General features: G+C 73.9%; 100 protein-coding genes and 1 pseudogene (1 of these 101 only partly in view). 45 read left to right on the top strand and 56 right to left on the bottom strand.

Annotated elements, in window-relative coordinates; all coding sequences use genetic code 11:
• The 4 genes in view from pcaG to ACFYUS_RS08225 are tightly spaced (each overlapping or abutting the next) and all read right to left on the bottom strand, a layout consistent with a single transcriptional unit that may run on beyond the window.
• On the bottom strand, positions 1-320 hold the 5' portion of the coding sequence (gene pcaG, locus ACFYUS_RS08240) for a protocatechuate 3,4-dioxygenase subunit alpha (protein WP_388847171.1). 256 nt of this gene lie to the left of the window's left edge; 320 of the gene's 576 nt are visible here — the first part of the coding sequence; it begins with the start codon at positions 318-320; the stop codon falls past the left edge of the window.
• On the bottom strand, positions 317-1,069 hold the full coding sequence (pcaH, locus tag ACFYUS_RS08235; protein WP_388847169.1) for a protocatechuate 3,4-dioxygenase subunit beta: 753 nt from the start codon (positions 1,067-1,069) through the stop codon (positions 317-319). Before pcaH ends, pcaG begins: the two co-directional genes overlap by 4 nt.
• Positions 1,066-1,707, bottom strand: a complete 642-nt coding sequence (locus tag ACFYUS_RS08230) for a CoA transferase subunit B (protein ID WP_388847167.1) — start codon at positions 1,705-1,707, stop codon at positions 1,066-1,068. The genes pcaH and ACFYUS_RS08230 overlap by 4 nt, the downstream gene beginning before the upstream one ends.
• The gene (locus ACFYUS_RS08225) at positions 1,704-2,462 is read right to left on the bottom strand and encodes a CoA transferase subunit A (protein WP_388847165.1); all 759 of its coding nucleotides are present in this window, start codon (positions 2,460-2,462) and stop codon (positions 1,704-1,706) included. The genes ACFYUS_RS08230 and ACFYUS_RS08225 overlap by 4 nt, the downstream gene beginning before the upstream one ends.
• A gap of 179 nt (positions 2,463-2,641) precedes the next feature.
• Between ACFYUS_RS08225 and ACFYUS_RS08220 the strand changes: the two genes are divergently transcribed.
• Together ACFYUS_RS08220 and ACFYUS_RS08215 are read left to right on the top strand one after the other, a co-directional pair.
• Positions 2,642-4,363 carry an IclR family transcriptional regulator C-terminal domain-containing protein gene (locus ACFYUS_RS08220; protein ID WP_388847163.1) on the top strand — a complete coding sequence of 574 codons (1,722 nt, stop codon included), beginning with the start codon at positions 2,642-2,644 and terminating at the stop codon, positions 4,361-4,363.
• A gap of 339 nt (positions 4,364-4,702) precedes the next feature.
• Positions 4,703-6,484 (top strand): hypothetical protein, encoded by a 1,782-nt coding sequence (locus ACFYUS_RS08215; RefSeq protein ID WP_388847161.1) that lies wholly within the window; start codon positions 4,703-4,705, stop codon positions 6,482-6,484.
• 327 nt (positions 6,485-6,811) lie between these two features.
• On the opposite strand, the pseudogene ACFYUS_RS08210 reads toward ACFYUS_RS08215, so the two are convergent.
• Together ACFYUS_RS08210 and ACFYUS_RS08205 are read right to left on the bottom strand one after the other, a co-directional pair.
• A pseudogene (locus tag ACFYUS_RS08210) lies at positions 6,812-7,009 on the bottom strand (MarR family winged helix-turn-helix transcriptional regulator); the annotation flags it as partial.
• Between the two features lie 224 nt (positions 7,010-7,233).
• Positions 7,234-7,944, bottom strand: a complete 711-nt coding sequence (locus ACFYUS_RS08205) for a helix-turn-helix domain-containing protein (RefSeq protein ID WP_388847159.1) — start codon at positions 7,942-7,944, stop codon at positions 7,234-7,236.
• 92 nt (positions 7,945-8,036) lie between these two features.
• Between ACFYUS_RS08205 and ACFYUS_RS08200 the strand changes: the two genes are divergently transcribed.
• The gene (locus ACFYUS_RS08200) at positions 8,037-9,671 is read left to right on the top strand and encodes an amidohydrolase (RefSeq protein WP_388847157.1); all 1,635 of its coding nucleotides are present in this window, start codon (positions 8,037-8,039) and stop codon (positions 9,669-9,671) included.
• 7 nt (positions 9,672-9,678) lie between these two features.
• Here ACFYUS_RS08200 and ACFYUS_RS08195 read toward each other — a convergent pair whose 3' ends face one another.
• A complete protein-coding gene (locus ACFYUS_RS08195; RefSeq protein WP_388847155.1) occupies positions 9,679-10,728 on the bottom strand; it encodes a LacI family DNA-binding transcriptional regulator in 1,050 nt (349 codons plus the stop codon).
• Positions 10,729-10,874: 146 nt separating this feature from the next.
• Between ACFYUS_RS08195 and ACFYUS_RS08190 the strand changes: the two genes are divergently transcribed.
• From ACFYUS_RS08190 to ACFYUS_RS08170, 5 genes are read left to right on the top strand one after another with little or no spacing between them, the layout of a single operon-like run.
• Positions 10,875-12,512 (top strand): ABC transporter substrate-binding protein, encoded by a 1,638-nt coding sequence (locus tag ACFYUS_RS08190; protein WP_388847153.1) that lies wholly within the window; start codon positions 10,875-10,877, stop codon positions 12,510-12,512.
• Positions 12,509-13,462: an ABC transporter permease gene (locus ACFYUS_RS08185; RefSeq protein WP_388847151.1), complete on the top strand. Its 954-nt coding sequence runs from the start codon at positions 12,509-12,511 to the stop codon at positions 13,460-13,462. The genes ACFYUS_RS08190 and ACFYUS_RS08185 overlap by 4 nt, the downstream gene beginning before the upstream one ends.
• The gene (locus tag ACFYUS_RS08180) at positions 13,459-14,328 is read left to right on the top strand and encodes an ABC transporter permease (protein ID WP_388847149.1); all 870 of its coding nucleotides are present in this window, start codon (positions 13,459-13,461) and stop codon (positions 14,326-14,328) included. The genes ACFYUS_RS08185 and ACFYUS_RS08180 overlap by 4 nt, the downstream gene beginning before the upstream one ends.
• A gap of 5 nt (positions 14,329-14,333) precedes the next feature.
• Positions 14,334-15,320 carry an ABC transporter ATP-binding protein gene (locus ACFYUS_RS08175; RefSeq protein WP_388847147.1) on the top strand — a complete coding sequence of 329 codons (987 nt, stop codon included), beginning with the start codon at positions 14,334-14,336 and terminating at the stop codon, positions 15,318-15,320.
• Positions 15,317-16,108 (top strand): ABC transporter ATP-binding protein, encoded by a 792-nt coding sequence (locus tag ACFYUS_RS08170; RefSeq protein WP_388847145.1) that lies wholly within the window; start codon positions 15,317-15,319, stop codon positions 16,106-16,108. The genes ACFYUS_RS08175 and ACFYUS_RS08170 overlap by 4 nt, the downstream gene beginning before the upstream one ends.
• A 52-nt stretch (positions 16,109-16,160) precedes the next feature.
• Here ACFYUS_RS08170 and ACFYUS_RS08165 read toward each other — a convergent pair whose 3' ends face one another.
• Entirely contained in the window at positions 16,161-17,660 is a 1,500-nt protein-coding gene (locus ACFYUS_RS08165; protein WP_388847143.1) for a dienelactone hydrolase family protein, read from the bottom strand.
• 152 nt (positions 17,661-17,812) lie between these two features.
• Between ACFYUS_RS08165 and ACFYUS_RS08160 the strand changes: the two genes are divergently transcribed.
• Both ACFYUS_RS08160 and ACFYUS_RS08155 read left to right on the top strand, forming a co-directional pair.
• On the top strand, positions 17,813-18,745 hold the full coding sequence (locus ACFYUS_RS08160; RefSeq protein WP_388847141.1) for a MerR family transcriptional regulator: 933 nt from the start codon (positions 17,813-17,815) through the stop codon (positions 18,743-18,745).
• A gap of 119 nt (positions 18,746-18,864) precedes the next feature.
• Positions 18,865-19,680 carry a VOC family protein gene (locus ACFYUS_RS08155; RefSeq protein WP_388847139.1) on the top strand — a complete coding sequence of 272 codons (816 nt, stop codon included), beginning with the start codon at positions 18,865-18,867 and terminating at the stop codon, positions 19,678-19,680.
• Positions 19,681-19,781: 101 nt separating this feature from the next.
• Here the strand turns inward: ACFYUS_RS08155 and ACFYUS_RS08150 are convergent, their stop codons facing one another.
• Both ACFYUS_RS08150 and ACFYUS_RS08145 read right to left on the bottom strand, forming a co-directional pair.
• Positions 19,782-20,966, bottom strand: a complete 1,185-nt coding sequence (locus ACFYUS_RS08150) for a M20 family metallopeptidase (protein ID WP_388847137.1) — start codon at positions 20,964-20,966, stop codon at positions 19,782-19,784.
• Positions 20,963-22,408, bottom strand: coding sequence for an MFS transporter (locus ACFYUS_RS08145; RefSeq protein WP_388847135.1), 1,446 nt, complete (start codon positions 22,406-22,408; stop codon positions 20,963-20,965). Before ACFYUS_RS08145 ends, ACFYUS_RS08150 begins: the two co-directional genes overlap by 4 nt.
• A gap of 287 nt (positions 22,409-22,695) precedes the next feature.
• Here ACFYUS_RS08145 and ACFYUS_RS08140 point away from each other — a divergent pair, with 287 nt between their 5' ends.
• Positions 22,696-23,844 carry an Lrp/AsnC family transcriptional regulator gene (locus ACFYUS_RS08140; protein ID WP_388847133.1) on the top strand — a complete coding sequence of 383 codons (1,149 nt, stop codon included), beginning with the start codon at positions 22,696-22,698 and terminating at the stop codon, positions 23,842-23,844.
• 201 nt (positions 23,845-24,045) lie between these two features.
• Here ACFYUS_RS08140 and ACFYUS_RS08135 read toward each other — a convergent pair whose 3' ends face one another.
• Complete coding sequence (locus ACFYUS_RS08135) at positions 24,046-25,515, bottom strand: MFS transporter (protein ID WP_388847131.1); 1,470 nt, start codon at positions 25,513-25,515, stop codon at positions 24,046-24,048.
• Positions 25,516-25,636: 121 nt separating this feature from the next.
• On the opposite strand from ACFYUS_RS08135, the gene ACFYUS_RS08130 reads away from it, so the two are divergent.
• Positions 25,637-26,092 carry a MarR family winged helix-turn-helix transcriptional regulator gene (locus ACFYUS_RS08130; RefSeq protein WP_388847129.1) on the top strand — a complete coding sequence of 152 codons (456 nt, stop codon included), beginning with the start codon at positions 25,637-25,639 and terminating at the stop codon, positions 26,090-26,092.
• Positions 26,093-26,122: 30 nt separating this feature from the next.
• Here ACFYUS_RS08130 and ACFYUS_RS08125 read toward each other — a convergent pair whose 3' ends face one another.
• A complete protein-coding gene (locus tag ACFYUS_RS08125; RefSeq protein ID WP_388847127.1) occupies positions 26,123-26,521 on the bottom strand; it encodes a DUF2568 domain-containing protein in 399 nt (132 codons plus the stop codon).
• A 227-nt stretch (positions 26,522-26,748) separates the two neighbouring features.
• On the opposite strand from ACFYUS_RS08125, the gene ACFYUS_RS08120 reads away from it, so the two are divergent.
• From ACFYUS_RS08120 to ACFYUS_RS08110, 3 genes are all read left to right on the top strand, one after another.
• Positions 26,749-28,524, top strand: coding sequence for a S8 family serine peptidase (locus ACFYUS_RS08120; protein WP_388847125.1), 1,776 nt, complete (start codon positions 26,749-26,751; stop codon positions 28,522-28,524).
• 203 nt (positions 28,525-28,727) lie between these two features.
• Positions 28,728-29,630, top strand: coding sequence for a diiron oxygenase (locus ACFYUS_RS08115; protein ID WP_388847123.1), 903 nt, complete (start codon positions 28,728-28,730; stop codon positions 29,628-29,630).
• A gap of 67 nt (positions 29,631-29,697) precedes the next feature.
• Entirely contained in the window at positions 29,698-31,359 is a 1,662-nt protein-coding gene (locus ACFYUS_RS08110) for an FAD-dependent oxidoreductase (RefSeq protein WP_388847121.1), read from the top strand.
• Positions 31,360-31,430: 71 nt separating this feature from the next.
• On the opposite strand, the gene ACFYUS_RS08105 is transcribed toward ACFYUS_RS08110, so the two are convergent.
• Positions 31,431-32,009, bottom strand: a complete 579-nt coding sequence (locus ACFYUS_RS08105) for a Type-2Aa cytolytic delta-endotoxin (RefSeq protein ID WP_388847119.1) — start codon at positions 32,007-32,009, stop codon at positions 31,431-31,433.
• A gap of 89 nt (positions 32,010-32,098) precedes the next feature.
• Positions 32,099-32,917 carry a LysR family substrate-binding domain-containing protein gene (locus ACFYUS_RS08100; RefSeq protein WP_388847117.1) on the bottom strand — a complete coding sequence of 273 codons (819 nt, stop codon included), beginning with the start codon at positions 32,915-32,917 and terminating at the stop codon, positions 32,099-32,101.
• A gap of 64 nt (positions 32,918-32,981) precedes the next feature.
• Between ACFYUS_RS08100 and ACFYUS_RS08095 the strand changes: the two genes are divergently transcribed.
• The 4 genes from ACFYUS_RS08095 (at position 32,982) to ACFYUS_RS08080 (ending at position 36,076) form a co-directional block, all read left to right on the top strand.
• Positions 32,982-33,383: a DUF5997 family protein gene (locus ACFYUS_RS08095; RefSeq protein ID WP_388847115.1), complete on the top strand. Its 402-nt coding sequence runs from the start codon at positions 32,982-32,984 to the stop codon at positions 33,381-33,383.
• Positions 33,384-33,466: 83 nt separating this feature from the next.
• The gene (locus ACFYUS_RS08090) at positions 33,467-34,417 is read left to right on the top strand and encodes a universal stress protein (RefSeq protein ID WP_388847113.1); all 951 of its coding nucleotides are present in this window, start codon (positions 33,467-33,469) and stop codon (positions 34,415-34,417) included.
• A gap of 260 nt (positions 34,418-34,677) precedes the next feature.
• Complete coding sequence (locus ACFYUS_RS08085) at positions 34,678-35,178, top strand: NUDIX hydrolase (RefSeq protein ID WP_388847111.1); 501 nt, start codon at positions 34,678-34,680, stop codon at positions 35,176-35,178.
• Positions 35,179-35,275: 97 nt separating this feature from the next.
• Positions 35,276-36,076, top strand: a complete 801-nt coding sequence (locus ACFYUS_RS08080) for a VOC family protein (protein ID WP_388847109.1) — start codon at positions 35,276-35,278, stop codon at positions 36,074-36,076.
• Positions 36,077-36,119: 43 nt separating this feature from the next.
• On the opposite strand, the gene ACFYUS_RS08075 is transcribed toward ACFYUS_RS08080, so the two are convergent.
• From ACFYUS_RS08075 to ACFYUS_RS08025, 11 genes are all read right to left on the bottom strand, one after another.
• Positions 36,120-37,709, bottom strand: coding sequence for a hypothetical protein (locus tag ACFYUS_RS08075; RefSeq protein ID WP_388847107.1), 1,590 nt, complete (start codon positions 37,707-37,709; stop codon positions 36,120-36,122).
• A 171-nt stretch (positions 37,710-37,880) separates the two neighbouring features.
• Positions 37,881-38,075, bottom strand: a complete 195-nt coding sequence (locus ACFYUS_RS08070; RefSeq protein ID WP_388847105.1) for a hypothetical protein — start codon at positions 38,073-38,075, stop codon at positions 37,881-37,883.
• A gap of 113 nt (positions 38,076-38,188) precedes the next feature.
• Positions 38,189-38,854, bottom strand: a complete 666-nt coding sequence (locus tag ACFYUS_RS08065; protein ID WP_388847103.1) for an ABC transporter ATP-binding protein — start codon at positions 38,852-38,854, stop codon at positions 38,189-38,191.
• Positions 38,847-39,839, bottom strand: a complete 993-nt coding sequence (locus ACFYUS_RS08060) for an ABC transporter ATP-binding protein (protein WP_388847101.1) — start codon at positions 39,837-39,839, stop codon at positions 38,847-38,849. The genes ACFYUS_RS08065 and ACFYUS_RS08060 overlap by 8 nt, the downstream gene beginning before the upstream one ends.
• Complete coding sequence (locus tag ACFYUS_RS08055) at positions 39,836-40,672, bottom strand: ABC transporter permease (protein ID WP_388847099.1); 837 nt, start codon at positions 40,670-40,672, stop codon at positions 39,836-39,838. The genes ACFYUS_RS08060 and ACFYUS_RS08055 overlap by 4 nt, the downstream gene beginning before the upstream one ends.
• A complete protein-coding gene (locus ACFYUS_RS08050; RefSeq protein WP_388847097.1) occupies positions 40,665-41,657 on the bottom strand; it encodes an ABC transporter permease in 993 nt (330 codons plus the stop codon). The genes ACFYUS_RS08055 and ACFYUS_RS08050 overlap by 8 nt, the downstream gene beginning before the upstream one ends.
• The gene (locus tag ACFYUS_RS08045; RefSeq protein WP_388847095.1) at positions 41,654-43,270 is read right to left on the bottom strand and encodes an ABC transporter substrate-binding protein; all 1,617 of its coding nucleotides are present in this window, start codon (positions 43,268-43,270) and stop codon (positions 41,654-41,656) included. The genes ACFYUS_RS08050 and ACFYUS_RS08045 overlap by 4 nt, the downstream gene beginning before the upstream one ends.
• A gap of 87 nt (positions 43,271-43,357) precedes the next feature.
• Positions 43,358-44,476: an acyl-CoA dehydrogenase family protein gene (locus tag ACFYUS_RS08040; RefSeq protein WP_388847093.1), complete on the bottom strand. Its 1,119-nt coding sequence runs from the start codon at positions 44,474-44,476 to the stop codon at positions 43,358-43,360.
• Entirely contained in the window at positions 44,473-45,654 is a 1,182-nt protein-coding gene (locus ACFYUS_RS08035) for an acyl-CoA dehydrogenase family protein (RefSeq protein ID WP_388847091.1), read from the bottom strand. Before ACFYUS_RS08035 ends, ACFYUS_RS08040 begins: the two co-directional genes overlap by 4 nt.
• Positions 45,651-46,619: an NADPH:quinone oxidoreductase family protein gene (locus tag ACFYUS_RS08030; RefSeq protein ID WP_388847089.1), complete on the bottom strand. Its 969-nt coding sequence runs from the start codon at positions 46,617-46,619 to the stop codon at positions 45,651-45,653. Before ACFYUS_RS08030 ends, ACFYUS_RS08035 begins: the two co-directional genes overlap by 4 nt.
• Positions 46,620-46,689: 70 nt before the next feature.
• Complete coding sequence (locus ACFYUS_RS08025; RefSeq protein ID WP_388847087.1) at positions 46,690-47,277, bottom strand: helix-turn-helix domain-containing protein; 588 nt, start codon at positions 47,275-47,277, stop codon at positions 46,690-46,692.
• 172 nt (positions 47,278-47,449) lie between these two features.
• On the opposite strand from ACFYUS_RS08025, the gene ACFYUS_RS08020 reads away from it, so the two are divergent.
• Positions 47,450-48,226 (top strand): VOC family protein, encoded by a 777-nt coding sequence (locus ACFYUS_RS08020; protein WP_388847770.1) that lies wholly within the window; start codon positions 47,450-47,452, stop codon positions 48,224-48,226.
• A 10-nt stretch (positions 48,227-48,236) separates the two neighbouring features.
• Here the strand turns inward: ACFYUS_RS08020 and ACFYUS_RS08015 are convergent, their stop codons facing one another.
• From ACFYUS_RS08015 to ACFYUS_RS07985, 7 genes are all read right to left on the bottom strand, one after another.
• A complete protein-coding gene (locus ACFYUS_RS08015) occupies positions 48,237-48,989 on the bottom strand; it encodes a PIG-L deacetylase family protein (RefSeq protein ID WP_388847085.1) in 753 nt (250 codons plus the stop codon).
• Positions 48,986-49,918 carry an SIS domain-containing protein gene (locus tag ACFYUS_RS08010; RefSeq protein ID WP_388847083.1) on the bottom strand — a complete coding sequence of 311 codons (933 nt, stop codon included), beginning with the start codon at positions 49,916-49,918 and terminating at the stop codon, positions 48,986-48,988. The genes ACFYUS_RS08015 and ACFYUS_RS08010 overlap by 4 nt, the downstream gene beginning before the upstream one ends.
• Positions 49,919-50,008: 90 nt before the next feature.
• On the bottom strand, positions 50,009-51,139 hold the full coding sequence (locus tag ACFYUS_RS08005; protein WP_388847081.1) for a LacI family DNA-binding transcriptional regulator: 1,131 nt from the start codon (positions 51,137-51,139) through the stop codon (positions 50,009-50,011).
• Between the two features lie 90 nt (positions 51,140-51,229).
• The gene (locus ACFYUS_RS08000) at positions 51,230-52,537 is read right to left on the bottom strand and encodes an alpha/beta fold hydrolase (RefSeq protein ID WP_388847079.1); all 1,308 of its coding nucleotides are present in this window, start codon (positions 52,535-52,537) and stop codon (positions 51,230-51,232) included.
• A 69-nt stretch (positions 52,538-52,606) separates the two neighbouring features.
• The gene (gene nadE, locus ACFYUS_RS07995) at positions 52,607-53,437 is read right to left on the bottom strand and encodes an ammonia-dependent NAD(+) synthetase (RefSeq protein ID WP_388847077.1); all 831 of its coding nucleotides are present in this window, start codon (positions 53,435-53,437) and stop codon (positions 52,607-52,609) included.
• A 65-nt stretch (positions 53,438-53,502) separates the two neighbouring features.
• Complete coding sequence (locus ACFYUS_RS07990) at positions 53,503-54,654, bottom strand: sulfite oxidase (RefSeq protein WP_388847075.1); 1,152 nt, start codon at positions 54,652-54,654, stop codon at positions 53,503-53,505.
• Positions 54,655-54,734: 80 nt separating this feature from the next.
• A complete protein-coding gene (locus tag ACFYUS_RS07985; protein WP_388847073.1) occupies positions 54,735-56,819 on the bottom strand; it encodes an ATP-binding protein in 2,085 nt (694 codons plus the stop codon).
• A 155-nt stretch (positions 56,820-56,974) separates the two neighbouring features.
• Here ACFYUS_RS07985 and ACFYUS_RS07980 point away from each other — a divergent pair, with 155 nt between their 5' ends.
• Positions 56,975-58,186 carry a GNAT family N-acetyltransferase gene (locus ACFYUS_RS07980; RefSeq protein WP_388847071.1) on the top strand — a complete coding sequence of 404 codons (1,212 nt, stop codon included), beginning with the start codon at positions 56,975-56,977 and terminating at the stop codon, positions 58,184-58,186.
• Positions 58,187-58,205: 19 nt separating this feature from the next.
• Here ACFYUS_RS07980 and ACFYUS_RS07975 read toward each other — a convergent pair whose 3' ends face one another.
• From ACFYUS_RS07975 to ACFYUS_RS07955, 5 genes are read right to left on the bottom strand one after another with little or no spacing between them, the layout of a single operon-like run.
• Positions 58,206-59,807, bottom strand: coding sequence for a molybdopterin-dependent oxidoreductase (locus ACFYUS_RS07975; protein WP_388847069.1), 1,602 nt, complete (start codon positions 59,805-59,807; stop codon positions 58,206-58,208).
• Between the two features lie 56 nt (positions 59,808-59,863).
• A complete protein-coding gene (locus ACFYUS_RS07970; RefSeq protein ID WP_388847067.1) occupies positions 59,864-60,766 on the bottom strand; it encodes an amino acid ABC transporter permease in 903 nt (300 codons plus the stop codon).
• Positions 60,763-61,428 (bottom strand): amino acid ABC transporter permease, encoded by a 666-nt coding sequence (locus ACFYUS_RS07965; RefSeq protein ID WP_388847065.1) that lies wholly within the window; start codon positions 61,426-61,428, stop codon positions 60,763-60,765. The genes ACFYUS_RS07970 and ACFYUS_RS07965 overlap by 4 nt, the downstream gene beginning before the upstream one ends.
• Positions 61,429-61,438: 10 nt before the next feature.
• The gene (locus ACFYUS_RS07960; protein WP_388847063.1) at positions 61,439-62,296 is read right to left on the bottom strand and encodes a glutamate ABC transporter substrate-binding protein; all 858 of its coding nucleotides are present in this window, start codon (positions 62,294-62,296) and stop codon (positions 61,439-61,441) included.
• 16 nt (positions 62,297-62,312) lie between these two features.
• Entirely contained in the window at positions 62,313-63,068 is a 756-nt protein-coding gene (locus ACFYUS_RS07955) for an amino acid ABC transporter ATP-binding protein (protein WP_388847061.1), read from the bottom strand.
• 216 nt (positions 63,069-63,284) lie between these two features.
• Here ACFYUS_RS07955 and ACFYUS_RS07950 point away from each other — a divergent pair, with 216 nt between their 5' ends.
• On the top strand, positions 63,285-63,743 hold the full coding sequence (locus tag ACFYUS_RS07950; RefSeq protein ID WP_388847059.1) for a Crp/Fnr family transcriptional regulator: 459 nt from the start codon (positions 63,285-63,287) through the stop codon (positions 63,741-63,743).
• A gap of 72 nt (positions 63,744-63,815) precedes the next feature.
• On the opposite strand, the gene ACFYUS_RS07945 is transcribed toward ACFYUS_RS07950, so the two are convergent.
• Positions 63,816-66,545, bottom strand: a complete 2,730-nt coding sequence (locus ACFYUS_RS07945) for a LuxR C-terminal-related transcriptional regulator (RefSeq protein WP_388847057.1) — start codon at positions 66,543-66,545, stop codon at positions 63,816-63,818.
• Between the two features lie 177 nt (positions 66,546-66,722).
• On the opposite strand from ACFYUS_RS07945, the gene ACFYUS_RS07940 reads away from it, so the two are divergent.
• From ACFYUS_RS07940 to ACFYUS_RS07910, 7 genes are all read left to right on the top strand, one after another.
• Positions 66,723-68,330, top strand: a complete 1,608-nt coding sequence (locus ACFYUS_RS07940) for a cytochrome P450 (protein ID WP_388847055.1) — start codon at positions 66,723-66,725, stop codon at positions 68,328-68,330.
• 52 nt (positions 68,331-68,382) lie between these two features.
• A complete protein-coding gene (lanKC, locus tag ACFYUS_RS07935; RefSeq protein WP_388847053.1) occupies positions 68,383-70,989 on the top strand; it encodes a class III lanthionine synthetase LanKC in 2,607 nt (868 codons plus the stop codon).
• Between the two features lie 174 nt (positions 70,990-71,163).
• On the top strand, positions 71,164-72,939 hold the full coding sequence (locus ACFYUS_RS07930) for an ABC transporter ATP-binding protein (RefSeq protein ID WP_388847050.1): 1,776 nt from the start codon (positions 71,164-71,166) through the stop codon (positions 72,937-72,939).
• A 21-nt stretch (positions 72,940-72,960) separates the two neighbouring features.
• On the top strand, positions 72,961-74,202 hold the full coding sequence (locus tag ACFYUS_RS07925) for a cytochrome P450 (protein WP_388847048.1): 1,242 nt from the start codon (positions 72,961-72,963) through the stop codon (positions 74,200-74,202).
• Between the two features lie 10 nt (positions 74,203-74,212).
• Positions 74,213-75,226, top strand: coding sequence for a radical SAM protein (locus tag ACFYUS_RS07920; RefSeq protein ID WP_388847045.1), 1,014 nt, complete (start codon positions 74,213-74,215; stop codon positions 75,224-75,226).
• A gap of 78 nt (positions 75,227-75,304) precedes the next feature.
• Complete coding sequence (locus tag ACFYUS_RS07915; RefSeq protein WP_388847043.1) at positions 75,305-76,639, top strand: carboxyl transferase domain-containing protein; 1,335 nt, start codon at positions 75,305-75,307, stop codon at positions 76,637-76,639.
• 99 nt (positions 76,640-76,738) lie between these two features.
• Positions 76,739-77,329 carry an isochorismatase family protein gene (locus ACFYUS_RS07910; protein ID WP_388847041.1) on the top strand — a complete coding sequence of 197 codons (591 nt, stop codon included), beginning with the start codon at positions 76,739-76,741 and terminating at the stop codon, positions 77,327-77,329.
• Between the two features lie 71 nt (positions 77,330-77,400).
• Here ACFYUS_RS07910 and ACFYUS_RS07905 read toward each other — a convergent pair whose 3' ends face one another.
• Positions 77,401-78,597: a serine hydrolase domain-containing protein gene (locus tag ACFYUS_RS07905; RefSeq protein ID WP_388847039.1), complete on the bottom strand. Its 1,197-nt coding sequence runs from the start codon at positions 78,595-78,597 to the stop codon at positions 77,401-77,403.
• Between the two features lie 171 nt (positions 78,598-78,768).
• Here ACFYUS_RS07905 and ACFYUS_RS07900 point away from each other — a divergent pair, with 171 nt between their 5' ends.
• The 3 genes from ACFYUS_RS07900 to ACFYUS_RS07890 all read left to right on the top strand — a co-directional run bounded on the left by ACFYUS_RS07900 (position 78,769) and on the right by ACFYUS_RS07890 (position 81,335).
• A complete protein-coding gene (locus ACFYUS_RS07900; protein WP_388847037.1) occupies positions 78,769-79,158 on the top strand; it encodes a hypothetical protein in 390 nt (129 codons plus the stop codon).
• Positions 79,159-79,272: 114 nt separating this feature from the next.
• Entirely contained in the window at positions 79,273-80,661 is a 1,389-nt protein-coding gene (locus tag ACFYUS_RS07895; RefSeq protein ID WP_388847035.1) for an MFS transporter, read from the top strand.
• A 131-nt stretch (positions 80,662-80,792) separates the two neighbouring features.
• Positions 80,793-81,335, top strand: coding sequence for an SgcJ/EcaC family oxidoreductase (locus ACFYUS_RS07890; protein WP_388847033.1), 543 nt, complete (start codon positions 80,793-80,795; stop codon positions 81,333-81,335).
• Here the strand turns inward: ACFYUS_RS07890 and ACFYUS_RS07885 are convergent.
• The 7 genes from ACFYUS_RS07885 to ACFYUS_RS07855 all read right to left on the bottom strand — a co-directional run bounded on the left by ACFYUS_RS07885 (position 81,298) and on the right by ACFYUS_RS07855 (position 86,923).
• On the bottom strand, positions 81,298-82,800 hold the full coding sequence (locus tag ACFYUS_RS07885; protein ID WP_388847031.1) for a sensor histidine kinase: 1,503 nt from the start codon (positions 82,798-82,800) through the stop codon (positions 81,298-81,300). The genes ACFYUS_RS07890 and ACFYUS_RS07885 overlap by 38 nt on opposite strands.
• Positions 82,797-83,474 carry a response regulator transcription factor gene (locus ACFYUS_RS07880; RefSeq protein WP_388847029.1) on the bottom strand — a complete coding sequence of 226 codons (678 nt, stop codon included), beginning with the start codon at positions 83,472-83,474 and terminating at the stop codon, positions 82,797-82,799. The genes ACFYUS_RS07885 and ACFYUS_RS07880 overlap by 4 nt, the downstream gene beginning before the upstream one ends.
• 57 nt (positions 83,475-83,531) lie before the next feature.
• Positions 83,532-84,023 (bottom strand): SAM-dependent methyltransferase, encoded by a 492-nt coding sequence (locus ACFYUS_RS07875; RefSeq protein WP_388847027.1) that lies wholly within the window; start codon positions 84,021-84,023, stop codon positions 83,532-83,534.
• An 81-nt stretch (positions 84,024-84,104) separates the two neighbouring features.
• Positions 84,105-84,464 (bottom strand): hypothetical protein, encoded by a 360-nt coding sequence (locus tag ACFYUS_RS07870; protein WP_388847025.1) that lies wholly within the window; start codon positions 84,462-84,464, stop codon positions 84,105-84,107.
• 44 nt (positions 84,465-84,508) lie between these two features.
• Positions 84,509-85,192, bottom strand: a complete 684-nt coding sequence (locus tag ACFYUS_RS07865; RefSeq protein ID WP_388847023.1) for a 4'-phosphopantetheinyl transferase — start codon at positions 85,190-85,192, stop codon at positions 84,509-84,511.
• Complete coding sequence (locus tag ACFYUS_RS07860; RefSeq protein ID WP_388847021.1) at positions 85,189-85,764, bottom strand: GNAT family N-acetyltransferase; 576 nt, start codon at positions 85,762-85,764, stop codon at positions 85,189-85,191. Before ACFYUS_RS07860 ends, ACFYUS_RS07865 begins: the two co-directional genes overlap by 4 nt.
• 106 nt (positions 85,765-85,870) lie before the next feature.
• A complete protein-coding gene (locus ACFYUS_RS07855; RefSeq protein ID WP_388847019.1) occupies positions 85,871-86,923 on the bottom strand; it encodes an AI-2E family transporter in 1,053 nt (350 codons plus the stop codon).
• Between the two features lie 251 nt (positions 86,924-87,174).
• Here ACFYUS_RS07855 and ACFYUS_RS07850 point away from each other — a divergent pair, with 251 nt between their 5' ends.
• Positions 87,175-87,873, top strand: coding sequence for a hypothetical protein (locus tag ACFYUS_RS07850; RefSeq protein ID WP_388847017.1), 699 nt, complete (start codon positions 87,175-87,177; stop codon positions 87,871-87,873).
• On the opposite strand, the gene ACFYUS_RS07845 is transcribed toward ACFYUS_RS07850, so the two are convergent.
• From ACFYUS_RS07845 to ACFYUS_RS07835, 3 genes are read right to left on the bottom strand one after another with little or no spacing between them, the layout of a single operon-like run.
• Positions 87,833-88,468, bottom strand: coding sequence for a 4'-phosphopantetheinyl transferase family protein (locus ACFYUS_RS07845; RefSeq protein ID WP_388847015.1), 636 nt, complete (start codon positions 88,466-88,468; stop codon positions 87,833-87,835). The genes ACFYUS_RS07850 and ACFYUS_RS07845 overlap by 41 nt on opposite strands.
• Positions 88,455-88,685, bottom strand: a complete 231-nt coding sequence (locus ACFYUS_RS07840; RefSeq protein ID WP_352022084.1) for an acyl carrier protein — start codon at positions 88,683-88,685, stop codon at positions 88,455-88,457. Before ACFYUS_RS07840 ends, ACFYUS_RS07845 begins: the two co-directional genes overlap by 14 nt.
• A 44-nt stretch (positions 88,686-88,729) precedes the next feature.
• Positions 88,730-89,587: a hypothetical protein gene (locus ACFYUS_RS07835; RefSeq protein ID WP_388847013.1), complete on the bottom strand. Its 858-nt coding sequence runs from the start codon at positions 89,585-89,587 to the stop codon at positions 88,730-88,732.
• Positions 89,588-89,869: 282 nt separating this feature from the next.
• On the opposite strand from ACFYUS_RS07835, the gene ACFYUS_RS07830 reads away from it, so the two are divergent.
• From ACFYUS_RS07830 to ACFYUS_RS07815, 4 genes are read left to right on the top strand one after another with little or no spacing between them, the layout of a single operon-like run.
• Entirely contained in the window at positions 89,870-90,952 is a 1,083-nt protein-coding gene (locus ACFYUS_RS07830; protein ID WP_388847011.1) for a phytanoyl-CoA dioxygenase family protein, read from the top strand.
• The gene (locus ACFYUS_RS07825) at positions 90,934-92,235 is read left to right on the top strand and encodes a DUF6271 family protein (protein ID WP_388847009.1); all 1,302 of its coding nucleotides are present in this window, start codon (positions 90,934-90,936) and stop codon (positions 92,233-92,235) included. Before ACFYUS_RS07830 ends, ACFYUS_RS07825 begins: the two co-directional genes overlap by 19 nt.
• Positions 92,232-93,941 (top strand): condensation domain-containing protein, encoded by a 1,710-nt coding sequence (locus ACFYUS_RS07820; protein WP_388847007.1) that lies wholly within the window; start codon positions 92,232-92,234, stop codon positions 93,939-93,941. Before ACFYUS_RS07825 ends, ACFYUS_RS07820 begins: the two co-directional genes overlap by 4 nt.
• Positions 93,938-95,257 (top strand): MFS transporter, encoded by a 1,320-nt coding sequence (locus ACFYUS_RS07815; RefSeq protein ID WP_388847005.1) that lies wholly within the window; start codon positions 93,938-93,940, stop codon positions 95,255-95,257. Before ACFYUS_RS07820 ends, ACFYUS_RS07815 begins: the two co-directional genes overlap by 4 nt.
• On the opposite strand, the gene ACFYUS_RS07810 is transcribed toward ACFYUS_RS07815, so the two are convergent.
• Entirely contained in the window at positions 95,244-96,050 is an 807-nt protein-coding gene (locus tag ACFYUS_RS07810; protein WP_388847003.1) for a sulfite exporter TauE/SafE family protein, read from the bottom strand. The genes ACFYUS_RS07815 and ACFYUS_RS07810 overlap by 14 nt on opposite strands.
• Positions 96,051-96,143: 93 nt before the next feature.
• On the opposite strand from ACFYUS_RS07810, the gene ACFYUS_RS07805 reads away from it, so the two are divergent.
• Positions 96,144-96,911, top strand: a complete 768-nt coding sequence (locus tag ACFYUS_RS07805) for an AraC family transcriptional regulator (protein ID WP_388847001.1) — start codon at positions 96,144-96,146, stop codon at positions 96,909-96,911.
• A gap of 21 nt (positions 96,912-96,932) precedes the next feature.
• Here the strand turns inward: ACFYUS_RS07805 and ACFYUS_RS07800 are convergent, their stop codons facing one another.
• Positions 96,933-97,088: a hypothetical protein gene (locus tag ACFYUS_RS07800; RefSeq protein WP_388846999.1), complete on the bottom strand. Its 156-nt coding sequence runs from the start codon at positions 97,086-97,088 to the stop codon at positions 96,933-96,935.
• 207 nt (positions 97,089-97,295) lie between these two features.
• Here ACFYUS_RS07800 and tpx point away from each other — a divergent pair, with 207 nt between their 5' ends.
• Positions 97,296-97,796, top strand: a complete 501-nt coding sequence (tpx, locus tag ACFYUS_RS07795; RefSeq protein ID WP_388846997.1) for a thiol peroxidase — start codon at positions 97,296-97,298, stop codon at positions 97,794-97,796.
• Between the two features lie 72 nt (positions 97,797-97,868).
• Here tpx and ACFYUS_RS07790 read toward each other — a convergent pair whose 3' ends face one another.
• Positions 97,869-98,279, bottom strand: a complete 411-nt coding sequence (locus ACFYUS_RS07790) for a Fur family transcriptional regulator (protein ID WP_388846995.1) — start codon at positions 98,277-98,279, stop codon at positions 97,869-97,871.
• A 198-nt stretch (positions 98,280-98,477) separates the two neighbouring features.
• On the opposite strand from ACFYUS_RS07790, the gene katG reads away from it, so the two are divergent.
• The 6 genes from katG to ACFYUS_RS07760 all read left to right on the top strand — a co-directional run bounded on the left by katG (position 98,478) and on the right by ACFYUS_RS07760 (position 107,212).
• Positions 98,478-100,703, top strand: coding sequence for a catalase/peroxidase HPI (gene katG / locus ACFYUS_RS07785; protein ID WP_388846993.1), 2,226 nt, complete (start codon positions 98,478-98,480; stop codon positions 100,701-100,703).
• Between the two features lie 216 nt (positions 100,704-100,919).
• Entirely contained in the window at positions 100,920-103,712 is a 2,793-nt protein-coding gene (locus tag ACFYUS_RS07780; protein WP_388846991.1) for a hypothetical protein, read from the top strand.
• Positions 103,713-103,933: 221 nt separating this feature from the next.
• The gene (locus ACFYUS_RS07775; protein ID WP_388846989.1) at positions 103,934-104,449 is read left to right on the top strand and encodes a hypothetical protein; all 516 of its coding nucleotides are present in this window, start codon (positions 103,934-103,936) and stop codon (positions 104,447-104,449) included.
• An 82-nt stretch (positions 104,450-104,531) separates the two neighbouring features.
• The gene (locus ACFYUS_RS07770) at positions 104,532-105,374 is read left to right on the top strand and encodes a DUF4097 domain-containing protein (protein WP_388846987.1); all 843 of its coding nucleotides are present in this window, start codon (positions 104,532-104,534) and stop codon (positions 105,372-105,374) included.
• Between the two features lie 57 nt (positions 105,375-105,431).
• Positions 105,432-106,430, top strand: coding sequence for an ATP-binding cassette domain-containing protein (locus ACFYUS_RS07765; RefSeq protein WP_388846985.1), 999 nt, complete (start codon positions 105,432-105,434; stop codon positions 106,428-106,430).
• Positions 106,427-107,212, top strand: coding sequence for an ABC transporter permease (locus ACFYUS_RS07760; protein ID WP_388846983.1), 786 nt, complete (start codon positions 106,427-106,429; stop codon positions 107,210-107,212). The genes ACFYUS_RS07765 and ACFYUS_RS07760 overlap by 4 nt, the downstream gene beginning before the upstream one ends.
• 97 nt (positions 107,213-107,309) lie before the next feature.
• Here the strand turns inward: ACFYUS_RS07760 and ACFYUS_RS07755 are convergent, their stop codons facing one another.
• The 4 genes from ACFYUS_RS07755 to ACFYUS_RS07740 form a co-directional block, all read right to left on the bottom strand.
• A complete protein-coding gene (locus ACFYUS_RS07755; RefSeq protein WP_388846981.1) occupies positions 107,310-109,139 on the bottom strand; it encodes an APC family permease in 1,830 nt (609 codons plus the stop codon).
• Between the two features lie 174 nt (positions 109,140-109,313).
• Positions 109,314-111,440, bottom strand: a complete 2,127-nt coding sequence (locus ACFYUS_RS07750; RefSeq protein ID WP_388846979.1) for a collagenase — start codon at positions 111,438-111,440, stop codon at positions 109,314-109,316.
• Between the two features lie 358 nt (positions 111,441-111,798).
• Positions 111,799-112,038, bottom strand: coding sequence for a hypothetical protein (locus ACFYUS_RS07745; RefSeq protein ID WP_388846977.1), 240 nt, complete (start codon positions 112,036-112,038; stop codon positions 111,799-111,801).
• 198 nt (positions 112,039-112,236) lie between these two features.
• Positions 112,237-112,428 carry a GntR family transcriptional regulator gene (locus tag ACFYUS_RS07740; RefSeq protein ID WP_388846975.1) on the bottom strand — a complete coding sequence of 64 codons (192 nt, stop codon included), beginning with the start codon at positions 112,426-112,428 and terminating at the stop codon, positions 112,237-112,239.
• Between the last annotated feature and the right edge of the window lie 140 nt (positions 112,429-112,568).

The following is a 112,568-nucleotide window of genomic DNA, read 5'->3' as shown; positions in this document are numbered from 1 at the left end:
CCGTCGGCGTCGGTGGCGACCCGGCCGAAGCCGGTGAAGGTGACGCCGTCGCGGCCGGCGTGGCCCCCGGTGACGGGGTCCTTGCGGAGGGAGCCGGGGGCGCCGGCCCGGTCGCCGTCGGGGCCGGGCTGCCAGATCTCCAGCAGCGCGTCCGGGACGGGCGCGCCGGCCCCGTCGTACACGTGGCCGTGGACGGTGAGGGTGTCGGGGTGTCCGGCGGGGGCGATGTCGGGGCCGCCGGGAAAGGGCAGCGCGTACCCGTAGAAGGGGCCGACGGTCTGGGCGGGGGTGGGGAGCACGGGGGTGGGCTTCGCGGTCATCGGCCTTCCTCGATCCAGGTCGCGGCGGGGCCGTCGAGGACGATGTCCCAGCGGTAGCCGAGGGCGTGTTCGGGGGTGGTGAGGTCGTGGTCGTAGGCGGCGACGAGCCGGGCGCGGGCGGCGTCGTCGGTGACCGACTGGAGGATGGGGTCGTAGGCGAAGAGCGGGTCGCCGGGGAAGTACATCTGGGTGACGAGCCGCTGGGTGAACGCGCTGCCGAAGAGCGAGAAGTGGATGTGCGCGGGGCGCCAGGCGTTGGTGTGGTTGCGCCAGGGGTAGGCGCCGGGGCGGATCGTGGTGAAGCGGTACGTGCCGTCGTCGTCGGTCAGGCAGCGGCCGGCGCCGGTGAAGTGGGGGTCGAGCGGGGCCGGGTGCTGGTCGAGCTGGTGGGCGTAGCGGCCGGCGGCGTTGGCCTGCCAGACCTCGACGAGCTGGCCCCGCACGGGGCGGCCGTCGCGGTCGAGGATGCGTCCGGTGACGGTCATCCGCTCGCCGATGGGTTCGCCCGCGGCGCCGCGGGTGAGGTCGGCGTCGAGCGCGGTGACGTCGGTGGTGCCGAAGACCGGTCCGGAGAGCTCGACGGCCTCGGGGTCGTGGACGGGGACCAGGGGCCGCTGCGGGTGGCGGAGGGCGCTGCTGCGGTACGGCGGGTAGTCGCGCGCCGGGTGGTTCCGGGTCTCGCCGGCGCGGCGGTGCTCCTCGCGCCGGTCGTCGATCTCCTTCGAGATGTCCTGCTGGGTCGGGATCATGAGGGGACGTCCACCTTCACGTGGGCCGCCGTCAGGCGGGCGAGGTCGTCGGGGGTGACGCCGGGCGCGGTCTCGACGAGCCGGAGTCCGTCCTCGGTGACGTCGAGGACGCCGAGGTCGGTGATGATCCGGTCGACGCAGCCCCGGCCGGTGAGGGGCAGGGAGCACTCCTCGACGATCTTGGGGGTGCCGTCCTTGGCGGTGTGCTCCATGAGGACGACGACCCGGCGGGCTCCGTGGACGAGGTCCATGGCGCCGCCCATGCCCTTGACCATGCGGCCGGGGATCATCCAGTTGGCGAGGTCGCCGCGGGCGGAGACCTGCATGGCGCCGAGGATCGCGGTGTCGATGTGGCCGCCGCGGATCATGCCGAAGGAGAGCGCGGAGTCGAAGAACGCGGCGCCGGGCAGGACGGTGACCGTCTCCTTGCCGGCGTTGATCAGGTCGGGGTCGACCTCGTCCTCGTACGGGTAGGGGCCGACGCCGAGGAGTCCGTTCTCGGAGTGGAGGACGACGTCGACGCCCTCGGGGAGGAAGTTCGGCACGCGGGTGGGCAGCCCGATGCCGAGGTTGACGTACGAGCCGTCCGTCAGCTCGCGGGCGGCGCGGGCCGCCATCTCGTCCCTGGTCCAGCTCATCGGGTCCGTACCGTCCTTCGCTCGATGCCCTTGTCGGCGGCCTGTGCGGGGGTGAGCTCCAGGACCCGCTGGACGAAGACGCCCGGCAGGTGGACCTGGTCGGGGTCGATCTCGCCCGGTTCGACGAGCTCCTCCACCTCGGCGATCGTGATCCGGCCGGCCATGGCGGCGAGCGGGTTGAAGTTGCGGGAGGCGCGGGCGAAGACGAGGTTGCCGTGGCGGTCGCCACGGGCCGCGCGGACGAGCGCGAAGTCGGTGGTGATGCCGCGTTCGAGGACGTACGTCCGCCCGTCGTACTCGCGGGTCTCCTTGGGCGGGGAGGCGACGGAGACGGTGCCGTCCACCGCGTACCGCCAGGGCAGGCCGCCCTCGGCGGCCTGGGTGCCGACGCCCGCCGGGGTGAAGAAGGCGGGGATGCCGCAGCCGCCGGCGCGGAGCCGTTCGGCCAGGGTGCCCTGGGGGGTCAGTTCCAGCTCCAGTTCGCCGCCGAGGTAGCGGCGGGCGAACTCCTTGTTGTCGCCGATGTAGGAGCCGGTGACGCGGCTGATCCGGCCGTCGGCGAGCAGGATGCCGAGGCCTCCTCCGTCGACGCCGCAGTTGTTGGAGACGACGGAGAGGTCTCCCGGGCCGTGGGCGTGCAGGGCGCGGATGAGTACGTCCGGTACGCCGCTCAGCCCGAAGCCTCCGACGGCGAGTGAGGCGCCGTCCGCGATGTCCGCCACCGCTTCGGCGGCACTGGCGACCACTTTGTCCATGTAACGAGCCGTTTCACTCGGGATTGACGCTGCGGGTGTTCGCCTGCTGAACTTGAGTTCAGAATTTTGGCGGGGGCGAGTGTCCATCCGCGCCACGGGCCGTGTCAACGGCGCGGGTACGGTTTCTCCTCGCTTCCCCACGCCCTCCCCCACCGCCGCCGCCCCGAGGAGTCCGGACGATGCCGCAGCCCACCGAGGCCCAGGACGCACCCGAAGTCCAGGGCGCACCCGAGGCCCAGGGCGCACCCGAAGTCGCGGGCGCGCCCGACGAGCTGGTCGGGCCGCTCGAACGCGGGCTCGCCGTGCTCCGCGCCATGGCCGCGGGGCCCGAGGTCCGCCACCGGCCCGGCGACCTCGCCCGGACGACCGGGCTCGCCCGCTCCACGATCGACCGGGTCACGACGACGCTCGTCCGCCTGGGCCTGCTGCGGACCGAGGGCCGCGACCTGCTGCTCGCGCCCCGGGCCGCCGAGCTCGGCAACGCCTATCTGGCCTCCTGCGGGCTGCCGGAACTCCTCGGCCCGCACGCCGTCGCCCTCGCCGACGCCCTCGACGAGTCGGTGTCCGTGGCCGTCCCGGACGGCGACGGCGTCCGCTTCCTCGCCCAGGCCACCCGCCGCCGGGCGATGGCGATCTCCTTCCGCACCGGGGACCTCCTGCCGGCCGAGCGGTGCGCCCCCGGCGCCCTGTTCGCCGCGCGGTGGGACGCGGCGGACCACGAGCGCTGGCGGGAGCGGCGTACGAAGGACCCGCTGGACACCGGTTTCCCCTCCATGCCGCCCCGGCCGGCCGGCCCCTCCGACGAGGTCGAGGCCGAGTTCCTCGACCGGGTGCGGGAGGCCCGCGAGGCCGGATTCGCCGTGGACGACCAGCTGATCGAGCCGGGGCTGCTCGCCGTCGCCCTGCCCGTACGGGGACCGGACGGCGCGGTGGTCTGCGCGGTCAGCGTCGTCAGCCACACCAGCCGGCACAGCGCCGCGTCCCTCACGGAACAGGCCCTGCCGCCGCTCCGCCGCGCGGTCACGGCGATGGAGCGGGCCCTGGCGGCGCCGGGGACGGAGGAGGCCGCGCCCGCCGCGCCGGCGGACCCGTCCGGGAGCGGGCTCAAGGAGGAGCTCGGCTCCGGTTTCCTCCAGTCGCTCGCGCGCGGTCTCGACGTCCTGCGCGCCTTCGGTTCCGTACGGGGTCCCGTACGGCTCTCCGAACTCGCCCGGCGGACCGGGCTGCCCCGGGCGACCGCCCGCCGTTCGCTGATCACCCTGCGCCATCTGGGGTACGTACGGGAGGAGGCCGGCGGCTTCCTCGTCCTCCCCCGGGTCCTGGAGCTCGGCTACGCCCGGATCTCCGGCCTGAGCCTGCCGGAGATCGCCACCCCGCACCTCGTCGCGCTCGTCCTGCGCGTCCACGAGTCCGCGTCCGTCGCCGTCCTCGACGGGGACGACATCCGGTACGTCGCCCGGGTCGCCAGCACCCGCATCATGCACATCGACATCACGGTCGGCACCCGGCTGCCCGCGTACGCGACCTCCATGGGCCGCGTCCTGCTCGCCGCCCTCCCCGAGGCGGAGCGCGCCGCGCGGCTCGGCCGGATCACCCCGGAGGCGCTCACCCCGCGCACGGTCAGGACCCACGAGGGGCTCGACGAGGCCGTGGCGACGACCGCCGCCCGCGGCTACGGCTGGGTGGAACAGGAACTGGAGGAGGGGCTCCGCTCGCTCGCCGTGCCCGTCACGGACGGCACGGGCCACGTGGTCGGCGCGGTCAACGTCGCCCTGCACGCGGGCCGGGCCACCCCGGAGGAGAGCCTCGCCACGCTCCTGCCGGCCCTGCGCGAGACGGCGGCCCTGATCAGCGCGGACCTCGCCGCCGTGGGCCGCTTCACCCGGGTGACCCCGGCCTGACGGGCCGCGCTTTCGCCACCCCCGTCGTGGGCAATCGTTCCGCCGGGTTCTCGGGAGGTGTCGCTCGAGACGGCAGCGGCCGGAGGCGGCACAGGACCTGGGCTCGTTCATGGTGTGGCTGCGGTGCGGTTCCGGTCAGGAGGGAGTCAATTCGGGACAAAGCCGGAGGATCGCGGGATGCGAAGGGATGAGGCTGCTTACTGTCGACGGGTGTGTTGGCGGCGGTCCCCGGGCGGGGCCCGTGGCCCCGAGGATCTGAACGGAACCGGCACCACCCGCGCCTCCACCACGCGTCTTCTGCCCGCATCGTGTGCACCGCCGAGGTAGGGAGAATCCACCGTGCCGTCACTGCTGCACTACGAGGTCCTCACGGATCCGACATCGCTCCAGGTCTCGCGTCCCGGGGCGCCATCGGCGGGGACGGTGTACGTGATCGTCTCCAACCCGCACCTGGCCAATGTGAAATGGCAGCACATCGATGTGCTGATTCCGATCGGCAGCGGCAGCGGCGACCTGACGGACGACGCCGCAGCGATCACCGCGAGCATCCCCACCAGGAGCTACCAGCCGCTGCCCGGCGAGGAAGCACCGCACTTCACTCCGCACCCCGGGGGCGGGGGCCGCTACCGGGCCGCGGCCCCCTCGGGGCAGGACATGACGCTGCCGGGACAGGGGCACTTGATCCTGAAGCTGGAGAACATCCCTGTTTCCGATCAGGCGGGCCTGGCCGTCGTGTCGATCCACGAGATCGCCTACGGCGGCGACGGCAACGCGCTGCCGTATACGGTGCCGGGGGTCTACTACGGCACCACGCTCGGGCTGGTGAAGCAGACGCCGCAGGTCCCGCAGAACTTCCGCGCGGATCACTCCATGGTGGACGCGGGCCAGAACGTCGTCCTGCGCTGGGAGGGGCCGGACAGCCTCACGTACTGGATTCGCTATCCGGACGGGGCCCTGGAGCGCGTCGATCCGCCGGTACGGCCCACCCCGACACCGTACGGGCCTCACCGTCACACACCCGGCCGTTCCCTGACGCGTGGCACCACCTACACCCTCGTGGCAGGAACCGTCGACGGCAACGGGAAGGCGCAGGAGGGGTACTTCCTCACCACCACCGTCCACGCGACCGTCCCCGAATTCGACAGCGGGGCGCGCGCGCCGTGGATCGGGGGGACGACGGACCGGGGCCGGGTCACCTTCACCCCGCAGGGCGCGCGCGTCGACAACGACACGAACACGCCTGGGACCGTCACGGCGGCCGAGGTGGACGTGGAGACCGTGGTCGCCACCACCGGGGTGCGCGCCCCGTGGGTGGAGGGGACCGCGAACAAGGGCCGGGTCACTTTCGCCACGAACGGCGTGGAGGTCCACCGGCCGGACGGCGGCCTGGGAACGGTGACGGCCGACGACGTCACCACCCGTGTGGTCCAGGGACTCACCGACAGCGCCGGCTGGATCACCTTCCCGGACCGCGGCGTCAACGTCTACCACGGCCACGACGCCACTCCGGGTGTCCTCACGACCGCCCGGGTCGACGCGGAGGAAGGCGTCAACACCCCGTGGGTCGGCGACCGCACCGGCGCGAAGGGCTGGATCGACTTCGCCCCGGACGGTGTCGACGTCCGCAAGGACGGCACCGACAGCTGGGGCACCCTCCACGCCGACAAGGCCGCTGTCACCGGCGTCAACACCGAGTGGGTCCAGGGCCGCAGCGCCGGTGACGGCTGGATCGACTTCCCCCCGAACGGCATCCGCGTCCACCGCGACGGCGGCAACGACCGGGGCGACATCACCGCCGGCAAGGCCGACCTCGACGAACTGCACACCAAGGAGGCGCGGGTGAAGGGCCAGCTCACCGTCGGCGGCGGCATGAAGCTCAGCCACGACGGCCAGCGGCTGCTCAGCACCCTGCCGGACCGGATCATCTTCTCCGGGATCAACGAGTTCAAGAAGTGGGTGACCTTCGACCAGGGCCTCGCGGTCGCCTTCGGCAACGCGAGCGTCTCGATGACCAAGGACACCGGGATGATCGTCAGGAACAGCAACCTCGAGATCCAGCAGGGCAAGTTCATCGAGTCCCACAGCAACCCGCCCCACGCCCAAGGGGTCGATCCTTCCTAGAGCACCCGGCACCCCCGAAGAGCACCAGCCGTGCGGCCCGCCCCACCAAGGGCGGGCCGCACGCGTCGAGCCGGGCGCGATCACCCTGGAACCGCCGGCCGAGCACGGGCCGCTCGGGCACTCCCCGCCCGACGACCCGGACAACCGGGCCGCCCACGACCAGCGTCGGCGGGCCCGGCGGAAGAAGGCCACACCGGGCCCACCGCGGACCGATGCGGACCCTCGCCTGCGCCGACTGCGGCCAGGTCCCGCGAAGGGACGACCGGCAACGCGCCAGCCACCGTAATCGCTCCGGCCGAAGTCGGGCTCGACGATGACCTTGCGCCGGTCGTGGGGGGCGGCGGCGCGGCGGACGTAGCCGGCCTTCTCCAGGCGGTCGACGAGCCGGGTGGTGGGCCCGGTGGTCAGGCCGGTGCGCCCGCCGAGCTCGCCGGGGGGCATGGGCCCGGCGAGGTCCAGGAGGTCGAGCGCGTACGGGTCGGTGGCGCCGAGCTCGACGGCGCGGGCACCGGAGTGGCCGTGCAGTCGGACGGCGCTCAGGTAGAGGCGGTGGATGCCGCTCGCGGCGAGGTCCGCAAGGCCGCGCGCCGGCCCCGGCGGCTCGGGGGGGCGCCACGTACACCCCGGTCCGCGCGCCCGGCGGCGAATGGCGCGGCGCGGCCGTCCAGAGGACGAAGCGCTGCCCCCTGAGGGAGGGCCTCTCCTTCCGTGCCCAGCCGAAGACGCGTCCGGCGGCCCAGGGGGCGCGGTCAGTCGGTGTGGTCCTTCGGCCGCAGGGCCGCCACCGCCGCCAGCATCAGTTCCAGCGCGAAGGGATAGCCGCTGTCGCGCATGTCGGCGGCGAGGAGGGGGAAGGTCGCGGCGATGTTCGGGTGGGTGTCGGACGAGAGCCGGCCGTAGACCGCGTGCCAGACCTCCGCCTCCTTCTCCTGGACGGCGGGCGGGAGGGCGAGCGCGGCGGCGTCCTGGGCGGCGAAGGCGAGGGCCTGGTCGACGAAGGCGTGGTAGATCCGCACGGCGAGGGCGTCGGGGAAGCCGGCGGAGCGCAGGACGCCGAGGATGCGCTCGACGGCCCGGGTCTCGTACGGCCGTCCGGTGGTGCGGTGGGCCGCGAGGGCCGCCGCCTGCGGATAGGCCTGGTAGCAGCCGTGGATGCGCAGGCCCAGGTCGCGGAGGTCGGTCCGCCAGTCGCCGGTGGCCGTCCAGCCTTCCTGCGCGCGGCCGATCATCTCGTCGGCGACGGCCAGGAGCAGGGCGTCCGTGTTCCGGAAGTAGCGGTAGAGGGCGGTGGGGTCGGCGCCGAGCGCGGCGCCCAGCCTCCGTACCGAGAGGGCTTCCGCGCCGTGCTGGGCGATCAGGCGCAGTGCGGTGTCGACGATGAGCCGCTCCGAGAGGACGGCGCCCTGCTTGGTGGGGCGGCGACGCTGCCGGCTGCCTTCGGGGACCACGCGTTCGGACATGGCCGGAACCTTACGTCAACGCCATTGACGTGTAAACGGCCCGCCCGCTTGCATGGCGCCCACCAACCGACACCACTTGTTCTGGAGCGCCCATGACCACGGCCGATCTGGTCTTCACCCGCGGTCCCGTCTTCACGGCGGACCCGGCCCGCACCCGGGCGACCTCGCTCGCCGTCGTCGGCGAGCGGATCGTGGCCGTCGGCCACGACGAGGTGCGGGACCTCATCGGGCCCGCCACGGAGGTCGTCGACCTGACGGGGAAGCTGCTGCTCCCGGGGTTCCAGGACGCGCACATCCACGCCGTCTCCGGCGGCAAGGAGCTCGCCGAGTGCGATCTGACCGGCACGGTCGGCGTGGCCGACTACCTGGCGCGGATCCGCGAGTACGCGGACACCCACCCGGAGAAGACCTGGATCACCGGCGGCGGCTGGTCGATGGAGAGCTTCGAGGGCGGAATGCCCACCCGGCAGCTGCTCGACTCCGTCGTCCCCGACCGGCCGGTCCTGCTGTCGAACCGGGACCACCACGGCGCCTGGGCCAACTCCCGGGCGCTGGAGCTGGCCGGAATCGGCGCCGACACCCCCGACCCCGCCGACGGGCGGATCGAGCGGGAGGCGGACGGCTCCCCGAGCGGCATGCTCCAGGAGGGCGCGATCGGTCTCGTCGGCCGGCTGGTGCCGGAGACGACCGCCGAGGAGCGGCTCGCCGGTCTGCTGCGGGCCCAGAAGCTGCTGCACTCGCTCGGCATCACGGCCTGGCAGGACGCGCTGCTCGGCTCCTTCAGCGGCATGTCCGACCCGTCGGAGGCGTATCTGACGGCCGCGACCGACGGTTCCCTGACCGCCCGGGTGACCGGTGCGCTCTGGTGGGACCGGGAGCGGGGCGCCGAGCAGATCCCCGAACTGGTCGCCCGGCGCGAGAAGTTCACCCACGGCCGGTTCCGCGCCGGTTCGGTGAAGATCATGCAGGACGGCATCGCGGAGAACTTCACCGCCGCCATGATCACCCCGTACCTGGACGGCTGCGGCTGCGCCACCGCCAACAGCGGTCTCAGCTTCGTCGACCCGGAGGCGCTGCGCGGGTACGTGACCGAGCTGGACGCCCTCGATTTCCAGGTCCACTTCCACGCCCTGGGCGACCGGGGCGTCCGTGAGGCCCTGGACGCGGTGGAGGCGGCGGTCGCCGCCAACGGGCGCCGCGGCAACCGGCACCACCTCGCCCACCTCCAGGTCGTCCACCCCGACGACCTGGCGCGCTTCGCGAGGCTCGGCGCCATCGCCAACATCCAGCCGCTGTGGGCCGCGCACGAGCCGCAGATGGACGAGCTGACCATCCCGTTCCTGGGTGCCGAACGCGCCGCCTGGCAGTACCCCTTCGGCAGCCTGGTCCGCGCCGGGGCCACCCTCGCCGCCGGCAGCGACTGGCCGGTCAGCAGCCCGAACCCGATCGAGGGCATCCACGTCGCGGTCAACCGCCGCGACCCGGAGGCCACCGACGACCGGATCTTCTACGCCGAGGAGCGCATCGACCTCAGCACGGCGCTCGCCGCCTACACCGCGGGCACCGCGCACGTGAACGGGCTCGACGACACCGGCAGCCTGCGCCCCGGCCACCTGGCCGACCTGGTCGTCCTGGACCGCGACATCCTCACCGCCCCGCCGGAGGAGATCCACGAGGCCCGGGTCGAGCGGACGTACGTCGGCGGACGGCTGGTCCACTCGGCCTGACCCGGCCTCACCCGCGGAGCGACGAGCCCCGCACGTCCAGACGCGTCGGCACGAGCGTCCCGGCGGGCTCGTGGCGGCCGTGCTCCAGGACCGCCACGAGGTGCTCGACGCCGGCCTCCGCGACCGCCTCGGGCCGCAGGCTCAGGGTGGTCACGGGCGGCTCGGTGTGCGGGGCCGTGGCGTCCTCGCTGACCAGGACGACCAGCAGGTCGTCCGGGACCTCGTACCCGAGGCGGCGCGCCGCCTCCAGGACGAGGGGCGGGCTCGCCTCGGCCACGACCAGGAGGGCGTCGGGGCGCTCCGGCCCCTCGGCGGTCAGGGCGGTCTCGACGGCCCGCACCACCGGGCCGTTGCCGGACTCCCCGACCCGTACCACCCGTACCGGCAGGCCGTGGTCCGCGCACCACTCCCGGTGGGCGGCGAACACCCCGGCGTGGAAGCGGGTGGCGCTGTCCGGCACCACGAGGACGGGCCTGCGGGCCCCCTGCTCCAGGAGGTGGTCGAGGGCCTCGCGGACGGCGCCGCCCGCGTCGACGTCCACCCAGTACGCGCCGGGCAGTCCCTCGACGGACCGGTCCGTGAAGACCGGGATGCCGGCGGCGAGGAGGCTCTCGACGACCGGGTCGTCGGCGACGGGGTCGGCGACGACCACGGCGTCGAGGGAAAGATCGGCCCACTCGCTCTGCAGGGAGCCGGCGGGCAGCAGCACCACGGCGTAGCCGCGGCGCAGCGCGGTGGCCGCGGTGGCACCGGTCAGCCGGGCGTAATAAGGCGACTCGAGAAAGGTCCAGGGAGTGGCGGCGAACTCGCCGACCACGTATCCGATCAGCCGGGCCCGTCCCGCGCGCAGCTGGCGCGCGGTGGCGTTGGGCCGGTAGCCCATTCTGCGCGCGGTCTCGCGGGCCCTCTCCCGTACCTCGGGGGAGAGCCTTCCGGTGCCGTTGAGCGCCGCCGAGACGGTCGTCTTGGACAGGCCCGCCTCGCGGGCCACGTCGACCAGGCGGACGCGCGGGATGGGCGGCGAGGGCTGCCCGCCGTGCCGTTGAGCTTCGGTCATGAAACTGATGCTGCCACCCTCGTGAGCTCTGCAAAACCGTTCCCGCAAAGTCGTCTGCAGGTCTTGTGCGGGAACGTTCCCGCACCAATACTCGCTCCATCCCCCCGAGCCCGTCACTACACCTGTAAAGGGGTGGGTCCCTCCCCATGCGCATGCCCAGAGCCCTCGCGCTCCTCGTCTGTACCGCCGCCCTCGCGGCCACCACGTCCGCCTGTTCCGGCGCCACGAAGCAGCCCGTCGCCGGCGGCGGCGCGGACTTCAAGGTCAGCCCGACCTCTCCGGCCGCGCAGGGCCCCCTGGACTCCTTCACGTGGTCCCTGTACGCCGAGCCGTACACGCTCGACTACGCCCTCGCGTACGACTACCCGCCGAACACCGTCCTCGCCAACGTGTGCGAGCAGCTGCTGCGGGTCACCCCCGACATGAAGATCGTGCCCGGCCTCGCCGTGAAGTGGTCGCAGCCCGACCCGCGCACCCTCGTCTACACCCTGCGTCCGGGGGTGAAGTTCCACGACGGCACCACCATGACCGCCGACGACGTGGTCGCCTCCCTCAAGCGCCAGATGGACCCGAAGACCGGCTCGCCCTGGGGCTCCTCCTTCAAGAGCGTCGACTCCATCGAGAAGACCGGCCCCCTGGAGGTGACGATCCGCCTCGGCAAGGAGGACGTCCTCTTCTCCGAGCTGATGGCCGCCTCCCCCGGCACCGTCGTGAGCGCCGCCTCGCTCGCCGAGGAGGGCAAGAACTACGGCACCCCCAAGGGCAGGCTGAACTGCACCGGCCCGTACTCCCTGGAGAACTGGGCCCAGGGCGACAGCATCACCCTCAAGAAGAACGCTGCCTACTGGGACAAGTCGCTCGCCCCCAAGTCCGAGAAGGTGAAGTTCACCTTCATCGAGGACGCCGCGGCCCGCTCCAACGCCTTCCTCTCCGGCACGGCCGACGGCGGCTACCTGGTCCCGTCGTCCTCCTTCGCCCAGTTGCGCTCCAGCAGCAAGGGCTCACTCCTCTTCGGCCCCAACACCGCCGCCGCCGACCTCGCCGTCCTCGACTTCCACGGCACGCTCGGCAACCTCAAGGTGCGCAAGGCCCTGTCGATGGCGCTCGACCGGAAGAACATCATCAAGGCCGCGGCCGGCGGCGTCGGCGTCCCCGCCAAGGCCCCCGCCGCGCGCGGCGCCTGGGCGCTGGCCCCGCAGAAGACGGCGGAGCTCTTCGACACGCTGCCCGAGCCCGTCTACGACGTCGCGGCCGCGAAGAAGCTCGTCGAGGAGGCCCACGCGACCGGCCGGACGGTCACCATCGTCACCAGCTCGCTCGCGCCCGAGATCAGCGTCGTCGCCAACGCCGTCCAGGACGCCGGCCGCAAGATCGGCCTCGACGTCAAGCTGAAGCCGGTCTCCCCCGACGCGTACAGCAGCATCTTCGTCGACCCGTCCGCCCGTGAGGGCCTCGACCTGGTCATCACCAACGGCTACGACAACACGCCCGACCCGCTGGAGTTCTACCAGTACCTGCGCACCGGCGACTTCGGGAACTACGGCCGCTGGTCGAACGCCGAGTACGACGTCGCCTTCGACCGGGCCAACTCCGAGCCCGACCCGGCCAAGCGCGCCGAGCTCACCTCGAAGCTCCAGAAGATCGCCATGGACGAGCTGCCCATCATCCCCGTGTACGAGGCGCCCTTCTCGGTCTTCCTCGGCAAGCGGATCACCGGCGCCCCGACCGGCATCGCCCAGCTGTACTACCCGTGGGCCGCGACGATCGGGGCCTCCCAGCGATGACGCGCTATCTCGTCGGACGGCTCCTCGGCCTGGCGGCGGTGCTGTTCGTGACCTCGCTCGTGGTCTTCGGCTCCGTCCACCTGGCCCCCGGCGACCCGGTGTCGTTCCTCCTGCACGGCCGCCCCGCGACCCCCGCCACCGTGGCGGCCCTGCGGGCGGAGCACCACCTCGACGACCCGCTGATCACCCAGTACGGGAAGTGGCTCGGCTCCGTCCTGAGCGGCGACTTCGGCCGCTCGGCCCAGTACCACCAGGACGTGGCCTCGCTCATCGGCTCCCGGCTGCCCGGCACCCTGCTGCTCGTCGGCTACGCCGCCGTGCTCGTCGCGGTGATCGGGATCGCGGCCGGCATCCTCGGCGCGCTGCGCCCCGGCATCCCGGACCGGGCGGTGCTCATCGGCACCGGTGTCGCCACCGCCACGCCCTCGTTCGTGACGGCCATCGCGCTCGTCTCGCTCTTCTCGGTGCAGCTCGGCTGGTTCCCGGGACCGGGCGGCGGCACCCCGGCGTCGCTCTCCGAGCGGCTCTACCAGCTGACCCTGCCGGCCTTCGCCCTGGCGCTGTCCTTCGCGGGACTCCTCGCCCGGGTGACCCGTTCGGCGATGCTCGACGAGCTCGGGCGCGAACACGTCGAGGTGGCGCGGGCCCGGGGCGTCGCGGGCCGGTCCGTGGTCCGCCGGCACGTGCTGCGCAACGCGCTGGGCCCGGTCGTCACCGTCGGCGGCACGATGCTCGCCGGCCTCCTCATCTCCACCTCGATCGTCGAGACCGCCTTCGACGTCCCCGGGCTCGGCCAGCTGCTCGTGCAGTCGGTCTCCGCGAAGGACTTCACGGTCGTGCAGGCGATCACGCTCCTCAGCGTGGCGGCCTTCGTCCTGGTCAACCTCGTCGTCGACCTGCTCGTCCCGCTCATCGACCCCCGTCTCTCCCTCGGGGAAGGCTCCTCATGACCTCCACCACCTCCGCGGTGCCGTACCGCAGACCGGGGCTGCGCGCCCTGCGCCTGTTCGGCCAGGGACCGCTCTTCGCGGTCTCGGTCGCGGTGCTCGCCGTGCTCGTCCTGGTCGCCCTGCTCGCGCCCGTCCTCGCCCCGTACGACCCCGACGCGCTCGACCTGTCGTCGAGCCTCGTCGGCACCACGGGCGACCATCTGCTCGGCACCGACCAGTCGGGCCGGGACATCCTGTCCCGGCTGCTCCACGGCGCCCGCACCGGACTGCTCGGGCCGCTGCTCGTCGTCGGCGTCTCCACCCTGCTCGGCACGGTCCTCGGCATGGTGGCCGCCTGGCGCGGCGGCTGGGTGGACACGGTGCTCTCGCGGTCCATGGACATGATCTTCGCGATCCCCGGTCTGCTGCTCGCCATCCTGCTCGTGTCGGTCGTCGGCTCGGGACTCACCGCGCCCGTGATCGCCATGTCCGTCGCCTACACCCCGTACGTGGGCCGGCTCGTCCGCGGCATCGCCCAGCAGGAGAAGGCCCGGCCGTACATCGAGGCGTACCGGGTGCAGGGCTGGTCCGGCTGGACCGTGTCCGTGCGCCATCTGCTGCCCAACATCGCGCCGACGGTCTTCGCGCAGTCCGCGATGAACTTCGGGTACGCGCTGATGGACCTGGCGGCGCTGTCCTTCCTCGGCTTCGGCGTCCAGCCGCCGGCCGCCGACTGGGGCGCCATGATCAACGACGGGCAGTCGGCCGTCCTCCAGGGGGCGATGCTGCCGGCCCTCGCGCCCTCCGCGTGCATCGTGCTCGCCGTGGTGGCGTTCGGCATCGTCGGCGAGGGGCTCGCCGACCGGATCGCGAAGCGGGAACGGTGAACGGCATGCGCGAACACAGCGAGACCGCACCGGTCCTGGAGATCGAGGGACTCGGCGTCCACCTGTCCGGCGACCGGGCCGCCCGGCCGATCCTGGACGGGGTCAGCCTGACGGTCCGGCCCGGGGAGACGGTCGGCCTGGTCGGCGAGTCCGGCTCCGGCAAGTCCGTGGCCTGCCGCAGCGTCCTCGGGCTGCTGCCCGCGGGCGCCCGCACGGACGGGGAGGTCCGGGTCGCCGGGCGCGACGTCCTGGCGATGAACCGCGCCGAGCTGACCGCGCTGCGGGCCCGGCAGGTCTCGATGGTCTTCCAGGACCCGCGCGCCTCCGTGAACCCGCTGCGGCGGGTGGGCGACTTCCTCACCGAGGGGATGCGCGCGGCCGGGACGCCCGCCGCCGAGGCGACCGCCCGCGCCGAGGAACTCCTCGACGCGGTCGGCATCCGCGACCCGCGCGGCGCCCTGCGCCGCTACCCGCACCAGTTCTCGGGCGGCATGCTCCAGCGGGTCGTCATCGCGGCGGCCCTCGCGAGCGAGCCGGCCCTCCTGGTCGCCGACGAGCCGACGACGGCGCTCGACGTCACCACCCAGGCCGAGGTCATCTCGATCCTGGCCCGGCTGCGGGCCGAGCGGGGCACGGGCATGCTGTTCGTCACCCACGACCTCGAACTGGCCGCCACCGTCTGCGACCGGGTGTACGTCATGTACGCGGGCCGGATCGTGGAGACCCGGTCCACGGACGACCTGTTCGACGCGCCGCGCCACCCGTACACGGCGGGCCTGCTCGCCTGCACCCCGCGCATCGAACCGGGCGCGCCGGCCCCCCGGCCCATCCCCGGGCGTCCCGTCTCCCTCTCCGAGGCGCCGCCCGGCTGCTCCTTCGCCGCGCGCTGCGCCCACGCGGTGCCGCGCTGCGCCGAGGAGAAGCCCGCGCTCGTACCCCACGGCGACGGGCTGGCGGCCTGCCACCGTGCCGAAGAAGGGATCACGCTGTGACCGTCGCGCTCAAGGAGGGTCTGGTCGTCGAGGGCCTGCGCAAGCAGTACGGGGACCACACCGCCGTCGACGGCGTGTCCTTCACGCTGGCGCCCGGTGCCTGCCTCGCCATCGTCGGGGAGTCCGGCAGCGGCAAGACGACCACGGTCCGGATGCTCGTCGGACTGGAGCGCCCCGACGGCGGCACGGTCCGCCTCGACGGCCGGGACCGCTCGGCGCTGCCGAGGGGGCGGGCCGAGCGGCTCGCCAGGGCCCGGGAGATCCAGATGGTCTTCCAGGACCCGTATCTGTCGCTCGACCCCCGGATCACCGTCTCCGGCTGCCTGGACGAGGTCCTGCGGCTCCACACCGACCTCGACCAGGCAGGCCGCCGGACCCGGGTCGCCGAGCTCCTCGACCAGGTCGGCCTCGGCGCGCGCGAGGCCTCGGCCCTGCCCCGGGGGCTCTCCGGCGGGCAGCGCCAGCGCGTGGCGATCGCGCGCGCCCTCGCCGTGGAGCCCCGGGTCCTCGTCCTCGACGAGGCGGTCGCCGCGCTCGACGTGTCGATCCAGGCGCAGATCCTCGAACTCCTCGGCACGATCCGCCGCGAGTCGGGCATCGGCTACCTGTTCGTGACCCACGACCTGGCGGTGGTCCGGCACATCGCGGACGAGGTGCTGGTGCTGAAGTCCGGGCAGGTCGTGGAGACGGGTTCGACCGCGCGGGTCCTGGACGCGCCGGAGCACCCGTACACCCGGCTCCTCCTGGACTCGGTGCCCCGCCGCGGGCGGCACCCGGCAGGAGGATGAGAGGCGTGGGCCGGGGCCGGAACGCGCACGTCCGGCCCCGGCCCACGCGCGGTCAGGCCTCCAGCCGGGCGAGGACCGCGCGCATGGACCGCTCCAGGACCGCCCGGGACTCGTCGGTGGGATCGACCAGTTCGAAGGCGTGACGGCCGTTCGGCGCGTCGATGACCTCGACGTCGGCCCCGCGCTCCTTCGCGGCGGTCAGGAACTCCTCGACGGTCGCCGCGAGGACCTCGTGCTCCAGACCGGCGCGGGTCAGCACGACCGGCGGCCCGTCCGCCGTGCCCACGGTGTCGACGGGGCGGAAGCGGGATTCGACCGTCTCCCAGCCGGGCAGCGGCGCCAGGGCCGGATAGTTCGCCGCGACGCACCGCAGCCACGGCGGGGGCGCGGCGAGCCAGTCGGCGGCGAGGAGCCCGCCGGTGGAGAAGAACCAGAGCGCGATCCGGTCCCCGTCGACGCGCGGGTCGGCGCGGACCAGTTCGACGGCCTCGGCGAGGTCCCGGGCGGCCCGGGGGTAGTCGGCGAGGCCGTGGAGCCGAAGGTCCACGGTGACTCCGACGACGCCCACGTCCGCCGCGTAGCGGCCGTATCCCAGGAAGCACGGCGTATCCCGTGGCGTGGGCCGCCGGTCAGGGTCGATGGGGCCGCCGTGGACGAAGACGATCGCCGGCCGGGGCCCGTCGCCGTCCGGGAGGTGCAGGTCGACCCGTCCGATCCGGTCGCGCGGCCGCTCCGGCAGGTCGAGCAGGAAGGGCAGGAGGTGGGAGGGCTGCTCGTGCCCGTCCTCGGGCGCGGTCACCCGGTGGCCCTCGCCGGCCGCCGCGCGGAGCAGCACCTCGGCGAGTTCCCCGGGCGCGGAGAGCATCGGCCAGTGCCCGGTGGCGAGTTCGAAGAAGCGGAACCGGTCCTCGGTGAACACCCGGAACTGCGGCGGGCCGGACGCCACCGCCATCTCGACCATGGAGATGCTCTGCCCGTTGGCGGCGCACAGGACGCCGGTGGTCGGCAGGGCGGCCGCGGCGCCGGTCAGCCGGAGCGGCTCGGTGAGCGTGCCGGCCGGCTGGGGCGCGGCCTCCCGCTCCAGGCGTACGAGCGCCTCGGCGGGGATCCCCTCGACGCTGCCCCAGCGCGACCAGGCGCCGGGCGCGGGCGGCGGGACCGGCGCGTCGGGCCGCGCCGCGAGCAGCTCGCGGACCTCCGGGTCGGGCACGGAACGCACGGCGGCCTCGCCGGCCCCCGGCGGGCCCGTGTCCACGGACACGATCCGGGCGACGCGCCCGGGCCGCCGGTCGGCGGCGCCGAACACCGGGTGCAGTCCGTACCCGTGCCCCACGAGGACCACCTCGGCCGCCTCGATCCCGTCGATCAGCCGTACGAGCTCCTCGATGTGCGTCTCCAGACCGGTCCCCGGACCGGCCTCGTCGCCCCGCTCCCCCATCCCGGCCGGCGTCACCGGGTACGCCTCCGCTCCCGCCGCCCGCAGCCGGGCCGCGGTCTCCTCCCACACCCAGCCACCGGTGAAGGTGTCCGGCACCAGCACGAACGCCGTCATGACCGTCTCCTCGTCGTTCCTCGGGGATGTCTCGCGGTCACGCTAGGAACTCCCCCTGCGGGAGATTCAAGGGACGTGCCGGGGCGGTCCGGCAGGAGGTCAGAATGGTGGGGTCCGAAGGGGGTCGGGTTCCGCTGAAAGAGGTTCACCTCGTGTCGTCCGACGGTCTGTGGAGCATCGGGGAGCTGGCCGCGCGGGCGGGGGTGACCGTCAAGACCGTGCGGTTCTACTCCGACCGCGGTCTGCTGCCCGAGGCGGGCCGCAGCTCCGGGGGACATCGGAGGTACGGGGCCGAGGCGCTCGACCGGCTGCGGTTCATCCGGTCCCTGCGCGCCCTCGATCTGCCGGTCCCCGAGGTGGAGCGGGTGCTCGACCGGGACGGGGCCGAGGACGTCCTCGAGGAGGCCGTCGCGGAGCGACTGCGGGACGTGGGCTCCCGGTTGACGGCGCTGCGCTGGAAGGAGGCGTCGCTGCGGCTGCTCCAGGAGTGCGCGGCCGGGGAGCGCACGGAACGGCTTCGGCTGCTCGGCGCGCTGCCCGCACCGCCGGACACGGACGCCCTGGTCCGGTTCTGGCGCCGGGTCCTGCCGGCGCGGCTGCCGCGGCCGGTGGTGTCCTCGGTCCTCGACGCGGTGGTGCCCGCGCCGCCGGACGAGCCGGGCCCCGAGCAGGTGCTCGCGTTCGCCCGGCTGCACGCGCTCGTCACCGATCCGCGGCTCGAACGGCCGGAGTTCCGGCCCGCGCCGCCGCTCCCGGACGGCGAGTACCGGCCGGCCGTGCTGTACGAGGGGCTCGCCGAGGCGTACGGCCTGGCCTCGGCCCAGGTGCTGGCCGGGCGGGCGCCGCAGGACGGCGGGGCCCTGGACTGTTTCGTCTCCGCCTACGCCCACGCGCGCGGCGAACCGGACACGCCGGCCTTCCGGCGGCGGCTCGTCGGTCTGCTCGCCCTCGACGACGGTCCCGTGCTCCCCCGCTACTGGAAGCTCGCCACCGGCCTGTTCGCCCCGGACCAGCCGGTCCTCGGCCTCCTGCACCATCACCTCTCGGTGGCCCTCCGGACCCAGGTGTACGGCCCGGCCGCCTGACCCGTCCGCCGGGCGGGTCGGCGCGCCCGGGCGGGTGGCGTTCGGCGGCACGCGGGTGAGGGCGCGCTTGCGGGGCGGCCGGGCGGGGAAGGGGCGCACGGACTCAGGACGACGAGGAGGTGGTGCCGGTGTCGGGGCCGACGACCGGGGACGTGATGGGAGCGCCCTGCTGGCTGAATCTGTCCGCGCACGATCTGGAGGCGGCGCAGCGCTTCTACGGGGCCGTGCTCGGGTGGACGTTCCGGCGGGGCGCCCTCGGCGACGCGTATGTGGTGGGTGACCGGGACGGGGTGCCGGTGGGCGGGATCACGGCGGTGGCCGTCGAGCCGGCGGTGCCGGTGGCCTGGACGGTGTTCTTCGCCGTCGAGGACGCCGACGCGGCGGTGGCGCGGATCCGGGAGCGCGGCGGCACGGTCGGGGTGGGGCCGATGGCGTATCCGCCCCGGGGCCGGGCGGCGCTGGCGACGGATCTGGAGGGCGCGGTGTTCGGCGTGTGGGAGGGGCGCCTGATCTCGCGCTGGCACGTCGGGGAGCGGCAGGCCCCGGCCTGGCTGGAGCTGCACACCCGCAACGCGTTCGACGCGGCCGTGTTCTACGGCGGGGTGCTCCGGTGGGCGGACGGGAGTCCGGGCGGCAGTGAGGTGTCGTACGAGCACGACGGGGTGGTGCTGCGCCGGGACGGCGAGCCCGTGGCCCGGCTCGACAGCGGTCCGGTCGAATCCGCCTCTTCCCGGCCGCAGTTGCGCCCGCGCTGGCTGGTCCGCTTCCGGGTGCGCGATCTGGCGGCGGCGCGGGCGGCGGTCGAGGCGCACGGCGGCTCGGTCGTGCCGGGCGGCGAGTGGGCCGGGGTGCGGCCCTCGGAGGGCGACGAGGAGCGCCGGGTGGTGGTCCGGGACCCGGAGGGGGCGCTGTTCACCGTGGAGGAGGAGGGCTGACCAGCCCCGCCGGACCGGCCCCGCCCGACCGGCTTCACCCGATCGGCTTCGGCCGCCGGTCCCGGCTGGGTGCGGCGGCCTGAAGCGCGGCCGGGCGGGCGTCAGTTCGCGGCGGCGCGGGCGGCGACCCCGGCGAGGAGCCGCTCGCGCCGGCCCGGGTCGGTCGCCAGGTCGATCGCGGTCCACGCCATGGCGAGACCGCCGTCGAGGACGGCGCGGTCGGCGGCGGGCGTGGTCCCGTACCGGGTGAAGTCCGGGTGGTGCATGATCGTGTCGCCGCAGTCGTACCCGATGGACGGGTGGATCGTCGGGACGAGGTGCGAGACGTTCCCCATGTCGGTCGAACCGCCGCGCAGGCCGGGGTCGTCGGGGAGGACGGTGCGGCCGAGGGCCTCGGCGGCGGCCTGGTAGCTCCGGCCCATGGCGAGGTCCTGGCGGAGGTCGGCGTAGTCGTTGCCGACGGTCTCCAGGAGGAGTTCGGCGCCGGTGGCGAGGGCCCCGGCCTCGAAGCAGGCCCGTACCCGTGCCTGGAGTTCGGCGAGTTCCTCGCTGGTGCGGGCGCGGACGTCGTACGTCGCGGTGGCGCGGTCCGGAATGACGTTCGCCGCGTCGCCGGCCGAGGTGACGACGCCGGAGACGACGGCGTCGGGGACCATCTGCTGGCGGTGGGCGGCGATCGCGACCTGGGCGATCATCATCGCGTCGGCGGCGTTGACGCCCCGGTGCGGCATCGCGGCGGCGTGCGCGGGGGTCCCGCGGTAGGCGACGGAGAGGCTGCTGATGGCGAGGGTGGACAGGCCCACGGCGTCCTGCGGGGCGGCGTGCACCATCATGGCGGCCGCCACGTCGTCGAAGGCCCCGGCGCGGATCATGTCGATCTTTCCGCCGCCCGACTCCTCGGCGGGGGTGCCGAGGAGCGCGACGGTGATGCCGAGGTCGTCGGCGAGCGGCGCGAGGGCCAGGGCGGCGGCCACGGAGGCGGAGCCGTTGACGTTGTGGCCGCAGGCGTGGCCGATCCCGGGGAGCGCGTCGTACTCGGCGCAGATCGCGACGACCAGGTCGCCGCTGCCGGCGGTGGCGCGGAAGGCGGTGGGCAGTCCGTACGCCTCGCGGGTCACGTCGAAGCCGGCGCGCTCGGCGAGGTCCGTGATGCGGCGGGCCGCGCGGTGCTCCTCGTAGGCGAGCTCGGGGTCGGCGTGCAGGGCGTGGCTGAGCCCGATGACCGTGTCCCGGTGGCGGGCGAGGGCGGCCCGGCTGTGCTCGCGGGCCGTGGTGGTGGTCGTCATCGGAGCTCCTTGGAGGGGGCGCGGTAGAGGAGGGCGGCGGCGCCGCCGGCGACCGAGAGCGCGGCGCACAGCACCCAGGAGGTGGTGTAGGCGCCGAGGTCGGGCAGGGTGTGGCCGGTGGCGGTGTGGCCCGCGAAGACGGTGAGGACCGCGGCGGCGCCGAGCGAGCCGCCGACGTTGATGATCAGCTCGTTGATGCCGGAGCCGACGGAGGTCCGGTCGTGCGGGACGGACTCGACGGCGAGCGTGCGGGTGGAGTGCTGGAGGAAGCCGTTGCCGAGTCCGGCGAGCGCCGTGCCGAGGAGGAAGAGCGGCACCGCGGAGTGGGCGGCGAGGACGATGCCGTACCCGGCGGCCATGAGGGCGGAGCCGGTGACGAGGGTGAGCCGGTCGGTGACGCGGGCGGCGACGGCGGGGGCGGCGAGCGCGCCGAGGGCCATCGCGAGGAGGTTGGGGAGCAGTCCCAGGCCGATGGCGACGGGCCCGTAGCCGAAGCCGTAGCCGGTCTCGGCGGGGCTCGTGCCGAGGAAGACGGAGTGGGCGACCTGGAGGCCGAGCATGCAGAAGCTGAAGGCGAGCGTCACGACGGAGACGACGACCACGTTGCGCCGGGCGAACATCCGGACGTCGATCATGGGCTCGGCGGTGCGGAGTTCCACGAGCACCCACAGGGCGGTGACGAGCACGCCGCCGGCCAGGGTGGCGAGCGTACGGGTGGAGGTCCACTCCCAGCCGGGGGTGCCGCCGAGACCGAGCGCGAGCATCAGGGCGACGAGGCCGACGGAGAGCAGGACCGCGCCGGCCCAGTCGACGGAGCCGCCGGGGCGGTCGTCGGACTCGGGGAGCAGGGGCCAGGTGACGGCCAGGGCGATGCTCACCCCGATGGCGGGCACCCAGAGGGCGGCGGTGGGGCTGTCGACCGTGGAGGCGACGACGCCGCTGGACAGCAGGCCGAGGGTCAGGCCGCCGATCAGCGCGGCGACCATGCGGCTGATGCCGCGGCGGCTCTCGGCGTCGCCCCCGTCGGGGCGGTTGCGGAGGATGCCGACGAGGAGCGGGAAGAAGCCCGCGATGGCGCCCTGGAGGATCTGGCCGGCGAGCAGCACCGGGAAGGAGCGGCTCAGCCCGACGAGGACGGAGCCGGCGATGACGATCGCGAGGTTCCAGCGCAGCAGGCGGCGGTGGCCGTAGAGGTCGCCCATGCGGGAGAGGACCGGCGTGAAGGCGACGCTCGCGAGCAGGTTCGCGATGCTGATCCAGTTCAGGTCGGCCGCGGTGACCCGGAGGGTGTCGGTGAGGCCCTTGAGCAGCGGGGAGAGGAAACCCTGGGTGATGCCGCTGGAGAGCTCGACGAGGGCGACCGAGGCGATGACCGCGCCGGCGGGGACGGTGCGTACGGCTCTTCTGCGTACGGGGGCGGTGCGGGTACCGGCGTCCGTCATACGTACTACCTCTTCGGGAGGGCCCGTGGGCTCGATGGGGGAAGGGGGGCCGCCCGGCGGGTGGGGTACGGGGGCGGAAGATGCACCACAATGTGGCGAGCGGACGGCACTTCGGGCAAGAGTTGACCGTGAAGACGGCCGATTGCGGCAGCGGACGGGGGGTCTGCGGCGGATTCGGGCACGAGGAGGGCGCACGGGGCGCCTTCGGGCGGACTCGCGGGACGCCGTCGGGCAGGCTCGCGGGACGCCGCCGGGCGGGCGCGCGGGCGGGCGGAGAGGAGGCCGGGATGACGGCGGATCGGACGACGCGGTACGGCGGTGGCACCGGCGATGACGGTGGCGCGGGCCCCGCCGGTGGCGGCGGCGCGAGCGATGCCGGGGGCGCCCGGAGAGACGGTGTCGGCGGTCCCGGTGGTGGCGGCGCGAGCGGCGCCGGGGGCGCCCGGAGAGACGGGGTCGGCGGTCCCGGGCCCGGCGGCGGTCTGGACGCGCTGGACCACGGCATCCTGAAGGTCCTGCACCGCGACCCCCGCGCGCCGTTCGCGGAGGTCGCCGCGGCCGTCGGGGCGCACGAGCGGACCGTCGCGCGGCGCCTGGAGCGGATGACCGCCGACGGGCGGGTCGCGTTCGTGGCGGCGCTCATCCCCGAGTACCGGTACGAGGGGGTGACGGCGGAGCTCGCCGTACGGTGCGCGCCGGGCCGCGTCCACGAGGTGGCGCTGACGCTCGCCGCCCTGGACGAGACGCGGTCCGTGGAGGTCGCCACCGGGGCGCTCGACGTGTTCGTCGAGCTCCACGCGGCCGGTCACGACGCGCTGCTCACCCTGGTGGACACGGTGATCGGCCGGCTCGACGGGGTCGTGGACATCCACTCGGCGGTGGTGCTCCGGCTGCTGCTCACGGCGAGCGACTGGGCACCGTACGACGACGAGCCGACGGAGGTGCGGCGGCACGCCATGGAGGGCACCGCGCTCCCGGAGCCGCCGCTCGTGGACGAGCTCGACCGGCGGCTCGTCGAGCTGCTCCGGCGCGACGCCCGCATGTCGACGACCCGCCTCGCGCGGGAGCTGAGCGTCGGCGAGACGACGGCCCGGCGGCGCCTGGCCCGGCTGACGGCCTCGCACGTGCTGCACCTGCGGCTGCACGCCGACCCGGCGGTCCTGGGGTATCCGGTGGAGGCGCGGTTCCGGCTCGGGGTGCCGCACCGGGAGCTCGGCCCCGCGATCCGGCTGCTCGCGCGCGAGCCGGCCCTGCGGCACCTGGTGGTCACGAGCGGCGGGACGAGCCTGCTCGGGTACTCCAGCCACCGCGACACCCGGGACTTCCAGGAGTTCGCGGCCCGGGTCTTCGCCCGCCTGGAGGGCGTGACGTCGACGGAGACGGCGCTGCTGATGCGTACGTACAAGAGGGCGGGGTTCGCGGTGCTCCAGGGCTGAGCAGGGGCCCGCGCCCGAGAAGGGCCCTTCTCGGCCGCGTCTCCGCGGCCGAGAAGGGCCCCGCCGGCCGCGTCTCCGCGGCCGGGCGGGGCCCTCGTGGTTCCGGCGGGTGTCTCTGCGGTCCGCCCGCCGGAGGGGCGGCGCCGCCGCGGGGCCGTCCCCACGTACCGCTTCGGCGGCGCGCCCCGGTCGTCGCCGCCGTCAGGCGGTGGTGGCCCGCGAGGCGGTGCGCGGGTCGGCTCCGGGCTCGGCGCCCCCGGCGCCGCCGGGGGCCGGCGCCGTGAACCTCGCGGGGATCAGCGCGGCGACGACGGCCGCGACGAGGCCGACTCCGCAGCCGATGAGCATCGCGACGCGGAAGCCGCCCTCGGAGGGCAGCGTGTGGCCGCCGAGGGTGGTGGTCATCTGGGCGAGGACGACGCCGATGACGGCGGCCGAGACGGAGGTGCCGATGGAGCGCATCAGGGTGTTGAAGCTGTTGGCCGAGGCGGTCTCCTCCTGCGGCACCGCGCCCATGATGAGGGCGGGCATGGCGCCGTAGGCCAGTCCGACGCCCGTGTTGCAGATGAGGGTGACGGTGAGCAGGCCCCAGGTGGAGCCCATCAGGGCGAGGGAGGAGCCGTATCCGGCGGCGATGACGAGCGCGCCGACGGAGAGCGTGACCTTGGGGCCGCGGGCGGCCGAGAGCTTGGCGCCCAACGGCGCCAGGACCATCATCATCAGGCCGGCGGGGGCCATCCAGAGGCCCATGGCCATCATCGACTGGCCGAGGCCGTACCCGGTCGCCTCGGGCAGCTGGTAGAGCTGGGGGACGACCAGGGACTGCGCGTACATGGCGAAGCCGACCAGGACCGAGGCGGCGTTGGTCATCAGGACGACCGGGCGGGCGGTGACGCGGAGGTCGACGAGCGGGTCGCGGGTGCGCAGCTCCCAGGCGCCCCAGGCGAGCAGCACGACGGCCGCGACGGCGAACAGGCCGAGGGTCGTGCCGCTGCCCCAGCCCCAGGTCGCGCCCTTGGAGACGGCGAGCAGCAGGGCGACGAGCCCGACGCCGAGGCCGAGGGCGCCCGGCAGGTCGAAGCGGCCGGGGGCGGCCGCGCGGTGTCCGGCGGGGACGACGCGCCAGATGAGGGCGCCGACCAGGACGCTCAGTCCGGCGGCGACCCAGAAGAGCACCCGCCAGCTGGCGTTCTCGGCGACGGCGGCGGAGAAGGGCAGACCGAGGGCGCCGCCGACGCCCATGGAGGCGCTCATCAGGGCGATGGAGCCGCCGAGCTTCTCGGGCGGGAGGATGTCGCGGAGCAGGCTGATGCCGAGGGGGACGACACCCATGCCGAGGCCCTGGAGTCCGCGCCCGACGATCATCGGGACGACGGAGGAGGCGAGGGCGCAGACGACCGATCCCGCGACGAGCGGGACGACGGAGACGAGCAGGACGCGCCGCTTGCCGAGGGTGTCGCCGAGCCGGCCGGCGACGGGGGTGGCGACGGCTCCGGCGAGGAGGGTGGCGGTGATCACCCAGGAGGCGTCGGAGGCGGTGGTGCCGAGCAGCTTCGGGAGGTCGCCGATGAGCGGCACCACCAGGGTCTGCATGAGTGCGGCCACGATGCCGGCCAGGGCGAGGACGCCGACGACGCCGCCTGGGCGGGCCTCGGGCTTGGAGCCGTCCACGGGTTCTCCCTCGTACTTTCTTCGGTCTTCCAGGAACAGATATATGCATCATGCACATCACTTGCAGCATGCACAAGCTATGCATGATGCACATATGGCCGCGGCAGGAGAGAATGCACCCATGGACAAGCCCACCCACCTCGTCGAGTTCGAGAGCATGCTGCTGGGACGGCACGCCCATCTGTACGGGCCCCGCTCCCGCGCGGCCGGCGGCCACCTCGACCGCAGCGCGTACGTCCTCCTCACCCGCATCCGGATGCACGGGCCGATGTCCATCGGGCAGCTCACCGAGGCCTTCGGCCTCGACGCCTCCACCCTCAACCGGCAGACCGCCGCGATGCTGCGCGCCGGGGTCGTGGAGCGCATCCCGGATCCGGACGGCGGCATCGCCCGCAAGTTCCGCATCACGGAGGAGGGCGAGCGCCGCCTGGAGGCCGACCGCACCTCGAACATCGAGGGCCTGGAGCGGGTGATGGAGGAGTGGTCACCCGAGGACGTGACCCGCTTCGCCGCCTACCTCGAACGCTTCAACCGGGACATCGAACGACTCGAAGGCCGCCCCTGGCCCCGGCCCTGAACCCCTGGGCTCCGCGCCGCCCCTGACCCCCTAGGCGCCGCGCCGCATCGCGGCCTGCCGGTCCACCGTCGCCAGGGCGGTGTTGACGAGCGCCACGACGGCGAAGGAGACGGCCCACGCCGGCCAGCCGAGGCCGAGGAGCGCGAGCGCCGCCGCCCCGAACACCAGGGCCTTGACGCACAGGACGACCGCGAGCGGCACGCGGAACCGCACCCTGGGCGCGGCGAACAGGCCCCAGAGGACGGCCGCGGCGGCGGGCGCGGCGACCGCGAGCAGCAGCCGGAGCGCCACGTTCTCCGCGCCGTCCCATCCCCACCGGGCCAGGAAGGCGAGGGCGGCGAGTTCGAGCAGGAACGCCAGCCCCTCGTTGAACACGTGCAGCGGACCGGGCAGCTTCATCGGAGACCTCTCGACGTCGATCACGCGCACGGACGGACGGCCCGAGCGTAGAGGGCCGGAGGAACGGAAAACCGCCGCCCGCCGCCATGTTCAAGTCAAGATTCTGTTACGCGAACGGGCTTGTCGGACAGAAGACTTCCTTCCGCTCCCGCTCCTCTGGGATCTTGCGTCCACCCCACACATCACAGGGCCCGGCCGGCGCCACCCGCGCCACCGGGTCATCGGAGGACGCATTGTTTTCCCACATATCCGGCCGCATGAGACTCTCGGCCCTCGCGCTCGGCACGACCCTGGCCCTCGGCAGCACCGTCGGCCTCGCACAGGCCGCGCCCCTGGACAACGAGCCCCTCGCGGCGCGTTCGGCCGGTCCCGCTGCCGCTCCCGCGGCCGCCGCGGCGCCCGCCGCCTGGGCCGCGGGCACCCGCGCCTACCTGGTCATCACGGCCCCGGGCGACACCACCGCCGTCCGCACCGCCGTCGCGAACAACGGCGGTTCGGTCTTCGCCTCGTACGACGCGATCGGCGTGATCGTCGCGCACTCGGCCTCCGCCTCCTTCGCCGCCACGATGCGCGGCGTCTCCGGCGTCCAGAAGGTCGGCGCGACCCGTACCTCCGACGTCCCCGCCGACGCCTACAACCCGGCGCTCCCGGCCAACCCGACGCAGGCCGCCGCGCCGACGACCGAGCCCGTCCGCTCGGACATGACGCAGATCAAGGCCGACCAGGCCTGGGCCGTCACCCCGGGTTCCGCCTCGGTCAAGGTCGGCATCCTGGACACCGGCGTCGACGACCAGCACCAGGACCTGGCGCCGAACTTCGACGCCGCCGACTCGGTCTCCTGCGCGTACGGCAAGCCGGACACCCGCCCCGGGGCCTGGCGCGACGTCGACCAGCACGGCACCCACGTGGCCGGCACGGTCGCGGCCGCCAGGAACGGCAAGGGCGCCATCGGCGTCGCGCCGGGCGTGAAGATCGCCTCGGTGCGCCTCGCCGAGCCCGGCACCACGCTGTTCTACGCGGAGAACACCATCTGCGGTCTCGTGTGGTCCGGTGACCACGGCTTCAAGGTCACCAACAACAGCTACTACACGGATCCCTGGCAGTTCAACTGCCCGAGCGACCTCGACCAGGCGGCCATCCTGGAGGGCGTGGGCCGCGCCCAGGCGTACGCCGACGGCAAGGGCTCCCTCCAGGTCGCGGCGGCCGGCAACTCCAACGTCGACCTGGCCAACAAGACCACCGACACGTCGAGCCCGAACGACTCGACGCCGGTGACCCGGACCCTCACCAACGACTGCCTCGACATCCCGGCCGAACTGCCGGGCGTGGTCACGGTCGCGGCGAACGGCACCAGCGGCACGTCCAAGGCGTCGTTCTCCAACTACGGCAGCAACATCATCGAGGTCTCGGCCCCCGGCGAGTCCGTCTACAGCACCGTCCCCGGCGGCAAGTACGCCTCGTTCAGCGGCACTTCGATGGCCTCCCCGCACGTGGCGGGCGTGGCCGCGCTGCTCGCCAGCGCCAACCCCTCGTACACCCCGGCGGACATCCGGGCGAAGCTCGGCGAGCAGGCCACCGACCTGGCCTGCCCCTCGGACGCGCGCTGCACCGGCACGACGGCGAAGAACAGCTTCTTCGGCGAGGGCCGCGTGGACGCCCTGAAGGCCGTCGGCGGCTCCACCCCGCCGGCCGGGGCGTACTTCGAGAACCTCACGGATTACGCCATCGCCGACAACTCCACGGTCGAGAGCCCGATCACGGTCAGCGGCGTCACGGGCAACGCGCCGGCCACCCTCAAGGTGGGCGTCGACATCAAGCACACCTACATCGGTGACCTCAAGGTCGACCTGGTGGCCCCGGACGGCAGCGTCTACACGCTGCACAACCGGACCGGCAGCGGCACGGACAACATCCTCCAGACGTACACGGTCAACGCCTCGTCCGAGGTCGCGAACGGCGTCTGGAAGCTCCGCGTGAACGACAACGCGAGCCAGGACACGGGCCGGATCGACGCCTGGAACCTGACCTTCTGACACCACGCACCCCGTGAACGGGGCCGGAGCCATGGCGGCTCCGGCCCCGTTCGCACGTCCGGAACGGCGCTCCGGCGGAAGAAAGTCCGTACCGGGGGGTAGGCCTCCCCGGGGCCCTTGCTATACGTTCCGTCTAACAAGCTTGTTGGACACTGCGTCTAACAAGCGTCCGAACCGCTCGCGCGACCCCGAGGAGCCGCACCATGGCAAGCAGCACCGTCCGCCCGGACCACGAAGACCACGACGTCGCCGCACGGCTGCTCCTGTCGTCCGCGAAGCTGTCGTACGACCCGGCCGTCGACGTGGACTGGGACACCCCCCTCGACAAGGACTTCCACGGCCAGTGCCCGGAGTGGAGCACCCTCTACGGCACCGCGTACTGGAACGAGATGACGGAGGCCCAGCGCAAGGAGCTGACCCGGCAGGAGGTCGCCTCGATCGCCAGCACCGGCATCTGGTTCGAGATGATCCTCCAGCAGATGGTGCTGCGGGACATGTACGCGAAGGACCCCACCGACCCGCGGTTCCAGTGGGCCCTCACCGAGATCGCCGACGAGTGCCGTCACTCGATCATGTTCGGTCGCAGCTCGGCCAAGCTCGGCGCCCCCGCCTACCGGCCGCGCCGCGCGGTCGTCGAGCTGGGCCGGGTCTTCAAGACCGTCGCCTTCGGCGAGGCCGCGTACGCGGCGATCCTCGTCGCCGAGGAGGTCCTCGACGTCATGCAGCGGGACTGGATGCGGGACACCCGGGTCGTCCCCTTCGTCCGCACCATCAGCAACATCCATGTCGTCGAGGAGTCCCGGCACATGAAGTTCGCCCGGGACGAGACCCGCAGGCGACTGGCCCGCGCCGGCAGGACCCGCCGCCACTTCCACGCCCTCGTCATCGCCATCGCCGCGTACTTCATCGTCACCAGCATGGTGAACCCCGAGGTGTACGTGCAGGCCGGGCTCGACCCGGAGCGCGCCTGCCGGGAGGCCGCGGCCAACGAGCACTACAAGGCGCAGCTGCGCTCCAGCTGCTCCGGGCTCATGGAGTTCCTGGCCTCCGCCCGCCTGCTCACCCGGCCGGCGCTCGCCGTCTACAAGCGCGCGAACCTCATCTGACCCGTACTCCGTATCCCGCATCCCGCATCCCGCATCCCGCATCCCGCATCCGAGCTGAGTCGACGACATGACCTACGCGATCACCCAGACCTGCTGCAACGACGCCACCTGCGTCGCCGTCTGCCCGGTCAACTGCATCCACCCCACGCCCGAGGAACCGGACTTCGGCACCACGGAGATGCTGTACATCGACCCGAAGTCCTGCATCGACTGCGGCGCCTGCGCCGACGCCTGCCCGGTCGACGCGATCTTCCCGGCGGACCGGCTCACCGGACGCCTGCGGGAGTACGAGGCGATCAACGCGGAGTACTACGCGGACCGCGCGCCGGCACCGGCCGCGGACCCGGCCATGTTCCACACCTGGGGCGAGCCGGGCTTCGACCGCTCGATCCCGGCCGACTTCGCCCCGATCCGGGTCGCGATCGTCGGCACGGGACCGGCCGGCATGTACGCCGCCGAGGACCTCCTCCTGCACACCAACGCCGAGGTGACGCTGATCGACCGGTTGCCGGTCGCCGGTGGTCTCGTCCGGTACGGCGTGGCACCGGACCACCCGGCGACCAAGGGCGCCGGGGAGAGCCTCGGCCGCTTCCACACCCATCCCCGGGCCCGCCTGCGGCTCGGCGTCGAGATCGGCGTGGACGTCACCCCCGAGGAACTCGCCGCGCACCACGACGCGGTGATCTACGCGGTGGGCGCGCCCTCCGACCGGCGGCTCGGCATCCCCGGCGAGGACCTGCCCGGCAGCGTCTCGGCGACCTCCGTCGTCTCCTGGTACAACGCGCACCCGGAGACCGGCGCGGACGCCGTGCGGCTCTCCGCCGAGCGGGCCGTCGTGGTCGGCAACGGCAATGTGGCGCTCGACGTCGCCCGCGTCCTCGTCTCGGACCCCGGCGCCCTCGCCCGTACGGACATCGCCGACCACGCGCTGGCCGCCCTGCGCGACGCGCGGGTCCGCGAGGTGGTCCTCCTCGGCCGCCGGGGCCCCGAGGACGCCGCGTACACCACCTCCGAACTGCTCGCCCTCACGCACCTGCCCGGCGTCGACCTGGTCGTCGACGACCACGACCCGCGCACCGGCGCGGCGATCGACGCGGCGGAGCCCGGGACGAAGGCGGCGCTCCTCCGGGGCGTCGGCCGGGAGGCGGTGGACTGGACGCGGGCCCCCGCCGGGGAGCGGCGCCGGATCGTGCTGCGCTTCCACTCCGCCCCGGTCGAGGCCCTCGGGACCGACGGCGTGCGGGCGGTCCGGGTGACGGAGGACGGAGCGGCGTCCGGTACGGAGATCGCGGCGGGGCTCCTCGTCCGGGCCATCGGCTACCGGGGCGTGCCGCTCGCGGGGCTGCCGTTCGACGAGACGACCGGCACCGTGCCCCACGAGGCCGGGCGGGTGGCGGGGCTGCCCGGCAGTTATGTCGTGGGCTGGATCAAGCGCGGGCCCTCCGGGGGCATCGGGGCCAACCGGACGTGCGCGGAGGAGACGGTCGGGACGCTGCTCGCGGACGCGGTCGCCGGGGCGCTGCCGAAGCCGACGGGCACTTCCCAGGAGTTCCGCCGCCTCGCGAAGCGCCGCAGCAGGCCGGGGCTCGTCGACGCGCGCGGTCTCGCCTCCATCGACCGGGCCGAGCGGGCGCGGGGCCGGGACGCGGGGCGTCCCCGGGTGAAGCTCGCGACGGTGCCGGAGCTCGTCGCGGCGGCGCGGGGCGGACGTCTGCGCCTGCCGGGCTGAGCCGTTCCTCCGGCGGGGATCCGGCCCGGGACGGCGGGCCGGTACGAAGCCCGTACCGGGCAGTCGTACGGTCAGACGGAGACGGCCAGCGCCTGGCGGACCACGATCGCGTCGAGCCGCACCGCGAAGGGCACGACGTCGGTCAGGGCGAGCGCGAGGGTCTCGGCCTTCGGCAGCTCGACGGTCACGTCGACGCAGAACGCGAGGGCGTACATGTGGTCCCCGGTCTCCTCGTCCTGGAGGGCGAAGAACAGGTCCCGGTAGAAGCGGGTGCGCTCCCCGGACTCCTCGTAGAAGGAGAGTCCGGGCTGCCCCTCCTGCGCGGCGAGCCCGGTGAAGGCCCGGACGAGCTCCCGCTCGACCGTGGCCCAGAACCCGGCCTCCGCGCACTCCGGCGGCAGCGCCTGGCGGACCGCCTCCTTGAGGGAGAGGACCATGACGAGGACGGGGGCGTGCTCCTGGAGCCCCCAGCCCCGGACCATCTTCACCACGTCGCCGTCCGGGACGGCCGAGGCCGCCCGGTGGATCGCCTCGAAGTCGAAGTTGACGGTCGCCGGGGCGATCGCCTCCTGGAACACCCGGTCGATGGACCGGGCCTGGTCGAGGTGGTCGGGTCCCACCTCGACGACGGTCCTGAAACTGGCGGCCAAAGCTCCTCCTGGATGATCTCGGTGATCAGGAGGGGTCAGTATGCCGAGGCGCCGGGGGCCGGGCGCGGGGCGTCCGCCGTGCGGACGGTTCAGCCGCGGCCGCGGCGCGGCTTCCCGCCGCGGCCGGAGCCCGTGCCGCCCTTGCGGGACGCGGCGGGCTTCCCGCCCGTACGGGAGCCACCGCCCGGCTTCCCTCCGGTGCGGGACCCGCCGCCGGGCTTCCCGGACCGCGCCGGCTTCTGCTCCCTGGGCTGCTTCTGGCCCTTCTTCTCCTCGGCGCGGCGGCCCCGGGTGCTGTTCACGGTGCGGCCGCGGACGATGCCGATGAACTCCTCCACCAGGTCGGGCGCCTCGTCCGCCTTCGGCCACGACAGGCCCACCCGCGACTGCGGGACGCCGGCCAGGGTCCGGTAGGTGAGGTCCTTGCGGTGGTGCAGCCGGGCCAGCGACTGCGGGACGGCGAGCACGCCGACGCCCGCGGCGACCAGCTCGATCGCGTCGGCGGTCGTCTCCGGGCGCTCCATGGCGGGGCGGCCCGGCGGCTGCTCCCAGCCGAGGGTGTCGTCGAGGGGGTGCAGGACGAGCTCGTCGGCGAGGTCCTCCGCCGACACCTCCTCCGCCGCCGCGAACAGGTGGTCCTTGGGGACGACGACGACCGTCGTCTCCGTGTAGAGCGGGATCGCGCTGAGGTCGTCCCGGTCGACGGGCAGCCGGACGAGGCCCGCGTCCACGGCGCCCTCCCGGAGCGCGCCGAAGGCCTCGCCCGGCGTCACGGCGACGAGGGTGAGGGGGACGTCGGGCAGGCGCTCGTTCCAGATCCGCACCCACTTGGCGGGGGTCGCCCCCGGCACGTAGCCGAGCCGGAAGGAGGAGGAAGAAGAAGCGGGGGAAGCGTCCGAGCCTGTCACCCCGCCAGGTTACCGGTAGCTGCCGTGGTCGGAGGTCGTCCGCATGCTCGATACCCTTGACACCATGACGTCGCACCAGAACACCCAGACCATGAAGCCCGCGACCGCGGCGAAGAAGCTGGGTGTGTACCTCGAGGCCACCCCCGCAGAGTTCCAGGAGGGTGTCGTCTCGCGCGCCGAGCTGACCGAGCTCCAGGCCAACCCGCCCGCCTGGCTCCAGGAGCTGCGCGAGAAGGGCCCGCACCCCCGCCCGGTCGTCGCCAACAAGCTCGGCGTCTCCATCGCCGGTCTCGCGCGCGGCGGGATCACCGAGCCGCTCACCACCGAGCAGATCGAGGCGCTCAAGCAGGAGCTCCCCGAGTGGCTCAAGAAGGAGCGCGCCACCCAGTCGGAGGTCCGCAAGGAGACCGTCCGCATCAAGGAGCGCGACGCCGAGCGGGCGCGCCGCCGGCAGCAGGACGCCTGATCCCCTCCCCCACGCCGGTCCGGTCCGAGTCGCCTCGGGCCGGACCGGCGTGGCGTTTCCCCGCGTGAGGGAGGCATCCCCTCATGAGTGACACCAGCACCGCGTACGAGCCGGCGGTCGTCGTCGGCGTGGACGGGTCGGAGCACAGTCTCCGGGCCCTGGAGTGGGCGCTGAGCGCCGCGGAGGGCCTGGGCGCGCCGCTGGTGGTGGCCCATGTGCGCTCCGAGGCCCTGCAGCTGGGCGCCGCCCGCATCGCCTCGCTCGGCACGGCGCCGGAGCTTCCCGACACGGTGGCGCGGGGCGTACGGGCGGTGGTGGAGGAGCGCGGGCACCGCGTTCCGGTGCGGTACGACTCGCTCGACGGGTCCGTGACGGACGCCCTGCCGGCGGCGGCGCGGGGCGCGCGGCTGCTGGTGACCGGTTCGCGGGGGCACGGCGGCTTCGCCAGTCTGCTCCTGGGATCGACCAGCCGGACGCTGGCCATGACGGCGCCCTGTCCGCTGGTCGTCGTCCCGCACGAGGCGCGTGCCGCCGCCCTGGAGGACGGGGCGGGGGCGGGCCGGGTGCTGCTGGGGCTGCATCCGGAGGAGACCCCGGACGAGGTGGTGGCCTTCGCCTTCGAAGCGGCGCACCACCGGGGCGTACCGCTGGAGGTGGTGACCGCGCTCCGGCTGCCCCCGCCGCAGGGCGCGCTCCTCGCGGCGCCTTCGCCGGCGCTCCAGGTGCCGCCGCCGCTGCCCCTCGCGGGCGACGCGGAGGAGCTGCTGACGGAGGAGGAGCGGGAGCAGGCCGAGCGGCTGCGGCCGTTCGCCGCGCGCCGGCCGGGGGTGGAGCTGGTGCGGGTGGTGGTGCCGGGGGACGCGGCGGGCCGGCTCGTGGAGGGTTCGCGGGACGCGGGCCTGGTGGTCGTGGGCCGGCATCACCGGCATCGTCTCGGCTCGCTGCTCATCGGTTCCGTCGCCCACGCGGTGCTGCACCACGCGCACTGTCCGGTGGCGGTGGTGCCGCCCGCGCCCGGAGGGCCCCGGGCATGACAGTCCCCGACGGTCCGTGTCGGTTCGCGCGGTCGTCGGCCGTCGCCGACGGCTCCGTGCCCGACCGGCCCCGCCGGGGGCCTGGCCAGAGCCTGGATCAGGGTCACGCGGGCCTTCGGACGTCTCCGTCGGCGGGTGCGGCTCTTCCCGGTTGTCCGGTGTAAGAACGAGTGTCCTCCGTTTTTCTCATGTTTCAAGAGGTTTCTCCTTTTTTGTTACGCATCGGGGTGGGTGTCGGTGGTGCCTGGTAGACAGGGCCCATGACGACCGCAGATCACGCCGCCACCGCCCGCCGCAATGTCCGGCCGCCGTCCCCCGGAGCCTCCCTGGGCGCGGGGGTCGTGGTCGTCGACGAGGCGGGCCGGATCCTCCTCGGTCTGGACCGCTCCGGGGTGTGGGAGCTGCCGGGCGGCGCGGTCGAGCCGGGCGAGTCGATCGAGGAGGCGGCGGTCCGCGAGCTGGCCGAGGAGACGACGCTCCTCGCGGAGCCCGCCGACGTGGAGGTCCTCGGGCTGCTCCTGGACACCGTGACCTCCACGGCGCTGACCCGGATGACGGCGGCCACGACGGTGCGCGGCTTCCGGGGCGTGCCCGCCGTGGCCGAGCCGGAGAAGATCGAGCGCTGGGAGTGGACGGCCCCGGACCGGCTGCCGGAGGCCCTGTTCCTGCCGTCGGCGCAGGTGCTGCGGATGTGGCGCCCCGGGCTCCCGATCCCCGACGGCCCGTTCCACCGCTACGCCCTGGGCCGGCTGCCGGGCTGACCGGGCCGGTGGCGCCGCGTCACCGAGCGGGCCCCGGCGAGCGTGGCTAGCGTGGCCGGAGGAACACGTCATCGAACCGGAAGTGGGAGTCACCGTCATGGCCGCACGACCTGAAGGCACGCCGGTCTGGACCGACGCGATGTTCACCGATGTCGAGGGCGCCAAGACGTTCTACGGCGATGTGCTCGGCTGGACCTTCGGCGAGTCCTCCTCGGAATTCGGCAACTACACGCAGGCGTACAGGAACGGCAAGGCGGTCGCGGCCGTCGTCCCGCCGATGCCGGGGCAGGACGGGGAGCCGCAGTCGGCCTGGTGTCTGTACTTCGCCTCGCCGGACGTCGCGGCGACGGCGGAGAAGATCCGGGGCGCGGGCGGCACCGTCCTGATGGAGCCCATGCAGGTCGGCGACTTCGGCTCGATGTGCCTCGCGAAGGACCCCTCGGGCGTCGCGTTCGGCGTCTGGCAGGGCGGCGAGCACGAGGGATTCGAGCTGGAGAACGAGCCCGGCGCGTACGCCTGGGCCGAGGTGTTCACCCGGGAGCCGGCGAAGGCCGACGCCTTCTTCACCGAGGTCTTCGGCTTCGGGTCCAAGAAGATCAAGGCCCCGGACATGGACTACCGGGTCTTCGACCTCGGTGGCCCGCAGCCGGTGCTCGGGCGGATGGTGATGTCGGACGAGGACTTCCCGTCGGAGATCCCCCCGTACATCCAGATCTACTTCTCCGTCGACAACTGCGACCTGGCCGTCGAGCGGGCCGAAGCCCTGAAGGGGCGGAAGGTGTTCGGGCCGATGGACAGCCCGTTCGGCCGGTTCGCGGCGATCCTGGACCCGCAGGGTGCCGCGTTCGCGGTGATCGACGAGAAGACGACCGTCGGGGCCATGCCCGAGTTCGAGTGAGCGGTGCGGCGCGGCGCCACGAAGGCGCCGCGCCGCCCGTGCGTCAGCGGCTGTCGCGGACGGCGACGATGCCGTTGAAGACGCCCACGTACGCGGTGCCGTCGGGGCCGATGGTGATGGGTGCCCAGTTGTTGTCGTAGGACAGACCGGTGCCGGTGAAGCGCGAGTAGGCGCGCTGTCCGGTGCGGAAGTCGACGGCCGTGAGGTACCAGGCGTCGATGCCCCAGAAGTTGGGGCGCTTCTCGTAGAAGTAGAGCAGGCCGTTGGCCGTGGAGAGCTTCGGGACCGTGGAGGGCGAGCGGACGTCGTTCTCCCAGACGGTGTCGCAGCCGCTGCCGTCGGCGCGGACGTCGATCCGGGCCGCGCCGCCGACGACGCTGCGGCCGAGCAGGAGGGTGCTCGGGTTCTCGTAGCCGTAATTGTTCTCCACGATCAGGCTGTTGCCCCAGCTGATCAGGGAGTTGTCGGTGGTGGAGGCGCCGGATCCGAAGACCGGCACCTTGCAGACGAGCCGCTCGCCGGCGGGGACGCCCGCGCCCCGGCGGTAGACGAGGACGTTCATGCGGTCGTCGGCGTTGTCGGTGATGGCCACGTACTGGTCGTCGGTGCCGAAGAGGTCGGGGGTGGTGCCCGAACCCTGGTTCACCGAGCCGGGCTTGGTGCCGGTCCCCCGGTCGTACGTCTCGCGCCACTGGACGCGCGGGACGCCGTCGGCGTCGGCGCGGAAGGCGTAGAGGGCGTGGTCGGTGACGATGGAGACGCCGTCCTCGGCGACGGAGAAGGAGTTCTGGATCTCCTCGCCGTCGAGCCGGATCGCGTGCAGGGCGCCCGTCGCCGGGTCGACGGTGCCGACCCGGCCCAGACGGGTCACCCACCAGATGCGGCCGTCCCAGTCCGGCATGACGGAGGTGACGGGGTCGCAGACGCCGCTGGGGAAGAGGTTCGTCCAGCTGACGCAGTCGTGCGGGACGAGGGAGGTCAGGTCCCAGTCGTTCTCGACGGCGAACTCCCAGTCCCCGTCCGCCTTCTGACGGTGGGCGATGCGCAGGACGTGCTGGCGGGAGTCGGCGAGGACGACCCTGTCCTGGTCGTCGAGGTAGAAGTAGGCGCCGCCGGAGGTGTCTTTGAAGATCTTCTCGAAGTCGAGGCGGGTGATGGCCTCGACGGTGGAGGAGCGCTGCGGCAGCTTGTACTCGGCGAGGGTGACCAGGGTGCGCGGGTCGAGCAGCTTCAGGAGGAAGCCGCTGAAGGTGCCGCAGACGGTGACCAGGCGGCCGGCGGCGTCGAAGGTGACGGTGGCGCACTCCCCGCCGAGGGCGGCGATCTTCTCGCTGGTGACCTCGGGGTCGCGCCCGAGCGGCCCGGACCAGGGGTAGGTGCCGCTGCCGGCGCCGTCGGCGTGCATGCCGCTGCGGCCGTTGGGGGCGAGGTACGGGTGCTGGGCGGGACCCTTGCCGGGGACGGGCCGCGCGGTGGCGGGGGCGCCCTCGTAATGGTCGACGAGTCGGTGGCCCGGCGCGAGGGGTATCTCCTCGGCCTGGGCGACGGGCGCGGCGCCCGTCAGGAGGGTCGCCGCGAGCGCGGTGATCAGCGCGAGCGCGCGTGCTCGTCTGCGGGGCGGTGGGGTGGTCAAAGCGGCTCCTCGGGGTCCGTGCGTGCGTCGCGCCGGGCGCCGACGGTAGGCGGGAGCGGAGGAGAAGTACATGGAACCTCCCCCGCTTTCATGCACCGTTCACGAGTGGTCCGAAAGCCGACCCCGGGCGGGTGGCCGAGAAGGGTGGGCCGGCCGGACCCCGAGGGGAGGTCAGGGCCTGAGGCCGGAGACGACGTCGGCGGTGGCGGCCACGCCGTTGTGGATGGTGGGCGCCATGCTCGTGCCCGCGAGGAAGAAGCCGAGCAGGGCGCAGACGAGGGCGTGCGTGAATTTCAGGCCACTGTTCCGCACGAAGATCACGGTCAGTACCAGCAGCAGCACCACGACAGAAATGGAAACGGCCATCGCTCTCACGTCCCTCCGTCGCCGCACCGGAATTGCGGCGTTCGGCGGACAGTGTGGCGGAATGAGCGGTCCGTCCGGGCGTATGGCGGGGCGGCCATACGGGTGAGATTCGGTCAGGGCGCGGCGGGCAGGCAGTCCTTCCATTCGACCGTGCGGTCGCACCAGCGGTTCAGCAGGACACGGTCGTGGCCCACGGCGAGGAGGCCCGCGCCGGTCTCGGCGCGGTAGCTCTCGACGGCGGCGACGAGGGCGGCGGCGGTGGAGGCGTCGAGCATGGCGGTCATCTCGTCGCAGATCAGCCAGCGGGGGCGGAGGGTCAGGGCGCGGGCCAGGCAGGCGCGCTGGAGCTGGCCGTCGCTGACCTCGTGGGGGCGGCGGCCGAGGAGGTCGGGGGTGAGGCCGACGGCCGGGGCGAGGGCGGCGACCCGCTCGGCGGCCTCGGCGCGGCGGCCGGTGGCGCGCAGGGGTTCGGCGATCAGTCCGGTGAGGGTGAGGCGGGGGTCGGCGGCGGTGCGGGGCTGCTGGAAGACGACGCCGACGGCCGTGCGCTGCTCGCGCGGGGCGCGGTGGCGCCAGGCCCGTACCTCGGTGCCGTCGAGGACGAGGCGGCCCGCTTCGGGGCGGTGGAGGAGGGCCGCGACCCGGGCGAGGGTGGATTTGCCGCAGCCGCTGGGGCCGAGCAGTCCGACGGACTCGCCGGGGGCGAGGGTGAGCGAGGCGCCGCGGAAGACGGGGGCGCGGCGCTCGTATCCGGCGGTGACGGAGTCGAGTTCAAGCACGGGGCTGCTCCGGGTGGTGGCAGGCCACGCCGGCCGCCGGTTCGGGGCGGGTGGCGCATCGGTCGGTGGCGCGGGGGCAGCGCGGGGCGAAGGCGCAGCCCTCGGGCAGGGCGGAGAGCTCGGGCGGCATGCCGGGGATCGGGGTGAACGCCCGGTCGGGCAGGGCGTCGAGGAGCCTTCGGGCGTAGGGGTGGCGGGGCCCGGTGGGGCCGAAGAAGCGGTGGGCGGGGGCGACTTCGACGATCCGGCCCGCGTACATGACGGCGACGCGGTCGGCGATGCGTGCGGCGGCGGTCAGGTCGTGGGTGATGAGGAGCAGGGCGCGGCCCTCGTCGGTGTGGCGGCGCAGCTCGTCGACGGTGCGGTCGACGAGGTCGCGGTCGAGGCCGGTGGTGGGCTCGTCGGCGAGGAGCAGGCGGGCGTCGCCGATGAGGGCGAGGGCGGTGGCGGCGCGCTGGGCGAGGCCGCCGGAGAGCTCGTGCGGATACCGGTCGAGGTGTCCGGCGGGGAAAGCGGCCCGTTCGGCGGCGTCCTCCGTGGCCTTGCGCCGCCCTCTCCGCGCGGTGGGGGTGAGGGCGCGGACGGTCTCCTCCAGGTGGGACCGTACGGTGCGGACGGGGGTGAGGTGGGCGGCGGGGCTCTGCGGTACGAGGCCGACGCGCCGTCCTCGTACGGTGCGGGCGAGGGTCTTCTCGTCGGCGGCCAGCAGGTCGAGGCCGTCCAGCACGGCCGTGCCGGAGGTCTCGGCGTTCCCGGGGAGGAGACCGAGGAGGGCGGAGGCGAGGACGGACTTGCCGCAGCCGGACTCGCCGACGAGGGCGAGGCACTCCCCCGCCGCGAGGTCGAAGTCGGCGTCGCCGACGGCGGCGACGGTCCGGCCGCCGCTCAGCCGGAAGCGGACGGTGAGGCCGCGGACGCTGAGGACGGCGTCCTCGGCCCGTTCGGCGGTGACGGCCTGGAGGGCGCGTTCGACGCGGGAGTTCACAGGGACAGCTCCGATCGGCGGCGCGGGTTGAGGCGGTCGCGCCAGACGCCCGCGAGTCCGGCGATGGCGAGGGTCGGGACGATGAGCAGGAGCCCGGGGAAGAGGGTGGGCCACCAGTCCCCGGCGAGCAGCGAGGAGCGGGCGTTCTGCACGAGGTTGCCGAGGCTGGCCCGGTGGCTGGGGAGGCCGAGGCCGAGGAAGGACAGCGCGGACTCGTGCCACATGGCGTGCGGGACCATCAGGACGGCGGCGAGTCCGGCCTGCGGCAGGACGGCGGGCAGCAGGTGGCGGACGGCGACCCTGGCGCGCGAGGCTCCGCCGGAGATCGCCGCGTCCACGTAGGGCCTGCTGCGCAGGGAGAGGACCTCGGAGCGGACGATCCGGGCGGTGGAGAGCCAGTGGGTGACGGCGACGGAGGCGATGACGGGCCAGACGCCGGGCCGGAAGAGGGCGACGACGAAGATGCCGAGCAGCAGGTGCGGCACGGAGGAGAAGGCGTCGACGAGCCTCATCAGCCAGCGGTCGGTCCGGCCTCCGAGCGCCCCGGCCGCCGCTCCGACGGCGGTGCCGACGACGGTGGCGACGAGTGCGGCGACCAGTCCGACGAGGAGCGAGATCCGCAGGCCGTAGACGCAGCGCAGGAGGAGGTCGCGGCCGAGGTCGTCGGTGCCGAAGGGGTGCTCCCAGGACGGCGGGAGGAGCTTGCGGGAGAGGTCGACGGCCTGTTCGTCGAGCGGGACGAGCGGGGGCACGAGGAGGACGGCGAGGAGGATCGCGCCGACGGTGCCGGCGGAGGCCCACAGGCGCAGGCGGTGGGTGCGCGGGTCAGCCATCGAAGCCCACCCTCGGGTCGGCGAGCCCGTACAGCAGGTCGGAGAGGAGGTTGCCGAGGAGGACGGCGGCGGTGGCGAGGACGGCGAGCGCGGCGAGCAGCGGGAAGTCGACGGAGGTGGCGGCCGTGACGGTGGCGGCGGCGATGCCGGGCCAGCTGAAGACGGTCTCCACGAGCAGGGCGCCGGTGATGAGTTCGGGGACGCGGGAGCCGACGAGGGTGAGCATGGGGAGCATTCCGGAGCGCAGGGCGTGCCCGGTCAGGACGGTCCGTTCGCGCAGGCCGCGGGCGCGGGCGCCGCGCACCGGGTCCTCGTCGAGGGCGTCGCCGACGCCCTGGCGGACGTACAGGAAGAACCAGGGCAGCTGGGAGAGGCCGAGGACGAGCGCGGGCAGCACGAGGTGGCGGGCGACCTGGCCCGCGGTGACGGTGTCGCTGGCGGTGTCGGTGAGTCCGCCGGCGGGCAGGGCGCCGAGTTCGACGGCGAGGAACCAGATCGCGAGGAGGCCGAGCCAGTAGGCGGGGGCGGCTTCCAGGGTGTACGCGGCGGAGCTGACGGCCCGGTCGAGGAGGCCTCCGCGGCGGCGTCCGGCGAGGACGCCGAGGAGGGTGCCGAGGGCGAGGGCGAGGGCGAAGGCGGTGGCGGCGAGGAGGACGGACCAGCCGAGGCGTTCGCCGATGACCTCGGCGACGGGGCGGCGCATGACGGCGGAGTCGCCGAGGTCGCCGGTGAGGGCCGAGGCGAGCCACTCCCACCAGCGGGTGAGGAGCGGCAGGTCGGCGCCGAGGTTGGCGCGGAGCTGGTCGAGGTTCTCCTGCGAGGCGGTGAGTCCGGCGGTGCCGGCGTAGGCCTTGACGGGGTCGAAGGGGGAGGCTTCGGCGACGGCGAACACCGCGAGGGTGACGCCGAGGAGGACGGGGACGGCGGCGAGGGTGCGCCGTCCCGTCATCCGGGCCATGGCCGCCCAGGGGAGGCGGCGGCTCACTTCTTCGGCTCTCCCGGGGCCTTCGGCTTCCAGTTCTCGACGTTCCACCAGGGGCCGGAGGCGAGGCCGTGGTCGTGGGGCTCGGTCTGGGTGCTCGGGCCGTCCCACTCGTCGTTCATGACGTAGAGGTGGTCGATGTGGGTGAGGAAGGTGTAGCCGGGGTCCTTGGCCAGTTCGCGCTGGACGGTGTCGTACGCGGCCCTCCGCTTCGCGGGGTCGTTCGTCCGGCGGCCGTCCTCCAGGGCGCGGTCGACGGTCTCGTTGTCGTACCGGGCCATGTTGTTGAAGCCGTCGCCGCCGAGGGTGGACTTCAGGAGGAGGTACTGGTCGAAGTCGGGGTCGCCGGGCGAGCCGCCGCCCGCGAGGACGGCGTCCGTCTTCATGCGGGGTTCGATGACCTCCCAGGTGCCGGCCTGGGTGGTGATGTCGATGCCGGCCTTCCTGGCGTCGGAGGCGTAGGCGAGGGCGTGGTCCTGGCGGAGCTTGTCGCCGGAGAGGTACCAGAGGGGGAAGGCGGCGCGGACGCCGTCCTTGACGCGGATGCCGTCGGGGCCCGGCTTCCAGCCGGCCTCGTCGAGGACCTTCTCGGCACCGGCGAGGTCGTGGCGGCGCTCGGTGCCCTTCGCGAACCAGGGGCTGTCGGTGGGGACGGGCCCGTAGGCGGGCTTTCCGGCGCCTTCGAGGATCTTGTCGACCATGGCCTGCCGGTCGACGGCGAGGTCGAGCGCGCGGCGGACGGCGGTGTCGCCCGCGACCCTGTTGTGGGTGGGGAGGGTGACGGTGCGGTAGTCGAAGGTCTTGGCCGTCCAGGTCTTCTTCGTCCCGTCGCCCTTGAATCCGGCGGCGAGGTTCGGCGGCAGGATCGCGCCGTCGAGGTCACCGGCGCGCAGGCGGGTGGCGCGGACGTCGTCGTCCTTGACGATCGCCATGGTGAACCTCTTCACCGCGGGCGCGCCGCCCCAGTAGCGGGGGTTGGCGGTGAAGCCGAGCTTCTCGCCCCTGGACCAGCCGGTGAGGACGTACGGGCCGGTGCCGATGGGCTTGGTGGTGAACGCGCCGGTGTTGACGTCCTGCCGCGCGGCGACGTGCTCGGGGGCGATGGCGTGGACGGTGCGCTCGGCGAAGGGCGCGTAGGGGTACTTGAGCCGGAAGACGACGGTGTCGTCGCCGACCGCCTCGACGCTCCTGAGGGCGTCGAGTTCGGTGCGGGAGGGGTTGTTGGTCCTCGGGTCGAGGATCGTCCGGTAGGTGTAGACGACGTCCTTCGCGGTGAAGGGGACGCCGTCGCTGAAGGTGACGCCCTGGCGGAGGGTGTACGTGTAGGTCAGGCCGTCGTCGCTGATCCGGGGCAGCGCCACGGCGAGGGCCGGCTCGAGCCTCATGCCGGCGTCGAAGGCGAGGAGCCCGTCGAAGATCTTGGAGTTGCCGTCCTTGCCGTAGCCGAGGAGGGGGCTGAGGGTCTCGGGCTCGTAGGCGATGCCGACGACCACGGAATCCTCGGGTCCGCCGGAGCCGCCGGCGGTGGAGCCGGGGTTCGTGCAGGCCGCGGCGGCGAGGGCGAGCGCCCCCGCGAGTAGCGCGGTCGCCGCACCGCGGATGGATCGGGCGGTCATCGTGCCCACACCCCTCTTGAAGATCAACTGTTATTGCGAACAGCTTGCAATTAAACAGCAGGTAAAAGAGGCGCGGGCACGGGGGCCCTACCTGGGGGCCGGCAGATCCACCAGAGCGGCGATCGCGTCCTGGTGCCGGCCCGCCGAACCCAGCGCGATCTGATCGGACTTGGCCCGCTTCAGCGCCAGGTGCGCCGGGTGCTCCCAGGTCATCCCGATGCCGCCGTGCAGCTGCACGCACTCCTCGGCGGCGCGGACCGCGACCTTGGAGCAGTAGGCCTGGGCGACCGCCACGGTGAGCGGCGCGTCCGGGCTGCCGGTGGCGAGCGCGTCGGCGGCGGCGCGGGCCACCGCCCTCGCCCCCACGACGTCCAGCCAGAGCTGGGCCATGCGGTGCTTCAGGGCCTGGAAGGAACCGACGGGCCGGTTGAACTGATGGCGCTCACGGGTGTACCGGACGGTCTCCTCCAGACACCGTTCGGCGAGCCCGAGCTGCTCGGAGGCGAGCAGTCCCGCACCCGCGAGCAGCCCGCGCCGCACGGCCGCGCGGGCCGCGTCGCCGCCGGCGAGACGGGTGCCGCTCCCGGGCGGCGTGGCGACGCGGGCGAGCGGGCGGGTGAGGTCGAGCGGGGTCTGCGGCTCGACCGTCGCCTCCCCGGCCGGTACGGCGTACAGGCCGTCGGCGCGCGGGACGAGGAGGACGTCGGCGGCGAGGGCGTCGGCGACGCCCGCGACCTCGGGGGCCTGCGGCGGCTCCGCGTCCGGCGCTCCGGCCGGGAACGCCTCCGCGTCCGGCGCGGTCGACAGGGGTACGGCGAGCACCGCGACCGTCCGGCCGCCCGCGAGCTCCGCCAGGAGCCCGGCCACAGGGCCGTCCCCCTCCCCCACCAGGCCGAGCAGCGTCTCCGTGGCCACCACCGCGCTCGTGAGGTACGGCAGCGGGGTCACCGCGCGGCCCAGCTCCTCCAGGACCACGGCGGCCTCGCGGTGGCTCGCGCCCTGGCCGCCGAGCTCCTCGGGGACGAGGAGGCCGGCGGCGCCGATGTCGCCCGCGAGGGACTTCCAGAGACCGGGGACGTACGGGTCGTCCGTCTCGATCCGGTCGAGCAGCACCTGGTGGCCGGCCCGGTCGGCGAGCAGGGCGCGGACCGTCGCCCGCAGGTCGTCCTCGGTCTCGGAGTACAGGAGATCGGTCTGCGCTGTCATCGGGCCAGGTCCTTCCAGGCGACGTCCTTGTCGTTGCGGGGCTCCGGGGGCAGGCCGAGGACCCGCTCGGCGACGATGTTGAGGAGCACCTCGCTGGTCCCGCCCTCGATCGAGTTGCCCTTGGAGCGGAGGTAGCGGTAGCCGGCGTCGCGGCCGGTGAAGTCGACGAGCTCGGGGCGACGCATCTCCCAATCCCCGTACAACAGGCCTTCGTCGCCGAGGAGTTCGACCTCCAGGCCGCTGATGGCCTGGTTGAGCCGGGCGAAGCCGAGCTTCATCGCGCTGCCCTCGGGTCCCGGCTGTCCGGCGACGAGCTGCTGGCGGAGGCGTTCGCCGGTGAGCCGGGCCACCTCGGCGTCGACCCAGAGGTCGAGGAGGCGCCGGTGCAGCTCGTGGGTGCGCAGCTCGGGGCGCTCGCGCCAGGTCGCGGCGAGCTTCCCGATCATGCCGCCCTCGCGGGGGACGCGGGCGCCGCCGATGGAGACCCGCTCGTTCATGAGGGTGGTCTGGGCGACCCGCCAGCCGTCGCCGACCTCGCCGAGGCGGTGGGCGTCGGGGATGCGGACGCCGGTGAGGAAGACCTCGTTGAACTCGGCCTCGCCGGTGATCTGGCGCAACGGCCGGACCTCGACGCCGGGGTCGACCATGTCGCAGACGAAGTAGGTGATGCCCCGGTGTTTGGGCGCCTCGGGGTCGGTGCGGGCGATGAGGATGGCCCAGCGGGCGACGTGGGCGCTGGAGGTCCACACCTTCTGCCCGTCGATCACCCAGTCCTCGCCGTCCTTGACGGCGCGGGTGCCGAGCGCGGCGAGGTCGGAGCCGGCTCCGGGCTCGCTGAAGAGCTGGCACCAGACCTCCTCGCCGACCCAGAGGGGCCGCAGGAAGCGGGACTTGACCTCCTCGGAGCCGTACGCGAGGAGGGTGGGCGCGGCCATGCCGAGGCCGATGCCGATCCGGCGCGGGTCGTTGTCGGGGGCGCCCGCGGCGGCGAGTTCGGCGTCGACGACGGCCTGGAGGGCGCGGGGCGCGTCGAGTCCGCCGAGGCCCACGGGGTAGTGCACCCAGGCGAGTCCGGCGTCGAAGCGGGCCTTCAGGAAGTCGGTGCGGTCGGTCGTGGCCGGCGGGTGCTCGGCGAGCAACTGCCGGGTGCGGGAGCGGAGTTCCTCGGCGTCGGTCATGCGTGGACCCCTTCCGGGAGGACGACCAGACGGCCGGTGGTGGTGCCGTCGGCGACGCGCTGGACGGCGTCGGCGGCGCCCGCGAAGGGGACGCGTTCGGCGACGAGCGGCTTGATGAGGCCCTTCGCCGCGTAGGCGGTCAGGGTCTCGTGGCAGCGGCCGATCGAGGCCGGGTCCTTCGCCGCGTACAGGCCCCAGTGGAGGCCGAGGACCGAGTAGTTCTTCACCAGGGCGTGGTTGAGGGCGGGGGCCGGGACGGTGCCGCTCGCGAAGCCGACGATCACGATCCTGCCCTCGAAGGCGACGCACTTGGCGGACTGCTGGTAGGCCTCGCCGCCGACGGGGTCGTAGATCACGTCGGCGCCCCGGCCGCCGGTGGCGGCCTTGACGGCGGCGACGACGTCCTCGGAGCGGCGGTCGATCACCAGGTCGCAGCCGAGGGCGCGGGCGACGGCGGCCTTCTCCGGGCCTCCGACCACGCCGATGACGGTGGCGCCGGCCGCCTTGCCGAGCTGGACGGCGGCACTGCCGACGCCGCCCGCAGCCGCGTGGACGAGGAGGGTCTCGCCCTCCTTCAGGGCGGCGCGGCGGTGCAGGCCGAACCAGCCGGTCTGGTAGCCGATGTGCAGCGCGGCGGCCTCGGCGTCGTCGAGCGCCTCGGGGGCGGGCAGGAGGCCGGTGGCGTCGGCGAGGGCGTACTCGGCGAAGCCGCCGTGCGGGAGGGCCGCGGTGGCGATGACCCGGCGCCCGTCCTCGGTCTCGGCGCAGACCTCGACGCCGGGGGTGAAGGGCAGCGGGGGCCGCACCTGGTAGTGGCCGCGGCAGAGCAGCGCGTCGGGGAAGTTGACGTTCGCGGCGCGGACCCTGAGGAGGACCTGGCCGTCGCCGGGGGCGGGGGGTTCCACCTCCTCGCGGCGCATCACCGCGCCCGGTTCGCCGTTCTCGTGCACACGCCATGCCTGCATCCGGAATGCCTCCTCCGTACCGAGCGGTCGGGTGGCATACTAAGCGGTCGCTTGCCCGCGGGGGAACGGGTCAGCCGGACTTCTTGGGGCGTGCCCGTACGTGCATGCGCTCCCCCTGCGGCCCGAACAGGCTCAGGAACTCCACCGGCCCGTCCCCGGCCGGACCGAACCAGTGCGGGACCCGCGTGTCGAACTCGGCGGCCTCACCGGCGGCCAGGACGACGTCGTGCTCGCCCAGGACGAGCCGGAGCCTCCCGGAGAGCACGTACAGCCACTCGTACCCCTCGTGCACCCGGGGCTCCGGGGCCTCGCGCCCCTTCTCCTGGATCACCTTGTACGCCTGGAGCCCGCCGGGCTGCCGGGTCAGCGGGTACATCGTCCGGCCGTTGCGCACGATCGGCTTCGCCTTGACCCGGGGGTCGCCCACCGGCGGGGCGCCGACCAGCTCGTCCAGCGGGACCTGGTGGGCGCGGGCGAGCGGCAGGAGCAGTTCGAGGCTGGGCCTGCGCTGCCCGGACTCCAGCCGGGAGAGGGTGCTCACGGAGATGCCGGTGGCGGCGGAGAGCTCGGCCAGGGTCACGCCGCGGTCGCGGCGGACACGGCGGAGGCGGGGGCCGACCTCGGTCAGGACGGCGTCGATGCGATCGTCTTCGGTCATACGGCCAGTGTTGCAGGAACGGCAAGATTCCTTGCCGGAAACTCAGGGGCGGAACGTATCGGCCGGCCGGATGAAACAGGGCGGTTGCGGCTGCGCCGGGCGGACCCGGGGGCGAGGATCGGCCATGGTGACCACATTCGGCCACGGACGACGCAAGGACGGGACACCACCCATGCTCGGTACGCAGTTCACCAAGGGCTCACCCAACTGGCTCGACCTCGGCAGCCCCGACACGGAGGCCGCCGCCGCCTTCTACGGCGCGGTCTTCGGCTGGGGCTTCCGGTCGGCGGGCCCGGACGCCGGCGGCTACGGCTTCTTCCAGCAGGACGGCGCCACGGTCGCCGCGCTCGGCCCGCTCACCGAGGAGGGCGCGCACAGCGCCTGGACGGTGTACTTCCAGACCCCGGACGCGGACGCCACCCAGAAGGCCGCCGGGACCGCGGGCGGCACCGTGCGCGTCGAGGCCTTCGACGTCATGGACGCGGGCCGCATGGCCTGCCTCACCGACCCGGCCGGCGCCGAGTTCGCCGTCTGGCAGCCGGGGACGGTGAAGGGCCTGGAGCGGACCTGGTCCCCCAACGCCCTCTTCTGGGTCGAACTCCACGTCCCCGACCCGGAGTCGACGCTCGGCTTCTACCGGAGCCTGTTCGACTGGCGCTGGTCGCGGATGGACGCGCCCGGCCTGACGTACCAGGTGATCTCCACCGCCGAGGGAGACCAGGAGGGCGCCTCCTTCGGCGGCGCGGCGGAGGCCCGGGAAGGGATGCGGCCGTCCTGGATCCCGTACTTCATGGTCAACGACCCCGACGCGACCTCCCTCACGGCCCAGGGCAACGGCGGCTCGGTCGTCCTGCCCGCCGCCGACATCCCCGACGTCGGCCGCATCGCCTGGCTCGCCGACCCCTTCGGCGCGGTCTTCGCGGTGATGAAGCCCATGCCGAGGGCGTGAGGGTCGCCCGTCAGCGGCCGAAGAGTTCGAAGGCCACCGCCGGGCGGTCGCCGAAGCGGGCGGAGGCGCGGCCCGTCGCCTCGGTGAGGAAGTCGCGGACGTACGCCTCCGGGTCCTGGTCCGTCAGGGCCTCGATGTAGGCGCGGTGGCAGAGGAGGGAGCGGATCGCGCGGTCCAGGCCGGGGCCGGCGTCGACCGCGTGGGTCGGGGTGCTGGAAGCGGCGACCGCGACCCAGCGGACGCCGTTCCAGGGCTCCAGGCCCTGGTCGGTCAGCTCGGGGAAGATCCAGCGGTTTCCGGCGTCGGCGGCCGCGTCGAGGGTGGCGCGGCCGACGGCCAGGTGGTCGGGGGTGTTCCAGGGGGCGCCCGGGAAGCCGCCCCAGGTGTCGCGGTGGTTGAGGGTGATCACGAGCTCGGGGCGGTGGCGGCGGATCGCGGCCGCGATGTCGCGGCGCAGCCCGAGCCCGTACTCGATCACGCCGTCGCGGTGGTCGAGGAACTCGACGGCGTCCACGCCGACGACGGCGGCGCTGTCCCGCTGCTCCTGCTCGCGCAGTGGGCCGCAGACGTCGGGGGCGAGGGTGTCGATGCCGGCCTCGCCGCGGGTCGCGAGGACGTACGTGACCTCCTTCCCCGCGTCCGTCCACGCGGCGACGGCCGCCGCGCAGCCGTACTCCAGGTCGTCGGGGTGGGCGACGACGGCGAGCGCGCGCGTCCAGTCGCCGGGCATCTCCAGGAGGTCCTGGGCATCCGTGTCGATCATGACCGCAGGATACGGGTCGCCTCCGACACCGTCGGGCGGAACGCTCCCGCGAGGATGACGGATCGTGAGATGTGGCGCGGGCGGTCGGGGTTGAGGCCGCGCCGGGCCGCGAGGGCGACCGCGAGCCGCTGGGCGCGGACGAGGGCCGCGACCGGGTCGATCGCGTCGGCGGCGAACAGGGCTCCCGTGGACTCCACTTCGTCGCGCAGGCCGGAGGGCTCCGGGCCGATGCAGCAGACCAGGCTCGCACGGTCGCTGATGGTGATCGGGCCGTGGCGGTACTCCATCGCCGCGTACGACTCCGTCCAGGCGCGGGCCACTTCGCGCAGCTTGAACGCCGCCTCGTCGGCGAGCCCGACGCTCCAGCCGGCACCGAGGAAGGTGAACTGGCCGCGCCGCTCCCAGGCGGCGGGCAGCGCCTCGTACAGGACGAGCTCGGCGTCGGCGATCGACGGGCCGAGGTCCACGCCCAGCCCGGCGCGCAGGAGTTGGAGGGCGGTGGTGGGGAACCGGGTCTGGACGACGGAGCGTTCGTCGGCGAAGCCGAGGTCGACGACCCGGTCGGCGAGCCGCCCTGCGGGGCTGTCGGGGACCCCGGTGACGACGAGCGTCGGGATGTTCCCGGCGGCGCGGGCGAGCAGGTCCACGACCTCCGTGGTGGTGCCGGAGCGGGTGAGGGCGACGATCCGGTCGTAGTCGCGGCCGAGCGGGGTCGTGTCGGAGGCGGGGAACGCGTCGGTCTCGCCCGCGCCGAGGGACTCCCGCAGGGCCGCGTAGGCGCGGGCGATGAAGTACGGGGTGCCGCATCCGACGACCGCGACGCGCTCGCCGCGGGCCGGCAGGAGGCCGGCGTCGCGGTCGGCGATCTCGGCGGCGCGGCGCCAGCAGTCGGGCTGGCCGGCGATCTCCGCGCTGACGTGGGTGCTCATGGTCCGGGTCCTCTCCTCGCTGGGTCCCCCCGCGGGTCCGGACCGAGTTGTACACCCGCGTGACCAGAGCACGCCATGAGCAATCCATGCTCAATGCTTGGACTTTTGTGGGTTCCCCTCCACCCGTCCCCCGCAGGAGGCCCGGACCACCAGGCGCGGTCTCAGCTGCACCTGGTGGAGCGGGGCCGCGTCGCCCTCGGCGAGCCGCCGGAGCAGGATCTGCGCGGCGAGGCGGCCGAGCTGGTACTTGGGGGGCGAGACGGCCGTCAGCGGGGTCTCGGCGACATCGGCGAACTCGTTGTCGTAGCTGATCAGGGCGAGGTCCTCCGGCACCCGCAGCCCGGCGCGGCGGACCGCTCCGAGCAGCAGGGCGGCCTCCCGGTCGCCGAAGCAGAGCGCGGCGGTGACACCGGAGGCGCGCAGTCCGCCGAGGGCCCGGTCGGCGCGGTCCGGGTCCCAGCGGGCCATCACGTCCCGCTCGTACGCCGCGGCGGGCAGTCCGAGGTCGTCGAGGGCGCGGGCGAAGCCGGACTCGACGGGCGCGGTGGTGGGCGCGTCGGTGCGGGCGACGAGCCCGAGCCGCTCGTGGCCGAGGGCCCTCAGGTGGCGCACGGCGTCGTAGGCGCCGCCCTCGTGGTCGGTGCAGACGTGCTCGGTGGCGTCGCCGGGGCCGTGGGCGGCGAGCCGGCGCTCGACGAGGACGGCGGGGACGGGCAGGGCGAGCAGCTCCTCGGCGCGCCGGCCCGGGTCGGTCGCGGTGTGCAGGCCGGGGACGAGGAGGAGGCCGTGGACGCCCGCGGAGAGGAGCCGTTCGACGGCGGCGTCCTCCTCGGCGGGGTCGTAGTGCGAGCAGGCGAGGACGAGCCGGGCGCCGGCCGCCGCGAGTTCCTTCTCGATGCCCTGGAGGACGCGCGGGTAGTAGAAGGTGGTGTCGGGGACGAGGACGCCGACGATCCGGCGGTCGGCCCGGTCCCGCTCGGGGCGGTGGGCGGCGAAGGTGCCCGCGCCCTGGCGCCGTTCGACGAGGCCGAGGGCGACGAGGTCCTCGTAGGCGCGGCGGACGGTGGTGACGGACAGGCCCGTCTCGGCGGCGAGGGCCCGTTCGGTGGGGAGCTTGCTGCCGGGGGGCCAGGTGCCGTCGAGGATGCCGCGCCGCAGCTCCGCCATGAGGGCCCGGAACTTCAGCTCCCGGCCGGAGGCCGGTGTCTCGCGTGCCGCCATCCGGCCTCCCCCGCGCGGGCCGGGGCTCGCGCCCCGGTGTCCTTGCTGCTCGATTGCGCGCCGAATCCTATGCCCACCCCGTGCCGGTGGTCAGAGCTCGTTCCTGGCGAGGGCGAGGAGCCGGTCGAGGACGCGCGGCCCGCCGGCCCGCACCCCGTCGTGCTCGTACTCGTCGGTCACCCAGGTCCGCAGGCCGCGCACGGCGCGCGCGGTCTCCAGGGAGTGGGCGGTGTCGACGTACATGTCGTCGTGGTAGACGGCGGCCGCCACCGGCACCTCGTTGGCGGCGAGCCGCTCGGGGTCGTACAGCGGTGCCCAGTCGGTGCGCGCGGCGAGGAGTTCGGCGGTCTCGCGGAGCGGGCGCAGCGCGGGGTCGGTGGTGAAGTGCCAGGGGTGGACGGTCTCACCGGTGAAGAGCAGCGGCGCGCCCTCGGCGAGCGCCGTGCGGGCGTCGAACTCGGGGTGCTCGGCTCGGACCCGCTCGGCGGCCCAGTCGGTGGGGCCCCGGCCCTGGGCGTAGATGGCCTCGTGGAGCACGGCGTACAGCGGGTGTCCGGCGTACGAGAGGTGGGCCTGGACCTGCTCCAGGAAGGCGTCGGAGAGCGCGGGCCCGCCCGGGGTGGGCACGAAGGCGCCCTCCAGGAGCAGAGGGAGCTGGTGGGTGCCCTCGCCGGAGCCGAGGAGGATGCCGAGGGACTGGAAGGCCTCGGCGGTGAGGAGGCCGCCGCCGGGGAGGGTGACCTCGTGGTCGAGGAGGTGGGCGGCGATCGCGCGGGCCCGCTCGGCGTCCTGGGGGTAACGGGCGAAGTGGGCCTCGTTCTTCCGCCGGATGCGGGGGAAGGCGGCGCGGTAGACCTCGTCGGCGGTGGCGTCCAGGGAGGGCAGGCCGCCGGTGATGAGGACGGTGTCCAGGCCCTCGGGGGCGGTGGACAGGTAGTGGGTGGCGCAGAAGCCGCCGAAGCTCTGGCCGAGGACGGTCCAGGGGGCGCCTCCGGTGAGCCGGCGCCGGATCAGCTCGCAGTCCTTGACGATGGAGTCGGCGCGGAAGTGCGCCAGGTACTCCGCCTGCTCGGCCGGGCCGCCGCGCAGCGGCAGGGTCTGGCGGTTGGCGGGGGTGGAGCGGCCGGTGCCGCGCTGGTCGAGGAGGAGGACGCGGAACTCCTTCACGGCGCGCCCGAGCCAGGCCTGCGGGCCGATGAAGCGGCGGGCGCCGAAGCCGGGCCCGCCTTCCAGGTAGACCAGCCAGGGGAGCTTCTCGCGGCCCGGTCCGTCGTGGCCGCTCGCGACGACCTCACGGCCGAAGACCTCGATGCGCTCGCCGTCGGGGCGGTCGTGGTCGAGGGGGACGGGGAAACGGTGGTCGGTGAGGACGAGGCCCGGCTGGCGGTAGGTGGTCAAGGCTGTTCCTGTTCCTGTTCGTACGCCCCCGCGAGGACAGTGGATCACACGGCGGGGGCGTACGAGGGCTCAGGGAGCGATCGGCAGCTGCCGCTTGTGCTCGGTGAGCGCGTAGCGGCGGGCGATCGTGGCGTAGGCGGCCTCCGCGACCGGCTTCCCCTCCAGGAAGTCGTCGATGTCGTCGTAGGTGACGCCGAGCGCGTCCTCGTCGGCCTTGCCCGGGTCGAGGGTCTCCAGGTCGGCCGTGGGCGTCTTCCACACGAGCGGGGCCGGGGCGCCCAGCTCGTCGGCGATCGCGCGGACGCGCCGCTTGGTCAGGCCGGTCAGCGGGACGACGTCGGCGGCGCCGTCGCCGAACTTGGTGAAGAAGCCGGAGACGGCCTCGGCCGCGTGGTCGGTGCCGACGACGAGACCGTCGTGGGCGCCGGCGACCGCGTACTGGGCGATCATCCGCTGCCGGGCCTTGATGTTGCCGTGCACGAAGTCCTGGTGGTGGGCGTCGCGGAAGGCCGTCCCGCCGGCGAGGGAGGCCTCCAGGGCCGCGTCACTGGCCGCCTTGACGTCCACGGTGAGGACCCGGTCGGCGCGGATGAAGCCGAGCGCGGTCTGCGCGTCCCCCTCGTCGGCCTGGACGCCGTACGGCAGGCGCATCGCGTAGAAGGTGGCGTCGTGCCCGGCGGCGCGGGCCCGCTCCACGGCGAGCTGGCAGAGCCGGCCGGCGGTCGTGGAGTCGACGCCGCCGCTGATGCCGAGGACCAGGGAGCGCAGCCCGGTGGAGGTGAGCCGCTCGGTGAGGAACGCCACCCGGCGCTCGATCTCCGCCTTCGGGTCGAAGGCCTCGGCGACCTGGAGGTCCCGGGCGATCTGCTGCTGGAGGGCGGTGGGCGCCGGGTCGGTCACGGAGGTCTCCTCGTCAGGGTCGGTCGGCGGTGTACCCGCTGGTACGGGGTGCACCGGGGTCGACTCTACGCGTCGCCCGGTCGGGTGACCGACGCCTCCGGGGTGCACAGCACCTCGACCCGCTGGACGAGGTTGTTCGCGAAGCCGCCGCGGTTCCACGGCTCGGTGAGCGGCTGGACGTTCCCCGCGGCGTCGGTGGCCCGCACGGTCAGATGGCGCAGCCCCGGCGTCGCCGTCCAGGTGGCGTGCCAGGCGGCCCAGGCCCAGGGGTGCGCGGGGTCCCGGTCGAGGACGGCGTCGGTCCAGGCCGCCCCGCCGTCCTCGCTGACCTCGACGCGGGTGACCGGGCCGTGGCCGGACCAGGCGCGCCCGGTGAGCGCCACGGGCCCGGGGCGTACGACGCGGGTGCGGGACATGAAGTCGGGGAAGCCCGGCGGCACCATCAGGGCTCGGGGCGCGATGAGGGTGACGGGCTCCCCCGGTTCGTCCGGCTCCCGGCGCAGGCGGTAGGCGACGCTCTGCTGGAAGCCGGTGTAGGGGGTGTCGCTGAGCGTGATGTCGTGGAGCCACTTCACGTGCGCCATGCCGTACCAGCCGGGGACGACGAGCCGGAGCGGGCTGCCGTGCTGCGGCGGCAGGGGCGCCCCGTTCATCGCGTACGCGACGAGGACGTCCCGCGCCGGGTCGGCGGCCGTCGCCAGGGGCAGGCTGCGGCGGTAGTCCTGCTCGACGCCCCGCTCGACCCCGTGGTCGGCGCCGGTGAACACCGCCTCGGCCGCGTCCTCGGCGACGCCCGCCTCCGCGAGGAGGGCGGCCAGCGGGACGCCGGTCCAGTCGGCGGTGCCGACGGCCTCGTCCAGCCAGGGCTGGCTGACGGGGCGGGGCGTGAGCCTCGCCCGGCCGTTCCCGGCGCATTCCAGGGTCACCCGGCGGGTGACGGCGGGCCGCGTACGGAGCTCCGCCAGGTCCAGGTCGAGCGGCCGCAGGACCCGCCCGCCGACGGTGAGCCGCCAGCCGTCGGCCTCGGTGGCGGGGATGTCGTAGTGCGTGAGGACGTAGTGGAGGCCGGGCGGGGTGACGTCGTACCGCAGGGCCTCCAGGGGCAGTCCGTGGTTCCTGGCGGCGAGGGCGAGCTCCTGCGCGGTGACGCCCTCGTCGGGGCCGGCCACGCGTCCCGGTGTGCTGATGTCGCCCAGACCGCTCAGGGATCCGTCCATGCCCTCATCGTCCGCCCGGGTGGGGTGCCCGGCACGTCGGGTCCGTCGGGGCCGCGCCCGGCCCGGTGCGCCGGGTTCCTTCAGTCCTGCCGGGGGCCCCGCAGCGCTCGTTCCAGGCCGTCCTGGGGAGGGCCGGTGAGGGCGCGGGCGAAGATCTCCTGGTAGGCGGGGTCGCCGAGGGTCGCGCGGGCGGAGCCGGTGTACTTCTCGCGCAGGGCGCGCAGGCCGGGGAGGCCGCGCCGGGGCTGGCCGGTGGAACGCCAGTACGCCTCGCCCGTGCCGGAGACGTCGGCCGCGCGCTCGCCGTCGCCGGCCGCCGCGAGGGCGGTGGCGAGGACGTCGAGGCCGAGGGCGACGCCGAGGCTCGCGCCGAGGCGGCGGGTGCCTTCGAGCATGCCGCGGGCGTGGCCGGCGGCGGCGGTCGGGTCGCCCTCCAGGAGGCCGGTGAGGGCGAGCTGGTACTCGAGGGCGGTGCGGGTCCAGTGCTCGTCGAGCTCGCGGCACAGGTCGCGCAGGTGGAGGGCCTGCTCCCGGGCCTCGGCGAGGCGGCCGAGGCCGGTGAGGGCGAAGACCCGCACGAGGTGGCAGCGGAGCCGGGCGGCGGAGTCGGCGGGGCCGCCGGGGGCGGCGTCGAGGACGTGGCCCACGACGACGTACGCGGCCGCCGGCCGGCCGGTGGTCAGGGCGAGGAGCCCGGCGAGGGCGGCGGCGTCGAGGGTGAGGTCGCCGGGCCCTGCGGGCTCGGCACGCTCCGCGTACTCCGCGTACCGGGCCTCGCGGGCGCAGCGTTCGCTCACCTCCTGGGCGGGGCGGGACTCGCCCTGGAGGACCAGGGTGACGCCGAGGGCCCACAGGGCGCGGGCCCGGACGCGGCCGCGGGCCTCGCTGAGGAGCAGGGCCTGTTCGAGGCCGCCGCGGGCCTCGCGGAGGCGGCCGCGGCAGGACCAGGCGAAGGCGACGGAGCCGACGAGGTCGAGGGCGGCGTCGGGGTCGGTGCGCAGCAGCCGGTCGAGGGCGGTGCGCAGGTCGGTGTGGTGCGCGTCGACGGTCCGGTACCAGTGGAGCTGGCGGGCACCGTGCCATTCGGTCTCCGCCCGGCGGGCCAGGTCCCGGAAGTGGGCGGCGTGCCGGTCGGCGACCGTCCCGGTCCCGCCGGTCCGCTCCAGCCAGGTCGCCCCGTACTCGCGGATGGTGTCGAGCATGCGGAACCGGCCGGCGGCGTCGGGCGGACGGACCACGGAGGAACGGACGAGCCCGTCGAGCGCGCCGGGCAGGGTCGTGGGGTCCAGGGGGCCGCCGCCGCACACGGCGGTCGCGGAGGCGAGGTCGAAGGGGCCGCGGAAGACGGAGAGCCGGGCCCAGAGGAGGCGTTCGAGGGGGGCGCTCAGCTCGTGGCTCCAGCCGATGGCGGCGCGCAGCGTCTGGTGGCGGCTGGGCCACACCCGCTCGGGGTGGGCGAGCAGGTCGAAGCGGGCTTCCGGCGGGGCGTCGAGGCGGGTGCCGAGCTGGTCGCGGACGGCTTCGGCGCCCTGGAGGCGGATCTGCGCGGCGGCCAGTTCCAGGGCGAGCGGGATGCCCTCCAGACGTACGCAGATCTCGCCGGCGGGTCCGGCGGCGGGGAAGTCCTCCCCGGCGGCCCGGCGGAGCAGCTCCAGGGCGTCGCCTCCGGCGGGCGGCAGGGGGTCGAGGGCGATGATCCGCTCGCCGGGGACGCCGAGGGGGCGTCGGCCGGTGGCGAGGACGGTGAGTCCGGGGGCGGCGGCGAGGAGTTCGGTGACGAGCCGGGCGCAGGGTTCGGCGAGGTGCTCGCAGGAGTCGAGGACGAGCAGCAGCCGGTCGTCGGCGAGCCGGCGGCAGAGCCCGGTGGCGGCCGCGCCGGGGGTGTGGTCGGCGAGGTCGACGGAGTCGGCGACGAGGGCGACGAGGAGCCGGTCGTCGGCGAGCTGGCCCAGGTCGGTCCACCAGGCGCCGTCCGGGTACGCGTCGGCGGCGCGGTGCGCGGCGCGCAGCGCGAGCCGGGTCTTCCCGACTCCCCCGACGCCGGTCACGGTGACGAGGCGGTGCTCCGCCAACGCGGCGGATACGCGCTCCAGTTCCGTGCGGCGCCCCACGAAGCCGGGGTTCTCGTCCGGCAGATGTCCACGCACGGGAGCAGTCTCCCTCATGCGCGGGCCGAACGGGCCGGTGGAACCGGTTCGTTACGCCGCGGATGCTCTTCGCCGGTTCGGCTGTAATTCGTTTGACGTGGTCACAGGGGAGCGCTGCACTGTGGCGGGGCCGCGTCCGTGGTGCCCGTACGACCGGGGAGGCGGCGGTACCGATGGAGATCCGTTCCACCACCGACGAGGACCTCGGGGTCTTCGTCGACACGCTCCACACCGCGTTCGGCCGCTTCCCGGAGACTCCGGACGAGGACGGCGGCGGGGTCTGGTGGTCGGCGTTCGAGAGGGACCGCGGTCTGCTCGCCCTGGCGGAGGACGGCCGGCCCGTGGGCACGGCCGCCGCGTACTCCTTCGAGCTCACCCTGCCCGGTGAGGCCGTCGTCCCGGTCGGCGGGGTGTCCGCCGTCGGCGTGCTGCCCTCGCACCGGCGCCGGGGCGTGCTGACCGCGATGATGCGGCATCAGCTCACGGAACTGCGGGCCCGCGGGGAGTTCCTCTCCGTGCTGCTCGCCTCCGAGGCCCCGATCTACGGCAGGTACGGGTACGGTCCCGCGACCTACACGGGTCGGCTGACGGTGCGGCGCCGTCAGGCCGCCCTGGCCGCTCCCCGGGCGGGCGGCGCGGACGGCGGCCCGGTCGAGGTGCTGCGGCGCGGCGAGTGCGGCGAGATCCTGGAGGAGGTCTACGACCGGTACCGGCGCGCGACGCCCGGCGCGCTGTCCCGGCCGCACCGCTGGTGGGCCCGGGGCGCGGGGCAGCCCCCGGTCGCTCCGGCCCCGCGCCACGTCGCCGTCCACCGGGACGCCGACGGGGTCCCGGACGGGTACGCGAGCTATTCGCTCGGCGAGGCCGGGACCCTGACGGTCGACGAGACCGTCGCCCGCGACGACGCCGTCTTCACCGCCCTGGCCCGGTTCCTGCTCGGGCACGACCTGGTCGACCGGGTCGTGTTCGAGCACGTCCCGTCCGACCATCCGCTGCGCTGGCGGCTGGCGGACTTCCGCGCCGGCGAGGCGGGCGGCGACACCGACTGGCTGTGGGTGCGGCTGCTCGACGTCCCGGGGGCGCTGACCGCGCGCGGCTGGTTCGCGGACGGCGAGCTCGTCCTCGACGTCGACGACCCGTTCCTCGGCGAGCACGGCCGCCACCTGCTGACCGTCAGGGACGGCAAGGCGGAGTGCGTGCCGACGGACCGGGAGCCGGACCTGTCCCTGGACGTGCGGGACCTGGGCTCGGTCTACCTCGGCGGCACCGCGCCGAGCACGCTCGTGCGCGCCGGGCACATCCGGGCCCGCCGTCCGGGCGCGGCCGCCCTCGCCGACGCCCTGTTCCGCGGCGAGCGCGCCCCGCACTGCCTGCACTGGTTCTGAGCGGGCGCCGCGCGGGGGTTCATCCTCCCTTGACCGTCACCTCGACCGAGTGCCATCCCTGCGCCCCGTCGGGCATGGTGTCGGTGCGCCGTTCCGGCTGGGTGGTGCCGGTGCCGTCGGTGGCGCGGACGGTGAGGGTGTGGCGGCCGGGGGTGGCCGTCCAGGGGTGGACCCACTGGCGCCAGGTGTCGCTGCTGTCCTCCGCCGCGAGCCGGGCCTCCTGCCAGGGGCCGTCGTCGACGCGCACCTCGACCCGGCGGATGCCGCGGTGCTGGGCCCAGGCGACCCCGGCGACCATGACGGTGCCGGCGGCGGGGCGGGCGAAGGCGTGCGGGGTGTCGATGCGGGACTGGGTCTTGACGGGGGCCTGCGCCGCCCAGCCGCGCGGGACCCAGTAGGCGTCGTACGCGGCGAAGGTGGTGAGTTCGATCGACTCGATCCACTTGCAGGCGGAGACGTAGCCGTACAGGCCGGGGACGACCATGCGGACGGGGAAGCCGTGGCTGAACGGCAGGGGTTCGCCGTTCATGCCGAAGGCGAGGAGGGCGTCGCGGCCGTCCATGACGGTCTCGACGGGGGTGCCGATGGTCATGCCGTCGACGGAGCGGGCGACCAGCTGGTCGGCGGGGCCGCCCTCGGAGGGCGGGCGGACGCCGGCCTCGCGGAGCAGGTCGGCGAGGCGCACGCCGAGCCAGCGGGCGTTTCCGGCGTACGGGCCGCCGACCGGGTTGGAGACGCAGCACAGGGTGATGTCCCGTTCCAGCACGGGCCGGGCCATGAGCTCGCGCAGGGTGAGGACGCGTTCCTCGCGGACGCCGCTGCCGTGGATCCGCAGCCGCCAGCGGTCGGCGTCGACCTTGGGGACGACGAGCGCGGTGTCGACCCGGTAGAAGTCGCGGTTGGGGGTGACGAAGGGGCTGATGCCGGGGACGGGGAGCTGCGCTCCGGCGGGCACGGCCGGTGCGGGGGACGCGGGCCGGGGCAGGCGCAGGGCCGCACGGGAGGCGGCGGCGTTCTCCTGTACGGGGGTGCCGACGGCGCGGGCGACCGCGGCGGCCCCGGTCGCGACGAGTCCGCTGGAGGCGGCGACGATCAGGAAGCCGCGCCGGTCCGCCCGGGCGGTGCCGGTCCCGGGGGCGAGGAGCCGGCCGATCAGGACGTACAGCAGGAGCGCTCCGGCGGCGCCTCCGACGAGGGAGGGCACGGCGTCCATGACGGACGTGGAGTCGGGGCGGGTGACGGCGGCGACGGCTCCGAGGAGGCCGAAGGCGCCGACGGCCGCCGCGCCGAGCGCGCGGTGGCCCAGCGCGAACAGCCCGATCCCGAGGGCGAGGACGGCGAGCAGGAGCAGGATGCCGAGCTGGAGGACGGCCTTGTCGTTCTCGCCGAAGGAGCGGATCGCCCATTCCTTGAGGGCCGCGGGGGTCCGGTCGACGACGGTGCCGCCGACGGCCACGACGGGGCCGGCCTCGGGCCTCACCCAGAAGGAGGCGAGGTCCGCGACGGCCAGGGCGACGTACGCCGAGACCAGGCCGCCGAGCGCGGCGAGGAGACGGTCGGTGCGGGTGGGTTCGCGGTGGGGTCCGGCGGGCGGCCCGGGCGCGGTCCTGGTGGCGTTCATGGTGGATGTTTCGGCACGCCGGGAAGCCCGGATGGGCTCCTTCACCCGGATGGGTCTCAGTGGGTCCCGGGGTGCTCGCCCGGTACCGCCAGGTCCTCCACCGCCTCGGCGCCGACGACCGCGCCGGTGGACTTCTTGCCGCGGCGCAGCCGGCGTTCGAGCCAGGAGGCGAAGGTGGTGAGGGCGAGGTTGAGGAGGACGAAGATGACGGCGACGACGGTGAAGCAGGCGATCGTGTTGGCTCCGTAGTTGGCGCTCATCGGGCGTACGGAGGCGAGGAGTTCGGAGAAGCCGAGCATCGCGCCGCCGAGGGCGGTGTCCTTGACGATGACGACGAGCTGGCTGACGAGGGCGGGCAGCATGGCGGTGACGGCCTGCGGCAGGAGGACGTACAGCATGGTCTGGCCCTTGCGCATGCCGATGGCCTTGGCCGCGTCGGTCTGGCCGGCGGGGAGGGCGAGGATGCCGGCGCGGACGACCTCGGCGAGCACGGAGGCGTTGTAGAGGACGAGGCCGGTGACGACGGCGTACAGGGGGCGGGTGTCCGGGCTGATCTCGGTGAACTGGGAGTAGGCGGCGTTCGCGAAGAGCATCAGGATCAGGACGGGGATGGCCCGGAAGAACTCGACGACGGTGCCGGCCACGGCGCGGACGGTCGGGTGGTCGGAGAGCCGGAGGACGCCGAGCAGCGCGCCGAGGGGCAGTGCGATGACCATGGCGAGCGCGGCGGCGATCACGGTGTTCTTCAGGGCGGGCAGGATGTACGTCTCCCAGATGCGGGGGTCGGTGAAGAAGGGTGCCCACTTGGCCCAGTCGAGCTGGCCCTTGTCGGCGAGGCTCGCCACGACCCACCACACCACGGCGGCCAGGCCGGTCAGGAACAGCAGGCTCCACAGGACGTTGCGCCGCCGGGCGCGCGGGCCGGGGACGTCGTAGAGGACGGTGGGCTTGTCCTTCACCGCTTCACCGCCACCTTCTTCGCCACCCAGCCGAGGAAGAGGCCGGTGGGCAGGGTGAGGCAGAGGAAGCCGACGGCGAAGATCGCGGAGATGAGGAGGAGCTGGGCCTCGTTCTCGATCATCTCCCGCATGAGCAGGGCCGCTTCGGCGACGCCGATGGCGGCGGCGACGGTGGTGTTCTTGGTGAGGGCGATGAGGACGTTGGTGAGGGGGCCGACGACGGAGCGGAAGGCCTGCGGGAGCACGATCAGGCGCAGGACCTGGGGGAAGTTGAGGCCGATGGCGCGGGCGGCCTCGACCTGTCCGAGGGGGACGGTGTTGATGCCGGAGCGGAGGGCCTCGCAGACGAAGGCGCTGGTGTAGGCGGTGAGTCCGAGGACGGCGAGCCGGAAGTTGATGGTGGTGAACCGTTCGGCGCCGAGGCTGACGCCGAGGGTCTGGAAGAGGCCGAGCGAGGTGAAGACGATGATGACGGTGAGGGGGATGTTGCGGACGATGTTGACGTAGACGGTGCCGAAGCCCCGCATGAGGGGGACGGGGCTGACGCGCATCGCGGCCAGCAGCGTCCCCCAGACGAGGGAGCCGATCGCGGAGTAGACGGTGAGCTGCACCGTCACCCAGAAGGCTCCGAGCAGGTCGTACCCCTGGAGGAAGTCGAACACGGCGGCCGGCTCACTGGACGATGACGCCGATCTTCGGGGCGGGCTCGGCCTGGTAGCTGGCGGGGCCGAAGTTCTTCTTGACGTACGCGGCCCAGGAGCCGTCGGCGACCATCTTCTCCAGGGCCGTGTTGATCTTGGCCTTGAGCTCGCTGCCCTTCTGGACGCCGATGCCGTAGTTCTCGTTGCTCAGCTTGAAGCCGCCGAGCTTGAACTTGCCCTTGAACTCGGGCTGCGAGGCGTACCCGGCGAGGATCGAGTCGTCGGTGGTGATGGCGTCGATGACGCCGTTCTCCAGGCCGGTGAGGCACTCGGAGTAGCCGCCGTACTCCTGGAGCTGGGCGTTCGGGGCGATCTTCGTCTTGACGTTCTGCGCGGAGGTGGAGCCGGTGACCGAGCAGAGCTTCTTGTTGTTCAGGTCGGACGGCTTCTTGATCGAGTTGTCATCGGCGCGGATCAGGACGTCCTGGTGGGCGAGGAGGTAGGGGCCCGCGAAGTCGACCTTCTCGGCCCGCTTGGGGGTGATCGAGTACGAGGCCGCGATGAAGTCCACGTCCCCGCGCTGGAGCAGGGTCTCCCGGTCGGCGCTCTTGGCCTCCTTCCAGACGATGTCCTTCGGGTCGTGGCCGAGCTGCTTGGCGATGTACGTGGCCACGTCGACGTCGAAGCCGGTGTAGGTGCCGTCCGGGGTCTTCAGACCGATGCCGGGCTGGTCGAACTTGATGCCGACGGTGATCTTGCCGTTGTCGTCGCGGCCGGGGAGCGCGCCGGCGGCGCCGTGCGCGAGTCCGGCGGAGGTGAAGGAGAGGACGACGGCCGCGGCGACGGCCACGGTGGCCCTGCTGGTCCTGAGCGGGTTCATGAGGATCACCTCGGGGCTGCACGGGTCAGTGGTGGAGGATCTTGGAGAGGAAGTCCTTGGCGCGCTCGCTGCGCGGGTTGCTGAAGAACTCGTCCGGGGTCGTCTCCTCGACGATCCTTCCGTCGGCCATGAAGACGACGCGGTGGGCGGCGGAGCGCGCGAAACCCATCTCGTGGGTGACGACCACCATCGTCATGCCGTCCCGGGCGAGTTGCCGCATGACCTCCAGGACCTCGTTGATCATCTCTGGGTCGAGGGCGGAGGTCGGCTCGTCGAAGAGCATCACCTTCGGATCCATCGCGAGGGCGCGGGCGATCGCCACCCGCTGCTGCTGGCCCCCGGAGAGCTGGGCCGGGTACTTGTCCGCCTGGGAGGCGACGCCGACCCGGTCGAGGAGGACGCGCGCCCGTTCCTCGGCCTTCTTCCGCTCCTTCTTGCGGACCTTGATCTGGCCGAGGGTCACGTTGTCGAGAACGGTCTTGTGCGCGAAGAGGTTGAAGGACTGGAAGACCATGCCCACATCGGCGCGCAGGGCCGCCAGTTCGCGTCCTTCGGCGGGCAGCGGCCGCCCGTCGACGACGATCTCCCCCGCGTCGATGGTCTCCAGACGGTTGATCGTCCGGCACAGCGTCGACTTCCCCGAGCCGGAGGGCCCGATGACGACGACGACCTCGCCGCGGCGGATCGTGAGGTCGATGGACCGGAGGACGTGCAGGGGGCCGAAGTGCTTGTCGACCCCGCGCAACGCGACGAGCGCGTCGCCTCCGTCCGGGACGGGCATGGCACCCTCCAGGGTCACGCCCCCCGTTTGCCGCTCCCTCCTCACGTTCATGCTCCGCCCTCCGCCCGGCCCGCGCACTCCGGACGCGGGGTGTGCGGAAGGTGAGCGCGGGACCACTCTTCGGGTCGGCACCCGGTCGGACGGTCCGGACCCTGCGTACGGGGGCGGGCGGGCCCACACTGGGGGTGGGAGTCGAGTGTGGGAGGAGGGTCCGCCATGAACAGTGCCGCGCCCAAGGTCAGTACGTTGCCGCCGGAGCACCGGGAGCGCCTGATGGCCTTCGCCGAGGATGTGTACTTCGAGTCCGGCGACCGTCTGTTCGAGGAACAGCAGCACGCCGACCGTTTCTGGATCGTGAAGACGGGCGCGGTGACGCTCGACGCGAAGGTGCCGGGCCGCGGGTCGCCCGTGATCGAGACCCTGCGCCACGGCGAGCTGGTCGGTCTCTCCTGGCTGTTCCCGCCGTATCTGTGCCAGTCGGGGGCCGAGGCGATGACGCCGGTGCGGGCGTACGAGTTCGACGCCCCGGCCGTCCGGTCGATGTGCCGCGCGGACGCGGAGTTCGGCGCCTCGGTCATGTTCTGGGTGGGATCGATCCTCGCCCACCGTCTCCATGTGACCCGGGTCCGCCTCCTCGACCTGTACGCCCCGCACGGGAGCGGCATCCTGGCCTGACCGACGGCGTGAGCCCGTGCCCGGCGCCGTGGGGCGGCACGGCGCAGGGCGGGCCCCGCCGGGACGGTCGGGTCAGGCGAGCAGGACGTCCGCCAGGTCCGCCCGTCCGGTGACGCCGAGCTTGCGGTAGATCCTGCCGAGGTGGTTCTCCACGGTCCGTACGGACAGGACGTACGCCTCGGCGATCTCCCGGCTCGTGCGGCCGCGCGCGGCCATCAGCGCGATGTCCCGTTCCCGGGCGCTCAGCGGCACCGCCGCCGCGGCTCCGGCGAGCGCCGGCGTGGCCGCCTCCTGGCACCGGCCGCGCAGCGCGAGGGCCCGGGCGGCGGCGCGGGCGGCGCTCGCGGCGCGGTCCCGGCGCCGCCACGCCCCTGCGGCCTCCCCGAAGGCCTCGGCCGCGTACAGGTGCAGGCCGAGCGCGGCCATCCGCTCGGCGACGGCCTCCAGGGCCGCCGGATCGGGTCCGCCCGCCGGGGTCACCGCCGCCGCGTGGGCGGCCCGGACCTCCGCGAGCGCGCCCTGGACGAGCGCGGTCGCCGCCGCCAGTTCCGTACCCGCCTCGTGAGCGGAGTCCGGGGGTCCCCAGCGCAGCACGTCGTGGAGCAGTGCCGTCGCGGCGGTGGCCTCGCCCCGTGCGAGCGCCGCGCGGGCGGCGTCGAGCATCAGCTCCCGGGCGGGGCCGGCGGCTCCGCCCAGCAGGCGGACCCAGCCGTGGGCGCGGAGCGTGTCGGCCTGGCAGAGGGGGCTGTACGGAGCGTCGGCGGGCGTCAGCGCCTCCGCCTCCGGTGCGAGGCGCCCGGTCTGGGCGGCGGCGAGGACGAGGCCGGCGAGGGCCCGCTGCTCGGCGAAGGCCTGCCCGCAGAGCCGGGCGAGCGCGCGGGCCTCCCGGAAGTGGGCGAGGGCGTCGGTGACGAGGCCGCGTTCGAGGGCGACGCGGCCCCGGACCCAGGCGAACCAGACGGTGAGCGCGGGGACCGCGTCCCGCATCGCCTCCTGGCCTTCGAGGGCGGTGCGCTCCGCCTCGTCGAGGCGGCCGGACTCCAGGAGGGCCGCCGCCACGAGGTACAGGCTGCGGGCCGGGTAGTAGGCGGTCCACCGGTCGGCGAGCCCGTTCTGGACGGCGTAGGCGTGGCGGCCGGTGCGCACGGCCTCGTCGACGCGCCCCGCGGAGAGCCGCACCCGCAGGTGGGCCTGGAGCAGCAGCACGTCGGCCTGCGTCCACGCGTCCCCGGCCGCGGGGCCGTCGCCCCCCGGCTTGGGGTCGGCGCCCTCGGCCAGGGCCAGGACCGCGGCGGCCTCGTCGTTGCGGCCCACGGCGCTCAGCAGCCCGGCCCGGCAGGCCGTGAGCGCGGGCCGGATCCCGATCCGGTCGGCGGCCCGGTCCAGTACCGCGAACGCGGCGACGGCGTCGCCGAGGCCGTAGAGGTGGTGCTGGGAGAGCGCCGCGGCCGCCGCGTCGACCTCGCCGGGCGTACGGGCCTCGTCGAAGGCCCGCTCCAGGACCGGCACGCTCTCGCCGAACTCGCCGCGCTGGCCGAGTCCTTCGCCGAGCAGCAGTCCGGCGACGACGTGCGGGCCCTGGGCCAGGGCGGCCCGGGCGAGCCGGCACATGGTGTCGACGTCGCCGTCGTCCAGGGCGTGCCCGGCCGCGCGGACGAGCAGTTCGGGGTCGGCGGTGCCGGTGGCGTCGAGCTCCCATCGGGCGAGCGAGAGCGCGTCGCCGTGCCGCCGTGCCCCGTACTCCCTTACGCGTCCGGCCTGTTCGAGCAGGAGGGAGCGGGCGAGGAGGCGGGGAGTGCCCCGGCGGAGGAGCAGGGCGTGCCAGGGGTGGGCCAGTTGGACCCGGCCGCGCCGGTCGTCCTCGGTGACCACGACGAGCCGCTCCTCCTCCAGGTCGGCGAGGGCCTCGGGCGTCACCCGCGCCAGGGCGTCGGCGAGCCCGAGCGGTCCGCACAGGGCGAGCAGCCGCAGCAGGGTGCGCCGGTCCTCCGGGAGCCCGCGGAAGCGCCCTTCGGCGGGGGCGTCGAGCAGGGTGTCGTCCAGCGGTCCGGTGAGGCACCACACCTCGTCCACGGGCCGCAGGGTGCCCTCCCGCACGGCGGCGCGCAGGATCTCCCGGGTCCACAGCGCGTTGCCCCGTCCCGCTTCCCACAGGGCCCGTACGACGGGGGCGGAGACGGGGGCGCCGAGCGTGTCGGCGAGGAGCCGCGCGGTGGTGGCCCGGTCGAAGGGGCCGATGCGGAGGTGCTCCACGGCGTCCTGGTGCCAGAGCGAGCGCAGCGCCTCGGGCCAGTCGGCGTCCTGCGGCAGGGTGGCGACGAGGAAGAACCCGGTGGCCGCGTCGGCGGCGAGCGCGGACAGCAGGGTCAGCGAGGAATCGTCCAGGTGGTGGAGGTCGTCCACCAGGAGCAGCACCCGGGGCCGGCCCGCCGGGGTGGCCAGCAGGTTCCGTAACTCCTGGAAGTGGCGGCCGAGTTCGCCGGGGAGCGCGGGGCCGGTGAGATGAGGGGCGAAGGCCGCGAGGGGGACGTGCGAGGCCGCCTCGCTCACCGGGAGCCGCACGGTCCGGTGGTGCGCGGCGGCCTCGTCGGCGAACTCGGCGGCCAGCCTGCTCTTTCCGACGCCGCCCTCCCCCGTGAGGACGACGCCCCGACAGCCGGGCCTGCGCAATCCGCCGCGCAGTCGCTCCAGTTCGGCGTGGCGCCCGGTGAAGGGAAGGGGGCTTCCGGCGTGGGGAAGGGGACTTCCGCTGACGGGCAGGGGTCTTCCGCCGATGGGCAGGGGTCTTCCGCCACCCTTCACCGGCGCCCCCACCCCCTCCCGCGCCCGTGTCGCGCTTGTCCGTTGAGTAGGCGTCCGCAGGGTATTGAGTAGGTGTCCACTCTTTCGCCGTTCCCCCCTGCGGCGGAGGCTATGCGACAGGCGGGCACCACGACCGAGAGCCCGCCGGTCGTCGAAGTGCTTCGGGGGGAGTACGACATGAGCGCCGTGCCGGCGTCGGGGGGATCCGGGGAGCTCGTGCTCCTCGGGGGCTGTACGGGTACGGGTGTCACCGGCCTGGAGCCGCTCGCGGTACGGGGCGGCTGGCGGGTCCGGACGCTCTCCCCGGCCACGGGGGACGGGGAGGGTTCATGGACCGCGCGGCTCGCCGGCTTCCTGGCGGCGCCGGACAGTCCGGACCGGATGGTCCTCGTGGCGGAGGGCCGGGCCTGCGGCGCGGTGTTCGCCCTCGCGGACCGGCATCCGGAACGGGCGGCCGCCGTGGTGGCGCTCGCGCCGGAGCCTTCGGCGGACGGAGGGCCGACGGCTCTCGCCTGTCCGGTCCTGGTGCTGCCGGCCCTCGACGACGACAGCGGGCGGGCCGTCGAGCGGTTCCTGGCGGATCTCGTCCCGGGTCCCGAGGAAGGGGCGCGTCCCGTACGGAACCGGGCGCTCTCCCCCTCGGACCTGCACGATCCCTCGGTCATGCGCCGGTTCGCCGAGGCCGGGCCGGTCCACCGGCTCGCCTCGCCCGGCTCCGTACCGACCTGGGTCGTCACGGGGCACGAGGCCGCGCGGGCGGTCCTCACGCATCCCGGCCTCCGGGGAGACACCGCGACGACGGCCGGATACCGGCCGCAGCCGCCGGAACTGGCCTCCCTCCACCCGGGCGACGCCGACACGATCACGGTCGACGCCGGGGAGCACGCCCGGCTGCGCGGGCTCGTCGAGCGGCACCTCACCCCGGAGTGGACCGGCTCGCTGCGGCCCCGGCTGCGGCGGGTCGCCGACGGGCTCCTGGACGCGCTGCCCGGGGACCGGGAGGTCGATCTGGTGGCCGCGTTCGCGGTCCCGCTGCCCGTGGCCGCGCTCTGCGAACTCCTCGGCGTGCCGGAGCCCGACCGGCCGTATCTCGCCGACTGGCTCGTCCGGCGGGTCCCGACACCGCCGCCCGCGGCGCACGAGGACGTCGAAGCCTATCTGGGCGGGCTCGTCGCGGAGCGGCGGAAGCGGCCCGCCGACGACCTCACCAGCAGGATGTGCGAGGCCGTCCGCGACGAGGACGTGGTCGCGGCCGCCCGTCTCCTGCTGGTGTCCGGGGCCCGGCCGACGACGACGCTCCTCGGGAACGGCGTCGCCGCGCTCCTCGCCGACCGCGACCGGTGGCGGCTGCTCGCCGGGGAACCGGACGCCCTCGCCGGGCCGGTCACCGAGGAACTGCTGCGCCGTGTCACCCCGTACCCGGTGGGGTTCGCGCGACGGGCCGTCGCACCGGTCGAGGCGCCCGGCGTCCGCATCCCGGCGGGGCACCGCGTCCTGGCCTCCCTGACGGCCGCGAACCACGACCCGGCCGTACATCCCGGGGAGCCCGGCGGGCCCGACCCGGGCCGCGCCCCGCACCCCCACGCCTCCTTCGGCCACGGGCGGCACGCGTGCCTCGGCGCCGGCTTCGCCCGGGCGGCGGTCCGCACGGCGCTCGGGACGCTGGCCCGCCGGTTCCCCGGCCTGGACCTGGCGCCCGGCGCCCGGGAACTGCACTACCGCAGGAGCCGGGTGCGGTACCTGCTCGCGCTGCCGGTCGTCCTGGGACCCGAGCACCGGGCATAGCCCCTCTTCCTCTTCTTCCCTTTCCTCACCTTCTCGCACGGGAGACGTCGGCATGGAAGCCACCACGATTCCGGAGCTGATGGCCTACTGTCAGGCCGATCCGGCCTACTTCGAACCGCCGTGGCACATGCGGGACGGGGCCAGTCTGTTCGCGGCCGGGAAACGGCCCTGCCCGCCCGGCTGGCGCCGGCGCGCCAACGGCCTGTGGACGGTCGTCGAGCCCGAGGACGGCCGGCTGCCCGAGCAGGGCTGGAAGATCCACGTGTCGGCCACGGCCGCCGACGCGGACACCGTGTGCGACCTCGTGTCCGAGTTCTGCCTCGCCCGGGGCGTCACCTTCAAGTTCCTCCGCAGCGGGGCCGCGCTGCGGCTCCTGAACAGCAAGTACGCCGACCGGGGCGGCAGCGGCAAGCTCCTCACCCTGTACCCGGCCGACGACACCGTCCTCGCCGAGCTGCTCCCGGAGCTCGCGGCGCTCCTGAAGGGCTTCACCGGCCCGTACGTCCTCAGCGACGTCCGGTACGAGGACTCCCCCGTGTACGTCCGGTACGGCGCGTTCGTCCCGCTGACGTACACGGCGCCCGGCGGTGAACTCGTGTACGCCGTAAGGGCACCGGACGGCACGCTGGTGCCGGACCGGCGCGACCCGGTCTTCACGGTGCCGGAGTGGGTGACGGTCCCGGAGGTGCTCCGCGCCTCGGTCGAGCGCCGCACGGCGGGCGGGGAGGAGTTCCCGTATCTGATCGAGAAGTCGCTGCACTTCTCCAACGGCGGCGGGGTCTATCTGGCCCGGGCCCGGGACGGCGGGGGCTACGTCGTCCTCGTGGAGGCCCGGCCGCACGCGGGACTCGACCACGACGGAGCCGACGCCGTCGCCCGGCTCACCCGGCAGCGGGAGGTTCTGGAACGGCTCGACGGCCTCGACTGCGTGCCCCGGGTCCTCGACCACCTGGTCGTCTGGGAGCACCACTTCCTCGTCGAGGAGTACGTCATGGGCGAGACGCTCCTGGAGGAGGTGTTCGCCCGCTATCCGCTCGGCAGCCCCGAGCCGTCGGCCGAGCAGCTCGCCGAGTACACCCGGTGGGCGACCGGCGTCCTCGCGAAGGTGGACCGGGCGCTGATGTCCGTCCACGCGCGGGGGGTGCGCTTCGCCGACCTGCACCCGGCGAACGTCATCCTGCGCCCCGACGGACGCGTGGCCCTCATCGACTTCGAGATCGCCGGCGACCTCGACGACCCGAAGCCCCCGGCGCTCGGCGCTCCCGGATTCACCGCGCCCGAGGGCATGTCCGGGCGGGAGGCCGACGAGTACGCCCTGAACTGCCTGCGCCAGTGGATGTTCCTGCCGATCAACCCGCTCCAGGAGCGCGACCCCGTCAAGTACGCGACCCTCACCGAGGTCATCACCGCGCACTTCCCGCTGCCCGAGGGCTTCGGTGCCCGCCTCGTCCGCAAGCTCGGCGAGGGCCGGGAACCCTTCGGGGAGGACACCGCGGCCCGGCTGTTCGCCGGGGCTCCCGAGGACTGGCCCGCCGTCCGGGACGCGCTCGTCGCCGGCATCCACGCGAGCGCGACCCCGGACCGTACGGACCGGCTCTTCCCGGGCGATCCCCAGCAGTTCGGCACGGGCGGCGTCGGCGTCGCCTCCGGAGCCGCCGGGGTGCTGTGGGCGCTGCGCCAGGCGGGCGCCGCCGTACCGGAGGAGTACGGGGAGTGGCTGGCGGCGGCCGTGCGGCGGGTGAAGGAGCCGCGTCCCGGTCTGATGGACGGCCTGCACGGCGTGGCGGCGGCGCTCGACGCGCTCGGGCGCCGCGACGAGGCCCTGGAGGCGCTCGACCGGGCCCGTGCGCTCCACGGCGGCCTGCGGGCGCCCGGACTGCACTCGGGTCTGGCGGGCGCCGGGCTGAGCCTGCTCGGCTTCGCCGGGCTCACCGGCGACGGGGAGCTGCGCGCGGAGGCCCTCGGCATCGGCGAGACGCTCGCCGCGGAGCTGGGGCGCGAGGGCTCCCCCATGTTCCCGGCGCAGGGGCGGGTGGGGCTCGAACACGGGCTGACGGGCGTGGCGCACTTCTTCCTGCGGCTCCACGAGCTCACCGGCGACCCGCGCCACCTCGACCTGGCGCGGACGGCGCTGCGCCGCGAGACGGACCGGGGGCAGTTCCTCCCGGACGGGGGCTTCCGGCTCCTGTACGGCAACCGGCACCTGGTCTACCTCGGTCCCGGCAGCGGTGGTCTCGCGCTGGTCCTGGCCCGGTACCTCGCGCGCGTGCCGGACCCGACGGCCCCGGAGCCGGCGGAGTTCGCGCGGGTCGTCGCCGGGGTGCGGCACGCCTGCCGGGCGCCGTTCGTCCGCCATCCCGCGCTGTTCATGGGGCGGGCGGGCATCATCACCACCCTCGGTCTTCTCGACGTGCCCGAGGACCGGCCGCACGTGCGCGAGCACGTCCGCCGGCTGTCCTGGCACGCCGTCTCCCACGAAGGCCTCCCGGCCTTCCCCGGCAACCAGCTCCTGCGCCTGTCCATGGACCTGGACAGCGGAAACGCGGGTGTGCTCGTTGCCCTCGGCGTCGCGTTCGAACAGAACGCGTCGATCGTCCCCTTCCTCGATCTGCGGGCGCCCGCGACCGGGGAACCGTCCACGGAACACGGAAGGAGGTGAGAGAGATGGCTTGCGTTCTCCAGCTGCAGTCGCTCGGCGAGGCCGAGTCCGCGCACCCGTGCAACAGCATCGTGACCTCCTACAAGGGCACCTGCTGACGGGTCCGGTGCCGGGGCCGCCCCCCACGGCGGCCCCGGCACCGACACACCCTCCCGACCCGCTTCGAGGAATCCCGTGAACACACCGCCCCAGCCCGACCTCCCTCACGAGGAACCCACGGCATCCGTCCGGCGCGTCCTGCTCGACCACATCCGGCCCTCCTGGCCGGCGCTCGCCCTCGGCGGTCTGCTGAGCCTGGTGACCGCCGCAGCCGGCCTGACGATCCCGCTCGTGGCCGAGCGGCTCATCGACGGTCTGACCCACGACCGGCCCCTCGACGGCGTGCTGTTCGCGATGGGGATCCTCGTCGCCGTCACCGCGCTCGCGGGCCCGGCCGCGCAGTACGTGCTGCGCCGGGCCGCCGAGACGGTCGTCCTCACCGCGCGGCGCCGTCTCTCCTCGCACCTCCTGCGGCTGCGGATCGGCGAGTTCGACCGGACCGAGCCCGGCGACCTGATCGCCCGGGTCACCTCCGACACGGCGCTCCTCCGGCAGGTCACCACCGACGCGCTCGTCGGCACCGCCACCGGGGTCCTCACCCTCGTCGTGACCACGACGCTGATGTGCCTGCTCGACCCGGTGCTCACCGGGATCACGCTCGGCGTGCTGCTCCTCGCCGGCTGGGTGGTCCGCACGGTCATGGCGCGGGTCAACGAGGCGGGGACCGCCGCCCAGGAGTCGGTGGGCCTGGTCGGGGCGGCCCTGGAGCGGGCCCTCGGCGCGCTGCGCACCGTGAAGGCCTCCGGCGCGGAGGACCGCGCCGAGGCGGCCGTCCACGAGGCGGCCGAGTCCTCCTGGCGGGCCGGGGTGCGGGCGGCGAAGTGGCTCGCGCTCGCCGGGAACACCGCCGAACTCGCCGTGCAGACCGCCTTCTTCGCCGTCCTCGCGATCGGCGGCAGCCGGGTCGCCTCCGGCGCCCTGGAAGTCGGCCGGCTCATCGCCTTCCTGATGTACGTGTTCTACCTGGTGCCCGCCGTGCAGCAGCTCGTCGGCGGCATCAGCCAGTACCACCTGGGGGCGGCGGCGGTGAACCGCATCCGGGAGACCGAGTCGCTGGGCGCCGAACCGAAGGGCCGGGCACCCGGTCAGGAGCCCGCCGTCTCCCCCGTACCGGCCTCCCTGGAGTTCCGCGACGTGCACTTCCGGTACGGTCCCGAACTTCCGCCCGTGCACCGGGGGGTGAGCTTCTCCGTACCGTCCCGGGGCACCACGGCCTTCGTCGGACCGTCCGGCGCGGGCAAGACCACCCTCTTCTCGCTCCTGGAGCGCTTCTACGAGGCCTCGGCCGGCAGCATCCTCCTCGACGGGCGCCGGCTGGACAGCTGGGACCTGCGCGAACTGCGCTCCCTCATCGGTTACGTGGAGCAGGACGCGCCCGTCGTGTCCGGTTCCCTGCGGGACAACCTGCTGCTCGGGCGGCCCGGCGCGACCGGCCCCGAGCTGGACCGGGTCCTGCGCACGGCCCGCCTCGACGAGCTGGTGGAGCGCCTGCCGGAGGGCCTCGACACGCTGGTGGGGCACCGCGGCACCCGGCTCTCCGGCGGTCAGCGGCAGCGGGTGGCGATCGCCCGCGCGCTGCTCCGCCGCCCCCGGCTGCTGCTCCTGGACGAGGCGACGTCCCAGCTGGACGCGGTGAACGAGGCCGCGCTGCGGGACACCGTCGCCGACGTCTCACGGACGACGACCGTCCTGATCGTGGCGCACCGGCTGTCCACGGTCGCCATGGCCGACCGGATCGTCGTGCTCGACGGGGGTGTCGTACGGGCCGTCGGCACCCATGCCGAACTCCTCGCCGGCGACCCCCTCTACGCCGAACTGGCCGCGACCCAGTTCCTCGAACCCACCGCCTGACGCCCTGTGGAGGCCCGTCCGATGGAATGCCCGTACGCCGGATCCGTCCGACTTCCCGTGATCGGCGCGGAGATGCTCAGGGACCATCCGGCCCTGACGCGGCTGCGCGAGAACGGCACGGTGGAGGTCAGCCTCGGCGGCCGCGAGGACGGTCTGATGGTCACCCGGTACGAGGTCGCCGCCGCCGTCCTGGTCGAGCCCGCCCTGCGCGGCGAGCATCCGCTCGCCGTGTCCATGCGCACCGGCGCGGACGAAGAGGCCTGCGACGAGGAGCAGTTGTTCTTCCTGCCGACCGAGGAGCACCGCAGGCTGCGCCGCACGGTCTCCCGCCATCTGACCCACCGCCGGGTCGCGGCGCTCGTCCCGCGCGTCCAGCGGGAGGCCGACCGGCTGCTCGCGGCCGTGCCGCCGGCCGAGGCCGTCGATCTGGTGCGGGTCTTCTCCCGCCCGTTCCCGGTCGCGGTGCTCTGCGAACTCCTGGGCATCCCCCGGGAGGAGCGGGGATACGTCCGCGACTATCTGTACGGCTGGGTCGCGGAGTACGGCGGGGCGAGCACCGTCACGGAGAGCGCGGGCCACGCGCTGTCCCGGTATCTGAAGGAGCTGATCGGGGCGCGGGCCCAGACGCCCGGGGACGACCTGATCAGCGCGATCCTCCGGCAGGGCGGCGAGGACGCCGAGCTGCTGCGGGAGGACGCCCTCGCCGCCGTCCGGTTCCTGCTCGTCGCGGGCCACCGCCCGGTCACCCGGCTGATCACCGACGGCCTGGAGCTGCTGCTGCGGCAGCGGGAGCACTGGGAGCGGCTCGTGGCCGAGCCCGGCCGGCTCGACGCCACCGTCGAGGAGCTGCTGCGCCACGTCACCCCGACGACGCTCGCGTCCCGCTACGCCGCGACCGCGACCGAGGTCGACGGCGCGGCGCTGGCCGGCGGTGGCGGGGTGCACTGCGCGCTCGCGGCCGTCAACCGGGACCCGGAGCGCTTCGAGGACCCGGACCGCTTCGACCCGGACCGCTTCGACCCCGGCCGTCTCGACTCCGGCCGGGCGCCGAACTCCCATCTGGCCTTCGGCCTCGGGCACAAGCACTGTCTGGGCTCGGCGCTCGCCCGCGCCGAGCTCCGGATCGCCTTCGGCACCCTGCTCGCCCGTTTCCCGCGCATCGCCCTCGCCGGTCCGGCACCGGGCGCCGAGGAGGAGCCGGAGCGGCGGCGCCTCCGGGTGGTGCTCGACCCGGACGGCGACCACGACCCCGTACCGCACTGAAGGAGCCGACGTGGAGATTCCCGACCACCCGCTGGAAGTCCTGTGGGACATCACGTACGCCTGTCCCCTGCGGTGCACGCACTGCTACTCCGAGTCCGGGCGGCGCCCGGCGCGCCGCCTCTCCGGCGAGGACATGCTGCGGGCCGCCGACGCGATCCTGGCCCTCGGGACGGAGGGCGTCTGCCTGGCCGGGGGCGAACCGCTGCTCGTACCGGAGCTGTTCGCGGTCGCGGAGCGGTTCACGGCCGCCGGGATCCCGGTGTCCCTGTTCACCAGCGGCTGGACGCTCGACCGGGCGTCGGCCGAGGCGGCCCTCGGCGCCTTCACGGCGGTGAGCGTGAGTCTCGACGGGGCCACCGCCGCCGTCCACGACCGGATCCGCGGCCGGCGCGGCTCCTTCGACCGGGCCGTGGCCGCCCTGGAGCTGCTGACCGGCGGCGACCGGGCCTCCGTCGGCGTCGACTACGTGGTCATGCGGAGCAACGCCCACCAGGTCGAGGAGTTCCTGACCGACGTCGTGCCCCGGTTCCCGGGCCTCGGACAGGTGTCGTTCGGGGCCGTCGTCCCGGAGGGGCTCGCCAGCCGGGCGGGTTTCGCGGAGCACGAGCTGCTCGACGACGCGCGGGTACGGCTCCTGGGCAGCCCGGAGTACGGGCGGCGGCTCCAGGAGCTCGCACCTGCGGGCGTCCGGGTGACGACCACCGACAACCTGGCCCTGCAGATGCGCCCGGACCTGATCAGGGCGGGCGTGTGCCTGCCCGTGCTCCAGATCGAACCGGACGGCGCGGTGCGGGCGATGGCGGCCTACGAGGGGACCGTCGGGAACGTCCTGACGGATCCCCCGGCGGAGCTGTGGCGGCGGGCCGTCGCCCGCTGGCACGACCCGTTCGTACGGGAGACCCTGGCGCCGGTGCGGACCATGCGGGAGTGGGCGGAGGCCACCCGGGCCATCGACCTCCGCTTCGGCACGGACGCCGACCGGCGGCGGATCGCCCGCCGGCCCGCCTTCGTCCCGGGCGGCTGACGGCTACCGGGCGGTACGGTGAGGTGCAGCACCGCACCATCCCGTACACACACTCCAGCGAGGAGCGGCGAGGCCGGCATGAGCGACACGACGACCGCACGCGAGGCGATCGCCCTCGTCACCGACGACTTCCGCGAACTCCCTTTCGCCGAGGGCCCTCTGACCGGTGACGGGCCGATCGGCTGGCCCGGTTACTCCGCCGCGCACGCCCGCGCCGCCGACCGCACCGGCGAGACCGAGTCGGTGGTCTGCGGCACGGGTGTGGTGGGCGGGGTGACGGCGGTGCTGATCTCCTTCGAGTTCCGCTTCCTCGGCGGGTCCCTCGGGGAGCGGACGGGCGCGCGGGCCGCCGCCGCCCACGCCCTGGCCCGGGAGCGGCGGCTGCCCGTGGTCGTCCTGCCGGCCACCGGCGGCAGCCGGATGCACGAAGGCATGCGCGCCCTCATGCAACTCCAGCTCCTGGCGGGCGAGTCGGAGCGGACCCGGGCCGCGGGGCTGCCGCAGATCGCCGTGCTGCGGGATCCGACGACGGGCGGCGGCTGGGCCACCCTCGGCGCCGGCGCCGATGTCGTCCTCGCCCTGCCGGGCGCCCAGGTCGGCTTCGCCGGCTCCCGCGTGCGGCCGGCGGACGCGGACCCGGCCGCGTACACCGCCGAGGCGCAGCTCGCCCACGGTCACATCGACGCGATCGTGCCGCCCGGCGCGCTGCGCGAGACCCTCGGGCGCTGGCTCTCGCTGCTCGTCCGCCCCGCCGAGGGCCCGGTCCCCCCGCCGTCCGCGCTCGGCGACCCGGGTGCGTCGCCCGACGTGAGCGGCCGGGAGGCCGTGGCGCGCACCCGGCACCCGGACCGGCCCCGGGCCGGCGCGTACCTCGACGCCCACTTCACCCTGCGCGAGGAGATCTCCGGCGACCGGTGCGGGGGCGTCGACCCGGGCATGCGGTGCGGCTTCGGGCGGCTCCCCGACGGCCGTACCGTCGCCTACGCGGCGCAGTGCGGCACCGCGACCCGCCCGGCCGGTTTCCGCACGGCGGCCCGCCTGGTGCGCCTGGCCGACCGGCTCGGCATCCCGGTGCTCACCCTGATCGACACCCCCGGCGCGGCGAACGACGCCGCGGCGGAACACGCGGGCGCGGGCACGTCCATCGCCGACCTGTTCGCCGCCGTCGCCTCCGCCCGCACCCCGCTGACCTCGCTGCTCATCGGCGAGGGCGGCTCGGGCGGCGCCCTCGCCCTCGCCGCCCCGGGCAACACCTGGGCCACACCGGACAGCTACTTCTCCGTCATCGCCCCCGAGGCCGCCACCGCCATCCTCAAGCGCGCCCCCGAGGAGTCGGCGACCACCGCCGACCAGCTCCGCCTGCGCCCCCGGGACCTGGTCGAGCTCGGCGTCGTCCGGGGTGTGGTGGAGTGATCCCGATCGGGTGAACGGCGGGCGCGTGCCCCACTCCTCGGCCACCGGAGACGGGAGCATACGGAGGACATTCCTCCACTTCTAGGAAAGGCCGCTGCCGTGCGCCGTGCCCTGATCGTCGTCGATGTACAGAAGGACTTCTGCGAGGGCGGCAACGTCCCGGTGAAGGGCGGCGCCGGACGTGCCGGCGCCATCGCCGAGCTCATCCGGGACGCCGACGGGCGGTACGCGCACGTGGTGGCGACCCGCGACCACCACATCGACCCGGGCGGCCACTTCTCCGACGAGCCGGACTTCCAGGACTCCTTCCCGGTGCATTGCGTCGTCGGCTCCGAAGGGGGCGAGTTCCACCCGGACTTCGCGCCCGTCGTCGACTCCGGCGAGGTGCACGAGGTCTTCTTCAAGGGTGCCCACTCGGCGTCGAAGAGCGGCTTCGAGGGCTTCACCGAGAGCGGCACGCCGCTGGGCGACTGGCTGCGCGAGCGCGAGGTCGGCGGGGTCGACGTCGTCGGGATCGCGACGGACCACTGTGTGAAGGCGACGGCGCTCGACGGCGTCCGGGCGGGCTTCGACGTGCGCGTCCTCCTCGACTACACGGCGGGGGTCGCCGCCGGCACGACCGTCGTCGCGCTCGACGAACTGCGCGCGGCGGGCGTCGGGCTCAGCGGCGAACCGGTGGTCCTCGCCTGACGTCCGCGAGGGCGTCCCGGCCGACCGGGCTCGACGTCTCGTCCTGGTCGGCCGGGGCGGTCCGGCGGGGTCTACCTCGGCTGGATCGCGGCGGCGTAGACGTGGTCCGGGGTGACGACCGACGTGATCGCGCGGGCGAGCAGTGTCGACGGTTCCTGGCCCTGGCTGGTGATGTCGGTGTTGATCATGATGACGAGGGTGGCGTCCCGCTCGGGCAGGTAGACGGTGACCGTCTCGTATCCCGGGATCGAGCCGTTGTGCCCGATCCAGCCGTTGGCGTCGAAGATGCCGAGGCCGTAGCCGAGGCCGGGGAAGCCCGTCGGCAGGGTCCTGAGCCGCTGGGCCTGCGTCTCGGGGCCGAGCAGTTCGCCGGTGGCGAGGATCTTCGCCCAGCGGCGCAGGTCGTGCTGGTCGGAGACCATCGCGCCGGCGGCCCAGGCCCAGCTGGGATTCCAGTCGGTGGAGTCCGCGACCGCGCCGCTGAGCGTCTGGTTCGTGTAGCCGCGGGGGTGCGGCTCGGGGAACTCCGGGCCGGCCGGGAGGAGCGTGTGGCGCAGACGGGCCGGGCGGAGCACGCGGTTGCGCAGGAACTCGGTGAGGGGCTGACCGCTGACCTTCTCGACGACCAGGCCGAGGAGCACCAGATTGGAGTTGGAGTACTCGAACTTCGCGCCCGGCTCGAACGTGTTCTTGTGCCTGAAGCCGTACGCGAGCACCTCCTCCGGGGCGAAGTACCGCTGCGGATCGCTGAGCAGGTCGTGGATGAAGTCCGGGTCGGAGGTGTACGGGAAGAGGCCGCTGCGCATCTCGGCGAGATGGCGCAGGGTGATGCGGCGGCCGTTCGGCACTCCGTGGACGTAGCGGGAGATCGGGTCGTCCAGGCCGATCCGGTGGTCGTCGACGAGCTTCAGGAGCGCGGTGACCGTGAAGGTCTTGGTCTCGCTGCCGATGCGGACGAAGCCGTCGGTGGTCATCGGCTCGCGGGTGACCTCGTCGGCGACGCCGGTGGCGCGGACGTAGCTCCCCCTGCCCGGCATCCAGAGGCCGACGGCGACGCCGGGGATGCCGGCCTGCTCGCGGACGTCCTCGATGGCCTTGTCGAGCCGGGCGGTCACCTCGGGGCCGAGTCCGTCCGGCGGGCAGTCGTCCCCGGCGGCGACGGCGCGCACGGCGTGGACGGCGGCGGCGGGCGTCGCCGTCATCGGGGCCAGCACGGACGCCACGAGCAGCGTCGCGGCGAACAGCCGGCGGGAGGGGGTACGTCGCATGTCGGGGGCGCCTCTTCCGGGTCGCGGTCTTCGGGACGGCAGCATCACCACCGGGCCCGCGCGACGCCGCTCCCTTCAGGCGCCCGCACGGCGAGTCCACCCGTACGGGGCCATGGGCGTCACCGGGATGTCGGACAATGACCTCCCCGACGAGCTGGAGACGAAGGACCGATGACGACACTGACGGAGGGCCGGCGGGTGAAGCTGGCCGTGGACCTCAGGCTGGCCGGGCTGGTCGTCGCGGCCGGCGACGACGCCGGGGAGACCGGAGCGGGGTTCCTGGCCCTGCCGGCCGGCAGTGAGGGCGTCGTCGAACGGCTGGACGCGGACCGGCCGCAGAGCCACGAGGTCCGCGAGTACGAGCGGCTCAAGTCCCTCCTCGACGACTTCGGCCACCAGATGCCCCCGGGCAGCAGGGCGCAGCTGGAGGAGCAGGTCGGCTCCCTGGAGCCGGCGTGGGCCGCGTACCAGGAGCGGAAGCTCCGGCTGACGGTCCGGGTCCGCTTCGACAACGGCTTCGTCCTCGACGACGCCCCCGGGGACCTCTTCGCCTCCGTCTGACCACCGTTTTGCGGTCTCGGCAAAGTTCTTTGCCACTACCGCTCCCCCGGTCCGAGTCTGGGCAGTGTCCGGTCTCGTCGCAGTCGACTCGTCCGAGTCGAAGGGGGAACTCACGTGCACACGACATCCTTGGCCGCTCCGCCCACCCCGCTGAGCGCGCGCCGGCGCTGGACGGTCCTCGCCGTCTGCGCGCTCAGCATGTTCCTGGTGGGCGTCGACGCCACCATCGTCAATGTGGGGCTGCCCGAGATAGGGCGGGGCCTCGGCGCGGGCACCCGTGGCCTCGAATGGGTCGTCGACGCCTACACGGTGGTGATGGCCAGCCTGCTCATCGTCTCCGGCGCCCTCGCCGACCGCCTGGGGCGCCGCCGGGTCTTCCGCTGCGGGCTGCTCGTCTTCGGTCTCGCCTCCGTCGCCTGCGCCCTCGCCCCGTCCCTCGGCGTGCTCGTCGCCGCCCGGGCCGTCCAGGGGATCGGGGCCTCGATGCTGAGTCCGGTGGCGCTGGCGATCGTGGTGGCCGCGATGCCCGATCCGCGGGAACGGGCCCGGGCGATCGGGGTGTGGGCCTCGGTCTTCGGGCTGAGCATGGCGGCGGGCCCGGTCACCGGCGGGGCGCTCATCGCCGCGTTCGGCTGGCGTGCGGTGTTCTGGTTCAACGTGCCGGTGGTCGTCCTCGCGCTCCTCCTGGTCGCCCTGTTCGTGCCGGAGTCCCGTGGGGAGCGCGCCCGCCGCCTCGATCTGCCCGGTCAGGCGCTCCTCACCCTGCTGCTCTGCCTCACCGTCGGCCTCCTCATCGAGGGGCCCCGCATCGGCTGGTCGTCACCCGCCGCCCTCGCCGGGTACGCGCTGACGGCGGCGGCCACGGCCTGCTTCGTGCGGGTCGAACGGGGGCGCGACGAGCCCCTGATGGACCTCGGCCTGTTCCGCCGGCCGCCGTTCGTCACGGCGGTGCTCGGTGCGACGGCCGTCTTCGTCGCCCTCAACGTGACCCTGCTGCTCAGCACCCTCTACCTCCAGCACGGCCGCGGCTGGACGCCGCTCGCGAGTGGCGCCGCGACACTGCCCATGGCGCTCGGGGCCACGCTGTGCGCGCCCTGGTCCGGAGTCCTGGTGGGCCGGGTCGGACCCCGGCGTCCGCTGGTCCTCGCGGGCGGGTTCACCGCCGCCGGCGGTCTCTGCCTGGTGGGCCTGGACGGGGACACGGGCGTGCCGCTGATCCTGCTCGCCTTCCTGCTCATCGGCATCGGGTTCGGCTTCGCCAACGCGCCCCTGACCAACACGGCGGTCGGCGGTCTGCCGCCGTCCCGGGCCGGGGTGGCGGGGGCGATCACGTCCACTTCGCGCCAGGTCGGCGTGGCGGTCGGCATCGCCGTCGCGGGTGGACTCGTCGCGGGCGCCGGCGATGCCGGGCTCGCCGCCGCGGCCCGTCCGGGATGGCTCGTCGTGTCGGCGTGCGGACTCTTCCTCCTCGTCGTGGCGCGTACGGCGGGGACCCGGCGCTGAGGGGCCTTTCCCGAGTCTTGGACGGGCGCTTGACGTCCGTTGCACGGGGGCTTCACCGGGCGCGGCGAAAGTGGCAGCACCCCCGAACGCACCGGCGTTCAGGGCACGTTCACGCGAAGCAGGAGCCTCTGATGAAGCGCAAGCCCCGTACCCGCGCCGTCCTCGCCGGCGGTCTCGCCGTCGCCGCCCTCGGCACCTTCGCCGCCGGGGTCGGCGTGGCGCAGTCCGGCGGGAAGGACGGCCGGCAGGCCACGGCCGCCGCGAAGGACGACCGGAGGGCCAAGGCCGGCGAGCGCGAGATCGCCGGCCTGTTCGACCGCTGGAACGCGGCGCTGGTCTCCGGCGACCCGGAGCGGGTCACCGAGCTGTACGCCGAGGACGCCGTCCTGCTGCCGACCGCCTCGCCCCGGATCCGTACCAACCACGCGGAGATAACCGACTACTTCGAGCACTTCCTGCAGAAGAAGCCGCGGGGCGAGAAGGTCCGCTCGGTGATCCACGTCCTCGACCGGAACTCGGCGATCGACGCCGGCCTCTACCGCTTCCACCTCACCGACCCGAAGACCGGTGTCACCAAGGCGGTCGACGCCCGCTACACCTACGCGTACGAGAAGCGCGACGGCACGTGGCTGATCGTCAACCACCACTCCTCGGTGCTCCCGGCCGAGGGCTGATCCACCGGGGCCCCTCGGCCACGGTCCGCAGGGCGATCCGCACGCACAGTCCGCCGCCGGGCGCGTCCCGCAGGGCCACCGCTCCGCCGTCGTCCGTGACCAGCTGCCTGACGATGGCGAGCCCCAGGCCGGAACCGGAGCGGCCGGTCAGTCCCTGGCCGCGCCAGAACCGGTCGAAGGCGCGGGCCTGTTCGGCGGCGGACATGCCGGGGCCCTGGTCGAGGACCTCCAGGACCGCTTCCTCGGGGCCGCCCGTCTCCACCCGTACGGTGATCGTCCCCCGGTCCGGGGAGACCTCCAGGGCGTTGGAGAGCACGTTGTCGAGGACCTGGTCGAGGTTGCCGGGTCCGGCGAGCACCGGCGGCAGGTCCTCGGCGTCGCCGGTCAGGACGATGGTCACCCCGCGCTCGTCGGCGGCCGGGCGCCAGACCTTCAGCCGCTCCTCGACCAGCTCGCGCAGCGCCAGCGGTTCGGGCGCGGACACCTTGGCCTCGGCCCGGGCGAGCACGAGGAGGCCGCTGACCAGGCGGCTCATCCGTACGACCTCGGCGGTGGCCTGCTCGACGTCCTCGCGGACGAACTCGTCGTCGACGCCGTCGGCGATGTTGTCGAGCGAGAGGCGCAGCGCCGTCAGCGGGGTCCGCAGCTGGTGGGAGGCGTCCGCGACGAAGATGCGCTGCGAGGCGACGAGGGTGTCGAGGCGTTCGGCGCCCTGGTTGAGGGTGCGGGCCAGGGTCTGCGTCTCCTGCGGGCCGGTGACCGGCGAGCGGGCGGTGAGGTCGCCGTCGCCGAACCGGCTGGCCATGTCGTTGAGCTGGCGCAGCGGCTTGGTGAGCAGCCGGGCGACGATCGCGCCGAGACCGGCGGCGACCGCGAGCACGCCGACCGCGAGGATCGCGCGGAATCCCCAGATCCGCCACAGCCGGTCGCTGAGGTCGGCGGTGGCGTACCGGACGCGCACCGCGCCGACGATCCGTTCCGCCGGGGCGGACCTCGCGACGGTCCCGTCCTCGGCCCCGGTCTCGTCCTCCCGGTCCTCCCCGTCCTCCTCGGGCGGCTCGCTCCGGGCGTGCACGGGCACGGTGACGACCAGTTCCGGCCCCCACACGAGCGGGGACCCCCAGTCGACGGTGGTCCTGCCCCGTTCCAGCGCCGCGCCGAACGCCGCGTCGTCCGGGTGCGCCGGCAGCGGCAGCGGCGGCATCGCGCTCCTGCCGTCGGCGGCCACCACCTCGACCGTCCCGGGCGTCTCTCCGGCGTACGCCCCGGCCATCCGGGCGAGCGCCTGCCGGGCGGGCGCGTCGCCGTCCCCGAGGAGCAGCGCCATCGTGGTGGCCTCGCGGCGTACGGACTCCTCGGTGTCCCCGCGCAGCTGGGCGGTGAGCGTGAAGGCGACGGGCACGGTGAAGGCGGCGAGCGCCACCGCGACCAGGGCCACGTAGCTGACGATGAGGCGTCTGATCACGGGCGGCCCGCGGGGTCCACGACCAGGCGGAAGCCGACGCCGCGGACCGCCTCGACGGTCACGGCCCCGGCCAGCTTGCGCCGCAGCGCCGCCACGTGGACGTCGAGGGTCTTGGTCGGGCCGAACCAGTTGGCGTCCCAGACGGCTTCCATGATCTGCTCGCGGGACATCAGGGCGCCCGGTTCCTCGGTGAGGAAGGCGAGCAGGTCGTACTCCTTGGGCGTCAGCGCCACCTCGGTGTCGTCCAGCCACACCCGCGCGGCCTTGCGGTCGACGCTCAGCCGGGCGCCGTACCGCTGGGGGCCGGTGGGCTGTTCCGTCGGCCGCACCCTGCGCATCACGGCCCGGATCCGGGCGATGACCTCGCGCACCCCGAAGGGCTTGGAGACGTAGTCGTCGGCGCCGATCTCCAGGCCGACGACCCGGTCGGTCTCGTCGCTGCGGGCGCTGATCACGATGATCGGCACGTCACCGCGGCGCCGCAGGGCCCGGCAGACGTCGAGCCCGTCGGTGTCGGGCAGGCCGAGATCGAGCAGGACGAGGTCGTAGGGGGTGGTGACGGCGAGCCCCGCCGTCCCCGTGGTGACCCACTCCACCTCGAACCCGTAGCGCAGCAGGCCACGCCGGAGGGACTCCGCGACCGGCTCGTCGTCTTCCACAAGAAGTACACGCACGGGGCAACCCTAATTCGGGTCTCGTACGCCTGTTCACCGCCGGGAGCGGCCCCTGTTTCAGTAGTAGTGGCGCATGATCTCGTCGGCCCAGGCGGGCTGGTCGGTCGGTCCCTGGGGGCCGAACTCCGTCATGTACGGCTTGATGTCGAGGACCGGGGTGCCGTCGACCGCGTCCAGGCCCCGCACGTGGAGGTCCAGACCGTCCGTGCGGATCAGGCGGCAGCGGGAGACGCCGAGGCGGTTGGGGCGGTTCTTGCCGCGCTGGGCGAAGATCCCGACCAGCGGCCACTCCTCGTTGCCGCGCGGGTGGCGGGCGCCGGTCTCGACGGCCTCCGGGCGCACCCGGTCGAAGTGGTAGACGATCTCCAGGTGCGAGAAGGCGTCGAGGCCGGCCAGCGCCTCGGGCCCGAAGGCCTCCGCGTCGAGGCGGACGACCGACTCGACGTCCCCCCACGCGTCGTCCCGCACCTCGCCCCGCCCGCCGACGACGTGCCCCACGGGATACGAGACGACCGCGCCCGGGGTGCGCTCCGCGTGCTCCTGCGCCATGGGGTTCCTCGTCCTCCCGTGGTCGTGGCCGCGCCCCGGTCGGGGCGGGCCCGGGGCACGCTCCCCCTCGGCGAGCGGCCGTCAGATGCCGGGCCCGTAGCCCGGGTCGGGGGCCTGCCGTGGATGCCACCAGGCCGCGAGGCCCCACAGCGCGAGTCCGGCGACGACCGCGCAGACGAGCGCCGCCGCCCACGGCCGGAGCCGGCGGATGGCCGCCGCCCAGGTCAGCGGAGGGCCGACGAGTCCGGCGAAGAGGATCAGCGGCAGATCGACGAGGATCACCCCCCAGTCCCGGGCGTGCGCCTCGAAGCCGCCGTCGATGCTGTACGCGGCCCGGTGCAGCGCGAAGGCGCCCGCGACCGCGACGCCGACGACGGCGAGCAGACAGCCGACGGCGCTCTCCGTCCGGTCCCGCGATTCCTGTGAGGGGTTCTCGCTCATGCCCGGGACGGACGCCGGACGGCGCCGCCCGGTTCCGTGCGCCGCTACGGCTGCCGGGTCAGGGCGATCGCGGTCAGCACCAGCCCCTCGCGGACGAGCCAGCGTCCGGTGAAGACGTTCCGTCTGGTGTCGCCGATCACCGGGCCGGGGACGAGGAGCCGGGCGGTGAACGTGCCCGAGGCCGCTCCCCCGCCCTCCGGGGGCGGTTCGAAGCCGATCGACGCCTCCTCGAATCCGAGCTCGCGCCGGGTCAGCGGGTACCAGGTCTTGAAGACGCTCTCCTTGGCGCTGAACAGCAGCCGGTCCCAGGGGACGTCCGGCACGCGGTCCGCCAGGGCCTGGAGGTGGCGGCGTTCACCGGGCAGGGACACGCGCTCCAGTACCCCTTCGGGCAGGGGGGCGGCCGGTTCCGCGTCGATGCCGAGGGACGACACGTCCGTGGTCCTGGCCAGGGCGGCGGCCCGGTATCCCTCGCAGTGGGTCATGCTTCCGGCCACCCCGTGCGGCCAGCGCGGCTCCCGGCGCGGGCCCGGTACGACGGGGGTCTCGGGCAGGCCGAGGCGGCGCAGCGCGAGCCGTGCGCACAGCCGTACGGTGGCGAACTCGCGCTGTCGCCCGATGACGGCGCGCGCGACGGCGGCGGCCTCCTCGGGGAAGAGCGTCACGGACTCGGTGTCGTCGAGCCGCCAGGCGGAGGCGACGGCGTCCGGGAGCAGTTCCGCGATCACTCGGCGCGCTCCTCGGCCCGTCCCCCCGCTCCCGGCGCGGGGGGCGGTGTGATCCAGTACCGGCGCTTCGTGCCGTACGCGCTGGTCCGGACGTCCTCCAGGACGCCGCCGCCCAGCTCGATCGTCCGCGCGGAGCCCGGGTTGTCCTCGTCGCAGGTGACCAGGACGCGGTCCAGGTCCAGGTCGCGGGCCCGGAGCAGGAGTTGTCCCAGGGTCCGGGTCGCCACGCCCCGGCGGCGGGCGGACGGCCGCACGCTGTAGCCGATGTGGCCGCCGGCCTCGCGGAGGAAGTCGTTGAGCGAGTGCCGCAGTTCGGCGGCGCCGAGGCAGGTGTCGCCGTCGACGATCCACAGGTACGTGGCGTGGACCCGGCCCGGGGCGGCGGGCACCGTGGTGTCGCCCTGCTCGCGCAGCCGCTCCACCCAGGCGGCGAAGACCTCCGGCCGGTCGAGGCCGGCCTCGGGGGCGAGCCGCAGCCCCGCCCCGTCCTGCTGCGCCTCGGCGGGCCATTCGGCGTACGCCTCCGTCCAGGCGGCGTGCAACCGGACGGTGGGTGCGATCAGTTCGAGCATGGATGCGACAGTACCGGTTCCGTCCCACAGTCCCACTAGGACCTTTCCGACCCTGGTCCGCCGGACGGGCCCTGGTCGCCCGCACGGTCCCGCGTGGCGGTGGGGCTCAGCCGCGCGCGGCCCGGAGCGCCGTGTGGACCGACCAGACCACCGAGACCAGCGGGACCGCGACCACCGCGCCCACGATGCCCGCGGCGATCGAGCCCGCGACCACCGTGATGGCCACCACCAGCGGATGGAGCCGCACGGCCCAGCTCATGACGAGGGGGTGCAGCAGGTGCCCCTCGATCTGGCCGATGACGACGATCAGGGCGATGACGATCCCCGCGACCAGCGGGCCCTGCGAGGCGAGGGCCACGACGGCGGCGACCGCGAGGGCGATCGGCGAGCCGATCAGCGGGACGAAGGCGGCCAGGAACTCCAGGAGGGCGAGCGGGACGGCGAGGGGGACCCCGAGGATCCAGAGGGCGATGCCGACGAGGACCGCGTTCAGGGCGGCGACCAGGACGATGCCGTGCGTGTAGCCGGTGAAGGTGCGCCAGGCCGCCCGTCCGCCGATGCCCACGCGATCGCGCACCGACGCCGGCAGCTGGTCCTGGAACCAGGCCCACTGCCGGTCCCCCGAGTGGATGAAGAACACCGCGCTGAACAGGGCCAGGGCCAGCGCGGTGAGGACGGCGACCAGCTGGCCCGCTCCGCTCAGCGCCGTGCTGAGCAGGGCGGAGCGGTGGCTGCTGAGGAAGTCCCCGATCTTCTCCTGCACGCCGGAGAGCGCCTCGGGGGAGAGCCGGAACGGCGGCCGCTCCAGCCAGTCCTCGATCCGTCCGACCCCGTCCCGGAACTCGCGTACGAGCGTCGCCCGCTCACCGGCGACCGCCTCGCCGACCAGCGCGAGCACCCCGAGGACGAGCGCGATGCCGCCGAGCAGGGTGACGGCGACCGCCGCCGGGCGGGGCAGTGCCTTGGCGAGCACGTCGGCGACGGGCCGGAGCAGCGCGGTGATCACCAGGCCGAGGAAGACGGCCACGCCGATCTCGTGGAAGCGGCCGAGCACGGCGAACAGGTTGTAGACGAGGAAGCCGACGACGAGCAGCCGCCACGCGTAGGCGGCGGCCGTACGGAGGAAGGGGGTGACCGTCGGGGGTGTGCCTGGCTGCATGGCCATCGACGTACCACCGCCGGGCCGCCGGGCCACGCCCGGGGCGCCGGATTCGCCCGACCCGGTCGCGGCATTCGGCCGTCCGGTGCGCGCGGGGGCCTCGGGCCCGTCCGGCGGGGCACGGCCTGCGCGGGACGGCCGGCCTGTCGTCAGGATCACAGCGGGGATGCGGGGAAGCACGAGGGGCCGTGTCGTGCCCGCGTGCAGAATGGGCCCCGAATCCGGCGTCTTCACTCTCGGGGGAATGTGACGTGTCCAGAGTCAACCGGTGGTGCCTCGTCCTCGCCGTGGCCGCGCCCCTCGCGCTCGCGGGATGCAGCAGCGAGCCGCCGCCGCTGGAGTTCGGCGCGGCGCGGCCCTCGGGGCCGAAGCTGGACGCGCGGCCGGCCGCGAACAGCTCGCTGCCGCTCGCCCAGTGGCCGAACGCCTGCGAGGTGCTCAGCGACGCGGAGATCCGGTCGGTCCTCCCGCAGGCGACCGACGTCGCGCGGGACCCGGTGAAGGTCACGATCATCGATTTCAACCCGCTGTCCGAGGCCGCTCCCGGCACGACCGGTGACGTCCCGGCGGGCGGCTGCGCGTTCAGGTTCGGGCTGCCGTCGACGTACGAGAGCGCGCACAACAGCAGCGTCAAGGTCACCTTCACGGCCGTCGCCGATCCGGCCCTCGTCCAGCGGCACTACGCCGAGGACCTCGCGGACGCGCGCAAGCGGGCGGGCGAGGGCGCGTACAAGAAGGAGTTCCGGGACCTCGGCACCTCGCTCGGCACCGAGGGCTGCTTCCTGCCGGACGTCTCCGACGGGCCCACCTGCCACCAGGGCCCGTACCAGTTCGAGGTGAGCGGCATGTCCACCGCGGACGGCGTCGGGGAGTACCCGCAGTCGAAGCGGAACTGGACGGAGAAGGTCCTCACCCAGGTCGTCCGGACGCTCGGTCCCCGCATGCGATGACCGTGACCGGGTGCGTACCGGCGAACGCCGCGACGGCCGCCCGTTCGCGGTCGTCCCACTCCCGGACCCTCAGGCCCTCCTGACCGCCCGCCTTGAACCGGGCCTCGCCGCGCACCCAGAGGCGGAGCAGCGCCGCCTCCGGGTCCGGTCCGGCCTCCGCCTCCCGCAGCTCGGGCCCGGTCAGGAGCCTTCGCAGGACGGCGAGGGGGCCGGGCCTGCGCGCCGCGGGCTCCACGTCGACGCCGACCGGACCGGGGCCGACGGCCGCCGCCGCCAGGCCGTCGGCGTGGCTCAGGCTGACGCCGAGCCCGGGACGGCGGCTCAGGTACGGGCGGCCGTGCCCGTACCGCCGGCATCCGTCGCAGAACTGGTCCGGGCCGCAGGCGTGCGGCGGGAGCCCGGTGAACCGGGAGACGCACAGTCGGACGAGGAGGCGGGCGGCCAGCACGTCGTCGCGGCGGCCCGGCACCCGGATCCGGTCGAGCCGCCGCCGCTCCCAGGGCGCGAGCAGGCCCTCGTGCAGCTCGGGGTGGTTCAGGACCTCCCCGGTGGTCGCCACTACGGCCAGCGCGGGCGACGGGTCACGGGGCGGCACTCAGGAAGCGCTCCTGGACGCGCCCGATGGTGCGGAAGTCGTCGATGGTGACCTCCTGGAGGTCGATGGAGCTGCCGGACAGCTCCTCCAGGAGGTCGATGAACTCCAGGAAGTCCATGGAGTCGATGAGCCGGGCCTCGATGAGGTCCTCGTCCGCGTCGATCGGTCCGTCCAGACCGGGGTTCTTCTCGTGGAGCCACGCGGCGATGGGATCCATGGGGACGCTCCTTGCTGTGCTGGGGTACGGGGTCGGGAAGGGGGTCAGGCGCGCGCGTCGCGCAGCCGGTCGAGGGCCCGCTCGGGGGTGCCGTGGGCGAGGATCATCGCGTGCACCCAGCGCTCGACGCCGAAGGCGACGCAGGCGCTGTACGCGGGGCCCGCGGAGCCCGCGCGGATGTCGAGGCGCTCGCCGAAGAAGTTGCGGTGCCGGTTCACGGAGGCGATGGCCGTGCCGTCGGGGGCGCTGAACTCGTGCTTGACGGGGTCGAGCGCCATGAGCCGGGCGCGGGAGCCGCCCTTGTCGTAGAAGGGGTCGTCGGCCACGGCGCGGTCGAGCTCCAGGCCGAGGCGTCCGGCCAGTTCCTGGATGAACTCGGCTCCGTGTTCCAGGTGTTCGAGGGAGCCCTGCTTGGTGCCGAGGTAGAGGACCTCGCGCATGTGGAAGCCCCACAGGCGGCGCAGCCCGTCGTAGTGGGTCTCGTTGCGGAAGCAGCGGCCGGCGGCGGAGAGCCGCAGTCCGCCCTCGCCGACGTCCCGGCCCTCCAGGGAGAGCAGCAGGCCGTAGCAGGTGGCGGAGGGCAGGAGGTGGCCGGTCGGCCGGAGCGGGAGTTCGCCCGGTGCCCCTCCGGCGGCGAGGTCGTCGAGCGCCTCGGGGGTGAACCGTCCGGCGGAGACGCCGAGATGGGGGAAGTTGCGGAAGAAGTCGAGGCGCGCGAGGCCCTCGACGGAGAGCAGCGGCGGTCCCACCACCTCGGGGGCGGAGAGGCGCGCGGCCAGTCCGGTGAGCAGTTCGTCGAGGCCGTGCAGCAGGGCGGTGCGGACCGGGTCCAGCGTGATCAGGCCGGGACCGGGGCTCTTCAGGCCGCCGTCGGGCAGGACGGCGATGCCGGGTGTGCTCATGGAAACGCTCCCTCTGGGCGTGGGCGAACAGTCACGGCGTGGGGTCCTCGTCGACCACGGCACGGCGAAGAAGCCGCCTGATGCTCCATCAGGGACCGGACTGCGCAAGGCGACCCTAAGCCAGCCCCTCGAAGGTTGTCTAGACCAAAGCCGCCATCCGGCCGAGCTGGCCGAATACCCAACTCGACACACCGGGAGGTCACTTGACAGAAGAGATGGTCTAAACCAATTCTTCTGAACGACGTGGCCGACTGACCTCCGGCCACCGCCTCTGGAGGAACCATGACGACACCCGCTCCGCCCCGCCGCGCCCGCCGCCCCTATCTGCACCGGGCGGCGTCGGACCTGCCGTACTTCAGCGCGGACGGGGAGTCGTACCTCGCGCAGACCACCCTGCGGGAGCTGAGGAAGTCCCGGCCGCTGCGGGTGCTGTCCGAGGAGGACTTCGCCCACTGGCAGACGTACGGCTACGTCATCGTCCGCGAGGCCGTCCCCGCGGAGGCGGCGCGACGCCTGCTCGACTTCGCCTGGGACTTCCAGGGCCTCGACCCCGACCGGCCGGACAGCTGGTACGAGGACCGGCCGTTCCGCTCCGAACTGGACCAGCAGCTGCACGTGTACGGCTTCGTGGAGGCGTACCACCATCAACTGCTCTGGGACAGCCGCCAGTCCCAGCGGGTGTACGACGCCTTCGTGGACGTGTGGGACTGCGAGGAGCTGTGGGTCACCCAGGACCGGCTGAACCTCAACCCGCCCAATGTGCGCAACCGCGACCGCGCCCTGATCGAACCCACCGACCGGGGCTTCGACATCGACCTGCACTGGGACATCGACACCACGCTCGGCGTGCCCCCGCAGCGGGTGCAGGGGATCATCGCGCTCAACCACACGAGGCCGGAGTCCGGCGGCTTCCAGTGCTGCCCGGAGCTCTTCCGCCGGTTCGAGGAGTGGAAGCCCGACCAGCCGGCCGACCGCGACCCCGTCCGGCCCGTCGTGGACCGCACGGAGTTCCCCGTCGTCCGCCCCGATCTGCATCCCGGCGACCTGCTGATCTGGAACGGCCTCCTCGCCCACGGCGTGGCCCGCAACACCTCGGCGGACCAGGTGCGGGCGGTCCAGTACCTGTCGATGATGCCGGCCCTGGAGGAGCACGCGAAGCTGCGGAAGTCCCGGGTCGAGTCCTGGCGGCACCTGCGCACCCCGCGCTGGAACCGCACCCTGGTCGGCGACCCCGTCCTGCACGAGTCCAAGCGCTACCCCACGGCCGACCTGAACGAGCTCGGGAGCCGCCCCCTCGGCCTCACCTCCTGGCACGCCGCGGAGACCGACGAGGGCGAGGAGCCGGCGTGCGCCGCGTCTGTCTGACCCTGCCCACCCACCGCGCCTGCCCCGAGACGATCCGGGCCGTCGCGGAGGAAGCCGCCCACGGCGCCCGTCACTTCGACGTCGAGGTGCACCTGCTGATCCTGGACTCCTCCGCACCCCCGGTCCTCGCCGAGCACCGGCGGGCGGTGGCCGCGCTGCCCCCCGTGCCCGGCGTGGTCGTCCACCACCTCGACGAGGCCCGGCAGCGGTCCTTCCTGCGCGAGGTGATCGCCCGCTCCGGCGCCGCCGAGCCGGAGCGGACGCTCGGCCTGATGCTGCCGTCCCGCGTCTCGTACGGCGCCTGCACCAACCGCGCCTTCCTGTTCGCGGAGGCGCTCGGCTGCGCGTCGGTGCACCGCAGGGATTCCGACAGCCGCTACCAGCACCTGGACGGGGAGCCAGTCTTCCCCCTGCACCACGAGCTCACCTCTCTGGGCCGGCCGGCCGCCGAGGTGGCGGGGCTCGTGTCCCGGAGCAGACTCGACCCCGCGTCCGCGCACCGGCCGGTGGCCCTGGTCGGCGGCTCCTTCGTCGGCGAGATGTCCGTGGACGTCGAGGAGATCCACCGGCTCGACCCGCTCGTCTACGAGGACGTCATCGGCCTGTCCGTCCCCGACGACTGTCCGGAGATCTGGCGCAGGAACCTGATCGCCGAGTCGTTCCGGGGCGCCGGGACCGCCCCGTTCACCGGCGACCTGACCACGCTCACCACCGTCAGCCCCACGCGCGTCGACATGTGCAACATCGCCCTCGCCCGCGAGGTGTACGGCCGGGTGCCGCTGCCGCCCGCCACCGACACCATCGGCAGCGACTACTTCCTCCTCCACCTGGTCCACGACGCCCGGCTGCCCGGCGTGCTGCACAACCGGCACATCGTCAACTTCCACACCGCAGAACGGCGTTCCGACAGCGGCTTCCTCGCCTACCAGCTGAGGTTCGCGAAGTTCCTGCTCTCCTCCCCGCACCTCCACTCCGTGTACGCGGGGACCAGGGCGGCCGGCGCGTCGCTGCTCGACACCGGGGGCGGGCTCCGCGCCTCCGCCGTCGCCGACCTCGTCCGGAAGAGCACGCGGATCGACCCTCTGGAGAACGCCGAGCGCCTCGACGTCGTCGACCGCTCCTACCGCAAGCTCGGCGGCCGCTACACCGAGGCGGCGGACTTCCTGGCCGCCCGCCGCGAGCGGATCGTCGACGAAGTCCGGGAGGACATGGCGGAGTTCGCCCTCCTGATCGACGCCTGGGCGGCCCTGGTCCACGAGGCCGCCTCGGAGGGCGTCGCATGACTCGCATGACGAAGACGTACACGGTCACCGTCCACCACGAGGGCGGTGAGCAGCGCCGGGGCCCCGTCACCATGGGCCAGGCCAACATGATCCGCTGCATGCTGCGGGACGAGCCCGAGCACATCAACATCCACGCCGTGTGGCCCGTCCCCGAGGGAACCACGACGGAGTCGGCGATCGACGCGCTGCGCGCCCTGGTGGTGCGGCACGAGGCGCTGCGCACGACCTTCCCCCACGCGCCCGGAGAGGCGCCGCGCGAACAAGTCGTGGCATCCGAAGGCGAGTTCACGGTGACGGTCCTCGACCACGAGGAGCTTCCCGCCGAGCCCGCCCGGTACGCCGACTCCGTGGCGCGCCGGGACCGGGTCGGACGGTTCCGCCTGGACCGGGACTTCGGACTCCGTGTCTCGCTCGTCGCCGTCGGCGGCGCACCGGTGTTCGTCGCCCTGGCGGCGAGCCACGCCGTGACGGACATCAGCGCCCTCTCCGTCCTGGAGGAGGACTGGCTGGATCTGCTCGCCGGCCGGACGCTCCCCGCCGTGACGGCCTTCACACCGCTCGACCTCGCCGCCGAGGAGGCGACCCCGGCCGGGCTCCGGAAGGCCGGGGCCTCCCTGCGGCACTGGGAGCGGATCGTCCGCACCGGCCCCCAGGCGATGTTCGCGGAGCCGGGCGCCGTGGGCACCGAGGTCGAGGCGGAGCAGCTGACGCTCCGCTCGCTGCGGGGCGCGCGGGCGCTCGCCCGCGCGGCCGAGCGCACCGGCGGCCTGCCGTCCACGGTGCTCCTGACGGCCTGGTGCGCGCTGATCGCGCACCGCACCGGCCAGTCCTCCTGCGTCGCCGCCGTCCCGACCTCCAACCGGTTCCTGCCCCGGCTCGCCCGCTCGGTGAACACCGTGTCCCAGGACGCGCTGCTCTCCCTCGACGTGCGGGTGCCGTCCTTCGACGCGCTCCTGCGCACGGCGTGGGGGGCGGCGCTCGACGCCTACCGGCACAGCCGGTTCGACGCGGTCCGCCTCTGGGAGATGATCGACGCCGTCACGTACGAGCGCGGCAGCCGCTTCGCCCGCGACGTCGTCTTCAACGACGTCAGCACGCTCCCCGGAGGCCCTCCCGCGGGCGACGCCGACGGGCCCGAACTCGACGTGGTCCGGGGGCCGGCGCAGGTGCTGCCGACCCGTGTGCTGACCTTCGTCCACGAGACGGCTCCCGTGCTCCGGCTCGGCCTGTGGGTCGATCCCGCGCTGTTCGCGCCGGACGAGGCCGAGGGCTTCCTCACCGGTCTCGTACGCCTCCTGGAGGCGGCCGCGACGCGGGACGTGCCGCTGGCGGAGCTCACCGGGGTGACGGGCGTCAGGCCGGTCGAGCGCGGTGGGCGCTGGCTCCGGGTAGACGGCTCGTGGGTGTCGCCGCCCGAGGTCGCGGACGTCCTGAGCAGGGCGCTCGGAGGCGTACCCGTACACGTCGCTCCGGAGGGTCCGGACGAGGACGGCCTCACGGCCTTCATCGCCCGCGGCGGCTCACCGCTCACCCCGGAGCGGGCCCACGCGGCGCTGATGGACGCCCTCCCGGGCCACCCCGGCGTGCTGGCCCCGCGCCGGTACGTGATCGTGCGGGACGCACCGGCGGAGGCGGACCGGACCGGTGCGTGGCTCCGGCAGCCGATTCTCACAGAAGGGGCCGGCCGGGCCCGGCACATGACATGACGACGAATGACGTGACCGTGGAACGGGAGAAGAACTCCCTTCCCAGCCCCTGGCGTTCGAGCCGCTTCCGGCTGTTCTTCGCCGCCCGCAGCACCTCGCTCCTCGCCGACGGCATGCTGATGGTCTCGCTCACCACCGCCGTGCTCGGCGCGGGGTACGGGGCGGCGGGCGTGGGCTACGCGCTGGCCGCGTGGATGGCGCCGATCGTCCTGCTGGTGCTGTTCGGCGGCGTGCTCGCCGACCGGTTCACCCCGCAGGTCATGATGGTCGGCGCCGACGTGGTGCGGATGGCGGCCATGCTGGCGCTCGCGGTGCTCCTCACCGCCGGCGACCTGCGGCTGTGGCACATGATGGCGCTGCTCGCGCTCAGCGGCGCCGCGACCGCCATGTTCCAGCCCGGTCTGGCGAGCCTGGTGCCCCGGGTCGCCGAGGACATCCAGCGGGCCAACGCGCTGCTGCGCGTCTCGGAGTCGATCTGCACCCTGCTCGGCCCCGGCGTCTCCGGTCTGCTCGTGGCCCACTGGAACGTCGCCGGGTCCTTCGTGGTCATCGCGGCGGCGTACGCGTGCAGCGCGCTCGGCCTGGCGCCGCTGCGGAAGCTCTGCACGGCCCGGGACGAGAGCGACGAGCCGATCCTGCGGCGCCTCGCCACCGGATGGCACGAGTTCCGCTCCCGTTCCTGGCTGTGGGGGGTCATCGCCGTATGGGCGGTCTACGGCCTGTTCGTCTTCGGCCCGGCCCTGCCCCTCGGCGCGGCACTGCTCACCGAGCAGCACGGCGCCGGCGGTTACGGCTGGATCGCCTCCGCCGACGGCGCCGGCACGATCGTCGGCGGCCTGCTCGGCCTGCGGGTCCGGCCGCGCCGCCCGCTCGTCGCGGGCGCGTGCGCCATGTTCTTCTTCTCCCTCAACCCCCTGGCGCCCGCCCTCGGATGGTCGTTCGCCGTCACGGCCCTCACCGGCGTCGTGGCCGGCTGCGGCTTCGCCTTCTGGGGCGTCATGTGGGCGACGAGCATCCAGACGCACATCCCCCTCGCCGTCATGAGCCGCGTCTCCGCCTACGACGTCGCCGGATCGATCATGGTCATCCCCCTGGGCCGCGCGCTGTCCGGCCCGGCCGCCGACAGCCTGGGCGCCGATCGCGTCCTGCTCTTCTCGTCGGTCATGGGTCTCGTGCTGATCGCCGTCATGCTCTCCGTACCGGCCGTCCGGGCACTGCGCCGGGCACCGGAGCGGGCCACGGAGGCGGACGGCCGTGAGGACAGCGGGCTCACGGAGGCGGACGGCCGAGAGGACGGCGGGCTCAGGGAGCGCTGAGCGCCATCGCCAGGGCCACCGCGGCGAGCAGCCCGAGGTACGCGCACGCGTGGACGCGGTCCGGGATCCGGGGCGGGCGGCGGCGCAGGACGGCGATGACCGGAAGGGCTCCGAGGAGCAGGGCTCCCGCCGCGTACGGGTCGACCAGACCGACCAGGCCGGCGCCGGGGCCGGTCGCCGGGGCGGCCGGGGGCGGGGAGCCGGCGAGGGAGACCGCGGCGGCGGGGAGGGCGACGGCGAGGGTGAGCGGGTTCGCCAGGGCGGTCGCGACCTTCATGGGGTGACCGGCCCGGCGCATCGCGGGGACGGTCATCACGCTGCCGCCGACCCCGAGGAAGGCGGCGACCGCGCCGATCGGGGCGCCGGCCGTGGCCGGCAGGCCCCGCGCCGGCTCGGTGCGGGGCCTGCCCGCGGTGCGCAGGAAGCCCGGCCGGAGCAGCAGGTCGAGGGCGGTCAGGGCGACGTACGCGACGAACGCCCAGCGGGCCAGGGCCGCCGGGGCGAAGCGGGAGGCGTACGCCCCGGCGCAGGCGCCCGCCGCGAGCAGGGGCAGCAGCGCGCCGCTGCCGCGCAGGGCGAGGAGCACGGGCCGTGGGGTGACGGCGGTGGCGAAGGCGGCGCTCACGACCATCACCAGGGCCGAGGTGGCGGTGGCCACCGGCAGGGCCGCCGTGCCGAGGGCGGCGTCGGCCCACACCACGACCGGGACCGCCACGAAGCCGCCGCCGAACCCGAACAAGACCGTCGTCGCCCCCGTGAGGAGCCCGATCGCCATCAGTATCGCCATGTCCATGGGTCAAGATCACCAGGTGGCCGGTGCTTCCCGCATGCGATGGTCAGCAGGATTCCTTCGCGTCTCGGCCAGCGCGCCGGTACGGTCGGCCCCGTGAAGAACATCCCGCTGGACGACGTCGACCATCTCGACCGGGCGGTCCTGCCGATCGGCACCGACTATCCGGCCGGGCGGGTCCTGGACTGGCACGAGCACCGGCGGGCGCAGTTCCTCTACGGGGCGACGGGCGTCATGGTCGTCGACACCGCCGACGGCACGTGGACGGTCCCGCCCGAGCGAGCCGTCCTGATCCCGGCCGCCACCCCGCACCGGGTCCGGATGCTGGGCGTGAGCACGTGCAGCCTGTACGTGGAGCCGGGCGCCGTCCCGTGGTGGCCGGCGCGCTGCACGGTCGTCGACGTGCCGCCACTGCTGCGCGAACTGCTGCTCGCCGCCGTCGAGTTCATGCCCGACTACGGCCTCGCGGGACGGGAGGGCGCCATCGCGACGCTGCTGCTGCACGAGATCGCCGCGCGCTCCCCGCTCCCGTTCCACGTCGCGATCCCCGCCTCCGGGGACCTCGCGGCGCTGTGCCGGGAGTATCTGGCCGCCCCGGACGCCGCCGTCACCAACACCGACTGGGCGGCCCGGGCCGCGCTGAGCGAACGGGCTTTCACCCGGCGCTTCCGTGCGGAGACGGGGGAGAGCCCGGCCGTCTGGCGGTCCCGGGCCCGGCTCCTCGCGGCCGTGCCCCTGCTGCGCACCGCGACGGTCAGCGAGGTCTCCGGCCGCCTCGGGTACGCCTCCCCCGCCGCGTTCACGGCCGCGTTCACCCGGTCCTTCGGCACGCCGCCGTCCCGCTTCACGGCGGGCCGGGGCTGACGCCTCCCGCCGGGCGGCGCGTCAGAAGATCCCGCCGAGCAGGTCGAAGAACCGGTTCATCAGGAACGCCAGCAGGGCCGCGACGCCGATGAGCACCACGGTGACCCAGGAGCAGCCGCCCCCGGACCCCACGTGGTGCTCGTCCCCGCCGCCCACCTCGACGTCGAACAGGTCCATGCCCCCACCCCCGCACCGTGTCGCGCGGAGCCCCCCGGCTCCACCGGAAGCACTGTCACACGCCGGACGGCGGCCGGGGAGCCCGGTCCCGTACTCAGGCGTCCGGGTGCGGATACTCAGCCCCGGGCGGGGCGGCCCGTTCGTGGGAGCGGGTCCGGCTTCCGTACGATTCCCACGTTGCCACTCTTACGTCTGAAGGAGATCCCCATGGCCCAGGTCACGCTGAAGGGCAGCCCCGTGCAGGTCGACGGTGCTCTGCCGGCCCCCGGCAGCCAGGCTCCCGACTTCACGCTCGTCGCCGAGGGGCTGGCGGACAAGTCGCTGAAGGACTTCGCCGGTCTGCGCAAGGTCCTCAACATCTTCCCGAGCGTCGACACCCCGACGTGCGCCTCCTCCGTCCGCGCCTTCAACGAGAAGGCCGGGCAGCTGGAGAACACGGTCGTCCTCTGCATCTCCGCCGACCTGCCCTTCGCGCAGGCCCGCTTCTGCGGCGCCGAGGGCCTGGAGAACGTCAAGAACCTCTCGACGCTCCGCGGCCGCGAGTTCCACACCAACTACGGCGTGGAGATCGCGGACGGGCCGCTGGCCGGTCTGACCGCCCGCGCCGTCGTCGTCCTCGACGAGAACGACACCGTGCTGCACGCGCAGCTCGTGGGCGAGATCGCCGACGAGCCGAGCTACGACGAGGCGCTCGCCGTCCTGAAGTAGTCCGCGCCCCGGCAGGACACCGAGGAGCCCCCCACCGTGAACCGGTGGGGGGCTCCTCTCGTGTTCCGGGGCTCAGGCGCAGCCCGGACAGAGTCCCCGGTACGTCACGTCCGCCTTCGAGACCGTGAAGCCGAACCGCTCCGCGGGCGGCAGGACGGCGAGCGGGTCCCCCGTCGGGCGGACGTCGCGGATGAGCCCGCAGCCGGAGCAGACCAGGTGCTGGTGCGGGTGGCGCGCGTTCGGGTCGTAGCGCTTGGCCCGCCCGTCCGTGGAGAGCTCCACGACCTCCCCCAGGGCGACCAGCTCGCCGAGGGTGTTGTAGACCGTCGCCCGGGCGATCTCCGGGAGGCGCTCCACCGCGCGCGCGTGGACCTCGTCCGCCGTGAGGTGCACATGATCACCGGCCAGAACCTCGGCGACGACCCGGCGCTGGGACGTCATCCGCCAGCCACGCGCGCGCAGTCGCTCCAGCAGATCGCTCATGTCTCACCTCTTCGATATCGGGCAAACTTGGCGTGCTTCTTGACTTGGACAACGTCCATCGTAGGATCGGTTTCGTCAATGGCCAAGGGACAGGAAGACTCCAGCACGGCGGGAGAAGCACACGTGAGACCCGCGCCAGGCCCGTCCGCCGAACGCACTTCCTGAGCACTGTGATCCGCCAGGTCCGGAAGGATTCCCATGTCTGAGAACCACGAAGCAACCGTCACCGACGCGAACGCGGAGGGCCAGGGCGGCTGTCCGGTCGCGCACGGCCGCGCCGCCCATCCCACCCAGAGCGGTGGCAACAGCCAGTGGTGGCCGAACCGGCTGAACCTGAAGATCCTCGCCAAGAACCCGGCCGTGGCCAACCCGCTCGGTGAGGACTTCGACTACGCGCAGGCCTTCGAGGGCCTCGATCTGCCCGCCGTGAAGCAGGACATCGCCGAGATCCTGACCACCTCGCAGGACTGGTGGCCCGCCGACTTCGGCCACTACGGCCCGTTCATGGTCCGCATGGCCTGGCACAGCGCCGGCACGTACCGCATCAGCGACGGCCGCGGCGGCGCCGGCGCCGGCCAGCAGCGTTTCGCGCCGCTGAACAGCTGGCCGGACAACGGCAACCTGGACAAGGCGCGCCGTCTGCTGTGGCCGGTGAAGAAGAAGTACGGCCAGAACATCTCCTGGGCCGACCTCATGATCCTCGCGGGCAACGTCGCCCTGGAGTCGATGGGCTTCGAGACCTTCGGCTTCGCCGGCGGCCGCGCGGACGTGTGGGAGCCCGACGAGGACGTCTACTGGGGCCCGGAGACCACCTGGCTCGGCGACGAGCGCTACACCGGCGACCGCGAGCTGGAGAACCCGCTCGGCGCGGTGCAGATGGGCCTCATCTACGTCAACCCGGAGGGCCCGAACGCCAACCCGGACCCGGTCGCCGCGGCGCGTGACATCCGCGAGACCTTCCGCCGGATGGCGATGAACGACGAGGAGACCGTCGCCCTCATCGCGGGCGGCCACACCTTCGGCAAGACCCACGGCGCCGGCCCGGCGGACCACGTGGGCGCGGACCCGGAGGCCGCCACCCTGGAGGACCAGGGCCTCGGCTGGAAGAGCACCTTCCGCTCCGGCAAGGGCCCCGACGCCATCACCAGCGGTCTGGAGGTCACCTGGACCACCACGCCGACCCAGTGGGGCAACGGCTTCTTCAAGAACCTCTTCGAGTACGAGTACGAGCTGACGAAGAGCCCGGCGGGCGCCCACCAGTGGGTCGCCAAGGACGCCGAGGCGATCATCCCGGACGCGTACGACCCGGAGAAGAAGCACCTCCCGACGATGCTCACCACCGACCTGTCGCTGCGCTTCGACCCGGTCTACGAGCAGATCTCGCGCCGCTTCTACGAGAACCCGGACCAGTTCGCGGACGCCTTCGCCCGCGCCTGGTACAAGCTCACCCACCGCGACATGGGCCCGGTCGTGCGCTACCTCGGTTCCGAGGTCCCGTCCGAGGAGCTCCTCTGGCAGGACCCGCTGCCGGCGCGCTCGGGCGAGCTCGTCGACGCCGCGGACATCGCCTCCCTCAAGGAGAAGATCCTCGGCTCGGACCTCACGGTCACCCAGCTGGTCTCCGCCTCCTGGGCCGCCGCCTCCTCCTTCCGCGGCAGCGACAAGCGCGGTGGCGCCAACGGCGGCCGCATCCGCCTGGAGCCGCAGCGCAACTGGGAGGTCAACAACCCGGACGACCTCGCGCAGGTGCTGCGCGTCCTGGAGGGCGTCCAGGAGTCCTTCAACACCGCGCAGAGCGGCGGCAAGCAGGTCTCCCTCGCCGACCTCGTCGTCCTCGCGGGCGTCGCGGCGGTCGAGAAGGCGGCCGCCGACGCGGGCCACTCCGTCGAGGTGCCGTTCACCCCGGGCCGTGTGGACGCCGCCCAGGAGCAGACGGACGTCGAGTCCTTCGCCGCCCTGGAGCCGGCCGCGGACGGCTTCCGCAACTACCTGGGCAAGGGCAACCGCCTCCCGGCCGAGTACCTCCTCATCGACCGGGCGAACCTGCTCACCCTGAGCGCGCCCGAGCTGACGGTCCTCGTCGGCGGCCTGCGCGTCCTCGGCGTCACGCAGCCGCAGACCTCGCTCGGTGTCCTCACCGAGACGCCCGGCAAGCTGACGAACGACTTCTTCGCCAACCTGCTCGACCTGGGCACGGAGTGGAAGTCCACCTCCGCCGACCAGACCACGTTCGAGGGCCGCGACACGGCCACCGGCGCGGTCAGGTGGACGGGCAGCCGCGCCGACCTGGTCTTCGGCTCCAACAGCGAACTGCGCGCGCTGGCCGAGGTCTACGCGAGCGACGACGCGAAGGAGAAGTTCGTGAAGGACTTCGTGTCGGCGTGGGACAAGGTCATGAACCTGGACCGGTTCGACATCGCCTGATCCTCACCGCACCGCCGGGGCCGGCCCGGGTGGCTTTCACGCCACCCGGGCCGGCCCTTTCGCGTCGACACCCCTCCCGTGACGCCTTCCTGACGCCGCATGAGACAACCGAAGGGTGTCCTTCACCGTCCTCACGACACGAGAGGGGCGGCGGGAAGGCCGGGAATCCGGCCTCCTCCCGGTGCCCCGACGAGACCGATCGTGAGGAAGACCGCTTTGATACGTGTCACACGCGGCGTGACCACCGCCGTGGCATTACTCGCCCTGACGGCGGCGGCGCCCTGGCCGGCGTCCGCCCAGCCTTCACCCGCGTCACCGCCGACGGCCCCGGGGAGCCGCCTCGACGGTGTCGCCCTCCCCGACGGCTGGCGGATCACCGGGGACGGGGCGGGCAGGCAGCTGGTCTGGACGTCGCCCGAGCGCGTGCCCGTGGGCGACGCCCGGGTCGAGTTCCACGCCGGGGACCGGCTCCTCGGCCGTCCGCTCCCCCGGCCCGACGGACGCTCCTACGCCCTGCCCCTCGACGGCGTCCGGCTCGACGGGGGAACGGAGCTGCGGGTGACGGCCGGCGGGCGGAGGCTCGACACGGCGGGCCGCGCCGGCGCCGCCGCCGAGCGCCCCCTCGCCCCCGCCGCCGCGAACCCGGCCCCGCTGCCCGCGAACCCGGTCGACCCGGGAGTGCCGGGCCGCTACCGGACGGTCGGCGGCGAGTACGCCCTGCGGTCCGTACGCCTGCCCGGCCTCCCGCAGCCCGTCGAGATGCGCGCCACGGTCGTCGGCCCGGCCGACGCCCCGGGGAAGCGCCCGGTGGCCCTCTTCCTGCACGGCCGCCACGCCACCTGCTACACCCCGGGGACCGAGGACCTCCGGCTCACCTGGCCGTGCCCGGCGGGCACCCGGCCGATACCCAGCGAGCAGGGGTACCTGCGCGCCCAGCGGCTCCTGGCCTCCCAGGGGTACGTGACGGTGTCCATCGCCGCGAACGGCGTCAACGCGCAGGACGCGGACCTCGAGGACGCCGGCGCCCAGGCCCGCTCCTCCCTGGTCCGCCTGCACCTCGCCCGCTGGGCCGGCTGGGCCGCCGACCGGTCCTCCGCCCCGGCGGCCGTACGGAAGACCGCGCCCGCCGACCTCTCGCGGGTGCTCCTCGTCGGGCACTCCCGGGGAGGCGAGGGCGTCAACCGGGCCGCGCTCGACAGCCTGAACCCGCCGCCCGCCGCCCAGGACGGCTACCGGGGCCCCGTACGGTGGAAGATCCGCGGCAACGTCCTGATCGGGCCCACGGTGTTCGGCCAGAACCCGGCCCCCGACGTGCCGTCCACGACCATCCTGCCGGGCTGCGACGGCGACGTGTCCGACCTCCAGGGCCAGATCTACGTCGACGGCACCCGCGGCGTCAGCAAGGGGGCCGCCCTCCACAGCGCGGCCTACGTGATCGGCGCCAACCACAACTTCTTCAACAGCGAGTGGACTCCCGGGCAGGCGAAGGCACCGGCCGACGACGACTTCTCGTCCGAGGACGGGACCGACCCGGTCTGCTCCCCCGGCACGGCGACCCGTCTGACGGCGACGCAGCAGCAGGCCGTCGGCGCCACCTACGTCGCGGCCTCCGCCCGGCTGTTCGTCGGCGGCGACGACGCGGTCCGGCCGCTGCTCGACGGCACCGGCCGCCGCGCCCCCTCGGCGGGCCCGGCGCGGGTCCTCACCCACGCCGTCGGCGCCCGCCGCACCCCGGCGTTCCAGCCGGGCCCCTCGGTCGCCGTCTCCGGCGGCGGCCGGCTCTGCGCCCAGGTCGACCCCGACGCCGCCCGCGCCTGCCTGTCGCCCGAGGAGGGCTGGTCGCCGCACTTCGCGTACTGGGAGACGGCTCCCGAACCGGGCCGTGACGCCGTCGCGATGAAGTGGACGGGCGCGGGAGCCCGGGTCACGGTCCGCCCGTCCCGGCCGGTCTCCCTCGCGGGCGCCGAGTCCCTGGCGCTGCGCGTGATCGTCCCGCCCAACAGCACCGGCACCACGCTGGACGTCGCCGTGACCGACGGCTCCGGCCGCCGCGCCCAGCTGGGCCGCACCCGCGTCGACGGACTGCCGGGCAGCCCGCGCACCGCCGCGTACTGGGGCCGCGAGGTCCGCGTACCGCTGTCCGCCGCGACCCGGGCGGGCCTCGACCTGAAGCACATCGGCGCGCTCGAACTGACCCCGCGCGGCGGCGCCGGCCGCGCCTGGCTCATGGACGCCTGGGGCTGGCGCCCCGGCACCCCGGCGGTGAACCCGAAGCCGCTCGCGCGCGTCGACATCGGCCGCCTGACGGTCGCGGAGGGGAACTCCGGGGTCCGTACCTACCGGGTGCCGGTGACGGTCTCCGGACAGGGCGGCGGCCAGGTCCGTCTGTTCACCCCGGTGCCGGGAACCGACCGGGTCACCTCCCGCGTGGTGACCGTGCGGCCGGGACGCCATGACATCGACGTACCGGTCGAGGTGCGGGGCAACACGCGCTACGGCTACGACGTGCGGCACGACGCCTTCGTCAAGGCGGTGCGCGGCACCGTGGTCGGAGCGCACCGGGGCGGCGTGACCGCGCGGAACGACGACGCCATGCCCACGATGCGCCTGACGCCCGTCGCGGACGACGTGGCCGAGGGCTCGGCCCTGAGCTGGCGGGTGACGCTCTCCGGGCCGGCCGACGTCGACATCTCGGGCGGGGTCCTCCTCAAGCCGGTGACCAGCGGCCAGGAACTGTCCACGAAGGACGTGGACCCGGCCTGGCTGGAGGCGAACTTCGGCGAGAAGCCGGACCCCCTGAGGCCGCTGTCCAAGACGGTCGAGGGCGAGACGAGCCTGTGGCTCTCCGTCCCCGCCGGGCAGACGACGACGGAGGTGAGCGTCCCCACCGTCCGCGACGGGGCCACGGAGCCGACGGAGTCCCTCCGGGGCGCGCTCTTCACGTACGACGAGTCCTGGGAGCGGGTCCCGGGCCCGGAGTTCACGGGCAGGGTGCGGGACGCGGCGTGAGCTGACACCACCTGCGCCACACCATGGCGCCACATGACACCACTCGGTGCCATGTGGCGCCATTCCGCATCTCCGGCAGCAGTCGCACCCACCTGGCGCCACGGCCATCCAAAAGAACATCACCCCATCGACGCAGGTCAGAGTGGGTATCAAGCGAAGGCGCCCTTTCGGCCCCACCCTGACGCTTGCGCATGGCACCAGAGTGGTGCCATGATGACGTCATGGATCTCACCCCGTATGTCGACACTCTCCGCCGCGAACTCGCGGTGGCCGCCGAAGCCGGCGGCGAGGAGGCGCGCGAGCTGGCCGAGCGGCTGACCGCTCCCCTGGAGTCGGCCGCCCGGCTGACCATGCTCAACGTGCTCTCCGCCGCCACGGACGAGATCACCCGCGAACTCGCGCCCGGTTCGGTCGACGTACGGCTCCGGGGCCTCGACCCCGACTTCGTGGTGACGCCGCCGCCCACCGGCGGCACCCCCGCGCAGCCGGACGCCACCACCGAGCCCCTCCCCGCCCCGGCCCTCGCCGAGGGCGACGAGGGAGGCACCGCCCGCGTCAACCTGCGCCTGCCGGCCCACCTCAAGACCCGTGCCGAGGAGGCCGCGGCCCGCGAGGGCCTGTCGGTCAACGCGTGGCTGGTACGGGCCGTGTCGGCGGCGGTCGGCGGCTCCACCCGGCCGCGCACGCCGGAGAAGTCCCAGAGCGCCGGACAGAGCATCACGGGCTGGGTGCGCTGACCGCGCCCCCACCCGCACCGCTTCACCCACACCACGTCCCACCTGCGGGGACGACCTGAAGACTCAAGAGGACGGGACAGCCATGCCTTCTTTCGACACCCCCGCACCGATCTCGGTCACCGCCTACGTCTACGCCGGCTCCCTCCAGTTCATCGCGAGCGACCGCCCCGACACCGTCGTCGAGGTGCGGCCCCGCACCCCCAAGAAGGACCTGGACGTACGGGCGGCCGACCAGACCGAGGTCACCTGCACCGGCGGCGCCCTGACCATCACCACGCCCAAGGCCAACCTGCTGGGGCGCGGCGGCACGGTCGACGTGACGGTGGAACTGCCCACGGGGTCGCGGATCGACATGACCGGCGCCGCGTCCACCCTGATCGGCGAGGGCCGGCTCGGCGAGGTCCGCGTGAAGACCTCGGCCGGTGACGTCCGCCTGGACACCACCGGCTCCCTGCACCTGACCGCGTCGCACGGCCAGACCACCGTGGAACGGGTCGAGGGCACGGCCGAGATCACCAGCAGCACCGGCAACCTGCGCGTCGGCCTCATCGACGGCCCCGCCGTCCTGAAGAACTCGCACGGCGCCACGACCGTCGGCACCGTGACCGGCGAACTGCGCGTCAGCGGCGCCAACGGCAGCATCGACATCGCGCGCGCCGAGTCGTCGGTCACCGGCACCTCCACCAACGGCGCCCTCCGCGTCGCCGAGGTCTCCCGCGGCGAGGTCCAGCTGGAGACCTCCAACGGCTCCATCGAGATCGGCATCCGCTCGGGCACCGCCGCCTGGCTGGACGTCAACTCCAACCGCGGGCACGTACGCAACACGCTCACCGCCTCCGAGGCCCCGGAGGAGACCGAGGAGACCGTCACGGTCCGCGCGCGGACCAACTGGGGCAACATCGACATCCGCCGCGCCAAGGCCTGAGCACCGCACCTCCACAGCCCCGCTCCCCCGCCCCCAACCCTTCCCCAGGAGGGCCCCATGCCTACTTCTGTCATGCCCATGCCCAATCCGAGGGACGGTCGGACCGCCCCGGCCATCGCAGCGACCGGGCTGCGCAAGTCCTACGGCGACAAGACCGTCCTGGACGGCATCGACCTGACCGTCCCCGAGGGCTCGGTCTTCGCCCTCCTCGGCCCGAACGGCGCGGGCAAGACGACCGCCGTGAAGATCCTGTCCACCCTGATCACCGCCGACGGCGGCCAGGCCCGGGTGGCCGGCCACGACATCACGGCCGAAGCACAGGCCGTGCGGGCCGCGATCGGGGTGACCGGCCAGTTCTCCGCCGTCGACGGCCTGATCACGGGCGAGGAGAACATGCGCCTGATGGCCGACCTGCACCACCTCTCCAAGGCCGAGGGCCGCCGGGTCACCGCCGAGCTCCTGGAGCGCTTCGACCTCACGGACGCGGCGAAGAAGCCGGCCTCGACCTACTCCGGCGGCATGAAACGCCGCCTGGACATCGCGATGACCCTGGTCGGCAGCCCGCGGATCATCTTCCTCGACGAGCCGACCACCGGCCTGGACCCGCGCTCGCGCCACAGCATGTGGCAGATCATCCGCGAGCTCGTCTCCGGCGGCGTGACGGTCTTCCTCACCACCCAGTACCTGGAGGAGGCCGACCAGCTCGCCGACCGCATCGCCGTCCTCAACGACGGCAGGATCGCGGCCGAGGGAACGGCGGAGGAGCTCAAGCGTCTGATCCCCGGCGGACACATCCGTCTCCGCTTCACCGACCCGACCGCCTACCGCGCCGCCCTGGCCACCCTCACCGGCGCGGCACACGACGACGAAGCCCTCTCCCTGCAGATCCCCAGCGACGGCAGCCAGCGCGAACTGCGCTCGATCCTCGACTGGCTGGACTCCGAGGGCATCGAAGCGGACGAACTCACCGTCCACACCCCCGACCTGGACGACGTCTTCTTCGCCCTCACCGCCACCGAAACCGCCACCGCCCAGCCGAAGGGATCCGTCCGATGAGCACCCTGTCCCTCGCCGCCCGCGACACCACCACCATGCTGCGCCGCAACCTCCTGCACGCCCGGCGCTACCCCTCCCTGACCCTCAACCTGCTGCTCACCCCGGTCATGCTCCTGCTGCTGTTCGTCTACGTCTTCGGCGACACCATGAGCGCGGGCATGGGCGGCGCGGGCCGCGCCGACTACATCGCCTACCTGGTCCCCGGCCTGCTGCTGATGACGATCGGCTCGACCACGATCGGCACCGCCGTGTCCGTCTCCACGGACATGACCGAGGGCATCATCGCCCGCTTCCGCACCATGGCCATCCACCGCGGCTCGGTCATCACCGGCCACGTCATCGGCAGTGTCATCCAGTCCGTCCTCAGCGTCACCCTGGTCGGCGCGGTCGGCCTCGCGATCGGCTTCCGCTCCACCGGCGCCACCGCCGTGGAGTGGCTGGCGGCCTTCGGCCTGCTGGTCCTGTTCGCCCTGGCCATGACCTGGATCGCGGTCGGCATGGGCCTGGTCAGCCCGAACGCCGAGGCCGCCAGCAACAACGCCATGCCGCTGATCTTCCTCCCGCTGATCTCCAGCGCCTTCGTCCCCGTCGACCAGATGCCCGGCTGGTTCCAGCCCATCGCCCAGTACCAGCCCTTCACCCCCGCCATCGAGACCCTCCGCGGCCTCCTGCTGGGCACCGAGATCGGCCACAACGGCTGGCTCGCCCTCGCCTGGTGCCTCGCCCTGACCGTCCTCGGCTACCTCTGGTCCAAGTCCGCCTTCAACCGCGACCCCAAGTAGCCCACCGGACGGACGCCTTCACCAGGCCCGTCGCCACCGCCCCACCGGGCGGCCGGCGACGGGCGAAGGGGTTTTCGACGGATCTCCGACGACGGGGTCAGCAGCGGAAGCGGAGCCGGCAGACGACGGCGTTCGTGTCGCGGCGGACGGCGTGGGCGACGACCGCGCCGCGCTGGTTCTGCAGGGCGCGCTGCCAGAGCCGCTCGGGTTCGACCTCGGGGATGAGGACGGTGACCCGGGTGCCCGGTTCGGTCGCCCGCAGGGCGCGTACGTAGGCGGTGACGGGCCGGCCGAGGGAGCGGCGTTCGGAGGGGAGCCGGACGAGGGGGACGCCCGGGTTCCAGAGGGCCCAGTCGCGTTCGAGGGCCTCGGTGACCGCCAGGTCCTCGGGGTCCGGGTGGCAGACCGTGAGGGCCCGGACCTCGTCGCCGAGGGAGACGGCGGCGGTGAGGGCCTCGCTGGTGAGGCGGTTCAGGGAGGAGACGGGGACCAGGACCAACGAGCGTTCGCGGTGCGGGGGTTCGGGGATCCGGCCGACGCCGAGACGCTCGCCGATCCGGCCGTACGCCCGGTGGACGGCCTCGAAGAGGGCGACGAGCAGGGGCAGTGCGATGACGATCAGCCAGGCCCCGTCGTGGAACTTGGTGGCGGTGACGACCACCGCCGACACCCCGGTGAGCAGCGCGCCGAAGCCGTTGAGCGCGGCCTTGCCCCACTGCCGGGTGGTCCGCCAGTGCAGGACCATGCCGGTCTGGGCGAGGGTGAAGCCGACGAAGACGCCGATCGCGAAGAGCGGGACGAGGGTGTTGGTGTCGCCGCCGGAGAGGACCAACAGCCCGGCGGAGACGAGGGCGAGCCAGACGACGCCGTGGCGGTGGACCTGGCGGTCGGCTTTGAGGCCGAAGACGTGCGGCAGGTGGTTGTCGCGGGCGAGCAGTTTCAGCAGGACCGGGAGGCCGCCGAAGGAGGTGTTCGCGGACAGGGCCAGGAGCACCATGGTGGCGAACTGGAGGACGTAGAAGGCCGCGCCGTGGCCGAGGGAGGCGTCGGCGAGCTGGGCGAGGACGGTGACGCCCTCGACCGGCTGGAGGCCGAAGCGGGAGATCAGTACGGACAGGCCGATCAGCATCACGCCGAGCAGCGCGCCGAGCGCGACCTCGGCGCGCATGGCCCGCCGGACGGCGGGGGCGCGGAACGACGGCACCGCGTTCGCTATCGCCTCGACGCCGGTGAGCGCCGAGCAGCCGGAGGCGAACGCCTTGAGGAGGAGCAGGGCGCCGACGGTGGTGGCGTCGTCGGCGAGGACGGAGGCGTGGCCTGCGGAGGCGGCCGTGGAGACGGGCGCGTCGCGGAAGAGGCCGACGACGATCAGGGCGAGGATCGCGCCGATGAAGACGGCGGTCGGGAGGAGGAACGCGCGCGCCGAGTCGACGATCCCCCGCAGGTTCACGGCCGTGATGAGCACGAGCACCGCCAGGCAGATCCACAGGCGGTCCCCGTACAGCGCGGGAAAGGCGGAGGTGAGGGCGGCGACGCCGGCCGTCACGGCCACGGCGACGTTCAGGACGTAGTCGAGGACGAGCGAGCCCGCCGCGACGAGGCTGGTGCGGCGGCCGAGGTGGGCCTTCGCGACCGCGTAGGAGCCGCCGCCGTCGGGGAAGGCCGCGATCACCTGCCGGTACGAGGCCACGAGCACCGCCAGCAGGCCCGCGATGGCCAGGGTGACCGGGAGCGTGAAGCCGAGGCCGTGTCCGCCGGCGGCCGCGAGGACGAGGACGATGGCCTCGGGGCCGTACGCCACCGAGGCCATCGCGTCGAGCGACAGCGCGGCGAGCCCGGTGACGGCCGTCAGCTTGTGGCGCGCACCGGCGTCCGGGGGTTCCCCGACGGCGGGCGTGGCGGCGTTCTCGGTGGTCAGAGCGGACATGCGGGTGAGCTCCTTCGTACTCAGGTCCGCTCAGGGTGTCCCCCGTCCGCCGCGCCTCCCGCCGTCCCTGGCGGGTTCTTGGCGCCGGACGCCCGTCTCCTCACGCCTTCTTGACGGCCCCCTGCCTCGGGGCAGACGTTCGCCGGGGCCCGGCGGGGGCCCCGGCGAACGGGTTCACTTGGCCTGCGTGGAGAGGCTCACGCCGCTGAAGCTCTGTGCGGCGGCGAGGCTGAAGTAGACCCAGCCGGACGGCGGGTTGTCGATCGTCAGGGTCTCGCCGTTCCCGGCGTTGGTGGACTTCGCCTGGTAGTTGCCGGTGGTGGCCCAGGTGCCGCCGCCGTAGTACAGGTCGGCGTTGCCGGTGCCGCCGCTGCTGGTGATCGTCAGCTGCTTGACGCCGGCCGGCAGGTACACGAAGTGGTAGCTGTAGTTGCCGGTGGTGGCGGCCAGGCCGTCCCGGCGGCAGTTCTGGTCGAACTGGCGGGGGTCGCTGAGGGTGCACAGCGGGACGGGAGCGGCCGTGGAGGCGTCCGGCAGCGTTCCGCAGTCCTTGGTGGCGCAGTCCGTCGACAGCCAGGTCGCGAAGTCCGCGTCGTAGCGGGTGCCGATGGTCTGCTTCAGGACGGTGCGGGCCCCGGCCCAGTCACCGGCGCGGTACTTGCCGAGCACGGTCTGGACGTCCGCGGGGTGCTTCTGCAGCATGTAGCGGACGGCGAGCCAGCCCCAGCGGTAGACGCGGTTCGAGTTGACGTCGGGGTCCTCGTCCTGGCCGTAGACGGTGTCGAAGAGGTCGCTGAGCTTGTACGTGTTCTTGGCGGCCTCGGCGATCGCGTTGGCGTTGCGCTCGTTGCGGTAGCCGTACGAGATGTTCTCGGCGATGCCCTCGACCCACCAGATGGTCGGCGTGGTCATGCCCGCCTCGAAGTCGCCGTACATGTTGTAGCGGCCGTCGAGGTAGTGGGTGTACTCGTGGTTGAGGTTCCAGATCTCGAAGGCCGGGCGCAGCCAGCTGGCCTCGTGGGCGATGAAGCGGGCCTGGTTGCCGGGGACCGCCGGGTTGCCCTCCTCGTACATGCCGCCGTTGTCGACGTCGATGTCGTAGATCGCCCAGGCGTACAGCGCGTACTGGGTGTAGTCGTCGAAGGCGACGACCTCCAGGTTGGTGTTCACGTCACCGGGGATCGCGCCCTTGTCGCCGATGATCCGGTGGAAGTAGGCGTCCTCGCCGACGAGGCTGGTGCAGGTGCTCGCTAGCTGGTCGGGGGACATGTCCTGGGCGCGGATCTTCAGGCCGGCGTTGCACGTGTACTGGGTCGGCAGGACGACGGGAAGCACGCGCTGGCCCAGGTCGCAGATGGCGTAGGCCGCGCAGTTGCCCTTGTCGTACTGGCGCGTGTACCAGCCGAGGTTCATGGTGAGCGGTGCGGTGGGTCCGACGTTCGGGTACCGGTTGATCAGGTCCTTCAGGAGCGGGCGGACCCGGTCCTTGAGCTCGGGGATGTCGAGGGCGTAGCCGAGGTAGCGGCCGACGTTGCTGACGACGTCCAGGCGGTTGAGCTCCGCGCCGTTGCGCGTGATGAAGCCGGCCCAGGTGTCGAGGACGGCGGGGTCGGCCTTGAGGGCGGCCCGCCAGCCGCGGGCGTCGTTCTTGGCCTTGAAGCCGTTCTCGACGACCCACTCGACGTGCTGCATGGCGAGGTTCATCTGACCGGGCCACGCGCCGGTGTAGCCGCCGAGCATCCACTTCACGACACCGGCGTACCGGCCCGCCTCGTGGGTGCTGTCGATCAGCGTGACGACCTCGTTGAGGATCTCGCCGTTGGCGTCGGTGACGTCCTTGCTGCGCGGGTTGGCGAAGAAGGCGTCGAGGGCGCCGCGCGCCGCGCCTTCCAGCGCCGTGCCGTAGGCGCCGACGACGTCCGCGTTGTTGTCCTGCACGTAGTAACCGGCGCGCAGGAACATCACCAACTGCCCGGTGGAGGTGCTGTTGTTGCCCGCGTACGTGGCGGAGTCGTCGCGCAGCGCGTTGGCGACGGTCACCATCTGGGCTTCGCGGAAGGTCTTCCGCGCGTTCTCCCCGGTGAGGTTGAACAGCGGGTAGGTACAGGTGATCTGGGGAAGCGCCTTGAGCTCGTTGACCAGCGCGCTGCCCGTGGCGTTGATGACGCCGGAGAGGTCGCCGCACGCGTCGGCGGCGATGGCCGACGACTGCTTGCTCGTCTTGGCGGCGGGCGCGGACCGCGGGGCGGACTCCTCGGCGCCGTCCTGCGAGGAGAGGCGGAAGCGGGGGTTCTTGCTCATGGCATGGGGCGACTTGGGAACCGGGATCGACCGCGGCGAGGCCGTGGTCCCGGCCGCGTGCGCGCCGCCCTGAGCCGTGGCGCCGACGGGGGCGGCCTGGCTCTGCGGCGCGAACAGGCCGAGCGTGATGAAGACGGCTGCACCGAGCGCGGGAAGTCTTCGCGCTCGGGTCTTCGATATCCGGAAGGGAAGCATCTGTGGGGGCCTCCGGGGCCGTTGGGGCCACATGCTGGGAAGCACGGGCGTCTGACACGTGACGTGTAAAATTTCACATGTCGCATTGTTCTGGAAGACCTACGGCAGGATTCGTCGATCAACACGGGGAAAAAGCCCCCGGAGACCCGCGGTTCGGCCCGTGTCACCCGGCGGGCAGCAAGCCGCCGAGGCTGCGCAGGGCGGGTTCGCGGCGGATGTCGATGCGGGCGCAGGCGAGGGCCTCGGCGAGTCGCGGCCGGCCGGCGTGGACGACCTGGCAGAGCCGCTTGCGCTCCTCGCGGTGGCCGCGGGGGCCGGTACCGGCGGAGGCGATCCGGAAGAGCCGGTGCACCAGGCCGAGGGAAGGCCGGAGCGAGGCCTGCGACAGAAAGTTGCCCGTCATGGTGACGACCCCGGCGCGGAAGGCGGTGCTCGCGGCCGCGATGCCGTCGGCGGAGCCGCGCGGCCTCCTCCACCTGGTCCATGATCCTTTGCAGGGCGGGGTGTTCGCCCCCTCGCGCGGCGCTCCCGACGGCACGGCGCGCGGCGAACCTCCCGAGGCCGAGGCGCAGGCCGAACAGCTCGCCGACGTCCCTGAGCATCAGCCGACGGACGCCGCCCCGCGCAGGGGCGGGAGGACCACGAGCCCTTCGGCGGCGAGCCTTACGAGCGCCTCGCGGACCGGGATGCGCGAGACGCCGAGGGCCTCCGAGAGTTCGCGCTCACGCAGCCGGCGGCGCGCGCGTACGCGCCGGAGTGGACGCGCGCGGAGGTGCGCTTCAGCACGGGCCACGTGCGAGACGGCGACCGGCACGGAGGGCGCGGGCGGCTCGCCCGAGTCGGGCGGCTCGGGCGGCTCGGGCGGCTCGGGCGGCTCGGGCGGCTCGGGCGGCTCGGATCATCCGGACGGACCGGGCGGACAGGACAGCTCGG

Origin of the sequence: Streptomyces sp. NPDC004284 (assembly GCF_042874035.1) — a bacterium.
Lineage (GTDB): Bacteria > Actinomycetota > Actinomycetes > Streptomycetales > Streptomycetaceae > Streptomyces.
The sequence above is the reverse complement of the archived record's forward strand: the minus strand, read 5'-3'. Positions and strand labels throughout refer to the sequence as shown.

Bases quoted from the DNA above. Each gene is read 5' to 3' on its own strand.
- ACFYUS_RS08140 (WP_388847133.1), top strand. From the start codon at position 22,696: ATGACGGCGGATCGGACGACGCGGTACGGCGGTGGCACCGGCGATGAC.
- ACFYUS_RS07775 (WP_388846989.1), top strand. From the start codon at position 103,934: ATGGATCTCACCCCGTATGTCGACACTCTCCGCCGCGAACTCGCGGTG.
- ACFYUS_RS08225 (WP_388847165.1), bottom strand. From the start codon at position 2,462: ATGGACAAAGTGGTCGCCAGTGCCGCCGAAGCGGTGGCGGACATCGCG.
- ACFYUS_RS07755 (WP_388846981.1), bottom strand. From the start codon at position 109,139: ATGTCCGCTCTGACCACCGAGAACGCCGCCACGCCCGCCGTCGGGGAA.
- ACFYUS_RS08130 (WP_388847129.1), top strand. From the start codon at position 25,637: ATGGACAAGCCCACCCACCTCGTCGAGTTCGAGAGCATGCTGCTGGGA.
- ACFYUS_RS07940 (WP_388847055.1), top strand. From the start codon at position 66,723: ATGAGCGCCGTGCCGGCGTCGGGGGGATCCGGGGAGCTCGTGCTCCTC.
- ACFYUS_RS08165 (WP_388847143.1), bottom strand. From the start codon at position 17,660: ATGACGGCGTTCGTGCTGGTGCCGGACACCTTCACCGGTGGCTGGGTG.
- ACFYUS_RS08195 (WP_388847155.1), bottom strand. From the start codon at position 10,728: ATGACCGAAGCTCAACGGCACGGCGGGCAGCCCTCGCCGCCCATCCCG.
- ACFYUS_RS07975 (WP_388847069.1), bottom strand. From the start codon at position 59,807: ATGAACGCCACCAGGACCGCGCCCGGGCCGCCCGCCGGACCCCACCGC.
- ACFYUS_RS08085 (WP_388847111.1), top strand. From the start codon at position 34,678: ATGACGACCGCAGATCACGCCGCCACCGCCCGCCGCAATGTCCGGCCG.
- ACFYUS_RS07905 (WP_388847039.1), bottom strand. From the start codon at position 78,597: ATGCGACGTACCCCCTCCCGCCGGCTGTTCGCCGCGACGCTGCTCGTG.
- ACFYUS_RS08025 (WP_388847087.1), bottom strand. From the start codon at position 47,277: ATGACCGAAGACGATCGCATCGACGCCGTCCTGACCGAGGTCGGCCCC.
- ACFYUS_RS07765 (WP_388846985.1), top strand. From the start codon at position 105,432: ATGCCTACTTCTGTCATGCCCATGCCCAATCCGAGGGACGGTCGGACC.
- ACFYUS_RS08070 (WP_388847105.1), bottom strand. From the start codon at position 38,075: ATGGCCGTTTCCATTTCTGTCGTGGTGCTGCTGCTGGTACTGACCGTG.
- ACFYUS_RS07990 (WP_388847075.1), bottom strand. From the start codon at position 54,654: ATGGACGGATCCCTGAGCGGTCTGGGCGACATCAGCACACCGGGACGC.
- katG (WP_388846993.1), top strand. From the start codon at position 98,478: ATGTCTGAGAACCACGAAGCAACCGTCACCGACGCGAACGCGGAGGGC.
- ACFYUS_RS07925 (WP_388847048.1), top strand. From the start codon at position 72,961: ATGGAATGCCCGTACGCCGGATCCGTCCGACTTCCCGTGATCGGCGCG.
- ACFYUS_RS08055 (WP_388847099.1), bottom strand. From the start codon at position 40,672: ATGGCTGACCCGCGCACCCACCGCCTGCGCCTGTGGGCCTCCGCCGGC.
- ACFYUS_RS08115 (WP_388847123.1), top strand. From the start codon at position 28,728: ATGGCAAGCAGCACCGTCCGCCCGGACCACGAAGACCACGACGTCGCC.
- ACFYUS_RS07790 (WP_388846995.1), bottom strand. From the start codon at position 98,279: ATGAGCGATCTGCTGGAGCGACTGCGCGCGCGTGGCTGGCGGATGACG.
- ACFYUS_RS08035 (WP_388847091.1), bottom strand. From the start codon at position 45,654: ATGACCGACGCCGAGGAACTCCGCTCCCGCACCCGGCAGTTGCTCGCC.
- ACFYUS_RS07835 (WP_388847013.1), bottom strand. From the start codon at position 89,587: ATGAGCACACCCGGCATCGCCGTCCTGCCCGACGGCGGCCTGAAGAGC.
- ACFYUS_RS08175 (WP_388847147.1), top strand. From the start codon at position 14,334: ATGCGCGAACACAGCGAGACCGCACCGGTCCTGGAGATCGAGGGACTC.
- ACFYUS_RS07915 (WP_388847043.1), top strand. From the start codon at position 75,305: ATGAGCGACACGACGACCGCACGCGAGGCGATCGCCCTCGTCACCGAC.
- ACFYUS_RS08080 (WP_388847109.1), top strand. From the start codon at position 35,276: ATGGCCGCACGACCTGAAGGCACGCCGGTCTGGACCGACGCGATGTTC.
- ACFYUS_RS07900 (WP_388847037.1), top strand. From the start codon at position 78,769: ATGACGACACTGACGGAGGGCCGGCGGGTGAAGCTGGCCGTGGACCTC.
- ACFYUS_RS07760 (WP_388846983.1), top strand. From the start codon at position 106,427: ATGAGCACCCTGTCCCTCGCCGCCCGCGACACCACCACCATGCTGCGC.
- ACFYUS_RS08200 (WP_388847157.1), top strand. From the start codon at position 8,037: ATGACCACGGCCGATCTGGTCTTCACCCGCGGTCCCGTCTTCACGGCG.
- ACFYUS_RS07870 (WP_388847025.1), bottom strand. From the start codon at position 84,464: ATGAGCGAGAACCCCTCACAGGAATCGCGGGACCGGACGGAGAGCGCC.
- ACFYUS_RS08120 (WP_388847125.1), top strand. From the start codon at position 26,749: ATGAGACTCTCGGCCCTCGCGCTCGGCACGACCCTGGCCCTCGGCAGC.
- ACFYUS_RS07950 (WP_388847059.1), top strand. From the start codon at position 63,285: ATGAACAGTGCCGCGCCCAAGGTCAGTACGTTGCCGCCGGAGCACCGG.
- ACFYUS_RS07855 (WP_388847019.1), bottom strand. From the start codon at position 86,923: ATGCAGCCAGGCACACCCCCGACGGTCACCCCCTTCCTCCGTACGGCC.
- ACFYUS_RS07985 (WP_388847073.1), bottom strand. From the start codon at position 56,819: ATGAGGGAGACTGCTCCCGTGCGTGGACATCTGCCGGACGAGAACCCC.
- ACFYUS_RS07875 (WP_388847027.1), bottom strand. From the start codon at position 84,023: ATGGCGCAGGAGCACGCGGAGCGCACCCCGGGCGCGGTCGTCTCGTAT.
- ACFYUS_RS08030 (WP_388847089.1), bottom strand. From the start codon at position 46,619: ATGCAGGCATGGCGTGTGCACGAGAACGGCGAACCGGGCGCGGTGATG.
- ACFYUS_RS08015 (WP_388847085.1), bottom strand. From the start codon at position 48,989: ATGATCGACACGGATGCCCAGGACCTCCTGGAGATGCCCGGCGACTGG.
- ACFYUS_RS07890 (WP_388847033.1), top strand. From the start codon at position 80,793: ATGAAGCGCAAGCCCCGTACCCGCGCCGTCCTCGCCGGCGGTCTCGCC.
- ACFYUS_RS07800 (WP_388846999.1), bottom strand. From the start codon at position 97,088: ATGGACCTGTTCGACGTCGAGGTGGGCGGCGGGGACGAGCACCACGTG.
- ACFYUS_RS07840 (WP_352022084.1), bottom strand. From the start codon at position 88,685: ATGGATCCCATCGCCGCGTGGCTCCACGAGAAGAACCCCGGTCTGGAC.
- ACFYUS_RS08095 (WP_388847115.1), top strand. From the start codon at position 32,982: ATGACGTCGCACCAGAACACCCAGACCATGAAGCCCGCGACCGCGGCG.
- ACFYUS_RS08020 (WP_388847770.1), top strand. From the start codon at position 47,450: ATGCTCGGTACGCAGTTCACCAAGGGCTCACCCAACTGGCTCGACCTC.
- ACFYUS_RS08220 (WP_388847163.1), top strand. From the start codon at position 2,642: ATGCCGCAGCCCACCGAGGCCCAGGACGCACCCGAAGTCCAGGGCGCA.
- ACFYUS_RS07820 (WP_388847007.1), top strand. From the start codon at position 92,232: ATGACTCGCATGACGAAGACGTACACGGTCACCGTCCACCACGAGGGC.
- ACFYUS_RS07815 (WP_388847005.1), top strand. From the start codon at position 93,938: ATGACGACGAATGACGTGACCGTGGAACGGGAGAAGAACTCCCTTCCC.
- ACFYUS_RS07810 (WP_388847003.1), bottom strand. From the start codon at position 96,050: ATGGACATGGCGATACTGATGGCGATCGGGCTCCTCACGGGGGCGACG.
- ACFYUS_RS08230 (WP_388847167.1), bottom strand. From the start codon at position 1,707: ATGAGCTGGACCAGGGACGAGATGGCGGCCCGCGCCGCCCGCGAGCTG.
- ACFYUS_RS08190 (WP_388847153.1), top strand. From the start codon at position 10,875: ATGCGCATGCCCAGAGCCCTCGCGCTCCTCGTCTGTACCGCCGCCCTC.
- ACFYUS_RS07750 (WP_388846979.1), bottom strand. From the start codon at position 111,440: ATGAGCAAGAACCCCCGCTTCCGCCTCTCCTCGCAGGACGGCGCCGAG.
- lanKC (WP_388847053.1), top strand. From the start codon at position 68,383: ATGGAAGCCACCACGATTCCGGAGCTGATGGCCTACTGTCAGGCCGAT.
- ACFYUS_RS08005 (WP_388847081.1), bottom strand. From the start codon at position 51,139: ATGGCGGCACGCGAGACACCGGCCTCCGGCCGGGAGCTGAAGTTCCGG.
- ACFYUS_RS07770 (WP_388846987.1), top strand. From the start codon at position 104,532: ATGCCTTCTTTCGACACCCCCGCACCGATCTCGGTCACCGCCTACGTC.
- ACFYUS_RS08045 (WP_388847095.1), bottom strand. From the start codon at position 43,270: ATGACCGCCCGATCCATCCGCGGTGCGGCGACCGCGCTACTCGCGGGG.
- ACFYUS_RS08090 (WP_388847113.1), top strand. From the start codon at position 33,467: ATGAGTGACACCAGCACCGCGTACGAGCCGGCGGTCGTCGTCGGCGTG.
- ACFYUS_RS08145 (WP_388847135.1), bottom strand. From the start codon at position 22,408: ATGACGGACGCCGGTACCCGCACCGCCCCCGTACGCAGAAGAGCCGTA.
- ACFYUS_RS07860 (WP_388847021.1), bottom strand. From the start codon at position 85,764: ATGCTCGAACTGATCGCACCCACCGTCCGGTTGCACGCCGCCTGGACG.
- ACFYUS_RS08185 (WP_388847151.1), top strand. From the start codon at position 12,509: ATGACGCGCTATCTCGTCGGACGGCTCCTCGGCCTGGCGGCGGTGCTG.
- ACFYUS_RS08010 (WP_388847083.1), bottom strand. From the start codon at position 49,918: ATGAGCACCCACGTCAGCGCGGAGATCGCCGGCCAGCCCGACTGCTGG.
- ACFYUS_RS07955 (WP_388847061.1), bottom strand. From the start codon at position 63,068: ATGCCCGTCCCGGACGGAGGCGACGCGCTCGTCGCGTTGCGCGGGGTC.
- ACFYUS_RS07980 (WP_388847071.1), top strand. From the start codon at position 56,975: ATGGAGATCCGTTCCACCACCGACGAGGACCTCGGGGTCTTCGTCGAC.
- ACFYUS_RS08205 (WP_388847159.1), bottom strand. From the start codon at position 7,944: ATGTCCGAACGCGTGGTCCCCGAAGGCAGCCGGCAGCGTCGCCGCCCC.
- ACFYUS_RS07745 (WP_388846977.1), bottom strand. From the start codon at position 112,038: ATGACGGGCAACTTTCTGTCGCAGGCCTCGCTCCGGCCTTCCCTCGGC.
- ACFYUS_RS08110 (WP_388847121.1), top strand. From the start codon at position 29,698: ATGACCTACGCGATCACCCAGACCTGCTGCAACGACGCCACCTGCGTC.
- ACFYUS_RS08040 (WP_388847093.1), bottom strand. From the start codon at position 44,476: ATGACAGCGCAGACCGATCTCCTGTACTCCGAGACCGAGGACGACCTG.
- ACFYUS_RS08150 (WP_388847137.1), bottom strand. From the start codon at position 20,966: ATGACGACCACCACCACGGCCCGCGAGCACAGCCGGGCCGCCCTCGCC.
- tpx (WP_388846997.1), top strand. From the start codon at position 97,296: ATGGCCCAGGTCACGCTGAAGGGCAGCCCCGTGCAGGTCGACGGTGCT.
- ACFYUS_RS08180 (WP_388847149.1), top strand. From the start codon at position 13,459: ATGACCTCCACCACCTCCGCGGTGCCGTACCGCAGACCGGGGCTGCGC.
- ACFYUS_RS07830 (WP_388847011.1), top strand. From the start codon at position 89,870: ATGACGACACCCGCTCCGCCCCGCCGCGCCCGCCGCCCCTATCTGCAC.
- pcaH (WP_388847169.1), bottom strand. From the start codon at position 1,069: ATGATCCCGACCCAGCAGGACATCTCGAAGGAGATCGACGACCGGCGC.